The organism is Phaeobacter sp. JH20_37 (genome assembly GCF_048056015.1).
Taxonomy (GTDB): Bacteria; Pseudomonadota; Alphaproteobacteria; order Rhodobacterales; family Rhodobacteraceae; genus Phaeobacter; species Phaeobacter bryozoorum.
Genome location: NZ_JAYMWW010000020.1, coordinates 168,974 through 282,959, shown reverse-complemented (window position 1 = coordinate 282,959; position 113,986 = coordinate 168,974). Strand labels below are relative to the sequence as shown.

108 protein-coding genes and 1 riboswitch (2 of these 109 cut by a window edge) are annotated in these 113,986 nt (G+C 60.1%); of the genes, 55 read left to right on the top strand and 53 right to left on the bottom strand.

The genetic code is table 11. From position 1 onward, the window contains the following. The 5 genes from VWZ87_RS18000 to VWZ87_RS17980 all read left to right on the top strand — a co-directional run. Positions 1 to 373, top strand: the 3' end of a protein-coding gene (locus VWZ87_RS18000) for an alpha-hydroxy acid oxidase (protein ID WP_340544455.1). Its footprint begins 791 nt before the window's first position; 373 of the gene's 1,164 nt are visible here — the last part of the coding sequence; its start codon lies off the left edge, out of view; the stop codon is at positions 371 to 373. 128 nt (positions 374 to 501) lie between these two features. Next, positions 502 to 1,131, top strand: a complete 630-nt coding sequence (locus VWZ87_RS17995; RefSeq protein WP_340544454.1) for a 50S ribosomal protein L25/general stress protein Ctc — start codon at positions 502 to 504, stop codon at positions 1,129 to 1,131. Positions 1,132 to 1,331: 200 nt separating this feature from the next. Continuing rightward, positions 1,332 to 2,084, top strand: coding sequence for an aminoacyl-tRNA hydrolase (gene pth / locus VWZ87_RS17990; protein WP_416536532.1), 753 nt, complete (start codon positions 1,332 to 1,334; stop codon positions 2,082 to 2,084). A gap of 77 nt (positions 2,085 to 2,161) precedes the next feature. Next, positions 2,162 to 3,325 (top strand): serine hydrolase domain-containing protein, encoded by a 1,164-nt coding sequence (locus VWZ87_RS17985; protein WP_416536531.1) that lies wholly within the window; start codon positions 2,162 to 2,164, stop codon positions 3,323 to 3,325. 9 nt (positions 3,326 to 3,334) lie between these two features. Then, positions 3,335 to 3,718: a DUF2237 family protein gene (locus tag VWZ87_RS17980; RefSeq protein ID WP_416536530.1), complete on the top strand. Its 384-nt coding sequence runs from the start codon at positions 3,335 to 3,337 to the stop codon at positions 3,716 to 3,718. Between the two features lie 93 nt (positions 3,719 to 3,811). Here the strand turns inward: VWZ87_RS17980 and trpB are convergent, their stop codons facing one another. The 17 genes from trpB to miaB form a co-directional block, all read right to left on the bottom strand. Further along, on the bottom strand, positions 3,812 to 5,065 hold the full coding sequence (trpB, locus tag VWZ87_RS17975) for a tryptophan synthase subunit beta (protein ID WP_416536529.1): 1,254 nt from the start codon (positions 5,063 to 5,065) through the stop codon (positions 3,812 to 3,814). A 135-nt stretch (positions 5,066 to 5,200) separates the two neighbouring features. Beyond that, a complete protein-coding gene (locus tag VWZ87_RS17970; RefSeq protein WP_416536528.1) occupies positions 5,201 to 5,851 on the bottom strand; it encodes a phosphoribosylanthranilate isomerase in 651 nt (216 codons plus the stop codon). Positions 5,852 to 5,857: 6 nt separating this feature from the next. Continuing rightward, positions 5,858 to 6,208, bottom strand: a complete 351-nt coding sequence (locus tag VWZ87_RS17965; protein ID WP_340544448.1) for a LapA family protein — start codon at positions 6,206 to 6,208, stop codon at positions 5,858 to 5,860. Continuing rightward, a complete protein-coding gene (ihfB, locus tag VWZ87_RS17960) occupies positions 6,208 to 6,492 on the bottom strand; it encodes an integration host factor subunit beta (protein WP_008560927.1) in 285 nt (94 codons plus the stop codon). The genes VWZ87_RS17965 and ihfB overlap by 1 nt, the downstream gene beginning before the upstream one ends. 341 nt (positions 6,493 to 6,833) lie before the next feature. Beyond that, entirely contained in the window at positions 6,834 to 8,513 is a 1,680-nt protein-coding gene (rpsA, locus tag VWZ87_RS17955) for a 30S ribosomal protein S1 (RefSeq protein WP_340544437.1), read from the bottom strand. A 392-nt stretch (positions 8,514 to 8,905) separates the two neighbouring features. Further along, a complete protein-coding gene (cmk, locus tag VWZ87_RS17950; RefSeq protein ID WP_416536527.1) occupies positions 8,906 to 9,511 on the bottom strand; it encodes a (d)CMP kinase in 606 nt (201 codons plus the stop codon). Beyond that, complete coding sequence (gene aroA / locus VWZ87_RS17945) at positions 9,508 to 10,857, bottom strand: 3-phosphoshikimate 1-carboxyvinyltransferase (protein WP_340544435.1); 1,350 nt, start codon at positions 10,855 to 10,857, stop codon at positions 9,508 to 9,510. Before aroA ends, cmk begins: the two co-directional genes overlap by 4 nt. 128 nt (positions 10,858 to 10,985) lie before the next feature. Then, positions 10,986 to 11,750: a tRNA (guanine(46)-N(7))-methyltransferase TrmB gene (trmB, locus tag VWZ87_RS17940; protein WP_416536526.1), complete on the bottom strand. Its 765-nt coding sequence runs from the start codon at positions 11,748 to 11,750 to the stop codon at positions 10,986 to 10,988. A 105-nt stretch (positions 11,751 to 11,855) separates the two neighbouring features. Next, a complete protein-coding gene (locus tag VWZ87_RS17935; RefSeq protein ID WP_416536525.1) occupies positions 11,856 to 12,503 on the bottom strand; it encodes an ATP-dependent Clp protease proteolytic subunit in 648 nt (215 codons plus the stop codon). A 245-nt stretch (positions 12,504 to 12,748) separates the two neighbouring features. Continuing rightward, on the bottom strand, positions 12,749 to 13,930 hold the full coding sequence (gene metK, locus VWZ87_RS17930; protein WP_340544431.1) for a methionine adenosyltransferase: 1,182 nt from the start codon (positions 13,928 to 13,930) through the stop codon (positions 12,749 to 12,751). Between the two features lie 6 nt (positions 13,931 to 13,936). Further along, positions 13,937 to 13,985, bottom strand: a riboswitch (SAM-SAH riboswitch). Between the two features lie 61 nt (positions 13,986 to 14,046). Further along, positions 14,047 to 15,558 (bottom strand): apolipoprotein N-acyltransferase, encoded by a 1,512-nt coding sequence (lnt, locus tag VWZ87_RS17925; protein ID WP_416536524.1) that lies wholly within the window; start codon positions 15,556 to 15,558, stop codon positions 14,047 to 14,049. Further along, complete coding sequence (locus VWZ87_RS17920) at positions 15,555 to 16,454, bottom strand: hemolysin family protein (protein WP_416536523.1); 900 nt, start codon at positions 16,452 to 16,454, stop codon at positions 15,555 to 15,557. The genes lnt and VWZ87_RS17920 overlap by 4 nt, the downstream gene beginning before the upstream one ends. Positions 16,455 to 16,459: 5 nt before the next feature. Further along, a complete protein-coding gene (ybeY, locus tag VWZ87_RS17915) occupies positions 16,460 to 16,990 on the bottom strand; it encodes an rRNA maturation RNase YbeY (RefSeq protein ID WP_416536522.1) in 531 nt (176 codons plus the stop codon). A 127-nt stretch (positions 16,991 to 17,117) separates the two neighbouring features. After that, on the bottom strand, positions 17,118 to 18,125 hold the full coding sequence (locus VWZ87_RS17910; protein ID WP_416536521.1) for a PhoH family protein: 1,008 nt from the start codon (positions 18,123 to 18,125) through the stop codon (positions 17,118 to 17,120). Positions 18,126 to 18,278: 153 nt separating this feature from the next. Beyond that, positions 18,279 to 18,575, bottom strand: coding sequence for a hypothetical protein (locus tag VWZ87_RS17905; protein ID WP_416536520.1), 297 nt, complete (start codon positions 18,573 to 18,575; stop codon positions 18,279 to 18,281). Positions 18,576 to 18,586: 11 nt separating this feature from the next. Continuing rightward, positions 18,587 to 19,138 carry an OmpA family protein gene (locus VWZ87_RS17900; RefSeq protein ID WP_416536519.1) on the bottom strand — a complete coding sequence of 184 codons (552 nt, stop codon included), beginning with the start codon at positions 19,136 to 19,138 and terminating at the stop codon, positions 18,587 to 18,589. 205 nt (positions 19,139 to 19,343) lie between these two features. Then, entirely contained in the window at positions 19,344 to 20,666 is a 1,323-nt protein-coding gene (gene miaB / locus VWZ87_RS17895; protein WP_416536518.1) for a tRNA (N6-isopentenyl adenosine(37)-C2)-methylthiotransferase MiaB, read from the bottom strand. A gap of 142 nt (positions 20,667 to 20,808) precedes the next feature. On the opposite strand from miaB, the gene VWZ87_RS17890 reads away from it, so the two are divergent. Continuing rightward, positions 20,809 to 21,678 carry a glycosyltransferase family 2 protein gene (locus tag VWZ87_RS17890; RefSeq protein WP_416536517.1) on the top strand — a complete coding sequence of 290 codons (870 nt, stop codon included), beginning with the start codon at positions 20,809 to 20,811 and terminating at the stop codon, positions 21,676 to 21,678. Positions 21,679 to 21,714: 36 nt separating this feature from the next. Here the strand turns inward: VWZ87_RS17890 and VWZ87_RS17885 are convergent, their stop codons facing one another. Continuing rightward, on the bottom strand, positions 21,715 to 22,512 hold the full coding sequence (locus VWZ87_RS17885) for a phytanoyl-CoA dioxygenase family protein (RefSeq protein WP_416536516.1): 798 nt from the start codon (positions 22,510 to 22,512) through the stop codon (positions 21,715 to 21,717). A 125-nt stretch (positions 22,513 to 22,637) separates the two neighbouring features. Between VWZ87_RS17885 and VWZ87_RS17880 the strand changes: the two genes are divergently transcribed. After that, the gene (locus tag VWZ87_RS17880) at positions 22,638 to 23,537 is read left to right on the top strand and encodes a LysR family transcriptional regulator (RefSeq protein ID WP_416536515.1); all 900 of its coding nucleotides are present in this window, start codon (positions 22,638 to 22,640) and stop codon (positions 23,535 to 23,537) included. 35 nt (positions 23,538 to 23,572) lie between these two features. On the opposite strand, the gene irrA is transcribed toward VWZ87_RS17880, so the two are convergent. Beyond that, positions 23,573 to 23,989, bottom strand: coding sequence for an iron response transcriptional regulator IrrA (gene irrA, locus VWZ87_RS17875; RefSeq protein WP_260099685.1), 417 nt, complete (start codon positions 23,987 to 23,989; stop codon positions 23,573 to 23,575). A gap of 234 nt (positions 23,990 to 24,223) precedes the next feature. Between irrA and fabA the strand changes: the two genes are divergently transcribed. From fabA to VWZ87_RS17860, 3 genes are read left to right on the top strand one after another with little or no spacing between them, the layout of a single operon-like run. Continuing rightward, on the top strand, positions 24,224 to 24,733 hold the full coding sequence (gene fabA, locus VWZ87_RS17870; protein WP_340544418.1) for a bifunctional 3-hydroxydecanoyl-ACP dehydratase/trans-2-decenoyl-ACP isomerase: 510 nt from the start codon (positions 24,224 to 24,226) through the stop codon (positions 24,731 to 24,733). A gap of 46 nt (positions 24,734 to 24,779) precedes the next feature. Continuing rightward, positions 24,780 to 26,009: a beta-ketoacyl-ACP synthase I gene (gene fabB, locus VWZ87_RS17865; protein ID WP_416536514.1), complete on the top strand. Its 1,230-nt coding sequence runs from the start codon at positions 24,780 to 24,782 to the stop codon at positions 26,007 to 26,009. A 6-nt stretch (positions 26,010 to 26,015) separates the two neighbouring features. Then, complete coding sequence (locus VWZ87_RS17860) at positions 26,016 to 26,807, top strand: enoyl-ACP reductase FabI (protein ID WP_340544415.1); 792 nt, start codon at positions 26,016 to 26,018, stop codon at positions 26,805 to 26,807. A gap of 75 nt (positions 26,808 to 26,882) precedes the next feature. Here the strand turns inward: VWZ87_RS17860 and VWZ87_RS17855 are convergent, their stop codons facing one another. After that, on the bottom strand, positions 26,883 to 27,956 hold the full coding sequence (locus VWZ87_RS17855) for an NAD(P)H-dependent flavin oxidoreductase (RefSeq protein WP_416536513.1): 1,074 nt from the start codon (positions 27,954 to 27,956) through the stop codon (positions 26,883 to 26,885). 83 nt (positions 27,957 to 28,039) lie between these two features. After that, the gene (locus VWZ87_RS17850) at positions 28,040 to 28,468 is read right to left on the bottom strand and encodes an FKBP-type peptidyl-prolyl cis-trans isomerase (RefSeq protein WP_340544413.1); all 429 of its coding nucleotides are present in this window, start codon (positions 28,466 to 28,468) and stop codon (positions 28,040 to 28,042) included. 198 nt (positions 28,469 to 28,666) lie between these two features. Between VWZ87_RS17850 and VWZ87_RS17845 the strand changes: the two genes are divergently transcribed. The 9 genes from VWZ87_RS17845 (at position 28,667) to VWZ87_RS17805 (ending at position 37,902) form a co-directional block, all read left to right on the top strand. Next, positions 28,667 to 29,353, top strand: coding sequence for a haloacid dehalogenase type II (locus tag VWZ87_RS17845; protein WP_416536512.1), 687 nt, complete (start codon positions 28,667 to 28,669; stop codon positions 29,351 to 29,353). Between the two features lie 7 nt (positions 29,354 to 29,360). Continuing rightward, on the top strand, positions 29,361 to 30,233 hold the full coding sequence (locus VWZ87_RS17840) for an alpha/beta fold hydrolase (RefSeq protein WP_416536549.1): 873 nt from the start codon (positions 29,361 to 29,363) through the stop codon (positions 30,231 to 30,233). Then, on the top strand, positions 30,230 to 31,204 hold the full coding sequence (locus tag VWZ87_RS17835) for a threonine ammonia-lyase (protein ID WP_416536511.1): 975 nt from the start codon (positions 30,230 to 30,232) through the stop codon (positions 31,202 to 31,204). Before VWZ87_RS17840 ends, VWZ87_RS17835 begins: the two co-directional genes overlap by 4 nt. A gap of 52 nt (positions 31,205 to 31,256) precedes the next feature. Further along, positions 31,257 to 32,459 (top strand): endonuclease/exonuclease/phosphatase family protein, encoded by a 1,203-nt coding sequence (locus tag VWZ87_RS17830; protein WP_416536510.1) that lies wholly within the window; start codon positions 31,257 to 31,259, stop codon positions 32,457 to 32,459. 96 nt (positions 32,460 to 32,555) lie between these two features. Continuing rightward, positions 32,556 to 33,347 (top strand): 3-oxoadipate enol-lactonase, encoded by a 792-nt coding sequence (gene pcaD / locus VWZ87_RS17825; RefSeq protein ID WP_416536509.1) that lies wholly within the window; start codon positions 32,556 to 32,558, stop codon positions 33,345 to 33,347. Beyond that, positions 33,340 to 34,062: an alpha/beta fold hydrolase gene (locus tag VWZ87_RS17820; RefSeq protein WP_416536508.1), complete on the top strand. Its 723-nt coding sequence runs from the start codon at positions 33,340 to 33,342 to the stop codon at positions 34,060 to 34,062. Before pcaD ends, VWZ87_RS17820 begins: the two co-directional genes overlap by 8 nt. Beyond that, complete coding sequence (locus VWZ87_RS17815) at positions 34,062 to 35,411, top strand: class-II fumarase/aspartase family protein (RefSeq protein WP_416536507.1); 1,350 nt, start codon at positions 34,062 to 34,064, stop codon at positions 35,409 to 35,411. The genes VWZ87_RS17820 and VWZ87_RS17815 overlap by 1 nt, the downstream gene beginning before the upstream one ends. A 139-nt stretch (positions 35,412 to 35,550) precedes the next feature. After that, on the top strand, positions 35,551 to 36,642 hold the full coding sequence (locus VWZ87_RS17810) for a zinc-binding dehydrogenase (RefSeq protein ID WP_416536506.1): 1,092 nt from the start codon (positions 35,551 to 35,553) through the stop codon (positions 36,640 to 36,642). Positions 36,643 to 36,669: 27 nt separating this feature from the next. Beyond that, positions 36,670 to 37,902 (top strand): mandelate racemase/muconate lactonizing enzyme family protein, encoded by a 1,233-nt coding sequence (locus VWZ87_RS17805; protein WP_416536505.1) that lies wholly within the window; start codon positions 36,670 to 36,672, stop codon positions 37,900 to 37,902. 100 nt (positions 37,903 to 38,002) lie between these two features. On the opposite strand, the gene VWZ87_RS17800 is transcribed toward VWZ87_RS17805, so the two are convergent. Then, the gene (locus VWZ87_RS17800; protein ID WP_416536548.1) at positions 38,003 to 40,960 is read right to left on the bottom strand and encodes an ABC transporter transmembrane domain-containing protein; all 2,958 of its coding nucleotides are present in this window, start codon (positions 40,958 to 40,960) and stop codon (positions 38,003 to 38,005) included. 292 nt (positions 40,961 to 41,252) lie between these two features. Here VWZ87_RS17800 and VWZ87_RS17795 point away from each other — a divergent pair, with 292 nt between their 5' ends. Next, positions 41,253 to 41,645 carry a DUF3307 domain-containing protein gene (locus VWZ87_RS17795; RefSeq protein WP_340544401.1) on the top strand — a complete coding sequence of 131 codons (393 nt, stop codon included), beginning with the start codon at positions 41,253 to 41,255 and terminating at the stop codon, positions 41,643 to 41,645. A gap of 45 nt (positions 41,646 to 41,690) precedes the next feature. Here the strand turns inward: VWZ87_RS17795 and VWZ87_RS17790 are convergent, their stop codons facing one another. Then, complete coding sequence (locus tag VWZ87_RS17790) at positions 41,691 to 42,161, bottom strand: Lrp/AsnC family transcriptional regulator (protein WP_340544400.1); 471 nt, start codon at positions 42,159 to 42,161, stop codon at positions 41,691 to 41,693. Positions 42,162 to 42,301: 140 nt separating this feature from the next. Here VWZ87_RS17790 and VWZ87_RS17785 point away from each other — a divergent pair, with 140 nt between their 5' ends. Continuing rightward, entirely contained in the window at positions 42,302 to 45,724 is a 3,423-nt protein-coding gene (locus tag VWZ87_RS17785; protein WP_416536504.1) for an indolepyruvate ferredoxin oxidoreductase family protein, read from the top strand. A 9-nt stretch (positions 45,725 to 45,733) separates the two neighbouring features. Here the strand turns inward: VWZ87_RS17785 and VWZ87_RS17780 are convergent, their stop codons facing one another. From VWZ87_RS17780 to VWZ87_RS17770, 3 genes are all read right to left on the bottom strand, one after another. After that, complete coding sequence (locus VWZ87_RS17780; RefSeq protein WP_340544397.1) at positions 45,734 to 46,399, bottom strand: TetR/AcrR family transcriptional regulator; 666 nt, start codon at positions 46,397 to 46,399, stop codon at positions 45,734 to 45,736. 120 nt (positions 46,400 to 46,519) lie between these two features. Next, positions 46,520 to 47,149: a glutathione S-transferase family protein gene (locus VWZ87_RS17775; RefSeq protein ID WP_416536503.1), complete on the bottom strand. Its 630-nt coding sequence runs from the start codon at positions 47,147 to 47,149 to the stop codon at positions 46,520 to 46,522. A gap of 107 nt (positions 47,150 to 47,256) precedes the next feature. After that, on the bottom strand, positions 47,257 to 47,766 hold the full coding sequence (locus VWZ87_RS17770) for a class I SAM-dependent methyltransferase (RefSeq protein ID WP_340544395.1): 510 nt from the start codon (positions 47,764 to 47,766) through the stop codon (positions 47,257 to 47,259). Positions 47,767 to 48,042: 276 nt separating this feature from the next. Between VWZ87_RS17770 and VWZ87_RS17765 the strand changes: the two genes are divergently transcribed. The 5 genes from VWZ87_RS17765 to VWZ87_RS17745 are packed head-to-tail and all read left to right on the top strand — an operon-like array spanning position 48,043 to position 55,366. Then, entirely contained in the window at positions 48,043 to 49,821 is a 1,779-nt protein-coding gene (locus VWZ87_RS17765) for an ABC transporter ATP-binding protein (RefSeq protein WP_340544393.1), read from the top strand. Next, positions 49,814 to 51,757 (top strand): ABC transporter substrate-binding protein, encoded by a 1,944-nt coding sequence (locus tag VWZ87_RS17760; RefSeq protein WP_416536502.1) that lies wholly within the window; start codon positions 49,814 to 49,816, stop codon positions 51,755 to 51,757. Before VWZ87_RS17765 ends, VWZ87_RS17760 begins: the two co-directional genes overlap by 8 nt. Positions 51,758 to 51,771: 14 nt before the next feature. Then, on the top strand, positions 51,772 to 52,800 hold the full coding sequence (locus VWZ87_RS17755; protein ID WP_416536501.1) for an ABC transporter permease: 1,029 nt from the start codon (positions 51,772 to 51,774) through the stop codon (positions 52,798 to 52,800). Then, the gene (locus VWZ87_RS17750; RefSeq protein ID WP_416536500.1) at positions 52,797 to 53,951 is read left to right on the top strand and encodes an ABC transporter permease; all 1,155 of its coding nucleotides are present in this window, start codon (positions 52,797 to 52,799) and stop codon (positions 53,949 to 53,951) included. The genes VWZ87_RS17755 and VWZ87_RS17750 overlap by 4 nt, the downstream gene beginning before the upstream one ends. Positions 53,952 to 53,989: 38 nt before the next feature. Beyond that, positions 53,990 to 55,366 carry a CoA transferase gene (locus tag VWZ87_RS17745; protein ID WP_416536499.1) on the top strand — a complete coding sequence of 459 codons (1,377 nt, stop codon included), beginning with the start codon at positions 53,990 to 53,992 and terminating at the stop codon, positions 55,364 to 55,366. 4 nt (positions 55,367 to 55,370) lie between these two features. Here VWZ87_RS17745 and VWZ87_RS17740 read toward each other — a convergent pair whose 3' ends face one another. After that, positions 55,371 to 57,716, bottom strand: a complete 2,346-nt coding sequence (locus VWZ87_RS17740; RefSeq protein ID WP_416536498.1) for a mechanosensitive ion channel domain-containing protein — start codon at positions 57,714 to 57,716, stop codon at positions 55,371 to 55,373. A gap of 441 nt (positions 57,717 to 58,157) precedes the next feature. Here VWZ87_RS17740 and VWZ87_RS17735 point away from each other — a divergent pair, with 441 nt between their 5' ends. Genes VWZ87_RS17735 through VWZ87_RS17705 form a run of 7 tightly spaced genes read left to right on the top strand, consistent with a single transcriptional unit; the run spans position 58,158 to position 64,692 of the window. Next, positions 58,158 to 59,369, top strand: a complete 1,212-nt coding sequence (locus tag VWZ87_RS17735) for a glycosyltransferase family protein (RefSeq protein WP_416536497.1) — start codon at positions 58,158 to 58,160, stop codon at positions 59,367 to 59,369. After that, positions 59,366 to 60,625: a glycosyltransferase family 4 protein gene (locus tag VWZ87_RS17730; protein WP_416536496.1), complete on the top strand. Its 1,260-nt coding sequence runs from the start codon at positions 59,366 to 59,368 to the stop codon at positions 60,623 to 60,625. Before VWZ87_RS17735 ends, VWZ87_RS17730 begins: the two co-directional genes overlap by 4 nt. After that, positions 60,622 to 61,734 (top strand): glycosyltransferase family 4 protein, encoded by a 1,113-nt coding sequence (locus VWZ87_RS17725; protein ID WP_416536495.1) that lies wholly within the window; start codon positions 60,622 to 60,624, stop codon positions 61,732 to 61,734. Before VWZ87_RS17730 ends, VWZ87_RS17725 begins: the two co-directional genes overlap by 4 nt. Further along, entirely contained in the window at positions 61,731 to 62,318 is a 588-nt protein-coding gene (locus tag VWZ87_RS17720) for a histidine phosphatase family protein (protein WP_416536494.1), read from the top strand. Before VWZ87_RS17725 ends, VWZ87_RS17720 begins: the two co-directional genes overlap by 4 nt. After that, positions 62,318 to 63,460, top strand: coding sequence for a glycosyltransferase family protein (locus tag VWZ87_RS17715; protein ID WP_416536493.1), 1,143 nt, complete (start codon positions 62,318 to 62,320; stop codon positions 63,458 to 63,460). The genes VWZ87_RS17720 and VWZ87_RS17715 overlap by 1 nt, the downstream gene beginning before the upstream one ends. Further along, positions 63,457 to 64,215, top strand: coding sequence for a polysaccharide deacetylase family protein (locus VWZ87_RS17710; protein ID WP_416536492.1), 759 nt, complete (start codon positions 63,457 to 63,459; stop codon positions 64,213 to 64,215). Before VWZ87_RS17715 ends, VWZ87_RS17710 begins: the two co-directional genes overlap by 4 nt. Continuing rightward, entirely contained in the window at positions 64,216 to 64,692 is a 477-nt protein-coding gene (locus VWZ87_RS17705) for a class I SAM-dependent methyltransferase (RefSeq protein ID WP_416536491.1), read from the top strand. 25 nt (positions 64,693 to 64,717) lie between these two features. Here VWZ87_RS17705 and VWZ87_RS17700 read toward each other — a convergent pair whose 3' ends face one another. Continuing rightward, positions 64,718 to 65,860 carry an alpha-D-ribose 1-methylphosphonate 5-triphosphate diphosphatase gene (locus VWZ87_RS17700; protein WP_416536490.1) on the bottom strand — a complete coding sequence of 381 codons (1,143 nt, stop codon included), beginning with the start codon at positions 65,858 to 65,860 and terminating at the stop codon, positions 64,718 to 64,720. A 52-nt stretch (positions 65,861 to 65,912) separates the two neighbouring features. On the opposite strand from VWZ87_RS17700, the gene VWZ87_RS17695 reads away from it, so the two are divergent. Continuing rightward, positions 65,913 to 66,596, top strand: coding sequence for a DUF1045 domain-containing protein (locus VWZ87_RS17695; RefSeq protein ID WP_416536489.1), 684 nt, complete (start codon positions 65,913 to 65,915; stop codon positions 66,594 to 66,596). On the opposite strand, the gene phnN is transcribed toward VWZ87_RS17695, so the two are convergent. The 7 genes from phnN to phnG form a co-directional block, all read right to left on the bottom strand. Then, the gene (gene phnN / locus VWZ87_RS17690) at positions 66,578 to 67,150 is read right to left on the bottom strand and encodes a phosphonate metabolism protein/1,5-bisphosphokinase (PRPP-forming) PhnN (RefSeq protein ID WP_416536488.1); all 573 of its coding nucleotides are present in this window, start codon (positions 67,148 to 67,150) and stop codon (positions 66,578 to 66,580) included. The genes VWZ87_RS17695 and phnN overlap by 19 nt on opposite strands. Further along, positions 67,147 to 67,830, bottom strand: coding sequence for a phosphonate C-P lyase system protein PhnL (phnL, locus tag VWZ87_RS17685; RefSeq protein ID WP_340544373.1), 684 nt, complete (start codon positions 67,828 to 67,830; stop codon positions 67,147 to 67,149). Before phnL ends, phnN begins: the two co-directional genes overlap by 4 nt. A gap of 9 nt (positions 67,831 to 67,839) precedes the next feature. Continuing rightward, positions 67,840 to 68,610 carry a phosphonate C-P lyase system protein PhnK gene (phnK, locus tag VWZ87_RS17680; RefSeq protein ID WP_416536487.1) on the bottom strand — a complete coding sequence of 257 codons (771 nt, stop codon included), beginning with the start codon at positions 68,608 to 68,610 and terminating at the stop codon, positions 67,840 to 67,842. Further along, positions 68,610 to 69,467, bottom strand: a complete 858-nt coding sequence (locus VWZ87_RS17675; protein ID WP_211002836.1) for an alpha-D-ribose 1-methylphosphonate 5-phosphate C-P-lyase PhnJ — start codon at positions 69,465 to 69,467, stop codon at positions 68,610 to 68,612. Before VWZ87_RS17675 ends, phnK begins: the two co-directional genes overlap by 1 nt. Before the next feature lie 260 nt (positions 69,468 to 69,727). Beyond that, complete coding sequence (locus VWZ87_RS17670; RefSeq protein ID WP_416536486.1) at positions 69,728 to 70,837, bottom strand: carbon-phosphorus lyase complex subunit PhnI; 1,110 nt, start codon at positions 70,835 to 70,837, stop codon at positions 69,728 to 69,730. A 3-nt stretch (positions 70,838 to 70,840) separates the two neighbouring features. Then, complete coding sequence (gene phnH, locus VWZ87_RS17665; RefSeq protein ID WP_416536914.1) at positions 70,841 to 71,437, bottom strand: phosphonate C-P lyase system protein PhnH; 597 nt, start codon at positions 71,435 to 71,437, stop codon at positions 70,841 to 70,843. Beyond that, positions 71,437 to 71,913: a phosphonate C-P lyase system protein PhnG gene (gene phnG, locus VWZ87_RS17660; protein ID WP_416536484.1), complete on the bottom strand. Its 477-nt coding sequence runs from the start codon at positions 71,911 to 71,913 to the stop codon at positions 71,437 to 71,439. The genes phnH and phnG overlap by 1 nt, the downstream gene beginning before the upstream one ends. Before the next feature lie 108 nt (positions 71,914 to 72,021). On the opposite strand from phnG, the gene phnF reads away from it, so the two are divergent. Continuing rightward, entirely contained in the window at positions 72,022 to 72,756 is a 735-nt protein-coding gene (gene phnF / locus VWZ87_RS17655; protein WP_416536483.1) for a phosphonate metabolism transcriptional regulator PhnF, read from the top strand. 46 nt (positions 72,757 to 72,802) lie between these two features. On the opposite strand, the gene VWZ87_RS17650 is transcribed toward phnF, so the two are convergent. The 5 genes from VWZ87_RS17650 to phnC form a co-directional block, all read right to left on the bottom strand. Further along, entirely contained in the window at positions 72,803 to 73,417 is a 615-nt protein-coding gene (locus VWZ87_RS17650; protein ID WP_340544366.1) for a chloramphenicol acetyltransferase, read from the bottom strand. Between the two features lie 51 nt (positions 73,418 to 73,468). Continuing rightward, positions 73,469 to 74,839 carry a phosphonate ABC transporter, permease protein PhnE gene (phnE, locus tag VWZ87_RS17645; protein WP_416536482.1) on the bottom strand — a complete coding sequence of 457 codons (1,371 nt, stop codon included), beginning with the start codon at positions 74,837 to 74,839 and terminating at the stop codon, positions 73,469 to 73,471. After that, a complete protein-coding gene (phnE, locus tag VWZ87_RS17640; RefSeq protein ID WP_416536481.1) occupies positions 74,836 to 75,705 on the bottom strand; it encodes a phosphonate ABC transporter, permease protein PhnE in 870 nt (289 codons plus the stop codon). The genes phnE (VWZ87_RS17645) and phnE (VWZ87_RS17640) overlap by 4 nt, the downstream gene beginning before the upstream one ends. A gap of 159 nt (positions 75,706 to 75,864) precedes the next feature. Next, positions 75,865 to 76,773: a phosphonate ABC transporter substrate-binding protein gene (phnD, locus tag VWZ87_RS17635; protein WP_416536480.1), complete on the bottom strand. Its 909-nt coding sequence runs from the start codon at positions 76,771 to 76,773 to the stop codon at positions 75,865 to 75,867. 59 nt (positions 76,774 to 76,832) lie between these two features. After that, entirely contained in the window at positions 76,833 to 77,651 is an 819-nt protein-coding gene (gene phnC / locus VWZ87_RS17630) for a phosphonate ABC transporter ATP-binding protein (protein ID WP_416536479.1), read from the bottom strand. A 177-nt stretch (positions 77,652 to 77,828) separates the two neighbouring features. On the opposite strand from phnC, the gene rpe reads away from it, so the two are divergent. After that, the gene (gene rpe / locus VWZ87_RS17625) at positions 77,829 to 78,518 is read left to right on the top strand and encodes a ribulose-phosphate 3-epimerase (RefSeq protein ID WP_340544360.1); all 690 of its coding nucleotides are present in this window, start codon (positions 77,829 to 77,831) and stop codon (positions 78,516 to 78,518) included. Positions 78,519 to 78,646: 128 nt separating this feature from the next. Here rpe and VWZ87_RS17620 read toward each other — a convergent pair whose 3' ends face one another. The 7 genes from VWZ87_RS17620 to VWZ87_RS17590 form a co-directional block, all read right to left on the bottom strand. Next, positions 78,647 to 80,164, bottom strand: coding sequence for a class I adenylate-forming enzyme family protein (locus VWZ87_RS17620; RefSeq protein ID WP_416536478.1), 1,518 nt, complete (start codon positions 80,162 to 80,164; stop codon positions 78,647 to 78,649). 71 nt (positions 80,165 to 80,235) lie between these two features. Further along, positions 80,236 to 80,595, bottom strand: coding sequence for a PaaI family thioesterase (locus VWZ87_RS17615; protein ID WP_416536477.1), 360 nt, complete (start codon positions 80,593 to 80,595; stop codon positions 80,236 to 80,238). Positions 80,596 to 80,680: 85 nt separating this feature from the next. Next, the gene (locus VWZ87_RS17610) at positions 80,681 to 81,826 is read right to left on the bottom strand and encodes an acyl-CoA dehydrogenase family protein (RefSeq protein WP_416536476.1); all 1,146 of its coding nucleotides are present in this window, start codon (positions 81,824 to 81,826) and stop codon (positions 80,681 to 80,683) included. After that, positions 81,823 to 83,022, bottom strand: coding sequence for an acyl-CoA dehydrogenase family protein (locus VWZ87_RS17605; protein ID WP_416536475.1), 1,200 nt, complete (start codon positions 83,020 to 83,022; stop codon positions 81,823 to 81,825). Before VWZ87_RS17605 ends, VWZ87_RS17610 begins: the two co-directional genes overlap by 4 nt. A gap of 95 nt (positions 83,023 to 83,117) precedes the next feature. After that, positions 83,118 to 84,293, bottom strand: a complete 1,176-nt coding sequence (locus tag VWZ87_RS17600) for an acetyl-CoA C-acyltransferase (RefSeq protein WP_416536474.1) — start codon at positions 84,291 to 84,293, stop codon at positions 83,118 to 83,120. 1 nt (position 84,294) lies between these two features. Then, positions 84,295 to 86,388: a 3-hydroxyacyl-CoA dehydrogenase NAD-binding domain-containing protein gene (locus tag VWZ87_RS17595; protein WP_416536473.1), complete on the bottom strand. Its 2,094-nt coding sequence runs from the start codon at positions 86,386 to 86,388 to the stop codon at positions 84,295 to 84,297. Between the two features lie 278 nt (positions 86,389 to 86,666). Further along, positions 86,667 to 88,313, bottom strand: coding sequence for a sulfatase-like hydrolase/transferase (locus tag VWZ87_RS17590; protein ID WP_416536472.1), 1,647 nt, complete (start codon positions 88,311 to 88,313; stop codon positions 86,667 to 86,669). Positions 88,314 to 88,629: 316 nt separating this feature from the next. Here VWZ87_RS17590 and pcaF point away from each other — a divergent pair, with 316 nt between their 5' ends. The 18 genes from pcaF to VWZ87_RS17500 all read left to right on the top strand — a co-directional run bounded on the left by pcaF (position 88,630) and on the right by VWZ87_RS17500 (position 104,717). Continuing rightward, the gene (gene pcaF / locus VWZ87_RS17585) at positions 88,630 to 89,832 is read left to right on the top strand and encodes a 3-oxoadipyl-CoA thiolase (RefSeq protein WP_416536471.1); all 1,203 of its coding nucleotides are present in this window, start codon (positions 88,630 to 88,632) and stop codon (positions 89,830 to 89,832) included. Between the two features lie 23 nt (positions 89,833 to 89,855). After that, entirely contained in the window at positions 89,856 to 90,833 is a 978-nt protein-coding gene (paaA, locus tag VWZ87_RS17580) for a 1,2-phenylacetyl-CoA epoxidase subunit PaaA (protein WP_260017688.1), read from the top strand. 63 nt (positions 90,834 to 90,896) lie between these two features. Beyond that, complete coding sequence (gene paaB, locus VWZ87_RS17575) at positions 90,897 to 91,181, top strand: 1,2-phenylacetyl-CoA epoxidase subunit PaaB (protein WP_008562338.1); 285 nt, start codon at positions 90,897 to 90,899, stop codon at positions 91,179 to 91,181. Next, on the top strand, positions 91,181 to 91,942 hold the full coding sequence (paaC, locus tag VWZ87_RS17570; protein WP_416596859.1) for a 1,2-phenylacetyl-CoA epoxidase subunit PaaC: 762 nt from the start codon (positions 91,181 to 91,183) through the stop codon (positions 91,940 to 91,942). Before paaB ends, paaC begins: the two co-directional genes overlap by 1 nt. Positions 91,943 to 92,041: 99 nt before the next feature. Then, complete coding sequence (gene paaD, locus VWZ87_RS17565; protein ID WP_416536469.1) at positions 92,042 to 92,515, top strand: 1,2-phenylacetyl-CoA epoxidase subunit PaaD; 474 nt, start codon at positions 92,042 to 92,044, stop codon at positions 92,513 to 92,515. Between the two features lie 10 nt (positions 92,516 to 92,525). Then, positions 92,526 to 93,599 (top strand): 1,2-phenylacetyl-CoA epoxidase subunit PaaE, encoded by a 1,074-nt coding sequence (gene paaE, locus VWZ87_RS17560; protein ID WP_416536468.1) that lies wholly within the window; start codon positions 92,526 to 92,528, stop codon positions 93,597 to 93,599. A 66-nt stretch (positions 93,600 to 93,665) separates the two neighbouring features. Beyond that, positions 93,666 to 94,433: a Phenylacetic acid catabolic protein gene (locus VWZ87_RS17555; protein ID WP_416536467.1), complete on the top strand. Its 768-nt coding sequence runs from the start codon at positions 93,666 to 93,668 to the stop codon at positions 94,431 to 94,433. 129 nt (positions 94,434 to 94,562) lie between these two features. After that, a complete protein-coding gene (locus VWZ87_RS17550) occupies positions 94,563 to 95,429 on the top strand; it encodes a branched-chain amino acid aminotransferase (RefSeq protein ID WP_416536466.1) in 867 nt (288 codons plus the stop codon). An 85-nt stretch (positions 95,430 to 95,514) separates the two neighbouring features. Beyond that, positions 95,515 to 95,970, top strand: coding sequence for a universal stress protein (locus tag VWZ87_RS17545; protein ID WP_340544338.1), 456 nt, complete (start codon positions 95,515 to 95,517; stop codon positions 95,968 to 95,970). A 168-nt stretch (positions 95,971 to 96,138) separates the two neighbouring features. Then, positions 96,139 to 96,702: a NifU family protein gene (locus VWZ87_RS17540; RefSeq protein WP_340544337.1), complete on the top strand. Its 564-nt coding sequence runs from the start codon at positions 96,139 to 96,141 to the stop codon at positions 96,700 to 96,702. After that, positions 96,692 to 97,288: a tRNA (adenosine(37)-N6)-threonylcarbamoyltransferase complex dimerization subunit type 1 TsaB gene (tsaB, locus tag VWZ87_RS17535; protein WP_416536465.1), complete on the top strand. Its 597-nt coding sequence runs from the start codon at positions 96,692 to 96,694 to the stop codon at positions 97,286 to 97,288. Before VWZ87_RS17540 ends, tsaB begins: the two co-directional genes overlap by 11 nt. 54 nt (positions 97,289 to 97,342) lie before the next feature. Then, the gene (locus VWZ87_RS17530) at positions 97,343 to 97,759 is read left to right on the top strand and encodes a GNAT family N-acetyltransferase (protein WP_416536464.1); all 417 of its coding nucleotides are present in this window, start codon (positions 97,343 to 97,345) and stop codon (positions 97,757 to 97,759) included. Between the two features lie 129 nt (positions 97,760 to 97,888). Next, positions 97,889 to 98,884 (top strand): BMP family lipoprotein, encoded by a 996-nt coding sequence (locus VWZ87_RS17525; RefSeq protein WP_340544334.1) that lies wholly within the window; start codon positions 97,889 to 97,891, stop codon positions 98,882 to 98,884. A 199-nt stretch (positions 98,885 to 99,083) separates the two neighbouring features. Further along, positions 99,084 to 100,613: an ABC transporter ATP-binding protein gene (locus tag VWZ87_RS17520; RefSeq protein ID WP_340544333.1), complete on the top strand. Its 1,530-nt coding sequence runs from the start codon at positions 99,084 to 99,086 to the stop codon at positions 100,611 to 100,613. Continuing rightward, the gene (locus VWZ87_RS17515) at positions 100,614 to 101,708 is read left to right on the top strand and encodes an ABC transporter permease (RefSeq protein WP_340544332.1); all 1,095 of its coding nucleotides are present in this window, start codon (positions 100,614 to 100,616) and stop codon (positions 101,706 to 101,708) included. It abuts the gene before it with no gap. After that, a complete protein-coding gene (locus VWZ87_RS17510) occupies positions 101,708 to 102,673 on the top strand; it encodes an ABC transporter permease (protein WP_340544331.1) in 966 nt (321 codons plus the stop codon). The genes VWZ87_RS17515 and VWZ87_RS17510 overlap by 1 nt, the downstream gene beginning before the upstream one ends. Positions 102,674 to 102,913: 240 nt before the next feature. Next, the gene (locus VWZ87_RS17505; protein WP_340544330.1) at positions 102,914 to 103,837 is read left to right on the top strand and encodes a sulfite exporter TauE/SafE family protein; all 924 of its coding nucleotides are present in this window, start codon (positions 102,914 to 102,916) and stop codon (positions 103,835 to 103,837) included. A gap of 112 nt (positions 103,838 to 103,949) precedes the next feature. Further along, on the top strand, positions 103,950 to 104,717 hold the full coding sequence (locus tag VWZ87_RS17500) for a TIGR02186 family protein (RefSeq protein WP_340546273.1): 768 nt from the start codon (positions 103,950 to 103,952) through the stop codon (positions 104,715 to 104,717). Between the two features lie 117 nt (positions 104,718 to 104,834). Here VWZ87_RS17500 and VWZ87_RS17495 read toward each other — a convergent pair whose 3' ends face one another. The 6 genes from VWZ87_RS17495 to VWZ87_RS17470 form a co-directional block, all read right to left on the bottom strand. Further along, a complete protein-coding gene (locus tag VWZ87_RS17495) occupies positions 104,835 to 105,593 on the bottom strand; it encodes an SDR family oxidoreductase (RefSeq protein ID WP_416536463.1) in 759 nt (252 codons plus the stop codon). Then, complete coding sequence (locus VWZ87_RS17490; protein WP_416536462.1) at positions 105,590 to 107,128, bottom strand: ATP-dependent DNA helicase; 1,539 nt, start codon at positions 107,126 to 107,128, stop codon at positions 105,590 to 105,592. Before VWZ87_RS17490 ends, VWZ87_RS17495 begins: the two co-directional genes overlap by 4 nt. A 109-nt stretch (positions 107,129 to 107,237) precedes the next feature. Beyond that, positions 107,238 to 107,879 (bottom strand): acyl-homoserine-lactone synthase, encoded by a 642-nt coding sequence (locus tag VWZ87_RS17485; RefSeq protein ID WP_340544326.1) that lies wholly within the window; start codon positions 107,877 to 107,879, stop codon positions 107,238 to 107,240. Positions 107,880 to 107,973: 94 nt separating this feature from the next. Next, on the bottom strand, positions 107,974 to 108,693 hold the full coding sequence (locus tag VWZ87_RS17480) for a helix-turn-helix transcriptional regulator (RefSeq protein WP_340544325.1): 720 nt from the start codon (positions 108,691 to 108,693) through the stop codon (positions 107,974 to 107,976). Between the two features lie 315 nt (positions 108,694 to 109,008). Then, positions 109,009 to 110,289, bottom strand: coding sequence for a crotonyl-CoA carboxylase/reductase (gene ccrA / locus VWZ87_RS17475; protein ID WP_340544323.1), 1,281 nt, complete (start codon positions 110,287 to 110,289; stop codon positions 109,009 to 109,011). Between the two features lie 110 nt (positions 110,290 to 110,399). Next, entirely contained in the window at positions 110,400 to 111,854 is a 1,455-nt protein-coding gene (locus tag VWZ87_RS17470; protein ID WP_416536461.1) for a 1-acyl-sn-glycerol-3-phosphate acyltransferase, read from the bottom strand. A 180-nt stretch (positions 111,855 to 112,034) separates the two neighbouring features. On the opposite strand from VWZ87_RS17470, the gene VWZ87_RS17465 reads away from it, so the two are divergent. Further along, a protein-coding gene (locus VWZ87_RS17465) for a protein meaA (RefSeq protein WP_416536460.1) crosses the window boundary here: on the top strand, positions 112,035 to 113,986 show its 5' portion. The gene runs 16 nt beyond the window's last position; only the first 1,952 of its 1,968 coding nucleotides appear in the window; the start codon lies at positions 112,035 to 112,037; its stop codon lies beyond the right edge, outside the window.

Here is a 113,986-nt window from a genome sequence, read left to right as displayed (position 1 = left end):
AAAAGTTGGTGCCGACGCGATCGTGGTCTCCAATCATGGTGGCCGCCAGCTGGATGGCGCACTGAGCTCCATTCAGATGCTTCCGGCAATCATGGAGGCTGTCGGCGATCAGATCGAGGTTCATTTGGACAGCGGCATCCGCTCCGGCCAGGATATCCTGAAGGCACTTGCCCTTGGCGCGACGGGAACCATGATCGGGCGCGCCTTTGTTTACGGGCTCGGCGCTATGGGACAGGCCGGCGTCACCCGGGCACTGGAGGTGCTGCACAAGGAGCTGGATACAACAATGGCGCTATGCGGTGAGAAATCTGTCGCCAATCTGGGTCGTCACAACCTGCTGATCCCCGAAGATTTCGGCGGACGCTGGCAGTAACATACGGCGCGGCGACAGCCGTATTTCCGGTTTGCGACTTGCAATATCAGCCAATCCGGTCTATGCGCACGGCTTCACGCGGGGTGACAGCCTTGGAGGCACCCCCATTATCAAATTGGAGAATTATCATGGCTGGTCAGATTCCTGATCTTGTTTGCCAAGAACGTACGGGGTCGGGCAAGGGCGCCGCTCGTGCAGCACGTCGTGCTGGCATGGTTCCTGGTGTTGTTTTCGGTGGCGATGCCGAACCGATGTCGATCCAGATCCCCTTCAACGAACTGCTGAAAAAACTGAAAGCCGGCCGCTTCAAGTCCACCCTGTGGAACCTGAAAGTGGAAGGCCAGGAAGACGTGCGCGTGATCTGCCGCGACGTTCAGCGTGACGTTGTCAAGGACCTGCCGACACACTTCGACCTGATGCGTCTGCGTCGCACCTCGAAGGTGAATCTCTTCGTTCCCGTAGAGTTCATCAACGAAGACAAAGCCCCCGGCATCAAGCGTGGCGGCGTTCTGACCGCCGTCCGTCCCGAGGTTGAGCTGGTTGTGACCGCTGGCGACATCCCCGAGAAGCTGGTTGTTGATCTTGACGGTCTGAATGTTGGCGACACCGTCACCATCTCCTCAATCAAACTGCCGGAAGGCGCAAAGCCGACCATCGACCGCGATTTCGTTGTAGCCAATATCTCCGCTCCGTCGGGCCTGAAGTCCGCTGACAACGAAGCGTCTGAAGACGAAGCCGAAGTGGCCGCAGAAGAATAAGCTCCGACCGAAAGGTCCGGAACGACGAAGCGAGGCCATCTTTGGCCTCGCTTTTTTTTGTAGATATGGGCGGCAGTCTTGGCAGGTCGCCACCTTTCAAACGGATGTCGAATCGCGTCAGGGGCTGGATTTTTGTTCGCAAACGCGCCATGTAGCCTGATGAGATAGAGCCCCACACCAAACACACCGTAGAATTGTCCATGAAACTTTTTGTTGGCCTCGGAAACCCCGGCGCGAAATATGCAGGCAACCGGCACAATATCGGCTTTATGGCGCTGGATCAGATTGCAAGCGACCACGGGTTTTCGCCCTGGAAATCAAAGTTCCAGGCCCAGATCAGTGAAGGTGTGCTTGGCGGAACCAAGGTCCTGCTGCTGAAACCGCAGACCTTTATGAACCTGTCCGGTCAGTCCGTCGGCGAAGCTATGCGGTTCTATAAACTCGCCCCCGTCGATGTGATTGTCCTGCACGATGAGCTGGACCTTGCACCGGGGAAGGCGCGGGTGAAACAGGGCGGCGGCCATGCAGGCCATAATGGGCTGCGCTCGATCCATTCTCATATCGGTGCAGATTACGGTCGCGTGCGGCTCGGTATCGGTCACCCGGGTCACAAGGACGCCGTTGCAGGATATGTGCTACGCGATTTCGCGAAGGCAGATGAGGTCTGGCTCGATGATCTAATGCGCGGTATCTCCGACGGCGCCGCCCATTTGGCGGCGGGAGATGGCGGAAAATTCATGAATGCCGTTTCCCTGCGCGTGGCTCCACCGCGCAGCTCGAGCGCCGGGTCGGCGCCAAAGGGGCAGAAAGCTGCAGTACCTTCGGAAAAAGCGGCAAAATCCGGAGACACGGCCAAGTCGCAGCCCTCCCAGCCTTCACAAGCCGATAGAACTGACACCGGCAATCAACCCCAGCCATCCGCCATGGAGCGGCTGCTGAACAAGTTCAAGTAATCAAAGTTTCCGTTGCGTCCTGTTTGCGCGGGCAGGCTCCGGCTGGCTAGGCTCAGCCGCGCCCGAGGAGGATTTTTATGCGTCGATATTTAAAGCTATTTTCCTATTTTCTCATAACCTTACTGATCTGCGCGGCCGCCCTTGCCTATTGGCAGCGAGAGTCGCTGAGCCGTCTGATGGCCGTGAACAGGCTGTTTGATGCAGATCGTATTGTTTCTAATTTCTCAAATATGGAGGCGGCATTCCTGACGGTCCCCCTTGATCGTGGCGACACTGCGGTCAGCCCCCTGCCGCGCGGCGTTGAAATGACGCTGCCAGCCGGCGCCCAAGACTGGATCAATGAGCGGACGGTTACGTCTCTCTTGGTACTGAAGGGCGGTCAGCTTCGTCACGAAAGCTATTATCAGGGGACCAAGCCGGGTGATCTGCGGATTTCCTGGTCGATGGCCAAGAGCTACCTCTCGGCGCTGCTGGGCATTCTGTTGCAGGAGGATAAGATCCGCTCGCTCGATGATCTTGTCATCGAGTATGCGCCCGAGCTGAAGGGCAGTGCCTATGAGCGGGCCAGCATCCGCAATGTGTTGAATATGGCCAGCGGAGTTAAGTTCAACGAGGATTATCTGGACTATAACTCCGACATCAACCGTATGGGGCGCACGCTGGCGCTTGGCGGCACGCTGGATGAGTTCGCCGCTGGCCTGACCGAAACAATCGGAGCCCCGGGCGAGGCCTGGCAGTATGTCTCCATCGACACCCATGTGCTGGGAATGGTCATCCGCGGGGCAACGGGCCGCACCGTCCCGGACCTCCTGTCAGAGAAAATACTGAGGCATCTCGGCCTGGAACAGGCGGGCTATTATCTGACGGATGGCGAGGGCGTTGCCTTTGTGCTGGGAGGGATCAACCAGACCACGCGCGACTATGCACGCTTTGGTCAGATGATTGCCCAGAACGGCCGCTACAACGGCATGCAGGTGGTTCCGCAGGCCTGGATCACCGCCTCCACCCGGCCATCGGCGCCGACAAAGGCCGGTCGTATCGGGTATGGGTTTCAATGGTGGATCCCCAAGAATGCCGTACCGGGCGAATTTCTGGCCAGAGGGGTCTACGGGCAGTATATCTATATCAATCAGGCTCGCGAGGTGGTGATTGTGGTAACCAGCGCTGATCGGCGGTTCCGTGATCCCGGTGTCGCTGATGAAAACGTCAGAATACTGCGGGCCCTTGCCAAATCTCTGTAGGATCCGACCATGGACCAAGACGACAGCATAAACGTATTCGGGAGAGCCCTGGCCTCCTGTTCCACCGCTCCGATGACCGGGTTCTTTCGTGACGGCCATTGCAACACCTGCGCGCAGGATCAGGGCAGCCATACGGTCTGCGCGGTGATGACGGATGAGTTTCTGGCCTATTCCAAATACGTCGGCAATGACCTCTCCACACCGCGCCCCGAATTCAGCTTTGCCGGGCTGAAGGCCGGGGACAGCTGGTGCCTTTGTGCCGCGCGTTTCCTTCAGGCGGCTGACGAAGGTTGCGCACCACAGGTCAACCTTGCGGCGACACATAAGCGTGCTTTGGAGATCGTTCCGCTCAGCGTGCTGAAAAACCATGCTGCATCAGGGGAAACCTATTAGGCGCAGCGGACCGCCTGCGAGCCTAGAGCCACGAATAAAGGCGCCCGCGATGCGAGGCGCCTTTTTCTTGATTATTCGCGCATTGTGGCAGGTTCAGTCGCTGTCGCGGCCTTCGGTGTCAGACATGTCAAAGCCGAGGTGACGGGCGACGGTAAAGATATCCTTGTCGCCACGACCACACATGTTCATCACGATGATATGGTCTTTTGGCAGATCCGGTGCGATCTTCATCACATGCGCCAGTGCATGGCTTGGCTCAAGCGCCGGGATGATCCCCTCCAGCGCACAGGAGAGCTGAAACGCTTCCAGCGCCTCCTTATCGGTGATGGAGACGTAGTTGGCGCGGCCGATATCGTTCAACCAGGCATGCTCCGGACCGATACCGGGATAATCGAGCCCGGCAGAGATGGAAAAGCCTTCCAGAATCTGGCCATCATCATCCTGCAATAGGTAGGTGCGGTTGCCATGCAGCACGCCAGGGCGACCACCTGTGAGCGAGGCACAATGCTGCATCTTCTCATCGACACCTTTGCCACCCGCCTCAACACCAATGATGTTCACCGACTTGTCGTCCAGGAATGGGTGGAACAGGCCCATGGCGTTTGACCCGCCACCAATCGCTGCGATTACGGTGTCCGGCAGACGCCCCTCGCCCTCCTGCTCTGCCAGCTGCCAGCGTACTTCTTTACCGATCACCGACTGGAAATCTCGCACCATTGCCGGATAAGGATGCGGTCCCGCCACTGTGCCGATGCAGTAGAAGGTGTCGTGGACATTGGTCACCCAATCCCGCAGGGCATCGTTCATGGCATCCTTCAACGTGCCGCGGCCAGAGGTCACCGGAATGACTTCGGCACCCAGAAGGCGCATACGGAAGACATTGGGCGCCTGACGCTGCACATCATGCGCGCCCATATAGACCACGCATTTCAGCCCAAATTTGGCGCAGACCGTGGCAGTAGCGACGCCATGCTGGCCCGCGCCGGTTTCTGCAATGATCCGATCCTTACCCATGCGACGGGCCAGCAGGATCTGTCCCAGCACATTGTTAATCTTATGCGCGCCGGTATGGTTCAGCTCATCCCGTTTTAAATAGATCTTCGCGCCGCCCAGATGTTCAGTCAGCCGCTCGGCGAAATAGAGCGGACTGGGGCGACCAACATAGTTTTTCCAGAGATCGTCCATCTCCGCCCAGAAACTCGGGTCATCCTTGGCACGATCATACTCCTCTTCCAGGCTGAGGATCAGCGGCATCAAAGTCTCGCTGACGAACCGCCCACCAAAAATACCAAACCGCCCCTGTTCATCGGGACCGTTCATGAAGCTGTTGAATAGATCTTCGGCCATGGTTCTTTCCTTCTTCGCGGCGCTCGATATGAGTATAGCGCGGCCTGCTCCGGGTAAAGAGAGGTGCAGCGGATTATCGAGGCTGATGCGCAATGTCGCGGCGCTGGCGTTAGATTGCCGGAGCCAAGGTGCCGCTCAGCGGCGTGGCGCACCGGCGGCTTCACAGAATGCACGAATGCGGGCCGGATCCTTCACGCCAACCGTGCTCTCTGCACCGGAGGCCACATCGACCTGACGCGCGCCGGTGACCCGGATCGCCTCGGCGACATTCTCAGGCGTCAAGCCGCCTGCCAGCATCCAGGGCCGCCGCCAGTATTTCTTGCGCGCCAGCAGACCCCAGTCAAAGATGACCCCATTGCCGCCGGGAAGAACGGCCCCCTTCGGCGCCTTGGCATCGACGAGAATCTGGTCCGCAACGGATTCGTAGGCTTCGATCCCCTGGATATCCTCAGCATTCGAGACTCCTAGAACCTTCATCACCGGCAGGCCGTAGCGTGCTTTGACCTGCGCAACCCGCTCTGGCGTTTCCTGCCCGTGCAACTGAATCATGTCCAATGGTACAACACTGGTGATTTCATCCAGCAGGGCGTCATCCGGATTGACCACCAACGCGACCTTGCACAAGCCCATCGGCGCCTCAACAGCAAGTACCGCAGCCTCCTGCGGGGTAACAGACCGAGGGGATTTCGGAAAGAAGTTGAAACCAATATAGGCGGCGCCCGCCTCAGCCGCAGCCGCGATGTCGCCCGGCGTTTTCAGCCCACAGATCTTGACCCGAATGTCCATGGGGCGTCAGCTCGCTTCGTCGAGAATAGCGAGGACCTCGTCCTTGCCCTCGTGTTTCTGCTTCTTCAGGCGATTGACCTCGCGCGAGAGCTTCTTCGCCTCGCGAGCCTTCAGATCTGCTTCGCGGCGATGTTTGTGTTCACGCAGCCATTCGATGATGAACCCGATGATCAAACCAACCGCAATGCCACCCAGAACCACCACAAACAGCGGCAACGTGATCTGAAAATTATATCCCAGAAGTTCGGCAAAAGCCGTGGGCATCAGTTTGAGTTCAACCAGCCCCCGGTTCGCCAAAGAAACAGAGATAAGGGCGATAGCAATCACCCCAAGATAGGCATAGCGAATATAGCGCATCAGGCTTTTCCGTTCAGGCGATCCCTCAAGAGTTTACCTGTCTTGAAGAACGGCACGTGTTTTTCCTCAACATGGACCGTTTCGCCGGTACGGGGATTGCGACCAACCCGCGCATCCCGCTGTTTCACCGAAAAGGCGCCAAAGCCCCGCAGCTCCACACGATCACCGCGCGCCATTGCGTCGGTCACCTCTTCGAACACGGTATTCACGATCCGCTCCACATCACGCTGATACAGGTGCGGGTTTTCGTCTGCAATCTTCTGGATCAATTCCGAGCGGATCATCTCTCGGCCCTCCCAAGCCAAGCTAGGCACAGTTTCTATCCACCGACTATAGGTACAAAACCTCAAACCGGGAACAGTGGATACGGGCCTGCCCCGCAAATAAGTCAGCGTTTGCCTATCATTAGGCTCGTTCAGGCGGCTTTCACCCACAAAGCAGAGATGGGGCACGCCGGATTCATCTGCAAGGGTCGGGACAGATTTTGTGATTCGCAGTCAGGCCCGGCGGTGTTTTCCCCCCGCCTGCCGCCACGGCAGAGAGGATTGGCCCGCGACAAAAAGAAACGGCCCCACCCAACAGGGCAGGACCGTTCATACTCGTCAGCCTAGGCTGGCTGCTGAAATCAGTCGCCTGTTTTCAGCGCTGCGCCGAGGATATCGCCCAGCGATGCGCCGGAATCCGAGGAGCCGTACTGTTCGACAGCTTCTTTTTCTTCCGCGATTTCGCGTGCTTTGATCGACAGGCCCAGACGGCGGGTCTTGCTGTCCACGTTGGTCACGCGCACATCAACCTTGTCACCAACCGAGAAGCGCTCGGGGCGCTGTTCGGCACGGTCACGCGACAGATCGGAGCGGCGGATGAAGGACTTCATGCCTTCGTATTCCACTTCGATGCCACCTTCTTCGATGGCGGTGACGTTCACGGTCACGATGGAGCCGCGCTTCACGCCGCCCACGGCTTCTGCGAACTTGTCGCCGCCCAGTGCTTTGATCGACAGCGAGATACGCTCTTTCTCGACATCCACTTCGGAAACAACGGCCGAAACCATGTCGCCTTTGCGGTAGTTCTGAATCGCGTCTTCGCCGCGCTCGTCCCAGCTGAGGTCGGAGAGGTGAACCATGCCGTCGATGTCGCCGTCGAGGCCAATGAACAGACCGAATTCGGTGATGTTCTTGACTTCGCCTTCGACCTGGGTGCCCTCGGGGTGAGTCTCAGCAAAGACTTCCCACGGGTTGCGCATGGTCTGCTTGAGGCCCAGGGAAACGCGGCGCTTGGCACCGTCGATTTCCAGAACCATGACGTCGACTTCCTGAGAAGTGGAGACGATCTTGCCCGGGTGGACGTTCTTCTTGGTCCAGGACATCTCGGAGACGTGAACCAGACCTTCGACGCCCGGCTCCAGCTCAACAAATGCACCGTAATCGGTGATGTTGGTGACGCGACCCTTGTGCACGGAGGACAGCGGGTATTTGGCGCCAACCAGATCCCACGGATCTTCCTGCAGCTGCTTCATGCCGAGGCTGATGCGGTGGGTGTCTTTGTTGATCTTGATGACCTGAACCTTGACGGTTTCGCCGATCGACAAGATCTCGGAGGGGTGGTTCACACGGCGCCATGCCATGTCGGTGACATGCAGCAGGCCGTCAACGCCGCCCAAGTCAACAAACGCACCGTATTCGGTGATGTTCTTGACGACACCGTCCACTGCCTGGCCTTCGGACAGGTTGCCGATAACTTCGGCGCGCTGCTCGGCGCGGGACTCTTCGAGGATCGCACGACGGGACACAACGATGTTGCCACGACGACGGTCCATCTTCAGGATCTGGAACGGCTGCTTCAGACCCATCAGCGGGCCAGCGTCGCGCACGGGGCGCACGTCAACCTGCGAACCGGGCAGGAATGCAACTGCGCCGCCCAGATCGACGGTGAAGCCGCCTTTGACACGACCGAAGATCGCACCTTCGACGCGCTGGTCGTCTGCGTATGCTTTTTCCAGGCGATCCCATGCTTCTTCGCGGCGGGCCATCTCGCGGGAGATAACAGCTTCGCCACGGGCGTTCTCAGCAGCGCGCAGGAAGACTTCGACTTCGTCGCCAACAGAGATTTCGGGAGCTTCGCCAGGGTTTGCGAATTCTTTAAGCTCAACGCGGCCTTCCATTTTGTAGCCGACGTCGATGATGGCCTGGCCCGCTTCGATTGCGATGACCTTGCCTTTTACGACAGACCCTTCTTCGGGTGTGTCCATTTCGAAGCTTTCGTTCAGGAGGGCTTCGAATTCCTCCATCGATGTGTCTTGAGCCATGTGGTCTCAGGTTTCCTTTACAAATCGGTTTTATCTGGCCGGGCGGTTGTCTCCGCCGGTCTTGAAGATTGGTCCGTATGAGGCGCAGCACATGCCGGTCTGATCAGACAAACACAAAGGGCCGAGGTATGCCCCGACCCTGCTCAGAATGCCGCCCGTGCGTTAACCGCCTCTATAGTGACAGCGCGCTTAGTATGCGGATTCCCCCTTCGGCGCAAGGGAAACCGTCATAAATCTCCGCAAAGGACGGGCCGGCACACCGACACTAACCGCTGGAACGAGCAAAAACACGCGAGGTTTCGCTCTGCCATGGGACGCAACAGCGGCTTATCGCCGTGACATGGCTATCTGATCTGCCCTGCAAACTGCGGATTAGGGATTGCCAACGGCCGCTAGCGGCGTGCCTCAATGGCTGCAATGGCCATCGCCACAGCTTCCTCGATGCTCAACGCGCTGGTGTCCAGGATCATCGCATCGCTGGCAGGTTTCAGAGGCGACTCGGAACGGTTTGTGTCGCGTGCATCGCGGGCCTTCACATCTTCCAGCACCTCGGCAAAGCTGGTGGGGTTTCCAGCAGCCATCAGCTCCTGCAAACGTCGCTGCGCGCGCACTTCGGCGCTTGCCGTCACGAAAAGCTTTGCCTGCGCACGCGGGCAGATCACGGTGCCGATGTCCCGCCCGTCCAGCACCGCGCCCCCAGCCCGACGGGCAAAGGCGCGTTGAAAATCGACCAAGGCCGCGCGCACTTCAGGGATCACAGCAACCTTTGAGGCGGCCTGGGCCACCTGTGCCGTACGCAGTTCAGGGCGCTCAAGATCCTCAGGCAGCAGCGCAAGCGCGGCCTCAATCGGCTTATCACCTGCGAGCATCCGTGCGCCAACGGCACGATAGAGCAGCCCGGTGTCCAGGTGACCAAAGCCGAAATGAGCCGCAACCGCCCGCGATATCGTGCCCTTACCTGCAGCAGCGGGGCCATCAACTGCGACCGTGAAGCTCATGACGGTGTCTCTAGCCGTGCCCCCAAACCGGTCATCAGGGACGTGAAAATCGGAAAGGAGGTGGCAATTGGCGTGCCATCGTCAACCGTCACCGGTTTCTGCGCGCCCATGCCCATGACCATGAAGGACATTGCAATGCGGTGATCGAGAAAACTCTCACAGGTGCCGCCACCGGGCACACCTTCCGGACCGAGACCAGAGACCGCCCACCAGTCGTCGCCCTCCTCGACCATCACGCCGTTGGCCCGCAGGCCACGGGCCATCGCGTCAATCCTGTCGCTTTCCTTGACGCGCAGCTCCTTCACACCGGTCATCATCGTTTTGCCGGTGGCAAAAGACGCCACCACAGACAGAACCGGATATTCGTCGATCATCGAGGCGGCGCGTTCTGGCGGAACATCAATCCCCTTCATTTCAGGCGAATAGCGTGCGCGCAGGTCGGCCACCGGCTCCCCACCCTCTTCGCGCATGTTTTCAAAGGTGAGATCCGCGCCCATATCCTGAAGCGTGTAGAACAGCCCTGCCCGCGTCGGGTTCAGGCCGATACCGGGGACCAGCACATCAGATCCGGGAGTGATCAACGCAGCACATACCGGGAAGGCCGCGCTGGAAGGATCACGCGGCACCGCAATGACCTGCGGCTTCAATTCGGGCTGTCCTGTCAGCGTGATAACGCGCCCCTCATCGGTATCCTCGACAGTGATTTCGGCGCCGAAGCCTGCCAGCATGCGCTCAGAGTGGTCGCGGGTCGCCTCTTTCTCGATCACCACCGTCTTTCCGGGTGCGTTCAGACCAGCCAGCAAGACTGCGGATTTCACCTGCGCCGAGGGCACTGGAACGGTGTAGCGCACGGGGGTTGGATCCGCGGCACCGACAATCGTCATCGGCAGACGTCCGCCCGAGCGGCCAACAGACTGCGCACCAAACAGGGCCAGCGGATCGGTCACCCGCGCCATAGGCCGCTTGTTGAGGCTGGCATCGCCGGTAAATGTTACTGTGATGGGAGAGGTCGCCATAACCCCCATGATCAGGCGTACGCCCGTACCGGAGTTGCCGCAGTCGATCACCTGATCCGGCTCAGCCAGACCACCGACGCCGACGCCATGCACCGACCAGTTTCCGCCACCATGGTTGATGACCTCCGCCCCCATCGCCTGCATCGCCTTGGCTGTATCCAGGACATCCTCACCTTCCAGCAAGCCCGAAATCTTGGTCTCGCCAACGGCCAGCGCCCCAAGGATCAGCGAGCGATGCGAAATCGACTTGTCGCCTGGAACCTCAGCGATGCCGGTCAGCGGATCGGCGCGGTGCGAGGTCATCGGGATGGGCGTACCGTGTCCGGACATGAGGAACCTTTCGAAATGCTAGCGTTCACACTTGGACCTACCCAATCGCTCGGTTTCGGTCCAGCGTGTTTTCCCGCTGCCGCCATTCCCGGCAGAATATCGTGTTCGTCGAGCGGGCGCGAATGAGATCAGAGGCGACGGAAGGTCATATAGTGGGGCGTACGGCCTTCGCGCAGGGCCTTTTGCTCATAGCGGGTCGAGATCCAGTCATCCCAGGCCACGCGCCAGTCATCCGGCCCCTCTGCCAGCCACTCGAATCCGGCCTGCGGCACCTCTTCCATGGTTTGGCGGACATAATCGGGGATATCGGTTGCCACCCGGAAGATCGCGCCCGGTTTCAGGCATTTTGCCAGCGGCTCGAGATGCTCTTGGGTCACGAAACGGCGACGGTGATGGCGGGCCTTAGGCCAGGGGTCGGGGTAGAGCAAAAAGGCACGGGAGATCGACTGTTCCGGCAGAACATCCATCACGTCGCGTGCATCGCCGTGATGGACCTTTATATTGTCCACCCCCGCGCGGCGGATCTTGCCCAAGAGCATAGCGACACCGTTGATATAGGGTTCTGCGCCGATGATCCCGACATCCGGGTTCGACTTCGCCTGATGCACCAGATGTTCGCCGCCGCCGAAACCAACTTCCAGCCAGACATCGCGCCCTCCGAACATCGCCGCCAGATCAAGATCGGAGCGATCGGGGTTCACGTCCCAGCCAACAGCGCCCGGGCTGAGTGAGGCGAGATCTTCGTCGATGTAGCGCTGCTGGCTGTCTTTCAGCTGCTTGCCTTTGAGCCGCCCGTAAAAGTTCCGCCAGGGCGCACCGCTCTGATGTTTGTCAACCGCATTGGGCCGGCTGTCGCCAGTAGGCGCCTGGGTGGGTTTGCTGTCATCAGACATCGGGAGACTTTCCTATCGCGCGTTCAAAACCTGGCCGCCCCTCTGCCCCATGCTTGCGTCTGGGTCAAGTCAGCCGGCAATAGATGCGGTTCGGGGCAGGCCCTATCAAGGCTTCTCGCGCAGCACCCCGGCCGCCATCAGCCGCAACCGGGTCGGGTACCAGACGTCCTCGGGCTCGGTCTTCAACGTTTCGATCGCAAAGGCCGGATCAACACCGCGCTGCATCATATACTTCAGATGCCGAAAGACCTCCGACTGCGTGTCGCGATAGATCCAGGTGCCGAACTCAAAGGGCGTCGCCCAGTTCTCATCCTTGCGCCACAGGCGATAATAGCTCTGCACCGCTTTGGGCGCCCAATCACGCTGATGAAAGCCGATCTTTGATCCCAGCGTCATCTGGCGACGATCACCGGCCAGAAAGATATCGACGCAGGCGCTGATACATTCGCCGACCACCCAGGTATCAAGCGCGTGGCCCTGAACGATGTCGGCAATCGTCTCACCTGCGTAGACGCTGCCGCCGCCGCTATTGAGCTGCAGCCGTGTTATGGCCGGGTTCGCATCAAGGATTTCACGGAAGGGTTCGATATCATCATCCGTAATCTCACCGGCTGTCTCCTGAGATGTGCCATCTCCGTTGTCAGCAAACTGGGCGTCGGTGTTATAGATCAGCGTATTGCCGTCTATCTTGAACTTGGCGGGCAGCGTCTCGCGGGCCATGGCGGGGCCAAGCCCGGTGAGGCCAACAGACATCAGAGCAACAAGTCCAAGCAAGCCGCATTGCGCAGCCCTGGCAGGGGCGCGTTGAGAAAATAACAGAACATGACGAAGATAGGGCAAACGCAATTCCATGTAGATCCGGGTTCGCAGCTATATTGCCAGCAAAGCGCCCGATCTTCCACGTCTTTTGCCAAGGCCGTTATGAGCGGCTACGGCTGGATGAAAAAAAGGCGGGGACTTCCCCGCCTTTGTCGTTCTTGTCTTATCGCCTAATGGCGTCAGATCGCTTTTGTCAGCGCGTCGACCAGATCGGTGCGCTCCCAGCTGAACCCGCCATCTGTGTCAGGCTCACGGCCAAAATGCCCATAAGCCGCTGTTCGCTCGTAGATCGGTTTGTTCAAGCCGAGGTGATGACGAATGCCACGAGGCGTGAGGTCCATGATCTGATCAATGGCCGCCTCGATCCGGGCCGCATCAACATCGCCGGTGCCGTGGGTATCCGCATAGATCGACAGCGGCTTGGCCACGCCGATCGCATAGGACAACTGGATTGTACATTTATCGGCGAGGCCCGCAGCGACGACGTTCTTGGCCAGATAGCGCGCGGCATAGGCGGCCGAACGGTCGACCTTGGTCGGATCCTTGCCGGAAAACGCGCCGCCGCCATGAGGCGCCGCACCACCGTAGGTGTCCACGATAATCTTGCGACCGGTCAGCCCCGCATCCCCATCCGGTCCGCCGATGACGAATTTTCCCGTCGGGTTGACGTGCCATACCGTCTCATCCGTCAGCCAGCCATCCGGCAGGGTTTCGCGGATATAAGGCTCGACGATGGCACGGATATCGTTGGAGGTCAGCGTTTCATCGAGATGCTGTGTCGACAGAACCAATGAGCTGACGCGTGTGGGTTTGCCGTTTTCATAGACCACCGACAGCTGCGATTTTGCGTCCGGGCCAAGCGTCGGCTCGGAGCCATTCTTGCGCACTTCCGCAAGCCGGCGCAGGATCGCATGGCTGTACTGGATCGGGGCCGGCATCAGCGCTGGGGTCTCATTCGTGGCAAAGCCAAACATGATGCCTTGATCGCCGGCACCCTCTTCCTTGTCGGCGGCCGCATCAACACCCTGTGCGATATGGGCAGACTGCTCGTGCAGCAGATTGGTGATTTCGACGGTTTCGTGGTGAAACTTGTCCTGCTCGTAGCCGATGTCTTTGATACAGGCGCGGGCGATTTCGTCGATCCGGCCCATGTAGTCGTGCAGTTTGTCCTGATCCGACAAACCCACTTCCCCCCCGATCACCACGCGATTGGTGGTAGCAAAGGTTTCGGCCGCAACGCGGGCCTCAGGCTCTTCGCTCAGAAAGGCGTCAAGAACAGCGTCCGAGATACGGTCACAGACCTTATCCGGATGGCCCTCGGAAACCGATTCCGAGGTGAAGGTATAGTTCGTGCGGGTCATGAAAGGTGCTCCGTTGGGTTTAGCCTGCCACGCCAGGAAGCCGTTGTGGCAGTAATCGATCCGCAGTACGCGGGGAGACGTGTGTCGTCAATCTATAAAGCCGAGAGGTTAAGCAGCTATGACCCGCGCGCAACTGTGGTTCTGCGTCGCAGCGCCAACCCGCCGAGGAGGATGCAGCCGAGAAACACTGGCAGGTCACCGGTCCGCGAATAGAGCGTAGGCGGCAGCGGCGCAGGCAGGGCTGCGTCCAGATAGCCGGCCTCCCCCAAAGGCAGCGCATCCAGGACGCGGCCATGTGGATCAATCATTGCCGAGATGCCGGTATTGGCAACCCGCACCATGGGCAGCCCCTGCTCAATAGCACGCATCCGCGCCTGGACCAGATGCTGATACGGACCGGAATAGGTGCCAAACCAGGCATCATTGGTGATCTGAATCAGCAGATCAGCCCGGTCCGGTGCCCCGTTCACATCCTGTGGGAAAACCGCTTCGTAGCAGATCAGTGGCAGCGCTTTGCCGACCGGCAGATCCAACAGCCGCGGTCCCGGCCCCGATGCGTAACCTGCCCCGGCCTGAGAGGCGAACCCATGGACGCCAATACGCGCCATCAGATTGCCAGCTGGAATATACTCACCAAAGGGAACCAGATGCGCCTTGTCGTAGATCTGGCCAACGTTACCAGCGCCATCCAGTACGATTGCTGAATTGTAATAGCGGCCCTCTTCCCGGCGCTGAATGCCCAGCAGAACTGGGGTAGTTCCAGCCGCATCCGCAATCTCGCTCAACACGTCATCCGCATAATTCAGCATCAACGGAACGGCTGTTTCAGGCCAGACAATCAGATCGACGGGCTGTCCGCTGCGAGCTGGCGCGCGCGAATAGTCCAGCTGGCGATCAACAAACGACCAGCGCAGATCCGGGTGCCATTTCTCGTCCTGGGGCGCATTGGGCTGCACGAGCCGAACAATCTTACCAGTCAGCATGGCAGAGGGCTGCTGCGGCATCAGCAGGATAGCCCCACCGACAAGCAGCATGGGCAGCAGCGCAACGACCGGACGACGCGATATCAGCCCTAGCGGTAAGGTCGCAACGAGGGTGAAGAAGGCTAGACCATGTGGCCCGATCCAGGGCAGCAGCCCTGCGGCAGGCGTATCAATCCAGAATTGCCCGAACGCTGCCCAGGGCAGCCCGGTGAGGACATAGGCCCGTGCAAACTCGGCAAGCGACAGCGCGGCAATCAGCAGGACGATCCGGTTGCCACCGCGCCAGAGCCGAACAGCCAAACCGAACGCCAGGGCCCAAAACAGCGCCAATCCGGCGGCAAGACCGACGACGGCAAAGGGCGCCATCCAGGCGTAGCGTTCTGCATCAATCTGAAACGGCTCGTAGATCCAGATCATGCCGACGGAAAAATAGGCCGTCCCCAGAAGCCAGCCGAAAAATGCGCCCTGCCGGGAGGTCGAAAGCTGAAGCAGTTGATATCCCACTGCGCCCAGGCAGAACGGAGCCAGCCAGAGCATATGGAACGGTGCAAGCGCGAAGGCCAGAAGACCACCCGCAGCAACCGCCGTGACCAATGGCAGAATGACCGGCCGCAGCCCGGCACGCCGCCGGACCGCAGCAATCATCCCGAACAATCGGGCAACCGCACCCGCAGGCGTTTGATCCGGCGCGGGTCGGCGTCCATAACCTCGAACTCAGGCCCGTCGGGATGCTGAATGACCTCACCCCGTGCAGGGACGCGTCCTGACAGCATGAAGACCAGACCGCCAAGGGAATCGATCTCCTCGCCGTCGACGTCATCGTGACTGGTCAGCGACCGACCGATTTCATTCTCGAACTCATCCAGCGGGGTACGTGCCTGCGCGACATAACAGCCCTGTTTCTCACGGAACCAGGTCTGATCTTCGCCCGCGTCATGTTCGTCCTCAATTTCGCCGACAACCTGCTCGATCAGGTCTTCGATGGTCAGCAAACCATCAACGCCGCCATATTCATCAATCACCAACGCCATGTGGCGGCGCTCTGCCTGCATTTTTGTCAGCAGAACGCCAATCGTCATGGACGGCGGGACAAACAGCAAAGGACGCACCATAGCGTCCAGCGCGAAATCGGCATCGGTGCCGTTAAAACCGTGCATCAGGGCAAAGTCCTTGAGGTGGACAAAGCCGATGGGTGTATCCAGCGTGCCCTCGTAGACGGGGATACGGGTAAAACCGCTTTCGCGGAAGACCTGAACAAGTTCATCTTTCGGAGTCGAGGCCGGGATTGCCACGATTTCCGCTGCGGGAATGGCAACGTCCTCGACCCGCAAACGCCGCAGATTGATCATCCCGTGCGGCTGGTTCGCCAGGCGTGTTTCCGGTCCGGAATCCACGTCTTCCTCGCTTTCGGTCGGAGTAAAGGAGCTGAAAATACGCCCCAGAAACCCCGTCGATTGTGCAGCCGCTGCGGTGTCGCCAGCGCTGTCCTTGTTCTCCAGCGCGCCCTGCGCTGCGTTAGAACTTCCGTCTATATCGTCCATCGTTCCTATCCGATACGCCCGTGATTGGGGCTGTCATCCAATGTATATGGGTCATCGATACCCATTTTGCCAAGTATCTCCACCTCAAGACCTTCCATCAAAGTGGCGTCCGGGTCACGAATGTGATCGTAACCCAAAAGATGCAACACTCCGTGAACGATCAGATGACGCAAATGGTCGGCCAATGGCTTGCCAGCGGCCTCGGCCTCGCCTGCGCAGGTCTCATAGGCAATCGCAATGTCGCCGAGCGGTATTTCGCCGGTAAAATCCGCCTCGGGTCGCAGCGGGTCACCCCCCGGTTCCTCGGCGGCAAGTTCCTCGGCTGGCCAGCTGAGCACATTTGTCGGCTTGGCCTTCTGACGGAACTCAGTGTTCAATTCCATGATCCGCGCATCATTGCAGGCCAGCAGGGATAGTTCGCAGTCGTCCGGATCGAGATTGAAATGCGACAGCGCCGCATCAACGGCCTGCTCGGCATGCGCTGACAAGCCGATGCCCTGCCAGCGAGCGTCTTCAATGGAGATGTCGAGAGTCATAGTCCAGTCTCAATGCCAAGGCAGCCCGTTCCGACAGGTCCGGGAGGGCGTTTCTTGGGTGGTTTTCCATGAAGGCCCCAACCCAATATGAATTTGCATCCCCCTCGTTCAGCAACCGAAGGCTGGTTCAGACGGATTTCTCATCCGCCTCATAGGCCTCGATGATGGCCGCCACAAGCGGATGTCGCACCACGTCACGAGATGTGAAGTAGTTAAAGCTCACCTTGGGGATTTTGCTCAGCAGACGTTCCGCATCCGCCAGCCCCGACGCCACGCCGCGCGGCAGGTCAACTTGGCTGCGGTCGCCGGTGATGACCATGCGCGATCCCTCACCCAAACGTGTCAGGAACATCTTCATCTGCATGGTGGTGGCATTCTGCGCCTCATCCAGAACAACAAAAGCATTGGATAGCGTACGCCCCCGCATAAAGGCCAGCGGCGCGATCTCGATCTGTTTTTCTTCCAGCAGCTTCGCCAACTGTTTGCCGGGTAGGAAATCATTCAGCGCGTCATAGAGCGGCTGCATATAAGGATCGACCTTATCTTTCATGTCGCCGGGCAGATAGCCGAGCTTCTCGCCCGCCTCGACCGCAGGGCGGCTGAGGATGATCTTGTCGACATGCCCGGTAATGAACATGCTCACGCCAACAGCAACAGCAAGATAGGTTTTGCCGGTGCCAGCCGGACCGATCCCAAAGGCAAGCTCATGTTCGAACAGCGACTGGACATAGGCTTTCTGAGCGTCGGTACGTGGCTCGACGAGTTTCTTACGCGTCTTGATCTCGACCTTGCCGCCCCGAAACATCTCCAGCTGGCTGCCGGGATTTTCCACCTGCTCCTGTCCCATCCGCAATTCACGATCAATATCGCCGGCCTCAACACTGCGGCCGGTTTCCAACCGGTCATATAGCGCTGCCAGAACCGCCGCGGCCTGATCGCGGGCGGCTTCTTCTCCCAGTACTGAGAGTTGATTGCCGCGCCGGACAATCTGAACACCAAGCGTCTGCTCGAGCGTCGCGAGATTGCGGTCGTATTCACCGCACAGATCAATCAGCAGTCGGTTATCAGGGAATTCGAGCAGCGCCTCATGTGAGGAATCCTGCTCATGCGATGGGGTCAAAGTGCCAATGGCCAATCCGGTCTCCTGTCTTTGACGTTGCTCTTTCAGTGTGCCTCTCCGGTCGCCCCTGCGCAAGCTACGCGTCGGCAATTTCACGCGATTGAAACAAAATGGCCGCCCGAAAAGGACGGCCAATAGGCAGTTGTTTGCAGCGGTAACGAAATTCCGTCAAATCGGGTCCTCGATGCTGGACCCGGATTTGAACGGACCAATCGCCGTATTCGGAGGGGCGACGCCGGAACAGACCGGGCGGCCATCCGGCGCCAGCCGTTGCGACAGGTAACCTTCTACCCCGTCGTCAATGATCCAATGATCGCAGCCGGTCGGATCAACCCAAATCCCCGCCTTCAGCTGAGACAGATCCTTGCTGTCAAAACCACGATCCACAGTTTTGTCGACCTTGTCGCCACAGGCAGACAGACCGATCGCCAAGGACGCAAGAAGCGCTGTTCTGGTGAATGACATAACGATGCTCCTCAGCGCAGGCAGATGATTTCAACGCGGCGGTTCTGCGCCATGTTGGCTGCAGAATCATTGGGGACACGCGGATCGCGTTCGCCGTAACCCCGCGCCTCAAGGATGCGGGCGCCAACCGATTGGCCGACTTTTGCGACCGCATCGGCACGGCGCTGAGACAGGCGCATGTTGTACTCATCCGATGCGCGGCTATCGGTATGGCCCGTAATGATGAAGGAGCGCGCATTGGCAGATTGGAAAAACTCGCGCAGGCGCTGTTGCCCGGCGGCGCTGATGTGATGCCTGTTGGTGGCAAAAAACTGATCGCTGGGCATCACGCCGCAGATATCGCCCCGACGGCAAACCGGTTTCCCGTCTCGCGTGACATGGGGTGTCATAAAGCCTTCGGCGCCATCGTCCATCACCCAATGCTCGCAACCGTCGGGATCAACCCAGATGGTTGGAATATAGCTCTGACCGATCACACCGGCGTCCTGCGCCAGCAAAGCGCCCACATTCAAGCCGACAGTCGCGACAACGGTGGCCACGAGTCCGCAGAGTTGTTTCCTCATTGGTTTCAACACACCCAATATCCCCCTTACACCAGTCATTCGCAGGCGTCATTCTTGCGGCCACGCAGGCTTTATGCGGGCCGTTACCGTGATATTCGCAGGTATAGAACGCAAATTGCAATCATTTGCTTAAGGAAATCAGAAGTTTCACGACGCCATGTCGCGCTGGGGGCGCAATCGGCTGCGCGACCGCCCCCGCCCATGATCAATCGATCAGAGCGCCCGCCAGCGAGTTGGCCCCAGAGGACAGGATCCGCACGCGGGCAAGATCACCGATGGCGCGATCACAATCCGCAACATGCACAGCATGCAGGTAATCGGATTTGCCAACCATCTGGCCCGCGAAGCGGCCCGCCTTTTCAAACAGAACACCAACCTCGCGGCCAACCATGCTGTCCTGAACCTCGCGCTGTTGCTTGGTCAGCAGGGCCTGCAGGCGCTGAAGCCGATCGTCAGCCGCAGCCGGGTCAACCTGAGGACGCTCTGCCGCCGGGGTGCCAGGCCGAGTGGAGTATTTGAAGGAATAGGCGGTGCCGTACTTCACCTCTTCCACCAGGTCCATGGTGGCCTGGAAATCCTCTTCGGTTTCTTCCGGGAAGCCAACAATGAAGTCGCCTGAGATCAGGATGTCTGGGCGCGCGGCGCGGATCCGCTCGATCAGGCGGATATAGCTCTCGGCGGTATGTGCGCGGTTCATCCGCTTGAGGATCTTGTCGGAACCCGCCTGTACCGGCAGGTGCAGATAGGGCATCAGCTTGGCACAGGTGCCATGCGCCTCGATCAGGTCGTCCTGCATGTCATTGGGGTGCGAGGTGGTGAAGCGAATGCGCTCCAGCCCGTCGATCTTGTCCAGCTCCCAGATAAGCTGGGCCAGGGTCAGGTCGCCGTTGGCGCCAGCACCGTGATAAGCGTTCACGTTCTGGCCGAGGAGCGTGATTTCGCGCACGCCACGCTCCACCAATTCCTGAGCCTCGCGCAGGATGCGGTCCGCCGGGCGCGACACTTCGGCGCCGCGGGTGTAGGGCACCACGCAGAAGGCGCAGAACTTGTCGCAGCCCTCCTGCACGGTCAGAAACGCCGTCGGGCCGCGCTTGGCCTTGGGGCGGTTCTTCAGCTTCTCGAATTTGTCTTCCTCGGGGAAATCGGTGTCCAGCACCTTCTCCCCCTTGCGGGCCTTCGCTTCCATCTCCGGCAGCCGGTGATAACTCTGCGGGCCGACCACCAGATCGACCAGCGGCTGACGGCGCATGATCTCCTCGCCCTCGGCCTGGGCGACGCAGCCCGCGACGCCAATCTTCAGGTCCGGCTTCTGCGCTTTCAGCCCCTTGAAGCGCCCCAGTTCGGAATAGACCTTCTCCGCCGCCTTTTCCCGGATGTGGCAGGTGTTCAGCAGGATCATGTCGGCGTCATCCGGCGATTTGGTTTCAACGTAACCTTCGCCGCCCAGCGCCTCGGCCATGCGTTCACTGTCATAGACATTCATCTGACAGCCATAGGTCTTGATAAACAGCTTCTTCGGGGCGCTCATGGGGACAACCTTTTCACCGGAGGGTCGCAACAGCGGCGTGGCATAGCCGGAAACGGCTCTGCTTGCAATGGCGCGCGGATTACCCGACTTTAGCAGCAATCGCCAGACAGGGAAGTCGGCAGAGAACAGCAGGCAATCAGATATGATGCACTCATCACTCGAAGGGTTTCTTGGCGCCGGGGACAAGATCCTGACAGCAGGGCCCGTCGCTCTGATCTTTGTCGAGGATAAGGTGGAGATTGCGACCACCCTGCGCCACCATCTTGATCTCGGCTTTACAACCGTTGTGGCCTTTATACCGGACGCTTTTGACATCCCCTACGATCTGGAGACGCGCATCCACCGTGTGCCCTTTGACTGTAGCGCGCGTGAAGCGGTGATTGAGGCCATCAACAAGGTGATCGCGAGAGCCGCACCGGGTTGCTGGCTCTATTACTGCTACAATGCAGAGTACTTGTTCTACCCCTTCTGTGAGAGCCGTAATGTTGTCGAACTCTTGGGGTTTCATGGCGAAGAGCGGCGCTCGGCCATGCTGACCTATGTCATTGATCTTTATGCCGCCGATCTGGACGCAGCACCAAACGGCGTATCGCTGGAAACCGCGCATCTGGATAAATCCGGCTACTATGCACAGGCCCGCATTGATCCACAGACCGGCCATCCGCTTGATCGCCAGCTGGATTTCTACGGCGGCATACGCTGGCGCTATGAAGAACATATCCCCGCAGCAAGCCGAAAGATCGACCGGATTTCGCTGTTCCGTGCAAAACCGGAACTACGGCTGTTTGAGGATCACCGGTTCAACGAACCGGAGTACAACACCTACGCCTGCCCCTGGCACCACAATCTGACCGCCGCGATTTGCTCTTTTCGCACCGCAAAGGCGTTGAAACGCAACCCGGGATCCTCCTTTGAGATCGACAGTTTTCGATGGCACAACTCGGCCCCCTTTGACTGGCATTCTCGTCAGCTGCTTGATCTGGGCCTGATGGAGCCGGGACAGTGGTTCTAGGCTCCGAGCGCCAATGCAGCGCGACCCTGTCATAGCTTAGCGCTGCAATAGAACGGGAAACCAATCCTCGCGGAGGGTCTGACCCGACACCATGTCATGACCCGGATAGGGCGGCGAGGTTGGGCCGGGGCGTTCAATATAGCGCGCGTCCTCCCCGACCAGACGCAACGAAAAGGCGCGGCGACGGGTTTCGCTGGTATTGGCGCGGGCGCCGTGCAGCGTCCGGTAATTAAAGGCGACGGCGTCACCTGGCTGCATCTCCCACTCCAGGATTGTCATGCCTTCGGCATCGGGATCCGGCACCGGCATGTACTGCCCCTCATCAGCAAAGAAACCCTCCTCGGAGACCCAGCGCGTTGGCAACACCTCCTTCTCCCAGCGGTGCGAGCCTGCAACGCATCGCAGCGAGGCGTTCGTGACAGGATCGAGCGGCGACCAGAAGCTGATGGTCTGCTGTCCTTCGACGAAATAATAAGGCCCATCCTGATGCCAGGGCGTCGCCATGGAGGTGCCCGGCTCTTTCACCAGCACGTGGTCGTGGAACATCTGCACCCGTTTGGACTGCATCAGATCTGCGGCCACCTCCGCCACGGGCGATTGTTCGATTGCCTGCTGAAACTGAGGGATCCGGGTCCAATTGCAATAGTCATCAAAGAACCGCCCGGTCTGCCCGGGTTTTTCATTGTTGGAAGCATAGGGGCCGGGCTGCGCCATATTCGCCTCGACGCCGTCGCGCAGAATATCGACCTGATCGACGAAGAGACCGCGGATCAACACAACGCCATCGCGTTGGAAATCGTCAATATGGTCTCGGGCTATGAGGGGATGGGGCATCGATCAATCCTTGGTATCGGGAGTACGGGTGACAGCATCTGGTTGCAGTCACCCGTTTTGGGCCGATGTTGCACCCGGCGGGGCGGCGTGCTCAAATAATATCTTAGTATGCAGAAAATAAACTGATGTTATACCTAACTCTACGCCACTACGAATATGTCTGCGCGATCGCTCAGCACGGCAGCCTGTCGGCGGCGGCTGCCGCCGTGCATGTCAGCCAGCCCGCGTTGTCCACAGCGCTTGCCCGGATTGAAGCGCAGCTGGGAGAGCCCCTGTTCCTGAGGCGTCGCGGGGCCGGCATGATCCTGACCCCACAAGGTCGCAGGTTCGCAGACCGTGCGCAAGCGCTCCTGGATCAGGCCGCGCGGCTGGAACGTCGGGGCATAGATCAAACCGACGGCCAGCAGCTGACCTTGGGATGTTTTACCGATCTGGCTCCCTTTCTGTTGGCCCCAGCGCTGCAGCGCCTTCGGATCGGCTTGCCCGGTGTGGCCATCCGCTACAGGACGGATCACTTTGAACCGCTGCTGGCCTCGATGACCGCCGGGAATATCGACTTGGCGATCAGCTATGACCTGGGCGTGGATGCAAGCTTCGTCCGGCAGGAGGTGTTGCGGCGCGGCCCCGTAGCGCTGATGCCCAATGGTCACCCACTTGCAGATCGTGACCGCCTGTCCTTGGCCGATCTGGCCGAACAGCCCCTGATTCTGTCCGAAGAAGGATTGTCCGTGCGCCACATGCTTGGCCTGTTCAAATCCATTGGCGCGCTGCCCCGAATTGCCCACCGGGCGGCATCGGTCGAGCTGCTGCGCAGCCTGGCCGCCCATGGCGAAGGGATCGGCATCACCTACAGCAGGCCCCCCGATTTACGCTCCTACGATGGCAAGCCACTGGTCGCGATACCCATCAGCGACACATCGGCAGAGGAGCCCTTGGTCCTGATCAGCCACAGCCCGCCGTCAAAAGGCAGCGTGATAGAGACCGCGCAGCAGATTCTGGCGAAAACGGTTACGGATATACTCTAGCACTCAAATGAGTGCAGCGCCCGGCGTTCCTACGATCAGACCTTGCGCAGTCGGATCACAACGTCGACGGACGCGATTTCAACGCCCTGCGGCGCCGCGGGCAGGCTCTTGATCACCAGCTGATCGGATGGCGCATCCGACAGACGCCCCTCGTCTTCCCAGTAAAAATGGGGGTGGTCGTGCGTATTGGTGTCAAAATAGCTTTTGGACCCATCGACTGTGATTTCCTGCAAGACGCCAGCATCGCAAAAGGCGCGCAACGTGTTGTAGACCGTCGCAAGTGAAACAGCTGCACCCTTGTCCTTTGCCGCGTCAAACAGGCTCTCGGCGGTCACATGGCGATGCTTGCCGTCGCCCACCAACAACTCTGCCAGCGCCACCCGCTGACGGGTCGGGCGCAATCCGGCTGTTTCCAGCCAGTTGGTAGCGATATCTGCTGGTGTTGGCGTCATGTAGCGGTCCTGCATAGCGTTGCTGGCCGCATTTATAGGCCGAAAGGGTCCTTGCATTCAATTCAATTTGCGTAGCTCCGATCTGTATCTGTAGACTGTCACAGTTGAAAAACCTGAAGGCCACAGGCTGAATGCTGGTGTGCCCTCGGCACCCGGAACCCTTGCAGGAGAGTCGAAACGGGTGCTACAGGGAGCCAGATACACGATCATAACATAGGCAGGAGAAGCGCCAGCATGGCCGATTACCCCAGCAGCTTTGACAAAGACGATTTGCTAAAATGCGCCAGAGGCGAGCTGTTCGGCCCTGGCAACGCACAGCTGCCCGCCCCTCCCATGTTGATGATGGATCGCATCACCGATGTGTCGGCCGATGGCGGCGCCCACGGCAAGGGTCACATTACGGCCGAGTTCGATATCACGCCTGACCTGTGGTTCTTTGACTGTCATTTCCCCGGCAACCCGATCATGCCCGGATGTCTGGGTCTTGACGGCCTCTGGCAGCTCACTGGCTTCAACCTGGGCTGGCGTGGCTGGCAGGGTCGCGGCTATGCGCTGGGTGTAGGCGAGGTGAAACTGACTGGGATGGTGCGACCCGACCGCAAGATGCTGACCTATAAGATCGATTTCACCAAAGCGATCCAGACCCGTCGCCTGACCATGGGGGTTGCCGACGGCATCGTGGAAGCCGATGGTGAAGTTATCTACCAGGTCAAGGACATGAAGGTGGCCCTTTCCGAGAGCTGATCCGCAGCTCTCCCCGCCCCTTGAACAAGAAATAGGAGTACGCATCATGCGTCGCGTCGTCGTCACCGGTCTGGGCATCGTCTCGTCCATCGGGAACAATGCCGAAGAGGTTCTTGCCTCTCTCAAAGCAGGAAAATCTGGCATCGAGGCCAGCCCCGAAATGGTCGAGCATGGCTTTCGCAGCCAAATTGCGGGAACGCTCAAGCTGAATGTTGCTGACCATGTCGACAAGCGTACCCTGCGTTTTATGGGGGCTGGCGCGGCCTATGCCCATATCGCGATGAGCCAGGCAATTGCCGATGCCGGCCTCTCCGAAGAGCAAGTGGTGAATGAGCGGACCGGTCTGGTGGCCGGTTCGGGCGGGCCGTCCACATCGGCCATGCTGGCAGCCCATCAGACCGTGCTGAAAACCGGGGCCACGAAGCGGATCGGGCCGTTTGCCGTTCCCAAGTGCATGTCTTCCACGATCTCGGCAAATCTGGCCACAGCCTTCAAAATCAAAGGTATCAACTACTCGATCACCTCGGCCTGCTCGACCTCGCTGCACTGTATCGGCAATGCGGCTGAGCAGATCATGATGGGTAAGCAGGATGTGATGTTCGCCGGTGGTGGCGAGGAACTAGACTGGACCCTGTCGTGCCTGTTCGATGCGATGGGCGCGATGTCGTCCAAATACAACGACACGCCGGAGAAAGCCTCCCGCGCGTTTGATCAGGACCGTGACGGTTTCGTGATCTCTGGTGGCGGCGGTATCGTCGTGCTGGAGGATCTGGATCACGCCCTGGCGCGCGGTGCCAAGATCTACGCCGAAGTGACCGGCTTTGCCGCCACCTCCGATGGCCACGATATGGTCGCCCCCTCCGGCGAAGGCGGCGAGCGCGCCATGCGTCTGGCCCTGCAATCCCTGCCGGACGGCCGCAAGGTGGACTATATCAACGCCCACGGCACCTCGACCCCGGTCGGCGACGTCGGCGAGATCGAAGCGGCCCGCCGGGTTTTCGGCGCGGGCAACGTGCCGCCGATTTCTTCGACCAAATCAATGACCGGTCATGCGCAGGGCGCGGCGGGCGCACTGGAGGCGATCTTCTGCCTTCTGATGCTGGACAATGACTTCATCACGCCGTCGATCAACGTCGACACGCTGGCCGAGGGCATCGAGCCGGGAGAGGTCGCAACCCAGCTGGTGGAAAACGCGGGCCTTGACAGCGTAATGACCAACAGCTTCGGCTTTGGCGGCACCAATGGCTCAATGGTATTGAGCAAATACAAAGGATAACGGCGGATGTCAGGAGTATTGACGGGCAAACGTGGCCTGATCATGGGGGTCGCAAACGACCGTTCGATCGCTTGGGGCATCGCCAAGGCCATGGCCGATGCGGGGGCCGAACTGGCATTCACCTATCAGGGTGAAGCCTTTGGTAAACGGTTGGAACCGCTGGCCCAGAGCGTTGGCAGCGACTTTATGGTCGATGTGGACGTCACCGATGATGCGTCGCTCGACACCGCGTTCGAGCAATTGGCGGCACGCTGGGACAGTGTCGACTTCGTGGTGCACGCCATCGCCTATTCGGACAAGACCGAGCTGACCGGACGCTTCCTCGACACCAGCCGCGAGAACTTCAAGAATTCGATGGATATCTCCGCCTATTCCTTTGTCGAGGTGGCGCGCCGCGCCTACCCGCTGATGAAGGCCAATGGCGGCACGTTGCTGACCCTGACCTACCAGGGATCGAACCGAGTGGTGCCCAACTACAACGTGATGGGTGTCGCAAAGGCGGCATTGGAAAGCGCCACGCGTTACCTGGCCAATGATCTCGGCCCCGAAGGCATCCGTGTGAACGCCATCTCCCCTGGCCCGATGAAAACCCTGGCAGGGGCCGCCATCGGTGGTGCCCGCAAGACGTTTAAACATACGGCGCAGAACGCCCCATTGCGCGATAACGCCACGTTGGAAGCGGTTGGTGGTACAGCCGTCTATCTCGCCTCCGACGCAGGGGCCTGCACGACGGGCGAGATCATCCGCGTCGACGGTGGTTTTCATGTCCTTGGCATGCCGCAGCAGGACAATCTCTGACCTGCTGCCAATCCCTGTCACAAGAACCAAGGGCACCCAGCGGGTGCCCTTTCTTGTTGCTGTCTCCGCTTGACATCACTGTTCCGCAGCCAGTTCTGAAAGAAGCTGCTGCATGAGATCAGCCGCAGGCATAGCACGAACTCCGGCAGCGCCCTGTCCGGCCCATTGCGCGCCATATCCGGGCTCGCCAGCCTGCTTCGCCGCAGTGTTCAGGGCTTTCCCGGCATCATAGGCAATGGGGTAATCCGGAATGATCGTCGGATCGAGCTTCTGCGCAAGGTCGGTGAAACGGTTTCTCAGACAGCGGGCCGGGCGACCTGAAATTACCGTCGTCATCTCTGTTTTCGGATCCGCGGCCAGCAAGGCGGCCCGATAGCCCGCATCGGCACTGCTCTCGGGACAGGCGATGAACGCGGTGCCCAACTGCGCAGCAGCGGCACCTGCTACCAGCGCCTTTGCAATATCGGCACCGGTCATCAACCCGCCTGCGGCGATCACCGGCAGGTTCAGGTTGGTAACCAGTTCACGGACCAGTTCAAGAGTTCCAAGCCTGGGATCCGCGCCGCGCGGATCAAAGATACCCCTATGGCCTCCGGCCTCCCACCCCTGTGCAACAATGGCGTCGATCCCGGCGCTCGCCAACACAGCAGCCTCGGCAAGTGAGGTTGCTGTGGCCAGCAAGATGATGCCGGCTGACTTCAGAGCCGAGATCACCCCCTGCGGCGGCAAACCGAAGTGGAAGCTGACAACTGCCGGGCGCTGCGCAATCAGCATCTCCTGCATATCGGTATCAACGCAGAAGCTGGTGTAGATTTCGCGCAGCGCCTCCGGCGGCGCCGTATTGTAGCTGTGAAACACCGGTGCCAAGGCGCTGAGCCAGGCCGCCTCGCGGGAGGAATCCTCAAGCGCTGGCCGGTGGCAGAACACATTGACGTTAAAGGGTCGGCCAGTCAGTGCCACCGTTTGACGCAGCATCTCCTCAGCCTGGTCGATGCTTGCCGCTCCGATACCCAGGGCGCCCAGCCCACCGGCATTGCTGACAGCCGCCGCCATCTGGGGCGTGCTGACGCCGGCCATGGGAGACTGGAGAATCGGCACGGATATACCCAGAAGTTCCATCAATGCGGCTGACGTAGAAATATCAGTCATTCCGTCCTCTTTCACCACGGCATATCCCGCTGCAAAAGAGCCGGTTTGACGAGGCGGCGCAAGAGGCACCGCCTCAGATGCGATCAGTTGATCGAGACCAGCTCGATATCAAAGATCAGGTCTTTGCCTGCCAGGGGATGATTGGCGTCAAGGGTCACAGTCGCCTCGCTCACCTCAACCACGGTCACCGGCAGCACTTCGCCCGTCGGAGCCTGCATCTGCAATTGTGTTCCAACCTCAAGCGGGATGTCATCAGGGATCCCTTCACGCGGAATGCTCTGCCGCGCCTCGTCATGGCTGGGGCCATAGGCCTGATCCGCGGGAATGTTGAGCGTTTTCGTCTCGCCTGCGGCCATGCCGAGCAGACCGGCGTCCATACCCTCGATAACCTGACCAGAGCCGACGGTGAACTCAAGCGGCTCGCGCCCTTCAGAGCTGTCAAAGACACTGCCGTCTGTCAGCTTGCCTGTGTAGTGGATGCGTACGGTATCGCCGCTTTTTACCTCGGTCATGGGACCTCCAGTTGCTTTCACGTTACAAAGGCGCGCACAGTATAGGACACCACCGTGATGTAAACCCGATGATCCGAAGCAGCCCCGGTCGCACCGTTCCCGGGCGTCCGCAGAGCGGCGGGAAATGATTGTGGCTGGAATTTGCGCCCCGTTTGCGCCTAGGCTGGGACAACCGCAGGACATCGAACCGGAGGCCCCATGGCAATCAGCACCTGTATCTTTGATGCCTATGGCACATTGTTCGATGTGACAGCGGCCGCACGGCAAGCTGCAGGTGAGCCGGAGTTTCCGCATCTGATCGACCATTGGGCAGAGCTGGCCAACCACTGGCGGCTGAAGCAGCTACAATACACTTGGCTGCGTGTAATCACAAACTCACATGCCGATTTCTGGCAGGTCACCCAGGACGGGTTGGATTGGGCCATGGAGGCCACCGGCCTGAGCGGTGACCCGCAGCTGCGAAAGCGCCTGCTGGATCTCTACTGGCAGCTTCAGGCCTATGATGAGGTTCCGCAGATGCTGCGCGCCCTCAAGACTGCGGGCCTGCAGACCGCAATCCTCTCCAACGGATCACCCGAGATGCTGGACGGAGCCGTCCAATCCGCAGGGGTCGGCGACCTGCTGGACGATGTGCTCTCTGTCGAAAGCGTTGGTGTCTTTAAACCGGACCCGCAGGTCTATGACCTTGTCGGCAAACGCTTTGGCTGCCAGCGCGATGAAGTGCTTTTCGTGTCCTCCAACGGCTGGGACGCTGCCGGTGCGGCGGGATACGGGTTTACCACGGCTTGGGTGAACCGAAGTGGTGAACCTATGGATCGCCTGCCGTGGAGGCCGCATCACGTGCTGAGGAATCTGGCCAGTATCCCTGACCTGGCGGGGGGATAAACCCGTGCTGAACACGCCACGCGCACTCTCATATTTTACCAGCTCTGACGGGCTGGAGCTGGCCTATGACGATCCAGACTTCGGCCCCCAGACAACAGCCATTTCCCGCCCACCCCTATTGTGCCTGGCAGGGCTCACACGCGACGGGCAGGACTTTCGCTACCTGCGGCCGCATATTCATGGCCATCGCCTGATCACCCTGGACGCCCGGGGTCGAGGCCGGTCTCAATATGCAGACGATATCCACAGCTATTCGGTCCCGCGCGAGGCGCAGGATGTGATCGAGCTGCTGGACCATCTGGGCATTGATCGCGTGACGCTGCTCGGCACCTCGCGCGGCGGGTTGGTGGCGATGGCACTGGCCGCTCTACACAAGGAGCGATTGGCCGGTGTCATCCTGAACGAAGTCGGGCCAGAAATTCCGGCAGATGGGATCACCCGGATTATGGCCTATGTCGGATATCGTCCGGCAGCCAAAACCCACGAAGAAGCCGCCTCGGCGCTTGCGACCCATATGGCGCCAGCGTTTCCCGATGTGCCGATGACACGTTGGCGCGAAGAAGCCGAGGTTTTTTACACGCAGACCCGGACGGGTTTGGCGCTGCGCTATGACGCCCGGTTGCGTGAAGCTCTCTTGGCGCAGGCTGCAGCGGGGCCAGCGCCGGATCTCTGGCCATTGTTTCAATCACTTGAAGGTCTGCCCTGCGGCGTGATCCGCGGCGCGAACTCCGACATTCTGACGGCTGAGACCTACGAGAACATGCAGCGCCGTCTGCCGGACCTGATCGCCATGGAAGTGCCGGATCGCGGCCATGTCCCGTTTCTGGACGAACCCAAGGCGCTTGCCCTTATCCACCGAATTCTCGAGGTCGCCCAATGACATCCTTTGCCGCAATCAGTGCCGCTGCGGAGCGCCTGCGGGGCCACGCCCGCGAAACGCCGTTCCTCTCCTCCCCCTTTCTGGACGACATCGCGGGTCGCCGGGTACTGGTCAAGGCCGAGTGCCTGCAACATACCGGATCGTTCAAGTTCCGGGGGGGCTGGGCCGCGCTGTCTGCGCTCAGCCAGGATCAGCGCAAGAAAGGCGTGCTTGCTTATTCAAGTGGCAATCATGCGCAGGGTGTGGCCGCAGCGGCGGCCGCCCATGGCACACCCGCCGTGATCCTGATGCCGCAGGACGCCCCAAGAATTAAGATCGCCAACACCCGTGCGCTCGGCGCAGAGGTGGTGCTGTTCAATCGCGCCACCGATAATCGTGACGCCATTGGGGCAGAGCTGGCAGAGGCTCGCGGCCTCACCCTGATCAAGCCCTACGACGACGACGAGGTCATCGCCGGTCAGGGCACAGTTGGTCTGGAAATCGCCCGACAGGCTGCTGAACAAGACGTGACCGAGGCGGATGTTCTGGTCTGCTGCGGCGGTGGTGGTTTGACTTCGGGGGTTGCCTTGGCGCTGGAACACGCTGCGCCAAAAATGCGGGTTCGCCCCTGTGAACCGCAGGGGTTCGATGACGTTGCCAGGTCACTGGCCGCCGGGCGGATCTGTCGCAATGACACCACGGCCGGCTCACTCTGTGACGCTATTCTCACGCCTGCACCCGGCGAAATCACCTTCCCGATCCTGTCACGGCTCTGCGGTTCCGGAATTGCTGTCAGCGAAGACGAGGCCATGCACGCCATGGCGCTGGCCTATTCGAGGCTCAAAATCGTGCTGGAGCCTGGCGGTGCTGTCTCGCTGGCGGCAGCTTTGTTTCACACAGACCACCTCAACGGATCGAGCGCGATTGCCATTGCGACCGGTGGTAATGTCGACCCCGCCATTTTTGCCGAAGCGCTACAAAAGTTCGGATAGGCTTCACACTCGCACCGGTCGATCCGGTGCCCTTCGCCCCTGGAGTGCCCCTATGACCGAGTTCACTATCGCCTCCTTCAATGTGAAGAACCTGATCGGTCCCGATCAAGAATACTACAGGTTTCAAAGCTACACGCCCGAGGAATATGCTTGGAAATCCGATTGGTTGGCCGATCAGCTGCTGACGCTCGATGCCGATATCGTGGGGTTTCAGGAAATCTTTGATGAGGCGACGCTGCGCGAGGTGATCGCCGAAACCGATCGGCGTGGCAAACAGGTAAACGCCGCGACCCTGCCCGATCGCTCCAAACGCTATCACCGCAAGGCCATATTCCGCAAACTGGTCTATACGCCCTATACCGATGCCAAGCTGGCCTATGCTGCCAATACGAATGACCACGACACTCCGGGCAAGCGTCGCCCCGGTCTCGCGATTCTGTCACGTACAGGTTTTGTGGAACCGGTCGAGATTATTCAGGACCTGCCGCTGCCGCTGGATATCCCGATGGCCTGCCTGGGCGGCGAGGATGACGCGGGCTACTACACGCTGCGACGGCTGTCTCGACCGATCATGAAGGCCCGCATTCCCGTCGCGAACCAGATCATCAGCGTATTCAACTGCCACCTGAAATCGAAACTGGGCGAGTTCATAACACCACTTGGGGCGCCTTATGCGCCCGAAACCGTGCTCACGGCTTATGATGCCAGTGGGCGGGCCATGGGCGCGTTGCGGGCAGCTCTGCGGCGTATGGCCGAGGCCTGGGTTCTGCGCCGCGCCATCCTGGACGAGCTGGAACAGGACCGGCCGGTCATGGTCCTGGGAGACTTCAATGATGGCGAGGATGCCGTCAGCTCTGAAATCATCAGCGGCGAGACACCGTTTCGCAACTACTCCTGGATGCTGCGGCATGACGCTCGCCACTCGGGAGATCGCTACAACCCGGACGAAGACCGTCAGATCCGGGAGATGATCGACCGGGTCCGCCTGCGTTCGGCGGAAAAGCTGTTTCTCAAGAAATCTCTCCGTGACGTGGTATACACCACCACATTCGGAGGCGTGCACCAGAGCATCGATCAGATCTATATGTCCCGCCATTTTGATCCCGAATGGACAGGGGCCATCGGCGAAATGCAATATTTCAGCGTCTTCAACGACCACCTTACTGATGGCAGCCACCCCGAAGCGCCTTATAACAAGCTGGCCTCCGACCATGGGCAAATCATGGCCCATATGCGGCTCGAGACTGCCGAATAGAGCCGCGATCCAGCCGCATGGCGGTGCTAGGATCGGGTTTACGTCCTGAAACACGCAGGCTAGGGAAGCGCATCGAATAAGCTCAGGAGGAGTTCCATGCCGCTTGCAGATCTGGGTGACATCCGGGTGAACTATCAATTGGATGGAACGCCTGACGGCCCGGCGCTGGTGTTCGCCAATTCACTCGGCACCGATCTGCATGTCTGGGACGACGTGGTGACGCGCTTGCCGCCGTCGCTGCGCATCATTCGCTATGACCTGCGCGGCCATGGCGGCACGTCGGCCACGCCCGCTCCCTATTCGATGGGGGCTCTGGTACGCGATGCCGAGCGCCTGCTGGATCATCTGGAGGTGCGGGACTGTATTTTTGTTGGTTTGTCGATCGGCGGGATGATCGCGCAGGGGCTGGCCGTCAAGCGGCTGGATCTGATACGCGGACTGGTGCTCTCGAATACGGCGGCCAAGATTGGCACCGCCGCCAAATGGCAACAGCGCATTGATGCGATCAAGCAGGATGGGCTTGATGCGGTCGCCGACACGATCATGCAGAACTGGTTTGCTCCAGCCTTCTACAGGTCCCCGGAGCTGGCCCATTGGCGCGCCCAGCTGCTTGGGCAATCGGTCGAAGGCTATATCGGCTGCTGCGCGGCCATCGCCGGAACTGATTTTTACACCCCAACCAGCGGCCTGCGCCTGCCAACCTTGGGCATCGCGGGATCGGATGATGGTGCAACGCCGGCAGATCTGGTTCGCGAAACGGTGGATTTAATCCCCGGATCAAGGTTCGAGCTGATCCGCCGCGCCGGACATCTTCCCTGTGTCGAAAAGCCCGATATCTTTGCCGACCGTTTGGTGACCTTCCTGAGGGAGCTCGGGCATATTGACTGATCTGCTGCTGGTCCACGGCTCCTGCCACGGTTCGTGGTGCTGGCGCGACGTCCTGCCTCAACTGGAAGCACGCGGGATCAACGCGCGAACCATCGACCTTCCCGGCCCTCGTATAGGCGGCAACGCGCGGGGGTGCGATCCAGTCGCTGTCACTTTGGAGGAAACCGTAGCCGCTGTCCGCGACGCCGCGCGATCAGAGACTATCGTTGTGGGCCATTCCTGGGCCGGCTACCCGATGTCAGCCGCAGCCGATATCGGCCCACCGCTGCGAGGATTGATTTACCTTTGCGCCTATGTCCCCCAGAATGGCCTGTCGATGATCGACATGCGCAAACGCGGCCCAAGCCAACCGCTCATCGGCAAGGTTTTGAAAACCGCGGACGGGCAAAGCTACTGTTTCGACCCCGAAGCCGCACCGGATCTGCTATACCACGATTGCCCGAGGTCAGTGGTGGACTATGCGCTGTCGCGACTGGCACCGCAGCCGATCAGGCCGCAAGACACGCCCGTGAAACTGGGTCCACAATGGGCCGCGACACCAAAAGCCTATATTCGATGCACCCAAGATCGCGTCATCCCGCCAGAATATCAGGCAGAAATGGTGGCGGATTGGCCCACTGATCGGATAAAAAATCTCGACACGTCACATTCGCCGTTCTTTGCCGCGCCCGATCAACTGGCAACGGTGATGGCAACCATAGTGAAAGATCTCTGATGGCCGCTTCTCTTTTTGACAGTCAGCTCTATGCCGCGCTTTTTCCTGCCGGAGATGTCTCCCGGCTATTTTCAGACAGTGCTGAAATCCGTGCCATGCTGCTGGTCGAAGGTGCGCTAGCGAAGGCGCAGGGCAAAGTCGGCATTATCCCCGAAGACAGCGCCGCCGCGATCGGACGCGCCGTGATGGAGGTCGCTCTTGATCCTGGGGCACTGGCTGCCGCGGCTGGGCAGAACGGCGTGCCGGTTCCAGGTCTGGTCGCAGCGCTGCGGAGCGAGATGAGCGCGCCGGAACATGCACAGTATGTTCATTGGGGCGCAACCTCGCAGGACATCATGGACAGCGCGCTGATGCTACGCCTGCGACAGGCGCTTGCGGCGGTGGAAGGGGATCTGATGGCGCTGCTGGCCCAGCTCTCCGATTTGGCTGAAGCCCATGCCAGCCTGCCGATGGCCGCACGCACCTACGGCCAGCTGGCCACGCCAACAAGTTTTGGCGCTGTCGTGGCCGCCTGGGGACAGCCCCTGCTTAGGCTGTTGGACGAATTGCCAAGGTTGCGCGACAGCTGTCTGCTGGTGTCACTTTCAGGCGCCGCGGGCACCTCTGGCGCGCTTGGCCCACGGGTTGCGGAGCTGCGCGCAGAACTGGCTGCCGGTCTGTCGCTCGCCGATCCGGGTCGCAGCTGGCATACCGACCGCACGCCGGTCTTGCGTATTGCCGATTGGTTTACCCGGGTCTGCGTTGCATTGGGCAAACTGGGTACTGACTGTCTCGCCCTCCGTCAGAGCGGTATTGATGAGATTGCGATCAGCAGTCGCGGCGCCTCATCCACAATGCCACAGAAGCAAAACCCGGTAGGCGCCTCCGCATTGGTTGCGCTGACGTCGCAGGCAAACGCCCAGCTCTCGGCCCTGCATCATTCTGCTGGCCATCAGCACCAACGGGACGGCACAAGCTGGCTCGGCGAATGGTTAAGCCTGCCGCAGACCGTTTTCTGCGCCGCCAGTGCCGTGCGGATTGCCAATTCCATGACCCGGGGGCTGACACCGGATGTCGACCGCATGCGGCACAATCTGAACGCTGCCAACGGTACCATTCATGCCGAAGCGTTGAGCTTTGCTCTGGCTGAGCATATGCGGCGCGGTGAGGCGCAGGCGATGGTCAAGGAGCTCTGTGCCAAGGCTGCCCAAGACGGAAAGTCGTTGCAGGAGATCACGGTCGCGCATTATCCAGAGCTTGATCACACCGCGATCTTTGACGCAGCACGGCAACTTGGCTCTGCCCCGGAAGAGGCACAGCAATTTGCGAAAAGCGTCACCGCCCTGCAAGCCAGACGAAATCCCTCCTGACCCGGCGGTGATCGGCGCAACCGTTTCCCTGCCCCCTGCGCCAATTCGTCTTCAAGATACGACGCGTCACAGACGGTTTCGGGCTTGCGGGCTCGCTTCCCCCGGTCCACCGTGACCACTAAAAGGGGAGAGACGCGACATGCCTATCGTTAAAGCAGCCGTATGCCATCAGTTCGGCAGCCCGCTTGTGATCGAGGATGTCCAGCTTGCCGCGCCGCGTAGCGGTGAAGTGGAGGTCAAACTGGATGCCGTCGCGATCTGCCACAGTGATATCTCCTATGCGGAGGGTGCCTGGGGTGGTTTCCTGCCCGCTGTCTATGGTCACGAGGCTGCCGGCGTGATCAGCGCAGTTGGCGAGCATGTTCATGGCTTCGCCGAAGGCGATAGCGTGGTCGTGACCCTGATCCGCTCCTGCGGCAGCTGTCCCAGCTGTGCAGGGGGCGCTCCAACGCTGTGCGAGACCCCCTATGATGCTATCAATGGCCCGCTGAAAACCCTTGCAGGTTCCCCCCTGATGCAGGCCATGGCCTGCGGTGCATTTGCAGAACGGGTGGTGGTTGACCAACGCCAGATTGTGAAAATTCCGGCAGATCTGGGTAAAGACGTTGCCGCACTTCTGTCCTGCGGCGTGATCACCGGTGTCGGCGCTGCGGTGAACGCCGCCCAGCTGCGCGCAGGCCAGGATGTTGTGGTGATTGGTGCAGGCGGTGTCGGCCTCAATGCGATTCAGGGCGCCCGCATCGCCGGCGCCCGCCGCATCGTCGCTGTCGACCTCAGCGAGGATAAGCTGGCCATTGCCGAAGAGTTCGGGGCCACCCATACGGTTCTCGGCAGTCTGGATGCCCCTTGGAAGGCCGCCTACAAAGCGCTTGGCGGTCGCGGTGCAGATGTCGTCCTGGTCACCGTTGGTGCGATCCCCGCCTACGATCAGGCCACAAGGTATCTCGGTGTCGGTGGGCGCATGGTAATGATCGGCATGCCCCATTCCGGCGCGAAAGCCAGCTACGAACCCGTGATCATGGCGGCTATCGGTCAGGGCATGATCGGGTCGAAAATGGGCGACGTCGTTATCCAGCGCGATATTCCATGGATGGTAGACCTCTACAAACAAGGACGTTTGAAGCTGGACGAGCTGATCTCCGGCCGGTGGCGGCTTGAAGAGATCAATGCAGCGATCGCAGACACCAAGACGGGCTCGGCGCGCCGCAACATCATCGTTTTCGACCAATAAACCGTTCAGTAGCCACGGGGAAATGACATGAAACTGCAAGACCTCGACATCATCGTCACAGCCCCACCCGCGCCCGGCTGGGGAGGGCGCTATTGGATCCTCGTCAAACTGACCACCGATACCGGCATCATCGGCTGGGGCGAATGCTACGCGGCCTCGATCGGCCCAGACGCGATGAGCCACGTGATCCGTGATGTATTTGACCGCCACATGCTGGGACAATCGCCAGAAAACATCGAATGGATGTTCCGACGGGCGTACTCGTCAGGTTTCACCCAGCGGCCCGACCTCAGCGTCATGGGCGCATTCTCAGGACTGGAAATCGCCTGTTGGGACATTCTCGGAAAGGATCGCAATCGTCCGGTTCACGCACTTATCGGCGGGCGAATGAACGAGCGGCTGCGCGCCTATACTTATCTCTATCCGCAACCCCATCACGACATGGATGCGTTCTGGAACAGCCCCGAGCTGGCAGCTGAATCCGCCATTGTAGCTGTGGAGAACGGATATACAGCGATCAAATTCGACCCCGCCGGTCCCTATACGATGCGCGGCGGGCATATGCCGGCGCAATCTGACATCACGAAATCCGTCGCCTTCTGCCGAGCGATCCGTGAGGCTGTGGGAGATCGTGCCGACCTACTGTTCGGAACCCATGGCCAGTTCACGCCCGCCGGCGCCATTCGGTTGGGGCAGGCTCTTGAACCCTATAGCCCCTTATGGTTCGAGGAGCCGACACCCCCCGATTTGGTCGCGGATATGGCCCGTGTCGCTGAACGGGTGCGCATTCCCGTTGCCACCGGAGAACGACTGACCACCAAGGCGGAGTTTGCCGCTGTGCTGCGCGCTGGCGCGGCCGAAATCCTGCAACCCGCATTGGGGCGGGCAGGTGGCATCTGGGAGGTCAAGAAGATTGCGGCCATCGCCGAGGTTTTTGGTGCCCAAATGGCCCCGCATCTCTACGCCGGTCCGGTGGAGTGGGCTGCCAATATCCAGTTGGCGGCGTCGATCCCCAACCTTCTGATGATCGAGACCATTGAAACGCCGTTCCACATGTCGTTGATCAAGCAGAGCATCACGATCGAAGCTGGGTTCGTCATCCCCTCGGACGCCCCCGGCCTTGGTATCGAGGTAGACGAAGATCTCGCCCGCGCCCATCCATTCGAGGGAGACGATTTGCACCTCAATATGCAGGATGCCCCCTGCAACTACGCCGATGGTAACAGTTTTGTCGGCGGCGCGCCGCCCAAAACCAAATAACAGAACTACCCGTCGCAGTAGGATTTCGACCCTGTCGCGCATGCGCGCCGCCTGTCTGACCATCCGGGCTGCGCTTGCCCTGCCACAAGTCTCGGCCGCGCTAGCTCGACACGTAGCCAGCAACCACCTGCAACAGTTTGAAAGCCGTGGCGGCATCGTTTTCGACAACTGCAAGGAACTCCTCCTCACCGATCCGCAAACACGTCAGCTCGCTTTCGGCAATCATGCTCAGCGCCCTGGGTTCCTTCCGGATCAATCCCAGTTCGCCAACCAGACGACCGGCACCGACCTTGGCTACGAGACGGCTGTCATCACCTTCCTGCGGCAGATATAGGCCCGCTTCGCCCTCCAGAATCATATAAGCGCCGTCACTCGCTTCATCGTCCTTGAGAAACACCGTGTCACCAGCCTTGGCGGTATACCAGCGCGCCCCAAAGGCAAGAAGCCGGAGCTGGCGACGGTTGAGCTCCGAGAACAGCTCCGTTTGCTCAAGCGCCCGTAGTTTCCGTGCAAGATCAGCACTGCCCGCACCATCACTGACCGCATCCGCAGCGGGGGTGTCACTCACCAACCGGCCCTGGCGAAGCTCATAATAACTGTCGAAGACATCCGGGCTTTCAAAACTGCTGCCCAGATAGATCAGCGTCGTCTCTGGCAAAAGATGGCGCAGGTTCTTGTGAATGGCGATGCGTGTATCCAGATCGTAGCTCGCCATTGCAGCGTCTAGGATCAGGATATCCGGGCGCTTGATCGAAGCGCGCGAGAAGGCAAGCGGCTCGGCAAAGCTGGCTGCAAGCCCCTGCCCGCCTATCGCAATCGGCAGATCAAAAATCAGCTCAACAACCCGATCACGCACGCCGTTCTCGACAAGAACCTCTGAGACCAGCTTCTGCACCTCCTCGGCTCGCCCGCCGGCGCTATCGGAGATCTTGCCGAACAGGGCATTCTCGAGCACCGTCAGACCCGGAGCAAAGGCCGCCTCATCAAGCGGCTCGAAAATATCACCCAGCGTCGCCATCAATTGCTTGGAGTGGCTTTGGCGGAACGCAAGAATGCGCTCTTCTATCTCATCGCTGAACGCAGCACCGATTTGTTCGGCAGAGATGCTGAAAGGCACGATAAGTAACCGCGCAAGTTCTTCATGGCTCAGCGTAGAGACGCCATCGTTCCGGGTCTTGTCGACCAGCGCCAGCGCCCCCTCATAGGCCGAAGCCTCCAGCCCAAGCTTGCGGAAGAGCGGATGATCGGTACCGTCAATGCCAAAGATTTGCCGCAGCATTTCCACCACGTCACGGCTGAGCGCGACGAGATCGACGTCAAGATCGAGTGCCCTGAGTTGATCCAGAAAATCATTCTGTTGCCTCAGGACGTCTTCGGTGATCCGCGCTTGCGTGGTTGCATAGAGAAGGTTCTCCGCCACCGGCAGGGCCGGATTGTACCGATCTGCCGCCAGAAAGTGCACGTATTGTTCCAGGCCCGCCTTGGTAACCGCCTGCTGCACCTTTGGCCGCAGTTCGACCAGCTGATGCGCCAATTCTGAATGACTCTTGGCATCAAAACGCTGTTCGACGCCACGACGGAACAGGGCGGTATCGGACCCGATCCCCGACACCAACCGCAGCCACCAGTCGCGCAGCTCCGCCTCGCTGGAGAACCCGGCCAGGCTCGGGTCCAGCCAGGAGGCGTCCAGTGGATCTGGGCTGTTACCCGCACGCTGCGCCACATCATAGCGCCGCAGGTCCTGCGCGGTACCAAGCGGCCGCTGCCTGATCGGCATCATCACATTGTCGCCAAAAGAGCCTTGAAACAGCACCGGGCGGGACGTGGCATGACCGATGCGGGCAGCGATCACCGCCTGATGAATGTCACGCATGTTCTGGTCATCGATACAGACCTTGCCCGCCGAAGGCAGCAATTCGCGGGTCAACAATCCCGCCAACGCACGGCGATCCTCCTCCGAGGGCGCGGCAACCCCGATCACCTTGCCTGCCGGGAAGCGGGCATTGAGATCTTCCAGAACAAGATTGCCATCCGCATCGCGGACGTTGACCCCCTCCACGACGATATCGCCACGAAGCCGTTTCAAATCCTCGGGAGCGCCCGTCATCAAGGCCTCATCGACCATGCCGGGCGGGTCAAATCGCTCCAGGATCACATCCCAGCGCAACGCCATATCCTGCGTCTGGTTGTAATAGGCCAGAAGTTCCTTCCAGGGCGATGCCAAGTCCTTGTAGGCGGCAAGGGCTGCAACCAGTGCACCGAGCGAGACCTTGCCTTCAAGCACCAGATAGCCGCCAACTGCATAGAACAGGAACGGTGTCAGCTGGGTAATGAAGTTGTTGAGAAACTTCATGAAGAATTTTTTCTGATAGATCGCAAACCGGATGTCATAGAGCCATCCGAGCCGATCCGTGATGACAGCCATCCGGTAACGCCAACCGCCGTTCAGACGTAGGGTAGATGCGCCAGCAGCGCTTTCGCCGATCTCGGAGGCCAAAGCGCGGATCTGATGAATACGCTTCTTGTTCAACAGGTTGATTTGCCGCTGCAACATCGGGATCAACCAGCCCTGCAAGGGAATTAGCGCAACCGCCGCCAGACCGAACCAGACACTCTGCATGAACAGAAAATAGAGGATCGTCAGCATCTGACCGGCCTGTAGCACCGGCTGGCTGACCGCATCCCCCATCAATCCCCCCATCGGCTCACTTTCCGAGGTGATCATAGACACCAGTTCGCCCTGGCTTACCCGTTCGAAATACGGCTGTGGGAATCGCACAACACGCGAGATCAACCGATAGCGAAACCGCCGCAGCATCCGCTCGGCCAGAACCCCCTTCATCGTATTGATGCGCATTTTCAGCAGACCATGCGCGAGAACCGCCAGAAGAAATCCACCGCAGAGAAGCCAGAGATAATGCAGCTGGTTCAGCTCGTACCCAAGCAGGTCAATCGTGGAGCTCTGCGCCCCGATAGCATCGTTGATGATGCGTTTTGGCAGTTCCAGAGTGAGATAGAGAAGTGGAAACAGGCAGGCCGTGACCACCAACAGAACCAGTTGGTCGCGCTTTGAGTAGTTCCAGATAAACCGAAAAAGAGTGCGTTCTATGGGACGGCTCCGAAATGGAAAATGTTACGGAAACTGATCCCGATATGCCTAGCCCGGATTGCCAGTTGCAGGCAATGGCAAGACGGACGTCGCACGCCGTGTCGTCCGGTTCAATCCAGCTGACCTTGCCCAAAGCCTATCCAGATGACGGAGCGTCGTGGCGATTAGTGCCACAGGCCATTTGCCTGTTTCGAAAAAATACGTAAGCTTTCAGCGCGCGACACAAAACGGGGCCATTGCTTTGACAGACCACCTCGCATCCCTTTTGGGATTGCTTTGCCTGCTTCAGATCAAACACATGTTTGCGGATTTCTACCTGCAAACACCCAAGATGCTCTCGGGTCGTGGTGAATATCTGCATGCCGGACGGGCACAACATGCGGGGGTGCATGTGATGGGATCCATTATTGCCTTTGTTATCATGGGGGCTCCGGTTGGCTTCATCTTGATCATCTGCGCGCTGGAATGGGTGGCACATTTCAACATCGACTATTGCAAGGCCTGCTATTCCAAACGCAAGGAACTGGCACCGAATATGGCTGTCTACTGGCGCGCGATGGGCACCGACCAGGCCTTACACCAACTCACCTATCTTGCGATGGCAGCTGCCTGGGCGCATGTCAGTTTCGGCTGAAAGACGAAGCAGCGCGACCTAAGCTGTCGGCGCCCGGGACAAAGCTCAGCGCGTGACAGGTTCGTCGCGCTTGATGGTCCGCAGCACCACGTTTGTTTGCGCACTGGCAACCGCAGGCAGGCGGAACAGAAACTCCTCAAGAAACCGATTGTAGGCGTCAAGATCAGGCGCCAATACCCGCAGGTGGTAATCCGACTGCCCCGTGGTCGCATAGCATTCCTGAACCAGACGGCTGGTCTCAACCGCCTTGATGAAGTCCGCCAGCTTTTCGCGGTCGTGACGGGTCAGCTGCACATGGACAATCGCGTGAAATCCCAGCCCCATAGCCGCCGCGTTCACCACCGCGCCATAGCGCTCAATGACACCCGCCTCCTCCAGTGCGCGCACCCGCCGCCACAACGCCGAAGCTGACATCCCCACCGCCTCTGCCAGATCCGCATTCGACATCCGCGCATCCTGTTGCAGCAGCGTCAGGATCCGACGGTCCCGATCATCAAGGGTGAGATCATCATCCATGGTAAAATCATCCAAATTCTTACATCACATGGAAATATCATTCATGAATGGAGTAATACAGAGGTAATCTGGCAAGAATATCCAGACAATGTGGATTATCATTTCGCGCATATGATCGTATCATTGCAAGGGATACTCCAATGACCCAGCTCAGCCACGATTTTCGCAGTTACCAGCTGGATGACCGTTATGAGATGACGACGGGCCGCGTCTTTCTGACCGGCACCCAGGCACTGGCGCGCGTGATGCTGGATCAGGCACGGCGCGACAGATCGGCCGGATTGAATACCGCAGGCTTTGTATCCGGCTATCGCGGCTCTCCGCTAGGCGGCGTTGATCTGGAATTCTGGCGCAGCCGCACACGCATGGACGCCAATAACATCACCTTCATGCCCGCCGTGAACGAAGATCTGGGCGCAACCGCCGTCTTGGGCGCGCAGCAGGCCATTCTTGACCCTCACTGCGAGGTCGAGGGCGTGTTCTCCATGTGGTATGGCAAGGGACCGGGGGTCGACAGGTCCGGCGATGCGCTGAAGCACGGCAACGCCTATGGCTCATCCGAGAAGGGCGGCGTTCTGGTCGTTGCAGGCGATGACCATGGTTGCGTCAGCTCCTCAATGCCACATCAGTCCGACGTGGCCTTCATGTCCTGGTTCATGCCGGTCCTGAACCCGGCCGATGTCGGGGAATTCCTGCAGTTTGGCGAATACGGCTTTGCGCTGTCGCGCTATTCGGGCACCTGGGTGGGGTTCAAAGCCGTCTCGGAAACCGTGGAAAGCGCACGCTCCGTGGACCTGCGCCCGGACCGCGCTTTCTCCTACCCCGAACTGCCCGATTATCCAGGCGGGCTGCACATCCGCAGATCAGACCTGCCCTCGCCGGAGATCGAGACCCGGATCCACGCCAAGCTGCGTGCGGTGCGTGCCTTCGCCGAGGCAAATCCGATTGATACGCGGATCTACGATCTGCCGGAAGCAAAATTCGGCTTTGTCACCACTGGCAAGGGACATCTGGACCTGATGGAGGCGCTGCGCCTGCTCGGACTTGATGCCGCCGCCTGCAAACGTCTCGGTATTGATATCTACAAGGTTGGGATGGTTTGGCCCCTAGCCCGCACCGAGGCGCTGCGTTTTGTAAAAGGCAAACAGGAAGTTCTGGTAGTCGAGGAAAAACGCGGCATCATCGAGAGCCAGTTCAAGGAATATTTCTACGACTGGCCAGGCGACAAACCGGAACGGATGGTCGGCAAACATGACAGTCAGGGCAACCCGCTGATCCCCTGGACAGGTGAGCTGTCGCCTTTGCAGCTGGTGCCGATCGTGGCGGAACGCCTGAACCGGTTCTTCCCAGAGGAAAACCTGTTGGAGCGGGCAGATATTCTGACCGCCAAGCCCCCTCAGCTGCTGAATATCCCCGGTGCCACCCGCACCCCCTATTTCTGCTCGGGCTGCCCTCATAACACCTCCACTAAACTGCCTGAAGGCAGCAATGCCAACTCGGGAATTGGCTGCCATGTCATGGCCAGCTGGATGGACCGCGACACCGCCGGTTATGCCCAGATGGGAGGCGAAGGGGTGCCCTGGACAGTTGCCTCGAAATTCAACGGCGGCAAGCATGTGTTCCAGAACCTTGGCGAGGGCACCTGGTATCACTCTGGCTCTCTGGCAATCCGTCAGGCGGTCGCTGCGGGCACAAATATCACTTATAAAATCCTCTATAATGATGCGGTCGCGATGACCGGCGGCCAGCCGGTGGATGGACCGGTCAGTGTCTCAGGCATCGCCCAGACCTGCCGCGCAGAAGGCGTCGACCGGATTGCGCTGGTGTCCGATGAGATCGGCAAGTTCTCCTCCTCCGATTTCCCTGCGGGCACCAGTTTTCACGACCGTGCCGAAATGGACACCGTCCAACGCGAGCTGCGGGAGATCCCCGGCGTTACCGTCTTGATTTACGAACAGACCTGCGCCACCGAAAAACGCCGCCGCCGCAAGCGTGGCACAATGGAGGATCCAAAGCGGTTTGCCTTTATCAATGATCTGGTTTGTGAGGGCTGCGGCGATTGTTCGGTGGAATCCAACTGCCTGAGTGTCGAGCCGAAAGAGACCCCCTTTGGCCGAAAACGCAAGATCAACCTTTCAAGCTGCAACAAGGATTTCTCCTGCCTGAATGGTTTCTGCCCAAGCTTCGTAACCGTGGAACGTGCAACGCGGCGCAAGAAAGAAATTGCCGCTTTGGACATTGGTACGCTGACCGCTGGCCTACCTATGCCTGCTTTGCCATCGCTGGAGGATCCGTTCGATCTTCTGGTGACCGGTGTCGGCGGTACGGGCGTCGTCACGGTAGGTGCTCTGATCACTATGGCCGCGCATCTGGAAGGGAAAGGCGCCAGCGTCCTGGACTTTACCGGCTTCGCACAGAAGTTCGGCACCGTACTCGGCTACATCCGCCTTTCAAGTGCACCGGACGCGCTGCATCAGGTGCGTATCGACCAAAGTGCGGCAGATGCGGTAATCGGTTGCGACGTGGTGGTCAGTTCCGCTCCGAAAGCGTCAGCCCACTATCGCGAGGGCACGAAAATGGTGCTGAACCGCGCCGAAATGCCCACAGGCGATCTGGTCCTGCGCCGTGATGCCGACTTGATGGCCGCTCTGCGCGAAAAATCCATCGCCGGCGTCATCGGTGCCGACAACCTGTCGGGCTTCAACGCGAATGAAGCGGCAGAAACTCTGCTTGGCGATGCCGTTCTGGCCAATGTCATGATGCTGGGCTTTGCCTGGCAAAAGGGACTGGTTCCGGTCAGCCTCGTCGCCCTTGATCAGGCTATTGTCTTGAACGGTGTTGCGATCGAGAAGAACCGCCTGGCCCTGGCCATCGGGCGGGCCTTCGCCCATGATCCGGCGCGCCTGTCAGATCTCTACTCCGAAGAGGAGGCGCGCACAGAAACCCTGGCCGAGCTGATTGACCGCCGCGCCACGTTTCTGACCGGCTATCAGGATGTTGCCTATGCACAATCTTATACTGCCCAGCTGGAAACCCTGCGCGATGCCCTTCCTGCGGATCGGTCTGAAGAGCTGGTCAAGGCGGCCGCAAGATCGCTGTTCAAACTGATGGCCTACAAGGACGAATTCGAAGTGGCCCGCCTTCTGAGCGACGATCGTTTTACGCATCAGCTCGAAACCGAATTTGAGGGCGACTTTCAGGTGAACTATCACCTTGCCCCGCCTCTCCTCAGCCGCAAAATCGATGCGCGGGGCCGGCCCCGCAAAATCCAGTTCGGCGGCTGGATGCGTCCGGCACTCCGCCTTCTGGCGAAGGGACGCCGCCTGAGAGGCCATCGCTGGAACCCCTTCGGTCATCACGAAGAGGCACGTCTGCACCGCGATCTGCTCAGCTGGTATCAGGGCATCCTCCAGCAGGCCGCCGTACGCTATACAGCAGAGGATCACGACAAATGGCTGTCCGTGCTGACTGCACCGATGGATATCCGTGGATACGGACCGGTGCGCATGGCCGCCGCCGAAAAGACCAGGGCCGACGTCGACAAGCTGCTCACTGCGATGTGAGACCGCGTCTTAGGGGCGCCAGTACTGTTTGGCGTATTCCGCAAATTCGGCCAGCTCTGCGGGGCTGGCCGACTGGCCGGTAAAGACCTCCAGATAAGCCCCCGTCATGCTGAGCCGCTGCTCGTACGGTTCATTAAGGCCCGCCATGTCGTAGCCCAGCTGCATGTAATAGAGCACTTTGGCCCGCGTTTCTGCATCGCGTTCAGGGTAATCATAGCGCCGAAACATCGAGGTCAACGCATCGATCCTGCGGGCATCCGACATGTCCAGAATATTGCGCACATGGCCGGATCTGCGCGCCCAGTCCCGTATCGCGAAATCAAGAGCCGTGTTGAACAACTGCGGGTTCGCCGTACAGCGAAACACATTCAGGACAGCGGCGGTAATGGTCTCTGCCGCAGCTTCAGCCTGCCCCATCAGGCCAACCGTATTGGTCTGTTCCCAATTGGTCAGCAGCGCGTCCAACAGATCTTGTCGTGACTTGAAATACCAATAGAACGAAGACCGAGAGACCCCCATGCGTTCCGCCAGCGCAAGCACCTTGACCTGCTCGACCCCGTCGGTAATCAGCACATCCATCGCCACATTCAGCCAATCTGCACGCGTGACCTTGACGTTGCCAACCAATGGGATGGCTTCGGGATCATCGCGGTGCAGGATCGGTTTTTCAGCCATGGCTGACCTCTGAATACTTGGATTGAAACCTCGGCGGGCGGGCCGTAGACGACACGAATGATCTGCCCGCACAACTTGCCGCTGTTTGTACAGGCTGTCCATCCGATCCTACAAGTGTTCTCACAATCGGGCGCTTGGGCGCTCGGCGATCCTATCGTACCACGCGCGGGTCGCAGTATTGCCTGCAGGGATACGCATCTTGATGACCCGGGCGAAGTCGACAAAAACAAAGGCGGCAATGTCGGCCAGGGTCAGATCGTCCAAAGCGACACAGACGCTTTGCTGCAAGCGCGCCTCCAGCAGATCGAAAAACCTCGCAGTTCGGGCAAGACCTCGTTCTGCCAACTCTGGAATCTGAGCATGATTTTCGGGGCCGGGAATGGCCCGGTGGGCAAAGGCCGGGTGGCTGTTTCGCAGCGCTTCGGCGATCGGCAGTCCGCCCTGCGCCTCTACTATCGCATGCCACATCAGGACTTGCCCTTTTTCCGCCGGAGTGCGCCCCATCAATGGCGGTTCCGGGTGGAGCGCCTCCAGATAGGCCGCAATCCCCAAGTTCTCAGTCAAGGTCAGCCCGTCATCCGTCACCAGAACCGGCAGCGTCGCCTGCGGATTGACCGCCCGAAACGCCTCAGACAATTGTTCGCCCTTTGCAATCGAAATGTCGCGCGTCTCGATCTCCAGCCCCTTTTCTGCGATGAACATCCGCGCTCGTCTGGGGTTGGGGGCGGTGCTGCAATCGTAAAATATCATAGTGCGGCCTCTCATCTGCGTTTCGGAACGTCTCAAGCAGCCTAGGTCGCCGGAAGGCCGCGGCGCCAGTCAAACCCGACGTCGCAATCGCAGCTGACACGCGCGGATCAGCTCACACGGCAATAGATGAAACACCGCCCCGGAACCGCCCCCGCTGGCAAAGGCTGTTCCACCAGCGCGTCGAAATACATCCGGTCTGAGGACACCATAAGGCCGCCCACCGCCAGAAGCGGCTCGACCAGAGGCGAGATCATCCTCGCGAAGGCGTCGTTCTTTTCGCGGTCATGCCCGCCCAAGTCGGCGTGGATCAGGCTGGCGCCTCCCGAAAACCGGTCTGCGGCTGCGGGCAGTGTTTCACGAACGTCACCAAGGATGGTCAGATGTTCCGCTGGCGTGCTGTCGGGATGCGAGGCGACGGCGCGCTCGAACACATAGACGTCACGATCACGAATGCGTTCGCGCATGTGGTGAAAGGTACGGCCATTGCCTAACCCCAGTTCAAACACCGGCTCTGTCCGGCCCGCGGTCTGCGCAATAGCCGCATCCAGACATGCCCGCTGCGACACCATCCGGTCGATAAACAGATCAAGCCGTGTGGTGGTATTCTGCGCGTTCATGACATTCTCCCTTAGATGACCGTGGCAGCACTAAGGCCGCAAGTTGCGACAGCTGTGACAGAGATTGTCGCGAATGTGTAGCATCCGAAAGCTATGCGTCTCTGCGCTTTTGCACGAACCTGGGCTGCTCGCGCGCACTCAATTTTTTGGCATCAATCTTTAGGGTATGGAAATGGGATTTGACTATTGCCCCAGTGGCGCGCGACAGTGGGCGAAAAAAACAGGGAATATGGAACCGCTATGCAAGCGCCGCAACGGCTTGGCGGCTTAGGCTAAATGACGCCTCTGCTGTCTGTCGAGAACCTCAGTATCGGATTTGGCCAGGGTGACCCGGTTGTGAGAGACGTGAATTTTTCCGTCTCCGCAGGCGAAACCGTTGCGCTTGTCGGAGAAAGCGGCTCGGGCAAAACCGTGACCTGTCGTGCTGTCCTGCGGATCCTGCCGAAGGCCGCGCAGATCAGGCAGGGCCGGATCTTGTGGCGTGGCGCCAACGGCGGTGGCGAACGGGATCTGCGCACGCTGGGCGAGCGGCAGATGCGAGACGTTCGCGGCAATGAAATCGCAATGATCTTTCAGGAGCCGATGCGCTCTCTTTCGCCACTGCACAGGATCGGCAATCAGGTTGCCGAAGTACTCTGGCTGCATGGTGGCAAGAGCGAAAGCGCCGCCAAGCGCGAGGTCTTGACCTGTTTTGAACGGGTGGGCTTCCCGGATCCGGAGCGCACCTATAAATCCTATCCTTTTGAGCTGTCCGGCGGGATGCGTCAGCGCGCGATGATTGCGATGGCGATGGTCGCCAAGCCTGATCTTTTGATCGCGGACGAACCGACGACGGCGCTGGACGTAACCACCCAGGCACAGGTACTGGGCCTAATGAAAGACCTCCAGCGCGATACCGGCATGGCGATGATCCTGGTGACCCACGATCTGGGTGTTGTCGCCAATATGGCAGAGCAGGTCGTCGTCATGCACAAAGGCCGCGTCATGGAATCCGGCAGTGCCGAAGCTGTCCTTGGCGCGCCCGCGCATCCCTACACTCAGGCTTTGTTCAGGGCGGCCCCGCAGATCCCCGAGACACCAGAACCCGTCTCCCCTGTGCCGCAGGACGATCTGATCCTTGAACTGCGCAACATTTCCAAGACATACGCGTTGCGGGCTGGCAAAGGCTGGTCTGCGCCCACCCTTATTCATGCCTGCAAAGAGCTGAATCTAGCGCTCCCGCGCGGCAAGACGCTGGCAATCGTCGGCGAAAGTGGTTCGGGAAAGACAACAGCCGCACGTATTGCGCTTGGCGCCGAAGCCCCCGACCCCGGCGGGGAAGTCTTGTTCAGACCCGCAGCAGATGCCGCACCGATTTCTGTTCATGACATGGACCGCAGCAGCCGGACGGCGTTTCAACGAGCCGCCCAGATGGTGTTTCAGGACCCCTATTCATCGCTGTCGCCGCGGATGCGTGTTCAGGATGCCATGACGGAACCTCTGGAGATCCACGGTTTGGGCAATCGCAGCAGCCGCCGGGATCGCGCCGAAGAGATGTTGCGGCTGGTGGGCCTGCAACCTGAAATGCTGCTTCGCTATCCACATGCGTTCTCGGGCGGTCAGCGCCAACGCCTGTCGATCGCCCGCGCGCTGATGCTCGATCCATCGCTGATCGTCTGCGATGAGCCGACATCGGCCCTGGACGTCTCGGTCCAGGAACAGATCCTGCGACTGCTGGAGGACATCCGCGATCAGCAGCAACTGTCCTATCTCTTTATCAGCCACGACCTGGCTGTGGTGGCACGCATCGCCGATGAGGTCGCTGTAATGCGCCGTGGTATGGTGGTAGAACAGGCGCCGCCTGAAACGCTGTTTTACAATCCTCAGCATCCATACACCAAGGCACTGATTGCTGCGCAGCCGGAACCGAGCATCAAGCGCCCGATCAATCTCAAATTGGTAGCACAGGGCGCCGGATCGCCCGACAGCTGGCCAGACCGTTTCAAATTCTCCGGCATCACGGCACCGCCTTTGGTACAAGTGGAGCCCGGACATAAGGTACGTTGTCATGTTTAATCTGCGCTCATCCCTGAAGACCCTCGCCACTGGCGCGGTTCTGGCCCATGCCCTCAGTCTGGCAATGGCCTCGACGGCCCTCGCCACGCCCGCACAACTGATCGAAAGCGGATTTTGGGAACAGGAGGTGCAATCCGGCGACCTGCCGCCCGTCGCCGAACGAGTGCCCGAGGTCCCGTTGATCGTCGATCTGGAAGCCAAGGGCCGTCAGTTCGGGGTCCAGGGCGGCACGCTCAACACCATGGTGACGCGGTCCAAGGACATCCGGCAGATGGTGGTGTATGGCTACGCCCGACTGGCGGGCTATGACGAAACCTATCAGCTACAGCCAGACATCCTGCTGGATTTCGAGGTTGAGGATAATCGCCGCTTCACCTTGAAACTGCGTCCGGGCCACCGCTGGTCAAATGGTGATCCCTTCACCTCTGCCGATTTTGAATACTGGTGGAAAGACGTCGCCAATAACCTGCTGCTCAACCCTACTGGCGCCCCGGATTATCTGCGGGTGGATGGGGCGCTGCCAACCGTCAGTTTTCCTGATGAAACAACCATCATCTACGAATGGGCTGCCCCCAATCCCAGTTTCCTGCACAGTCTTGCGCAGGCCAGCCCACCCTTCATCTATCGCCCATCGGCCTATCTGAAACAGTTTCATGCCGATTACGCCGACCCCGAAAAGCTCGCTGAGGAAGTGGACTATGCCCGGGTCAAGAGCTGGGCCGCCCTGCACAACAAGCTCGACAATATGTATAAGTTCGACAACCACGAATTGCCGACTTTGCAGCCTTGGATCAATGCAACCTCGGGCAAGAAGATCCGGCATCTCTTCGTGCGCAATCCTTATTACCATCGTGTCGACAGCAAGGGCGTGCAGCTGCCCTATATCGACACGGTCGAGATGGAAATCGTGGCAGGCGGCCTGGTCGCCGCCAAGACCAATGCTGGCGAAGCGGACCTGCAAGCCCGTGGACTTGGCTTTCGCGATATTCCGATCCTGCGCAAGGGAGAGAGCGATGGCGCCGCCTACAAGACCTATCTCTGGGGCAATGGAACTGCTTCTCAGATCGCCATCTATCCAAATCTCAACGTAAACGACGACCAATGGCGCCAGGTGCTGCGCGACACGCGTGTACGCCGGGCCCTCTCTGTCGCGATCAACCGGGCCGGCATCAACAAGGCGCTCTATTTCAAACTGGCAAAGCCGGGGGCGATGACGGTGCTTGAGGCCAGCCCCTTCTTTGATCCCGCCCTGCGCGAGGCCTGGGCTCAATATGACCCCGAGCTGGCAAACCAGCTTCTGGACCAAGCCGGGCTGAGCGAGCGTGACAGCTATGGCATCCGTAAACTGCCCGATGGCCGCCCCATGGAACTTGTCGTGGAGACCGCCGGCGAACGTCAGGAGGTAGAAAACGCGCTACAGATCATCTCCGATGACTGGCGCGATGTTGGCGTCAAACTGGTGATGCGGCCCCTTGATCGAGACATCCTGCGCAACCGGGTGTTTTCCGGCACCACAATGGCCTCGGTCTGGTATGGCTGGGACAACGGGCTGCCGCAAACCTATACCTCGCCTGCTTATCTGGCACCGACCGATCAGGTGTTTCTGTCCTGGCCGAAATGGGGCCAATACCATCAGACCGGAGGTGACGTTGGGGAGGCACCGGACCTCGAACCCGCCCAGCGACTGATGGAACTCTGGCACGCCTGGGAAGCCGCAACAACGGACGAAACCCGCACCAAGGTCTGGCAGGAAATGCTGAAGATCCACGCTGATGAAGTCTATGCAATCGGTCTGGTCGCTGCGGCCCCGCAACCTGTTGTTGTCAGCAATCGTCTGCGCAATGTGCCGACAAAAGGCACCTGGGCCTGGGATCCGGGCGCCCATTTTGGCATCTACCGCCCGGATGAGTTCTTCTTCGAAGACGGCAAAGGCTGAGGGACCACGACCAGATGGAGATCCTGCGCTACGCCATCTATCGCTTTGGAACCATGTTGCTGACGCTGCTTGTAGTATCAGTGCTGATCTTCGTCATCATCAACCTGCCCCCCGGTGACTACCTGTCCAACCAGATCGCGGAGCTGCGAGCCTCCGGCCAGTCGTCCGGCGTGGACAAGGCGGAATTCCTTCGCAAGGAATATGCGCTGGATCGCCCGCTGTGGCAGCAATACATGATCTGGATGGGGTTCATGCCGGGCCCGCATGGGTTCTCCGGGATGATACAGGGCAATTTTGGCTGGTCTTTCGAATTTGACCGCCCGGTTGCCGAGATCGTCGGTGAGAGCCTCTGGCTCACCGTTCTGGTCAATGTTGCAGCAGTGCTGTTTGTCTACCTCGTTGCACTTCCGCTGGGGGTCCTGGCGGCAGCGCGCTCTCGCACCTGGGTCGACTATACCTCTGCCTTCGTTGGATACCTCGGGCTCGCAACGCCGAACTTTCTGCTGGCGCTTATCCTGTTCTATTATGGGCATAAATATTTCGATCTGCCAATCGGTGGCCTGATGGATCCCGCCTATGAGGGAGAGCCGATGACATGGGAGAAGGTGAAATCCATTCTGATCCACCTGATTGTGCCAACCTTCGTGATCGGAACCTCCGGCGCCTCGGCCATGATGCAGCGGCTGCGGGCCAATATGCTGGATGAACTCGGCAAACCCTATGTGGAAACCGCCATAGCAAAGGGGATGGCACCGGCCCGGATGTTGGCAAAATATCCGCTGCGTGTGGCCTTCAACCCCTTTGTTGCGGACATTGGCAACCTGCTGCCAGCCATGATCTCCGGCTCGGTTCTGGTCTCCGTTGTTCTGGGCCTGCAGACCATTGGGCCTACCCTACTCACCGCACTCAAAACACAAGATATGTTCCTGAGCGGGTTCGTCTTGATGTTCGTCGCACTGCTCACCCTGATCGGGACCATGATTTCCGATGTCTTGCTGGTGATGCTCGATCCCCGCATCCGCTATGAGGAGCGCAAGCGATGAGCACCCAACCCGACAATCGCTACGTCGATACCACGCCCTATGATCCCAATACGGCCCTGCAAGAGCTGGAGCGCAAGGATCTCGACGCCCCCAATTGGGTGTTGATCTGGCGCAAGTTCAAAACGCACAAACTGGGCCTCACCTCGGGTATCTTCCTGCTGGTCTGCTACCTGCTTCTTCCTGTCATCGGCTTCATAGCACCCTACGGCCCGAATGAGCGCGACAGCGAGCATATCTACTCGCCGCCTCAATCCATAAACCTGTTCCATGAAGGCAAGCTGCGCGCGCCGTTTATCTATCCGATGACCTCGGAGGCGGATCTCGAAACCTTTCAATGGGTCTTCAAGCCAGATCTGGAAAACCCGCAACCGCTGCGATACTTCTGCGAGGGTGCAACCTACAAGATTGCCGGACTGTTCCCCTCCGACACCCATCTGTTCTGCCCCCCCGAAGGCGCAACTCTGTTTATCTGGGGATCCGACCGGCTGGGCAGGGATGTCTTCAGCCGTATTCTTTATGGCGCCCAGCTGTCACTCACCGTGGGTCTGATTGGCATCACCGTCTCCTTTGTGCTGGGGATATTCTTTGGCTCCCTCGCGGGATACTTCGGCGGCAAGCTGGACTGGATGATCAACCGGATGATCGAAATCCTGCGCTCGCTGCCTGAACTGCCGCTGTGGCTGGCGCTCTCCGCCGCTGTGCCATCCAACTGGTCGCCAGTCGCGGTGTTCTTTGTCATCTCAATCATTCTGGGCATTCTTGACTGGCCCGGACTGGCGCGCTCCGTCAGAGCGAAGTTCCTGTCCCTGCGCGAAGAAGAATACGTCCGCGCTGCAGAAATGATGGGAGCGTCCTCGGGGCGGGTGATACGCAAACACCTGCTGCCGAATTTCATGTCACATCTTATCGCCTCTGCTGCCCTGTCGATCCCGGCGATGATCCTTGGTGAAACGGCGCTCTCGTTCCTTGGCCTCGGTTTGCGCGCCCCGGCCGTTAGTTGGGGCGTCATGCTGAACGACGCGCAAAATCTTGCTTCGATCGAGATTTACCCATGGACCGCCATTCCCATGCTTCCGATCATCATTGTTGTGCTTGCATTCAATTTCCTCGGGGACGGATTGCGCGACAGCCTGGATCCCTACCAGCAATAGCCCCCCGGTGATCAACTGACCCGCGAAAGGAGAGCCCAATGCAGGCGCTGCCAGACCCTGAAACCTACTCCGTGATCGCAGGTGCTCGCTGGCCCAGCTGCTATGCTGTTTCGGAACTGGCCAACCGCTCGCTGGCTGCGGTCGGGGTCGCCCTAGCCGAACTGATGACCGCGATGAACCTCGACACCGAAGATCTGGCCGTTACCGTCGATCAGCGCCGGGCTGCGCTCTGGTTTCGCTACAGCTTCCGTCCCATGGGCTGGGAGATGCCCAATCTCTGGGACCCCTTGGCCGGCGATTATCGCACAGCCGACGGATGGATCCGGCTTCATACCAACCTTCCCCATCATCGCGACGCGGCGCTGACGACCCTCGGCTGCCAACCTACCCCGGAGGCGGTACGCGACGCTGTTGCTAGCAGATCCGCGGATACGTTGGAGCAGGCCATCGTTGGTGCGGGCGGTGTCGCGGCAGCGATGCGCAGCCATGCCGACTGGCAGGCCCATCAACAGGGGCAGGCAGTCGGTTCCGAGCCCTTGATCGCCTGGGGGCGGCCCCGTCACATCAACCTTCGGAAGCAACCATTGGCAACAGGGGCTCGGCCTTTGGCGGGACTGCGGGTGCTGGACCTCACGCGGGTGCTGGCAGGCCCCGTAGCGACCCGGACCTTGGCCGCCTTCGGCGCTACTGTCCTCAGGATTGATCCGCCGGGCTGGGACGAACCCGGCGTGCTTCAGGATATCTCGCTGGGCAAACATATGGCGTCATTGGATCTGCGCTCCGCCAGCGGGCGTGATCGCTTTGAAACTTTGTTAGCCGACGCCGATGTTCTGGTGCATGGCTTTCGTCCCGGCGCGCTGGACGGGCTGGGATATGATACCGCAAAGCTGCAGGAACTCGCGCCGAACCTCATTGATGTGCGCCTGAATGCCTATGGCTGGACCGGCCCGTGGGCGCAGCGCAGGGGATTTGACAGCCTTGTGCAGATGAGCAGCGGGATCGCCGAACGTGGGCGCCAATGGGTCGCCGGATTTCCATCGACATCTGACCCAGCGGCAAAACCGGTTCCGCTCCCTGTACAGGCACTGGACCACGCAACCGGTTATCTGATGGCCGCAGCAGTTCTACAGGCATTGAGCAAGGCAAGCAGAGGCGAGCCTGTTGCCGATGCGCGCCTGTCGCTGGCCCGCACCGCGCATGAGCTCACATCCCTAACCGACTGTCATGGCGATGACAGCGCACCCGGCCAGGAACTGGCGGGCGCAGTCGATCACGACTTCTCACCGGAAGTGGAGCAGACAAGCTGGGGACCCGGACAGCGGCTGCTGGCGCCGCTGGCGGTTGGTAAGACGCAGATGCAGTGGGTCCTGCCCGCGACGGCATCAGGAACAGCAGCGCCGGACTGGCCTCGCTGATCTCCTAGCGATCGTCACCGTCGCCATCGTTCACATCCATCAGATCCTCATCGATGGCCGCCTGAACAGCCCCGACAGCCAGATCGCGCTTCTCTTTGGGGGTTTGCTCGACCTGATCCCCAGCCAAACGCACGGTAACCTCGCGATGGGCAAATTTGATACCTTCGCGCGCAAAGAGATCGCGGATTTCCTGAAACACCTTCTTGCGCACCAGCCATTGGTCGCCGGGCTTGGTCATGAATTTGACCCGAATGATCATTGCAGAATCCTGCATCTCGATCACACCCTGCGACTTCAGCGGCTGTATGAAGGTGTCTCCGATCACCGGATCATCCAGCAGCTCTTGCCCCAGTTTCTTGATGAGTTTGCGCACCTTTTCCACATCGGTGTCATAGGTCACCCGTAGCGGCAGCTTCATCATGACCCAGTCGCGGGAATAGTTGGTCAGCACGCGGATCTCACCAAAGGGAATGGTGTGCAACGCTCCCAGGTGATGGCGCAACTGAAAGGATCGCACCGAAATACGTTCGACCGTGCCTTTGACATCGCCGATATCTATGTATTCGCCTTTGCGGAAGGCGTCGTCCACGAGGAAGAAGGCACCCGAAAAGATATCCCGGACCAGGGTCTGCGACCCAAAACCCACCGCCAGACCGACTACACCGGCACCGGCGAACAACGGGCTGACGTTGATCCCCAGTTCCAGCAGAACGATCAGGATGATGGAGACCACGACAACCGCCAAGATCGCGCCTCGGAACAGCGGCAACAGGGTTGCCAACCGGCTGGCACCGCCCGCGCCGCCCTCGTCCCCTAATTCGCCAACCGGCATGTCGCCAACCTCTTCGTCGATCTTGCTGTCGATCCAGATCCGGGCGATGTGGTAGACAATATAACCGATGAACAGGATCACGATTATATCGCTCATCCGGTCCAGACGGGAGTTTTCCATCCAGGCTGCTTCGGGGTTCCAGATCGTGACCATGGCGAGAAAGCCGACGGTAAAGGCCAGTATACCGGCGATGCGGCGCGCGAGATCTTCGAAAGTGGCTATCGGGTGCCGCTGCTGTTGCGGAAGCATCTCGGCATCGTCGTTGGTCTCTGCGTCACTGTCTTCGTCGCTTCCATCGGCAGCGTTGACCAGCACCCGACGCTGCGACCGATTGAAGAAGCGTTCGATCACATAGTTGATGAGGCCGTAGACAACCAGAATAGAGGTCAGCACCGAATAGCTGCCCGCCATGAGCGGCAGCGACATATCGCGCTCCAACACCAGATCGAAGGCGAGCTCCAGCCATCCAAATATGATGTAGACCACCAGAACAGGTGCCCAGGCAACAGACAGAAGCCGGACGAGCCAGGAGCAGGTTTCCGGGGCGCGGCCTGCACGTATGGCGTTGGAAATGGGTCGCGCATTGATCACAACCATCAAAAGATTGCCGAACGTGCCAACCAATGCCAACACGCCATAGACAAGCGCATATACATTGTAATTGAGCCCGAAATCGCCAACCCAAGTCGCAAAAAGCACCGAACAGATATCGTAGGTCGCCAGCCCGGAGGCCCAGAAATACAGACGCCGAGCGTCCCGGTCTGAGAACACGGGAATGCGGTATTGGCTGAGGTAAGGCGACAGCACCATGCGCCACAGGTCCGAAACTGTCCGCGACAAGAAAAACGCCGTGTAGATCGCGGTGACGGTGAATTTCACCGATGAATTGCCGGAAGTTCCGAAGATGAGATAGGACGTCAGCAACGCAAACGCCATGGCTACAATTGTACCGCCGACCCCCATAATGAAACGGAAGACCAGGAACGGCATTTTATCCTGATAGCCTTCGGGCTGTTCCTTGATCCGCGACACCACATGTTTCTTGGCTATACGCTTGCCGTAAATCTCGACTGAGACCCAGCGACCGATGAACAGCAGAAACAAGCTCCAGCCGAGCACCTTCACGTAGGTGATAATGCGGCCATCCGGGCTCGTCTGTCGCAGGATGTACTGCACCTCAAAGATCGAATAGGGCATCGCCTCCAGACGACTTTTCAGGGCATCCCCGAATTGCTCCACCTCCGATTGCGCTTTCATCAGCGCCGAGGCCCCTTCCATCTGATCCGTGGCGGGAACAGGTATCGTTCCACCCTGCGCATCCGAGGGCGAAACCAGCTGGCCGCGACCATCAACGATGATGACGCCGACGCCGCTCTCAGCTGCCTGCTCAATCGCCTTGGCTAGATCATCCCCACCCTGAGGTGACGTCGATTGCGCCCATGTTGCTGCCGGACCAAAGGCCGCCACAACCAGCGCCAGCGTCAAACAGACAAGATACTGCGATACCATTCGCCACATGAGAACAACCCGATTTTTTGGAACCATCCCTTCACCAAGGCCGCAAAACGGTGAAAATATCAAGTCTTTGCACCTTGGCACGGCGTTTCAGTGGTGAAAGTGCGGTTCGCAAGCGCTTGATTGCAACTTATACCTCTGCACGTTATAGAAAATTCAGCGTACCACACAGAGCGCAGGAGGGAAGACCACGCCGACGGGCGCAGGATTCTCCCTTCGACGTTCTGGATCTGACGCAACGATGATCTGTGCCTTGGCCCGTAGCGTGTCAGGCTGAGCAACCTGAGGCGATACTATGCTGAGGCGGACCCTGGCCGAGCTGTTACGCACAGCCGCTGATGCGGAGGATGGGCACCCGTGTCCAGAACATCTCTGCACGTCCTCCCGACTTGGGTTGCCCGGTGTTTCATCTCTCCTATCCTTGTACCAGACGCAGGCCCAGCGATGACAGTCAACGCACCCTCCAGCACCCCTCGCGGCCCCCGTGTCATGCTCTACAGCCACGATACCTTCGGGCTGGGTCATCTGCGACGGTCGAGGGCCCTGGCCGGTGCGATTACCGATGCGGACCCGTCGGCCTCGGCCCTGATCCTGACCGGCTCTCCCGTGGCCGGGCGTTTCGCCTTTCCCTCACGCGTCGACCATGTGCGGCTACCCGGTGTAATCAAGCGGTCGGACGGCTCCTATGCGTCACGGACAATGGGAATGTCGATTGAAGAGACCACCACGCTGCGGGCAGGTCTTATCCGATCTACTGCGATGGAATACGCCCCAGATGTGCTGATCGTCGACAAGGAACCAACCGGGTTTCGCGGCGAATTGCTGCCCACCCTGGAAGAGCTGCAGCGCAAGGGCAAAACACGCCTGATCCTCGGGTTGCGCGATGTTCTGGATGAGCCGGAGGTGCTGGCCACCGAGTGGGCCCGCAAGGATGCCGTTGCCGCCACTGAACAATTCTATGACGAGATCTGGGTCTATGGCATCCGCTCCGTCTATGATCCCACCGCCGGGCTTCCCCTCAGCGCGGACGCACAGGCGCGGATGCATTGGACCGGGTATCTGCGCCGCGATCTTGGCGAGCTGGGAACCCCTCCAGAACAGCCATATGTCCTGATCACCCCCGGCGGCGGCGGCGATGGCGCGATGATGGTCGACCTTGTCCTGACCGCCTATGAACGCGACCCGAACCTGGCACCCCGGGCCATGCTGGTCTACGGCCCCTTCCTGTCGGGCGAAACCCGAACCGAGTTCGAGACCCGTGTTGCCGCTCTGAACGGCCGCGTCACAGCAGTGGGGTTCGAATCCGAGATCGAAACCCTCTTCGCCGGGGCGCAGGGCGTTGTCTGCATGGGCGGCTACAACACGTTCTGCGAGGTTTTGTCCTTTGACAAACCCGCCGTCATTGTACCGCGCACCACCCCGAGGCTTGAGCAGTGGATCCGCGCCAGCCGCGCCGAAGAACTTGGGCTGACGGCCATGCTGGATGAGAGTCGAGACGGCTGGACACCAGAGGCGATGATCCGTGCGATCCGTGCGCTCGCCGACCAACCACCGCCCTCGGCGGCGATCCCCGACGGGTTGTTGGACGGTCTCGACTATGTAACCGACCGGGTCGATGCACTTCTGCATAAGACCAGCGGGAAGGCCGCCGAATGAACTCTCGCAAGACCACGCCGTCGCGCCCGCCTCTTGCCGTGATCGTCAAAGGTTGGCCGCGCCTGTCCGAAACGTTCATCGCGCAGGAACTGGTCGCGCTGGAGGCCGCAGGCCATAGTTTTGAAATCTGGTCCCTTCGTCATCCCACGGATATCAAACGTCACCCCTTACATGAGAAGCTGAGCGCCGCGGTCCACTACCTGCCGGAGTATCTTTATCAGGAACCTGATCGTGTCTGGAGCGCGCGGCAACAGGCACAGGCCATGCCCGGCTATCAGACCGCCTATCGGATCTGGCGGCAGGACCTGCGCCGCGATCCCTCCCGCAACCGGATCCGCCGATTTGGCCAGGCTTGCGTCCTGGCTGCGGAAATGCCGGAGCAGGTCCTCGGGCTTTATGCTCATTTCCTGCACACGCCGTCTTCAGTGGCGCGCTATGCCGCCATCATGCGCGGTCTGCCCTGGAGTTTTTCCGCCCATGCCAAGGACATCTGGACATCCCCCGAGTGGGAACTGAAAGAAAAGCTTGCCGCCGCGACACATGGCGCTGCCTTTGGTGCCACTTGCACCGGGTTTGGGGCGAAACACCTGCAAGCGCTTTCGGACAGAACTGACCGGGTTGACCTGATCTATCACGGTCTGGATCTCTCGCGTTTCCCCTCTCCGCCCCAGCGCAGATGGCGTGCTCCGGGCGACCCGCTGCATCTGATGTCGGTCGGCCGATTGGTCGAGAAGAAGGGCTTTGACCGGTTGATCGCCGCGCTCGCCCTCCTGCCCAGTTCGCTTGACTGGCACTGGACCCACATCGGCGGCGGCGACCTGAAAGACCTGCTACGAGGCATGGCAGAGGATCTAGGCGTGGTCGATCGGATCACCTGGCGCGGCGCCTGCGATCAGCCCGAGGTTATCTCGGCCATGCGCGCATGTGACATATTCGTCCTGCCCAGCCGCATCGCCAGCGATGGTGATCGGGACGGGCTACCTAACGTGCTGATGGAAGCCGCGTCGCAGCGCCTGCCGATCCTGTCCACCGCGGTCTCTGCGATCCCGGAGTTCATCGAAAATGGCACCCACGGCGTGCTCAGCCAAGATACCCCCGAAGCCTTGGCAGAGGCCATCCTGACCCTGAGCCGGAATCCCGAGCAAGCCGCCCGAATGGCAGAAGCGGCACTCGTTCGACTGCGTCATGATTTTGGCATGGACCCCGGCATCGCCCGGCTGTCGGAGCGGCTGAAGACGATGATACGCGAGACATGAGCCGGGGCCACAAGATTGCCTTTTATGCGCCGATGAAGTCACCGCGCCACCCGGTGCCTTCAGGTGATCGAGAGATGGCCCGCAATCTGATGGGATTACTCGCCGGGACTGGGGCAACCGTCACGCTGGCCAGCGAGCTTCGGGTGTATGACAGATCCGGTGACACCGAACACCAAGCCACACTGCGCGGCAAGGCAGCACATGAGATCGACCGCATCTGTACCGAGATTCGCGCCACTCCCGAGGCCGACCAGCCTGCGCTCTGGCTTACCTACCACAACTATTACAAGGCCCCCGATCTGATCGGCCCTGCCGTCGCGGAGCGTCTCGGCATCCCCTATGTTCAGGTAGAATCGACACGCGCCAACAAAAGGCTCAAAGGTCCATGGTCGGATTTCGCCAGGGCAGCCCATGAGGCGGCCGATGCGGCTGCGGTCATCTTCTATCTGACCGAACAGGACCACGAGACCTTGCTGCGCGACAGATACGCGGACCAGAGGCTGGTCCACCTGCCCCCGTTCTTGACAGCGAAGACGCTGCCAACCGCCAGCGATCACTCCGGCCCGCTGTTGAGCGTCGGTATGATGCGACCGGGCGACAAGCTCGCCTCCTATCGTCTGCTCGCGGATGCGCTGGCCAGGATATCCCAGCCCTGGCGCTTGAACATCGTTGGCGACGGCCCGGCACGCCCCGAGGTCGAAACCCTGATGCGCCCCTTCGGCGAGCATGTCCGATTTTTTGGTGAGTTGAACCGGGAGGCATTGGAGGCGCTCTATCAACAGGCCTCCCTTTTTCTCTGGCCCGGTGTCAACGAAGCGTTTGGAATGGTCTATCTTGAAGCCCAGGCCCATGGGGTGCCTGTCGTGGCGCAGGATCGCCCTGGCCTGTGCGATGTCGTCACCCAATGGGAGGAACCAGACCTTAATCCAACGACAGACAGCGGCGCTGCGGGCTACGCCCGGGCGCTCGAACGGGCGCTGGATGATGGAGCCTTGCGGAACCGGCAAGCCAAACGCGCCCGCGACCGGATTGCCACGCGACACCTCGCACCGGTGGCGGCACAAAAATTGTGGGCCACGCTCTCACCCTTGCTGGAGATTTCATCATGATCAGGCTTGCCCTCCTGCGCCACGGCCACACCGACTGGAACCGTGCCGGCCGAATTCAAGGTCGCAGCGATATCCCGTTGGACGACACGGCACGTGCCGAACTCGCCGTGCAGGCCCTGCCTGCCCCTTGGGATCAAGCTTCGCTTTGGTCGAGCCCGTTGAAACGCGCGGCCGAGACCGCCAAGCTGGTTGCAGACCGTACCCCCCAGACCAGCCCGGCGCTCATCGAAATGAACTGGGGAGACTGGGAAGGCCGGCACGGCAAGGATCTAAGAGCCGACCCGACCAGCGGATTTCGCGACATCGAGGAGTGGGGCTGGGACTACCGCCCGCCCGGCGGCGAAACCCCACAGGAGGTCTGGGAGAGGATCGTGCCATGGCTCGCCCAGTTGACAGAGGACACCGTGGCCGTGTGCCATATCGGGATCATGCGGATGATCCTGGCGCGGGCATATGGCTGGAACTTTGACTCGCCAGCCCCGTTTCAGATCAAGCGCAACCGGTTGTTCGTGGTGGAGCGACACGCTGACGTCAGGCTCACACCCGTCGCTGAACCAGTGCGTCTCAGCAAACGTGACATGTGATGAAAGTCCTCATCGCCGTCACGCATCTGTTGGGCACTGGGCATCTGTCACGCGCCCTGACACTGGGCCGGGCGTTCAGCGCTGCCAGACACCAGCCCTATGTCGTCTCCGGCGGCGGGTCGGCGCGTCAGCTTGATCATAGCGGTGTTGATCTCGTGCAGCTGCCTCCTTTGCGATCAGACGGCGTCAGTTTCTCGCGCCTGCTGACACCAACCGGTGAAGTGACCGACGATGCCTATTTCGACAGCCGGATCGAAATGCTGTGCGACACGGTTCAACGGATCCAGCCGGATATTGTCATCACTGAGTTGTTCCCCTTTGGACGGCGCAGCTTGCGGCAGGAATTTCTGGCACTGCTCGATGCGGCTCACGACCTGCCGAAACGACCTGTCGTGTTGGCATCCGTGCGCGATATCCTGGCACCACCCTCGAAACCCAAGAAGGCCGATGACGCCGCGGCCATTCTGACAACACGCTATGATGGTGTGCTGGTTCATTCAGATCCCCAGGCCACGCAGTTAGAGGCCTCATGGCCTGTCACACCGGCGATCTCGTCAATGCTGCACTATACCGGATATGTCGCACCGCCCCCGCCAGCACCGCACCCAGAAGGAACCGGCAAAGGCGAGATCCTTGTCAGCGCCGGTGGCGGCGCCGTCGGTGAAACGCTTTACCGGATCGCGCTCAAAGCCGCCGCGCTGCGTCCCGCTCTACGCTGGCGGATTCTGGTGGGCGGCCCGTCCGCAGCGGAGCAAATCGCCCAGCTGGTGGCGGAGCACGGCGAAACACTCGCACATCTGGAGCCCGCACGGCCAGATTTCAGGCAGATGCTAAAAGGCGCAGCCGCTTCGGTCAGCATGTGTGGCTACAATACTGCGCTCGATCTGTTGCAAACAGGGGTGCCCGCAGTGATCGTTCCCTTCGATGCGGGCAATGAGGTCGAACAGACCCTGCGCGCCAGCAGTCTCACGCAGCTGGATGGCATCGCGGCGATACCCTCGGCCGATCTGACGCCGGAGGCGCTTTGCAGGGCCGTTGACGCGGTTATGGCGGCACCCGCACGGCCAACAGATGGCTTCCGGTTTGACGGCGCCTCCCGAACGGTAGAGATTGCCCGCGAAATGGCAAAGGAGCGTTCATGACACCCGATTGGACCAATTTGGACCGGGAGCTTGCCAGGTGGCAGGAGGATGGGCTGATCCTGCCGCTGTGGTGGCGCGATGACGACGCGATTGCGGCGACACCACAGCTCGACCGGCTAATCGAACAATCGCAGCAACTGGCGCTACCTGCCCATCTCGCGGTTGTGGGACGTGACGCAACCTCCTCCCTTGCCAATCGGCTGGCTCAGGTCGACACGCTGGTGCCGGTGGTTCATGGCTGGGCGCATCAGAACCATGCCCCGCATGGTGAAAAGAAGGCCGAGTTCGGCACCCATCGACCGATAGATGACGTGCTGGAGGATGCAGAGAACGCCCTGACCCGTCTGCGTGAGCTTTTTGGCGATCGGCTAAGACCGATGTTCGTCCCTCCCTGGAACCGGATCGACGCCGAAGTTGAACCCTGGCTGGCCGGTCTCGGCTATAGCGCGCTATCGACCTTTGCTCCTCGGCGACGGGCCAAGGCAGCCCCGGGTCTATGGCAGATCAATACGCATCTGGACCCGATCGACTGGAAGGGCACGCGCTCACTCGTACCGCCAGCGTTGCTTCTTTCACAGCTGGTCACGCAGCTCGCAGCGCGCCGCAAGGGGCAGGCAGATGTCGCCGAACCCTATGGCATCCTGACCCATCATCTGGTGCAGGACGATGTGACATGGACGTTCTGCAACGATGTGATACGCCGCCTGCTGGACGGCCCGGGGCGTGCTTGGGTTTTTGATGAAAGGATTAACTGAATGAGCCGCTTGGATTCCATGCTGCGTCGGCTGACCGCGCAGCGAGATGGGCTCAACTGGGCCGCAGACCAAATTCGTGGCCTGAGCGGTGATGTTCTTGATATCGGGCTGGGCAACGGCCGCACCTATGACCACCTGCGCGAAACATTGCCTGACCGCAGGGTGCGGGTCATCGACCGGGTGCTGCAGTGCCATCCCTCCTGCGTGCCGCCAGAAGCAGACTTCCTCCAAGGGGAGGCGCGCCCGATGCTGGACCAGCTGGCCGGCGAGAACAGCCCAATAGCGCTGGCCCATTATGATCTGGGTTTCGGCGTCCCGGAGCGGGACATCGCCGAGGCTGCGGCTCTGTCACCGGCCATTGCGGCAGTGATGACGCCGGGCGGGGTCATCGTTTCAGGTCAGCCGCTGGTCGGATTTGAAGAGTTGCAAGGCCCGGCGGATATTCCACCGGGGCGCTACCTGTTCTATCGCGCCTGACTGGCGCAGCCCTGCCGCGCAGGCACTAGGCGACGCGGTTTCCTTGTGACCAGACGGAAGACAACGCTGGCACCCCTGCCCGCATTCGGAAGCGGATCAGATCTGCGCGCTTTCCGATGTCGATACGTCCACGATCCGTCAGGTTCACCGCGTCCGCCGGTGCCGAAGTGACGGTCGCGAGGCCTCGCGACATGTCACCCCAGATATCGCCAAGCTGCGCAGCTGCCAGCAACAGGGCCGCAGGCACATAATCGGAGGACAGCACGTCAAGAAGCTCTAGTTCCGCAAGCTCCTTTGCCGCAACGTTGCCGGAATGCGAACCCCCGCGGATCAGGTTCGGCGCGCCCATCATCACCTTGATGCCGTGCGCATGGCAGGCCTGTGCCGCCTCGACGGTGGTGGGGAATTCAGCAAGATGGATGCCGTGACCGGCTGATACCGCCACCTGGTCAGCAGTTGTATCATCATGGCTCGCCAGAACCGCTCCAAAGCGGCGCGCAGCATTCACCGCCTCGACCTCGTGCAGGTCGCCATAGGTCTCGCGCATTTGCTTCAGTCCCGCTACATGCGCTTGGAAGCCTTCGTCATCAAAGCCATGCTTGCCCTTCACATAGGCTTCCAGCTTTGACATGTCGCGGAACTGGCGCTGTCCCGGCGTGTGATCCATCAGGGACACCAGACCGACCCGGTCCTCCTCCCCAAAATCGTTCAGCTCCTGTACCAGGGTTTCAGAACACACCTCGGCGCGCAGATGTAGAAAATGGCTGATCTTGAGCGCCGCCTGATCGCGAAGCTCAAGCAATTCAGATGCAAGACTACGGGCATAGGCGCCGTAGCGGGACTCAGCCGCCTTGATCGAGCCAACGCGCATTGCATCAAAAACTGTGGTAATCCCGGTTCCCGCCAGCTCGGCATCATGAGCGATAATGGCCGCGGCATGGGGCCAGTCGACCTTCGGTCGCGGTTGAATATGTCGCTCCAAGTTGTCGGTGTGCAGCTCAATCAGACCGGGGCACAGAAAGTCTCCCTCAAGGTCAATAGCCCCATTCGGTACGGATGCGCCATCGGCGATATCCACGATCTGCCCATCTTTCAGGGTGACGGAACCGGTGCGGGTTTCTCCGGGAAGAACGAGCGTGGCATTGGCAAGGATCATAGGTTCTGTCATCTGAGTTTCACACGGTTTGAGCTATAGAACGGGCCACACCTAGGAGGCCATTGTGACATTCACGCGATACGCGATCTATTATGTGCCGCCCAAGCAGGCGGAATGGAGCCGATTTGCATCCAGCTGGCTGGGCTGGGACCTCTGCGAAGGGCGTCCGCTGGATCATCCCACGAACACCGGTCTGGACGTTGCTGCAATCACTGACGTGCCGCGCAAATACGGGCTTCACGCGACCATAAAGCCGCCGTTTCGGCTCGCTGAGGGCAAGACAGCGGACGCTCTGGCTGAGCGGTTTGCGCAGTTCGCAACTGAGATGGCACCAGTTAGGCTGGACGGGCTGACGCTCACACGGCTTGGCCGTTTCCTCGCCCTTTGTCCAACCGGAGATCAGCTGTCGCTGAACCGCCTTGCGTTTAACTGCGTGCGGGATCTGGAAGATTTCCGCTCTCCACCTTCGGCAGCTGAACTGGATCGGCGCCGCACTGGAGGTCTGACGCCCGCTCAGGAACAGGCGCTTCTCACCTGGGGCTACCCCTATGTCGGCGACAGCTTCCGGTTCCACATCACGCTGACCGGCAAACGGCCTAAGGCGGAACTGCCTGCCATCGAAAGCATGTTGCAGGACCGGCTTGGGCCGCTGCTGCCAGCGCCCTTTGTTCTTGGAGATCTGGCTCTGGTCGGCGAGGGCAGCGACGGTCGTTTTCAGCTGATCCATCGTCATGCCCTGACTGGCTGAAGCCAGGGGGCCAGGGCTGCTTCTGCGGCCTTGATCGCCCCGTCCAGTTCACCGCTGTTGTCGATGTCGATTACATGCTCGAGCCCGGTCGGTAACGGCGTTGCCGCGCGGGCAAGCCTGCGGCTGACTTCAGCGCCATCCTCGCGCCCGCGCTCGGCCAACCGCGCCGCCAACGCCTCTGGGGTGGCTGTGACAGACAGAACAATCAGGACCCCAAAAACATCCTGCGCTTCGAGGAGCACCTTTCTCGAAAGGTTCACCAAGACGCCCGATGCGACCCCACGCGCCTCGTCTATCTCTCGTGGAATCGCATAGTGCAGACCGTGCGCCTGCCAATGGAGCGCAAACCGCTCCTCGGCACGGAGCGCTGCAAAACGGGCCTCGCTTACAGCCTCATAGTCTTCACCACCCAGTTCCGGCGCCCGCGTGATGACGCGCCGCTGCTTCTGCACGCCCGGCAGACGGGCCATCAGCGCATCCATCAGGCTATCCTTGCCAACCCCTGAGGGGCCAACCACAGCGATAACAGGGGCTATCGAAGGCTCCAGGATCATGCAGCAGCCTTTGGGGTAAAGGCTGAAACATCGACAAAACGATCGCAGACCTGCTCGCGTGCGGCCTCATCGTGGAAGATACCGATAATGGCGGCGCCGCGCGCCTTGGCGTCTTCGATCAGAGACAGAACGGTCGCCCGGTTTTGCGCATCGAGACTCGCCGTTGGTTCGTCCAAGAGCATCGCCGGGTAGGTATGGGCGAAACCGCGAGCAATGTTCACCCGCTGCTGTTCCCCACCCGAGAAGGTGGTCGGGCTGAGCTGCCACAGGCGTTCCGGTATGTTCAATCCGGCAAGCAGGGTCGCGGCCCGGTCGCGCGCCGCAGCTGTATCAACGCCCACCGACAGAAGCGGCTCAGCCACGACATCAAGCGTTGGTACTCGCGGCACGACCCTCAGGAACTGGCTCACATAGCCCAGCGTTTCACGGCGCAGCGCCAAGATCTCGCGCGGAGCCGCCTTCGCCACATCCACGCCGCCCACCATAACCCTGCCAGATGCCGCCAGATAATTCCCGTAGATTACCCGCATCAGAGTGGATTTTCCCGCCCCGGATGCGCCTATCAGGCCAATGCACTCTCCGGGGGCCACCTTTAGATTTGCACCTTCCATGACCGGGATGACCGCACTGCCCTGATTGTGCAGGGTGAAGCTCTTGCTGACGTTTTGAAGTTCAATCATCTCGGATCCTCAGACCTGAAGAACGCTGGAAACCAGCAATTGGGTATAGGCGTGCTGCGGGTCATCCAGCACCTGATCGGTCAGACCAGCCTCGACGACATGACCGTCTTTCATGACCATCAGCCGATCCGCCAGGAGACGCACCACCGCGAGATCATGGGTCACGATAATGGCGCTCAGGCCCATTTCCCGCACCAGCCCGCGCAACAGATCCAACAGCCGCGCCTGCACCGAAACATCAAGCCCGCCAGTGGGTTCGTCCATGAAGACAAGGCGCGGCCCGGTGACCAGATTGCGGGCAATCTGAAGTCGCTGCTGCATCCCGCCGGAAAAAGCTGTGGGCCGGTCATCGATGCGGCTTTCGGCGATCTCGACCCGCCCCAACCAATCCGCAGCATGGGAGCGGATGTTCCCGTAGTGACGATCCCCCACAGCCATCAGCCGCTCGCCGATGTTGCCGCCCGCCGAAACGGACATCCGCAAACCCTCACGCGCATGCTGATGGACAAAAGCCCAATCCGTGCGCCCCAGCATGCGACGCGCAGGTTCCGACATTGTGACAGTATCCATTGGCCCGTCTGTACGGGTGTCGAAAACCACCTCACCCCGATCCGGCGTCAGATGCCCAGCCATACTGTTAAGCAGGGTCGATTTTCCCGACCCGCTTTCCCCGACGATGCCCATGACTTCGCCCGGATAAAGATCAAAGCTTACATCCGTGCAGCCAACCCGCGCGCCATACATCTTGGCCAGGTTTTTTACTTGCAACAGCGGCGTCATCACGCGGCCTCCTCGCTCAGGCGGCCGAGATGGCCCGCGTCACGCCGGGATCGGCAATAATCCGTGTCGGAGCAGACAAACATCCGGTTGCCAGCATCATCCAGGATCACCTCATCCAGATAGCTGTCCTCTGCCGCGCAGAGATCGCAGGGATGATCTGCCTTGCTGGCCTCGAACGGGTAATCCTCGAAGTCGAGTGAGACGACTTTGGTATAAGGCGGGACGGCATAGATGCGCTGTTCACGCCCCGCGCCAAACAGCTGGATCGCCGCCATATTCATCTTTGGATTGTCGAACTTTGGAATGGGAGACGGATCCATCACATAGCGATCCGCGACCTTCACCGGATACGCATAGGAAGTCGCGATGGCGCCGTGCTGGCTGATATCCTCATAAAGTTTCACGTGCATCAGCCCATATTCCTGCAAGCTGTGCATCTTGCGAGTTTCGGTTTCGCGCGGCTCAAGGAAGCGCAGCGGCTCCGGGATCGGCACCTGATAGACCAGGATCTGGTCTTCGGTCAGCTCTGCCTCCGGGATCCGATGGCGGGTCTGGATGACGCTGGCCTTTTCCGTTTCCTCGGTGGTTTCAACATCGGCGGTCTTTTCAAAGAACTTTCGGATCGAAACTGCATTCGTGGTGTCATCGGCACCCTGATCGATCACTTTCAACGTGTCATCCGGGGTCAGCGTGGCGGCAGAGACCTGCACGCCGCCGGTGCCCCAGCCATAGGGCATCGGCATTTCGCGGCTGGCAAAGGGCACCTGATAGCCCGGCACCGCCAGCCCTTTCAGGATCGCCCGGCGGATCATCCGCTTGGTCTGTTCGTCCAGATATGCAAAGTTGTAGTCAGACATGTTGCCTCAATTCGTTGCAGGAACCGTTTTATGCAAACGCCCCTGATTTCCTGGATTTTGATTTTGGCCTTCGGGGTGTTCGCTCTTTGGGACTACCGTCGAAAGAAACGTCGAAGGGATAGCCTCCGCAAAGAACCTGATGGCACTTGGACTTGGATTGGCCTTGACGGCTCTGAATACAAATCGCCCAATCATCCTGATCGGCCAGGAGGTGACTGGTACGCCGAAACGAGCAATACTGATGGATGGGGAGACTAGCCTCATTCTGCCGCCTCCCGTGCCGCCAGCGTTTCCGCCAGCTCCGCTGCCTCGCGGCGCAATTTGCGGACCAGTTCCAGTTCGGATTGGAAATCCACGTAGTGCGGTAGTTTGATGTGCTCGAGGAAACCGGTGGCCTGAATATTGTCGGCGTGGCTTAGGACAAATTCCTCGTCCTGCGCCGGGGCGCCAAGGTTGTCTTCGCCGAGTTCTTCCCAGCGCAGGGCGCGATCGACCAGCGCCATGGCGATAGATTTGCGTTCTGACTGACCAAACACCAGCCCATAGCCACGGGTGAACTGCGGTGGCACGGTTTTCGACCCCTTGAACTGGTTCACGGTCTCGCATTCGGTCAGCTCAACCTCTCCGATCTCAATCGCGAAACCCAGCTCTGGGATCTCCATTTCGACTGGTACGGTGCCGATGCGCAGCTCCCCCACAAAGGCGTGGTTGCGCGCATAGCCACGCTGGGTCGAATAGGCCATGCCAAGGATGAAGCCTTCGTCCCCGCGCGTGAGCGACTGTAGACGCACCGCCCGCCCCGCCGGAAATGACATCGGCTCGCGCGTCAGGTCGCCCGGTTCCGTATCGTCCTGAGGCTCCTGTTCAATAATGTTCTCGCCATCGAGGAAAGTCAGGATATGTGGCGTGTCTTCGCTCCGCGGCTCAGCTGTCTGAGCCTCCGGCAAATCTTCGGCATAACTCTCCGCCGCCAGTTTGAAATCCAGCAAGCGATGGGTGTAATCGAAGGTCGGCCCAAGCACCTGACCACCAGGCGCATCCTTAAAGGTCGCAGAGATCCGTCGGTCACAGGCCATACGGCTCGTTTCAACCGGCTCAGATGCACCGAATCGCGGCAGCGTTGTGCGATAGGCGCGGATCAGAAAAATCGCCTCAATCAGATCCCCACGCGCCTGTTTGATCGCCAGCGCCGCCAGGTCAGGATCGTAAAGCGAACCCTCAGCCATCACCCGGTTCACCGCCAGGCTCAGCTGTTCGCGAATCTGGGCCAGGCTCAGCTCGGCCACCGATGTATCGCCCCGGCGTTCTTCGGCCAGCCACGCATGGGCGTTGTCAATCGCCCGTTCGCCCCCTTTTACGGCAACATACATGTCTTAGCCCTCCTTCTTGGACAGCGGAGCAATCCGGCTGGAACGTGGCAGCGCGCAAAGCTGGCTGCCGACGGTGAAATAAGTGTCGAACCCCAGCGGGAAGAGCGCAGAGTTATCCTGAAATGCGCCCAGATCAGGCAGGTGGATCTGGGCGGTGTCTTTAATGCCAGGGCCGCTCAATTCAGCGTTGGGTCGTGCAAGTTCGTCCATTTCAACGATCAGAGTGGCCGAGCGATCCGGGTATTCAGCCGTGCCGATACGATAGACATCAACTGGTGCCAGCGCAGCCCAGCCGCCCAGCGCAAAATCTGCAACATCAGCCGCCACCAGCGGCGCGCCTGTATGAAAGGTGACCCATTCCCGCACCGCCAGCGTGTCAACATCCGGCGCTAGGTAGAGACCCGTGTCGGGATCACACAGCGTCAGCAACAGGCAGCCAGCGGCGACAGACAGGTCATCGGGTGGCGCTGCGCCAGTGATGTCCATGATCTGGCCAGGACGTGCCATGGCGGTCATCGCAGCGCGAAACGCATGCGCCGACTGCACCGCAGGAGAAGCAAAACCACCAGAGAAATGAGAAGCATGGGCTTGCGTCGACATCAGTCTTCCCCTCGCACCATTGTAAAGAAATCAACTTTCGTAGCGGCGGCTTTTGCAGCCCGAGCCGCCTTTTTCGCCTGCTTTGCCTCGCGCAGCGGTGCCAGGATCTGACGCTGCACGTCAGCCGCCGCCCCGGTCTGCATCAGCGCATCAATCTTGGCGGCGATCTCAGCCTGTGCCTTGTTACGGCCCTGAACATAGCCGTGGCCGACAACGCCATCGGCCAATGTCAGCGCGCAGCGGGTAACCGTCATTTCACCGAGGTTGAAGGCCGCTCCGCTGGCCCCCATGCGCCCCCGCACCATCACGCCGCCAACTTCGGGCGGGCGCAGCCATGCGTGATCGGGGTTCTGCCCATAGCTCTGCCAGAGCTCCTGCAATGCCGCGGCATTTGCAGAGGCAAGAAGGCTCATCCATGCTTGGCGGTCCACCCCGCTGCCGGTACCACCCGCTGTCATGCTGTTTTCTCTGTTCATCTTGTCGAAGCCTCTTGGCCTGTTTGTCTAGCTTGTCTATACAACTAGACAAATGGTACCTGAGTCGCCCCACGCGGCGCAACGACAACCTTGTGAAAGTTTCGTGACATGCCCCGCACCCCGGTCTGGAAATCCATCGCCATCAGCCTCACCGATGACATCGCACAGGGGCGCTATCAAACCGGCGACAAGCTTCCGCCAGAGGTGCAGCTCGCAGGCCGATTTGGGGTCAACCGCCACACTGTCCGTCGCGCCTTGTCGGAGATGGCAGACCAGGGGCTGGTTCACGCCCGCCGGGGCGCCGGTGTCTTTGTTGCGGCTCAGCCAACAGATTACCCGATTGGCAAAAGAGTCCGCTTTCACCAGAACGTCGCTCGGCTGGGACGTATTCCAGCAAAGAAAATCCTCAGCCTGGAGACCCGGGCTGCCGACCGCCGAGAAGCCGAAGCGCTGGGGCTGGAATCAGGAACAGCCGTACATGTCTATGATGGGTTGTCACTGGCGGATGGCCAGCCGATTGCCCTCTTCCAAAGCGTGTTCCCCGCCGAAGACCTGCCTAATCTGCTCCCCGCGTTGCAAGAGACCCAATCGGTAACAGCGGCGCTGAAGATCTGCGGGGTCACCGACTATACGAGGGTGGAGACCCGTATCACGGCCAAACTCGCAACTGCCACGCAGGCACTGCACCTCAGGATCTCCGAGGGCAGCCCGATCCTGCGGACAACCGGCATCAACGCAGCGCCAGACGGGACCCCTGTCGAATTTGGCCGAACTTGGTTTGCCGGGGACCGGGTGACCCTGACCGTCAGCGATCAGGATGACGCGGGTTTGGCCGACGGGTGACCTGTCTGCATGACGCCCTCGCTGATGGCTGATCCGCAGGCAGGTGCTATGCGTATTTCTCTAAGAAGGCTTCGGCGCTTAGCGCTCGAAAATCGGGGACCGCCGCCTTCAACCGGGCATTGTCCCAGTCCCACCAGGCCAAGGCGATCATCGCCTCAGCGACTGCTTCGGTATACCGACGCCGGATGAGCCGCGCCGTGTTTCCTCCGACGATCGTATAGGGGGCAACGTCCTTGGTGACGACAGTCCCGGCCGCCACCACGGCACCGTGGCCAATGGTCACCTCGGGCTTGATCAGCACACCATGCCCGATCCAGGTGTCGTGGCCGATATGTGCCAGCCGACTGGCACGATGCTGAAACCAGTCCGCGTCATCTTCGATGTCGTCCCAATAGGCCGACGAGCGGTAGAGGAAATGATGCAGCGAGGCCTTTTGCAGCGGATGATCGGTGGCGCCAATACGCGTGGCGCTGGCGATATTCGAGAACTTCCCGATCTCAGCATTGGCGATATCACAGTAGCGATCACAGTAGCTGTAATCGCCGAACCGGCTGTTCAGTACCCGGCTTTCCGCCCCGATTTCGACGAAGGCGCCAAACTGGCTGTTTGCGATCGAACAGTTGGAATGAAGATACGGCTGATCGGCAGAGAGACGGGGCATTGGGTGGCTTTCGAAGATATTGAAGAGACAGGTTCTTAGCACCGCCAACGGTCACGGCAGCAGCATCGCGCCACCCTGACGGCGGGCCTTGCGGCCCGGCTCGCCCTTGATCAGGCGGCGGCGCAGCCAACCGGACACCCAATCCATGACCATCACCATGAGAATGATCAGCACGATGTAATAGGCAACCTCTTCCCAGTCCTTCTGGGTGATAATGGCCTGAGTCAGCAGCAAGCCGATACCGCCACCGGTGATGGCGCCAATGATCGTTGCGCTGCGCGTGTTTGATTCCAGGAAATAGAGCAGCTGGCTCAGCAAGACAGGCGTGATCTGCGGAATGACACCGAAGCGATAGCGCTGCGCCGGCTTCGCGCCTGTGGAGGCAACGCCTTCGATCTGTTTCTCGTCCACATTCTCCAGCGCCTCCGAGAAAATCTTGCCAAAGGTGCCAGTGTCGGTCACCAGGATCGCCAAAGCGCCAGTCAGCGGACCGGGTCCAAAGGCCCGGGCAAGGACCACGGTCCAGATCAGAGAGTCGACGCCGCGCACGAAGTCAAAAAGGCGACGGGTTGCAAAGCGGACCGCGCGCAGCGGCATGAAGTTCCGGGTAGCAGCAAATGCGAGCGGCAGCGCAATCAGCCCCGCGCCCATCGTGCCAAGGAACGCCATCAGCAGCGTTTCGAAAATGGCCCAGGCCACATCCTGATGCCGCCACATCTTGTTGGTCCAGAAATCGTGGAAGATCGCGCCCGCTTCACCAGTTGCGGCCCGGGTCACCAGCTCACCCGGCCCCAGACCGTGGTAACGGCTGTCGAGGGTGAAGAAGAACAGCTCCCAACCAGCAAAATACCGAAACACCTCCGCACGGTTACGGGTCACCGTCAGACGCCCGGCGTCGGTCGTCACCGCCAACCGGTTCTTTGAGACATTGATCCAATCCGGCAGATCGCCTGCCGGAAATTCGGCCTGCACGCCAGCGCTGCGACTTGGGGTTGCGCGGATCCTACCATAGCCGGGGATATCAAAAACAATGCTCTCGGGGCCGAAGCGAACCTGATGACCATCTTCGAGGTCAATCACGGTAACGTCGGACGGTGTCGTCGCGAGGGAAACCCACTCCGGCGCTTGCCCATCGGGATAGGCCCCTTTGCGCTCTCCCTCGATGGCGACGCTAACGTCACCTGTCCGATTGTCGCGCGTGACGTGGGTTTTGTAGCTGTAACTATCTGCCACCAGCGTGCGGGCATTCTGCGGATTCATCCGCGCGGCCAGCCCCGCAACGTCGAAGGCGACGAAGACATAGGCGAGATAGACCAGTACCAAGAGCGGCAGAGAAAGGTTCAGGACGCGCTTGCGGATGAACAGGCGCTCCATGTCCAGTTTGCGCAAGGTCGGCGGAACAGTGGTGTCAAAGGTCGTCATTGTTTGGCTCCGTGGGTCAGCCGGTCGCGCAGCAGGCCCGACAGTTGATCCACCAGGACGATGGTAAAAAACAGCAAAAGAAAGATCGCCGCAGCTTCATCATACCGCCCCTGCCCCCAGGACATGGCGTTGCGCAGCTCGTAGCCGATACCGCCCGCCCCGACGAAGCCGAGAATGGCGGAGGCGCGGATATTGATTTCGAACCGCAGAAGTGCGTAGCTCACATAGTTCGGGCCGACCTGGGGAAAAACGCCCAGCACCATGCGCTGCGCCCAACCGGCCCCGACAGAGGCCAGTCCTTCGACAGGCTTCAGCGATGCGTTCTCATTCACCTCGGAAAACAGCTTGCCCAGAGCGCCCGCAGTATGGATCGCAATCGCGATCATCGCAGGCACCGGTCCACCACCCAAAAGAAAGATCAGCACCAGTGCGATGACGATTTCCGGGATCGCACGAAAGATATCCAGCATCCGGCGGAACAGCGGGATAAGGCGCGGCCAGCGCGCCAGCCCCCGTGTTGCCAACAAAGACAGGATGGTTCCGAAGATTGCCCCAATCAGCGTGGCAGCGGCAGCGATGTTCAAGGTCTCGACCAGGGCCGGTGAAAACTGTAACACATGCCCGGGCAATAGGGCCACCTTCTCGACCGCTTCCGAAAGCACCTCAGAGGGGTAGTCAAAAACATGGGTAATCCCATTCCAGAAAGACCCTGCGTTGCGATCGTCGGCGATCCTGAAACCGGCGGCCATCATCGCCACAAATACGGCCAGAAGGATCCCGCCATAAAGGCGCTTGCGCTGTATCAGCGCCTGGTAATCGGCCTGAATGTCGGACACCGAAGAGGCCGAGGCTGTTGCATCTGTCATGAGGGGATCCTGTGTCGTCGAAAACAGCCGAACGGCTGGGCTTTCGATGTTTCACGTGGTGGAGACTGCGCGCAGTCAGTTCCGAACCAGGGCAGTTGGCAGATAAAATGGCGGGGTTCGGTACGAATTCTCCGAACCCCGCGCGTTTAGGTACTGAAATTAGTTGGACTTCAATTTCCGCGCTTCGATGATAACCTCGTAGGCCTCGTGGGTGATCGGCATGAAGCCTTTCGCCTCACCGGCGGCCACACCATAGAAACATTCAGCATCCATCGACTTCAGAGAGGCCATCAGGCCAGTCATCTTCAGCTTCACGTCCTCGGGCAGTTCGGTGCGCAGAACAACCGGGCCCTCGGGAATAGGTTTGGACTGCCAGATCTGCACCAGATCGTTCATATCGACGAGACCTGCATCAACCGCGCGACGCAGCGCGCCGGAGTTGAAACCATCTTCCCACTCACCCAGGCCGTCAGCCCAGCTGACGCCGGCGTCCACATCGCCATTCGCAACAGCGACGATTGTCTGCTCATGCCCGCCGGTGAATTTAACCTCGCCAAAGTAATCGCCGGAGGTCATGGTCGCGCCGGTTGCCTGTGGAATCTCGATCGAAGGGATCAGGAAACCGGAGGTGGAGTTCGGATCACCAAAACCAAATGTCTTGCCCTGCATGTCATCGAGCGATGTGATCCCGCTATCCTTACGCGTGAAACCGATGGAATAGTAGCCATAGCCACCGTCGTTGTTCACCTTTACCAGGATCGGCTCTACCGCCGCCGGATCACTGAGATAAGTTTTGGCATAGCCGGATGCACCCAGCCACGCCATGTCGATGGTGCCGCCCAACAGCCCCTGGATCACCCCGTTGTAGTCGGCCGGGGCAAAGAGTTTGGTTTCGACCCCCAGAAGATCCTCGGTCTTTTGACGCAGGCACTCGTTGTTGTTCAGGCGATCCTGAGCGTTTTCACCACCAAGAATACCGATACGGAATTCCTGAATTTCCGAGGTCTCAGCAAGAACCGGTGCGGTCAGCGCGGTGGTCGCCAGAATGGTAGCAATAAGGTTTTTCATTAGTCAATCTCTCTGGTTGGTCATGTCGGCGAACGAACCGCCGGGTTTGGAAAAAACTGTCAGTCCGCCGGAACAGGCTGTCGGCGCGGCTGAGTACGGTTCAATGTCTCAATCTCTGTAGAGGTTGCGGCCTCGGAGAAGTCCGCGCCTGCTCCGTAGATTTCGCGGGCGACACCGGTCGTCAGCTGCTCCGGCAGACCATCGAACACGATGCGCCCATCCCGCATGCCGACAACACGGTCGCAGTAGCGACGTGCGGTATCCAGTGTGTGCAGATTGGCGATGACAGTGCGGCCGTCCTCCTCGTGGATACGGCGCAGTGCCTCCATGACTGTCTGGGCATTCATCGGATCAAGCGAGGCAATCGGTTCATCCGCCAAAATGATCCTCGGATCCTGCATCAGAGCCCGTGCAATCGCGACCCTCTGTTGTTGACCACCCGAGAGCGCCTCGGCCCGTTTGGCGGCGTGTTCGGCGATACCAAGCCGGTCAAGGATATCAATCGCGCGATGGATGTCGTCCATCGGGTAGAGATTGAACAACGTCGCAAGGCTCGAGCGACGGTTGAGCGTGCCGTGCAGCACGTTGGACACGACATCCATCCGCGGAACCAGATTGAACTGCTGAAAGATCATCGCACAATCGGATTGCCAGGCGCGTTTCTCCTTGCCGCGCAGCTGGGTCACATCGCGCCCTTCGAAAAGGATGCGCCCCTCACTGGCGTCCCCAAGCCGGTTGATCATCCGCAGCAACGTGGATTTCCCCGCGCCCGAGCGGCCGATAATGCCGATCATGCAGGGCTTGTCGATATCCAGCGTCGCGGCATCCACCGCGATCTTGTCGCCGAATCTCTTGGTCAGTTTGTCAATTCGCAGCACCTGAGGCTCCCGTCTCTTTGCGGGACTGACTAAGCTGCCAGATCAAAACTTGTGTGTCATCGCGGTGAAGCTTTTGTAACGGCCGGCATGACAACAGCCAGCACGCCCCTAGGCGCGCCGGCAACAAGCCGCTATACGGCGACGAAACGCTGCCCACGAAACCAAGGAACTGCTGCCATGTCTTTCGACCGCTCCATCAAAATCGCACCTTCGATCCTGTCTGCCGACTTTGCCAATTTCGGCCAGGAGATTCAGGCCATCGAATCCCAAGGCGCCGATTGGGTTCATATCGATGTGATGGACGGGCATTTTGTACCCAACCTTACTTTTGGTCCGATGGCGGTGAAGGCGTTTCGCCCACATGTCAAAACCGTGATGGATGTGCATCTGATGATTGCACCGGTTGACCCCTATATCGACGCCTATGCAGATGCCGGGGCCGACGTTCTGACCGCACATGTCGAGGCCGGGCCGCATATTCATCGCACCCTGCAAGCGATCCGTGGGGCAGGTATGAAAGCCGGTGTGGCCCTGAACCCCGGCACCCCTGCCGAGGCGGTTGCCCATCTGCTGGATCTGACCGATCTGATCTGCGTCATGACGGTGAACCCCGGATTCGGCGGTCAGAAGTTCATCGATATGACCGCCAAGATTCGCAGCCTGCGGTCCATGATCGGTGATCGTCCGGTGCATATCGAGATTGATGGCGGCGTTGACCCCAAGACCGCACCGCTGGTGGCAGAAGCCGGGGCGGACGTGCTGGTCGCCGGATCAGCAGTGTTCAAGGGCGGCTCCGTCGATACGCCGGAGGTTTACGGAGAAAATATCCGCAACATCCGAGCCGCTGCTGCTGGCGTCTGGGCCTGAGCGAGCGACATCACAGCAGCGCGCATTCAGTAGGGCGGACACAAGGAACTCCCGCCCGCTGCGACGCCTTTCAAGAAAGGCGCTGAAGCCGTTGGGCCAAGCGCCGCGCGTTGCGCGGCGCGGGCGCTTCACGCCAGCCGGTCCGCGAAATGGGACAGCAGAAGATGCTTCAGGATCTTGCCTGTCGGTGCCGCTGGCAGCTGTTCTGTGAGCACAATAAGGCCGGGCCGTTTATAGCCTGCCAGACGCTCTGCCACGAAGAGACGTAAGTCCTCAACCCGAGGCGCATCGGCAGTGGCCACCTGCACAAAGGCGACCACCTGTTCGTCCCCGTCCATCTGGCGGCCGACAACAGCGGATTGAACCACCTGCGGATGGGCATTCAGAGCTGCTTCGACCTCCGGCGGGAAGACATTGAAACCGCCATGGATAATCAGCTCCTTGGCGCGTCCGTCGATGTGCAGATTGCCGCTTTGGTCCCAACGCCCCATATCGCCGCTGCGCAGCCAACCTTCGGGATCGAGAGCCGCCCGCGTGGCGTTCGGGTTGCGGAAATAGCCGAGCATAACGTTGTCTCCGCGCAGGCAGATCTCTCCCAGCCCGCCGCCGCCGCCCGGAACATTTTCATCCAGACGCACCTCAACCCCCGATAGCGGTGGGCCAACCGATGTATCAGGGTCACCCAGGCAGTTGCGGGTCGCGCAGATCCCTGCCGTGGCCTCGGTCATCCCATAGCCGTTCTGCAGGGCAACGCCGTAAAAATCTTCCGCCCGCCGTTTCCAATCCGGGTCGAGCGGAGCCGCGCCAGAGGAGACATAGCGCAGATCGGGACTATCAAGATGCGCCAACCCCTGTTCCTTAGCGTATTGCATCACCAGCGCGTGCATCTGCGGTACGGCGGAAACCAGGGTGACGCCGCTCCGCAACGCCTGATAAAACCGCGCCGCGCTAAAGCGCGCCTCAAGACGAACCTCGGCCCCGATCATCACGGAGGCAGTCAGAACGGACGCGAGGCCAAACACATGGCTAAGTGGCAAAACGCCATAGATCACATCTCGTACGGTCATATCGCGCAAGCGAGCCGAGGCACCGCCGCCGAAACTCAGGTTTCCATGGCTGAGCATCACCCCCTTTGGATCACCGGTCGTACCGGTTGTGTAGAGCAGCACGGCCAGATCGGACGGTATCGTTTCATCGCCTCGATCGCCCGCCGCAACACCCTCTCCGGGGGCTGACATCACGATCTGCAAGCTGCCCAGATCGCCCGGCATCGGGTGTGCGCCCAATCGGGCCGCGTGGGCCGCAGCATCCGGCGAAGCGGCCACCGTCAGCAGGATCACTGTCGGCTCGGCATGGGCACGGATACGCTCGACCTCGGGCGCTCGCATCCGGGCATTCACGGGAACTGCAACACCGCCCAATTGTGAAGTAGCAAACAGGGCTGCAACGGCGACGCAGCAGTTCTCGCAGAGTAACATGACCCGGTCACCCGGCCCCACTCCAGCGGCCACCAGATGAGATCGCAGTTCATCGCAGACGCGGGCAAGCTCACCATAGGTCCACTTCGTCCCGCCGCTGTCGCTGAAGGCCGGAGACTCCGGACGATGGCGCGCATGCTGCTCAAGATACTCGTGCCAAAGCGTCATGTTCGATTCCCCGTGGTCGTGTTGATATCTGTCACCTCCCCCTCCGCAGACAAAGCTGCGCCGCGGGGGCCTCAGCCCCGTATCCTTTTGAAGACCCCGGTCGCGGTGGCCAAGATCTGCCCGCGACCATCCACCAGCTCTCCCGCCACATAGGCCAGGGAGGCGCCACCGCCTGTTGCCGTTGCCGATGCCACAACCTGCCCGGACCGTGCAGCCGCGATATAGGACAAGGTCAGTGAGACGGTCACCACCGGCGGGTGCAAGGCTGCGTCAAAATGCTGAGATGCCGTATTGCCACAGACCACATCCATCAGGGTCGCAACGATGCCACCATGCAGGAGGCCATTGCGGTTAAGGTGCTGTGGAGCAAGCTCCAGCATCACAAGGCACGCCCCGGTTTGCGTATCGATCTCGGTGCGATACCCGACCATCTGCTGACAACCTGGATCGTCAATGATGCGCTTGGTGCCCCTGGACCCATATGCCGCCGCAGCCTCGGTGGCCTGCGATATCGGATCAGGCCGCCGTGAGGTCAATGAACCGCTCCAACTGGGTATCAGCATCACCAAAGCGGTGTTCCGCCAAGACGATGCGTTTGGCAATATGGGCCAGCTCATATTCGGCAGTCATCGCGATGCCTCCGTGAAGCTGGATCGCCTCTTCCGCGATATGGCGCCCCGTCCGCCCGATGAGATTGCGCGCGGCGGCGATATGACGATCCCGCACCAGTGGCAGATCCTCCAGGTGGCCTGCTGCATTGATCACGGCAGAACGCGCCTGTTCGAGCTCGATCAACATCTCTGCAACGCGATGCTGCAAGGCCTGAAACGTGCCGATTGGACGTCCAAATTGCTGCCGTGTAGTCAGGTAATCCATCGTCAGCCGTACGGCTGTTTCCATCGCGCCAAGCGTCTCTGCGGCGAGCGCAACCTCCGCCGCGGCAATGGCGCCTTCGATACGGTCCGCAGCATTGCCAGCTGCGCCGATCCGCGCTGATTTCGACAGCCGAACACCATCCAGTTCCATCTCGGCGGCTCTGCCGCCTGCCAGCAATGCGCTACCCCGCATTCGCAGACCGGGTGCATCGGGGCGAACACAAAATAGGGACAGGCCGTCACGATCTCCGGGTGACCCTGCTTCGCGCGCGGCAACAATCAGCAAGTCGGCCGCCTCTGCATTCACCACCACGGATTTCCGCCCGGTGAGCAGAATGTCATCCCCCTCGTCGACAGCCTTGGTTTCGATCCAGGTACGCTCATACCGGCTGGCAGGCTCGCCGTGGGCAAAGGCCAGCTGCAGATCTCCAGCGATCAGCCGATCAATCATTTTCTGATCACGCGGCGAAATCGGATCTGTGCCAGAGCCACACAGCAGCACGCCACAAAGAACGGCGCTGTCAAGCACCGGTTCAACAACGCCGGCCCGACCCAATTCCTCAAACACCGTCGCAATGTCGAATCCAGCCCCGCCATATCCACCAGCGGCCTCGGGCAACAGCGCGCCAATCACCCCGAGGTCAGCAAGCTGTCCCCAAATTGCCGGAGAGTACCCCGAAGGATCGGCAAGCGCCTGGTTTCGGGCGGCGACAGAATACCGATCGCGAAGAAACCGGCGCAAACTGTCCTGAAGCATCTGGCGCTCTTCTGTCAGCTGAAAGTTCATGTCCTGCCTCCCAGTGAAACCTTGGCAATGATATTCTTCTGGATCTCGTTCGATCCACCGAAGATCGACAGTTTTCGATTGTTGAAATACTGGGCCGCGACAGCTTCGCTCCCCTCTGGTGGAGAAAGCGCGTTGTTGTCACCGGCTACCGCCTCCGACGCAAACGGCAGGGCATAAACGCCCGCTGCGCGCCGTGCGAGATCGTTGATCTCCTGACGTATTTCGGTGCCTTTCACCTTGAGCATGGAGCTTTCGACGCCCGGCGCCTGCCCTTGGGCCGCAGCTGAGATGATGCGCAGATTGGTGGTGGACATGGCCATCAGATCGATTTCCGCGCGGGCGAGTCGCGCGGCGAATTGTGGATTTTCGATCAGCGGGCGACCGCGATGAAGCTGGTGACGCGCGAGACGTTTCACCGCCTCCAGCCCTGCCTGGCTGAACCCGACACCTGCAATATTGGTGCGTTCATGGGTCAGCAGATATTTGGCATAGGTCCAGCCTTTGTTTTCCTCACCAACCAGATTTTCAGCAGGCACGCGCACATCATTGAACCAGACTTCGTTGACCTCATGGGTGCCATCAAGAAGGATGATCGGCCGCACTTCGATGCCTGGTGTCGCCATGTCAATCAGCAGAAAGGAAATCCCCTCCTGCTGCTTGGCCTGAGGATCAGTGCGGACGAGACAGAAAATCCAGTTGGCGAATTGGCCAAGCGTGGTCCAAGTTTTTTGTCCGTTGACGATATAATGGTCACCATCGCGAACTGCGCGCGTGCTCAGGCTGGCCAGATCGGACCCTGCGCCCGGCTCGGAATATCCCTGACACCACCAGTGTTCACCGGACAGAATTTTGGGCAGGAAATACGCGCGCTGCGCATCGGATCCGAATTTTTGCAGAACCGGCGCAAGCATGGTCAAACCAAACGGAACGATGCGCGGCGCGTGGGCGCGACAACATTCTTCTTCGAAGATGTGGCGCTGGACCGCATTCCAGCCGCAGCCGCCATACTCCTGCGGCCAGGTCGGTGCCAGCCACCCCTGATCGTTCAGGATCTGGTGCCAGCGATCATGCCCCTCTTTGCCGATACCCCGCCCCAGGCGCACAGCGTCCGACAGATCCTGAGGCAGCTTCGCCTCCAGAAAGGCGCGCACTTCCGCGCGAAAGGCCAACTCTTCGGTCGAGTAATTCAGATCCATCTCCGCGTACCTCCCCGCGCTATTTCGATAGTGCCCGCTGCTCTCATCCGGGATCTACTTGGACCGCACCTACCGGCGAAGCCGTACCCAGATAGTCAGTAGATCTCGAACAGGCCCGCAGCACCCATGCCGCCGCCGATGCACATGGTTGCAACACCCAGCTTGGCCCCACGTCGACGGCCCTCACGCAGCAGATGCCCGACCATTCGTGCGCCTGTCATGCCAAAGGGATGGCCGATGGCAATTGATCCGCCGTTCACGTTGCAGATTTCATCCGGGATACGGAGCTGGTCACGGCAATAGAGCGCCTGGCTGGCAAAAGCCTCATTCAGCTCCCACAGATCGATATCCGCGACTGTCAGCCCGTGCCGCTCCAGCAGGCGCGGCACCGCATGTACCGGGCCGATGCCCATTTCGTCAGGCGCACAGCCGGCAACGCAGAACCCGCGAAACGCCCCCATCGGGTTCAGCCCTCGACGGCTTGCCTCGGTGGCCTCCATCATCACGACCGCCGCCGAACCATCGGAAAGCTGGCTGGCGTTTCCTGCGGTGATGAACTTGCCCTCGCCACGCACCGGGTCCAATCCGGCAAGCCCGTCCAAAGTGGTTTGCGGGCGATTACATTCGTCGCGATCCACAGTCACCTCGCGGGTGCCAACCTCACCGGTTTCCTTATCTTTTAAAGCCATAACGGTCTGCATGGGCACGATTTCGTCGTCAAACAGCCCTGCACCCTGCGCCGCTGCTATCCGCTGCTGGCTGCGCAGCCCGTAGGCATCCTGCGCTTCCCGGCTGATCCCGTAACGCTCGGCAACGATATCTGCGGTATCGATCATGGCCATATAAACGTCTGGCTTGTGCGCCTGCAGCCAGGGGTCCTGCACCTGCTTCACATTGGGCTGCACCATGGAGATGCTCTCGACCCCACCTGCAACCATCGGGCCAGCCCCTTCGGCTGTAATCTGCTGGGCCGCAAGCGCGATGGTCTGAAGACCCGAGGCGCAGAACCGGTTCACAGTCATGCCTGCTGCGGTCTGCGGCAATCCCGCGCGCAGTGCAATCTGACGTCCGATATTGTGACCCGTAGCCTGTTCGGGGAACCCGCAGCCGATAATGCAATCCTCGATCTCGCCACCATCTAGGCCAGCCCGCTCGACGGCTGCAGCTACGGCATGGCCGCCCAAAGTCGCGCCATGGGTCTGGTTGAACGATCCGCGAAAAGACTTGGCCAACCCAGTGCGGGCAGCGGAAACGATGACAGCCTGTTTCATCTCACCGGGCCTCCTTGTTGAGATCGTCAAAGCTGCGGCCCTCGGCGACAAGCTCTTCCAGCAAGGGCGCCGGCTGCCAGAAAAACGCATCTTCCTTGGCATAGCGTTTGATGTCCTTGAGGATGCTATCCAAACCTTGCAGGTCAGCCCATTTCAGCGGGCCGCCCCAAAACCGCGGAAAGCCATAGCCGAACAGCAATACCATATCCACATCCAGCGGACGCCGGGCGATGCCCTCGCCGACAACCTTCGCCGCCTCATTGACCATCGCGCACATGTAGCGCCGCAGGACCTCGTCATTGGCCAAGACCTGCGGCGTCACGCCCTGATCCCGCTGATCGCGTTCGATATACTCGGATACCTGTGGATTTGGGGTCCCGCCGCGCTTGCCCTCTTCGTAGACATAAAAACCCCGGCCGGTCTTCTGCCCGAAATCTCCAGCTTCGCAGAGCATATCGGAAAAATGCACAATCCGCTCACGGGGATCGCGTGTCGGCGCTCGCCGTTTGCGGGCTGCCCAGCCGATATCAAGCCCTGCCAGATCCGCCACCGCAAATGGCCCCATCGCAAATCCGAACCCGGTCATCACCTTGTCAATCTGGTAGGGTGAGGCTCCGTCCAGCACCATGTAATCGGCAGCCTTGCGGTAGCTGTTCATGATCCGGTTGCCGATGAAGCCATCGCAGACACCTGAACGCACAGAGATCTTCTTCAGCCGCTTGCCAAGGGCAATTCCGGTGGCGATCACATCAGGCGCGGTCTGATCTGCAACCACGACCTCAAGCAGTTTCATCACATGCGCCGGGGAGAAGAAGTGCAATCCGATCACATTCGCCGGTCGGCGCGTCGCAGCAGCGATTTCATTGATATCGAGATATGACGTGTTGCTGGCGAGAATTGCGCCGGGTTTGCAATGCGTATCCAGCGCCGAGAAAACGTCGCGTTTGACGTCCATGTCTTCAAACACTGCTTCGACCACCAGATCGACCTGCGACAGCGCTGCATAATCCGTCGCCAGCTGCAGCGCCTCGTTCATCATGGTATCAAACTGCGACTGAACGATCTTGCCGCGTTTAAGCGCCCCTTTCAGATTGCCTTCGATCCGTTCATGAGCTGCGACCGTCGCCGCATCATCACGTTCGATCAGTACTACGGGCAGCCCCGACAACAGGGCGGCGGTTGCAATGCCTGCGCCCATCGTGCCGCCACCAATCACCCCCATCGAGGCGACGTCGCGCGGGGTCACATCGGCCAGCTCTGGCAGCTTGCTGACCGCGCGCTCCGAAAAGAATGCGTGGATCAGACCCTGTCGCTGATCGCTCTCCATCAGCTTCTTAAACAGCTCTCGCTCCTGGCGCACCCCGTCAAGAAAGCTCTTGGCTTCACATGCAGCCTGAACGGCACGCACCGCGACGGCCGGGGACAGCTGACCGCGTCCCCGGGCGAGCACCCGCTCATAGGCTTCATCGAAATCGATGGGTTCCGGTGGCGGCATATCACAGACCGGTCGACGCGGCGCATCCTGGTCCAGCAATTCACGGGTGTAAGCCAGACCGACTTCGCGGGGACTGCCCTCGGCAATACGGTCAACGACCCCCTTGTCGAAGGCTTCTGCCGTCGGCACATGGCGGCCGGTGGTGATGATCTCCAGTGCCGCCTCGGTTCCGGTGACGCGCGGCAGCCGCTGCGTCCCCCCAGCGCCCGGGATGATGCCGAGATGCACCTCAGGCAAGCCCATCTTGGCGCTCGGCACTGCAATCCGGTAGTGCGACGACAGCGCAACTTCCAACCCGCCGCCCAGCGCGGTGCCGTGGAGGGCAGAAACCACGATGAGCTTGGCGGCTTCGATGCGGTTGCACAGGTCAGGCAATCCGGGCTCTTGCATCGGCTTGCCGAACTCGCGGATATCGGCGCCAGCGAAATAGGTTCGCCCCTCGCCGTAGATCAGTACGGCACGTGCGCCTTCTTCCTCGGCGCGCTCAATCCCGGCAAGAAGCCCACGGCGCACGTCAACGCCAAGAGCGTTCACTGGCGGGTTCTGCGCGCCCAGCACTGCAATATCGCCAATACGCTCATAAACAACGGCTTCAGTCATGGATCTTTCCTCTTATTGCGAGCGATGCCGAGCAAAACTTCGACAGGCTCCAACCGCGGGAACGCAGCTGCCTTGCGGCAGGCACGGATCAGGACGCAGACGTCACCCCCGCACATTTCGCCATGCGGAACATCATTCCGCAAACTTGATGCCGACCCTAAATCCGGCTTCGTGACCTGACAAGAGATATCATGCCGCGCGTCTGCGCCGCTTGCCAAGCATCACGATTTGCCTGCGGGTCGTGACGGTGCGTCTCGCGGTATTTGGGCGCTAGACGGTCAGCTCTCAGCTTTCGGAACCGGTCGACGATAGGCCTGGGTCAAGGTTGCATCCACCTCCGACGGCTCATAGACGCCCAACAGGATCCCTTTGCGCGCCGATTTCCCTCGGCGCTTGGCAATCTGCTCGTCAGAAAGGGTAATGCGTTGCGACATCCGCAGCCCCCACTCGAGCAGTCGATCGTACATGAGGTCGATCACCTCCTGATGCGCCTTCGTTTTGGCAAGATCCACGAGCTCATCTGGATCCTCCTGCAAATCGAACAGCATGGGCCGAAGCCCGCCCTCAGCGTGCATGAACTTCCAGCGCGCATCCACGATCATGAACAGCCTCGCATCTTTCGGAGCCAGGCCAAGTGTTTCGGACAGGGGGAGCGTCGCATAATCAAACTCGGCCACCGCGTAGTCGCGCCACTCTGAAGTCTCGCCGCGCAACAAGGGCATCAATGAGCGCCCTTCCAGGATATGAGGCGCCGCCGCGCCGCCCGCTGCCTCCAGAAAGGTCGGAAGCAGATCAATCGACTCGACCAGTGCATCGCAGGTGGTGCCGCGGGTGGCGTCGGCCTCGGGCCGCGGATCGTAGATGATCAGCGGCACCTTGATCGACGGTTCATGGAAAAGGTTCTTCTCGCCCAGCCAGTGATCGCCGAGGTAGTCGCCATGGTCCGAGGTCACCACGATCATCGTATCCTTCATTCGCCCGGTTTCCTCAAGCCAGGAGAACAGCCGACCCATCTGATCGTCAGCCTGTTTGATCAGCCCCATATAGGCGGGGATCACCTTCTGACGCACTTCCTCACGGGAGAAGGCCTGACCAATCTGATTGTTCATCATACCGGCAAATACCGGATGCGCATTCTCGCGCTCGGCGCTCGAACGAACTGCGGGCAGAACATGCTCAGGACCATACATATCGTGGTAAGGCGCAGGCACAATATATGGCCAATGCGGCTTGATGTAACTCAGATGCGCACACCACGGCTGATCGCCCTCCCTCTCCGCAGTTTCGATAAACCGCATGGCTTCACGGGTGAGCCAAGGCGTCTCACTGTCCTCCTCCGCGATATTGGCGGGCTTGTCTGCGTTGACCATGAACCAGCCAGAGGCGATATCGTCACCATCCACGCCGGCGTTTGCAAAATCGCTCCAGGGGTTGTCGCCGGGGTAGCCCTGCGATTTGAGATACTCATTATAGGGGCTTCGCTTACTGTCATAAAAACCGTCCGGCCCCTCAGCCCACAGCCCGTCATCACGGACAAATGGGTCAAAACCGCATTCCGTCTGGCGCACACCGATGATGCTGTCAGGGGCAAGACCCAGACGCTCCAGCCCCTCGGCATCGGCAACCATATGCGTCTTGCCAATCAGGTGGCAGCTCATCCCGGTCTTGCGCAAGTGGTCACCCATTGTCCATTCGCCCACCCGCAGCGGGTAACCGTTGAACTGCACTCCGTGGCTTGAGGGATAGCGCCCGGTGTAGCTCGACATACGCGAGGAACCGCAGGTAGGCGACTGCACATAGGCTCTGGTGAACCGGACCCCACGCCGTGCCAGCCCATCCAAATGAGGCGTCTGTAGATGTGGATGCCCAGCACAGCTGAGGTAGTCAAACCGCAGCTGGTCAAACATGATATAGAGAATATTCATTCACCCCTCCCCTTTCCGGTCACCGCAAAGATCGCAGCGAACAGATACCTCGCGCTTCTCCAATCAGAGCGGACACTCGCAATTAGTCAACATGTAAACTATTTTCGACAGCCACTGCGACGCTGAATGGATCATACGCGCAAAGGCGCAGAGCGACCGAAATATGAAGGATCAGCAACAGAACCATTAATACGTTACAGAATTTCACCACTTTATCCAATCTAGTTACATCTCTCTTGCCCAGAATCACTTCTGCGCGTATCACCGACTAAATGGTCGGCTTATCTACTGCTGCGATTTGGAGACGCGAACACCCATGGATGCTTTCATCTGCGATGCCACCCGCACCCCGATCGGCCGCTACGGCGGCGCACTGAGCCAGGTGCGGACCGACGATTTGGCCTCTTTGCCGATTGCTGCGCTGGTTGAAAGGAACCCGGATGCGGACTGGGGATCGCTGGACGACGTCATCCTGGGCGACGCCAACCAGGCCGGGGAAAGCAACCGCAACGTGGCCCGCATGGCGGCCCTGCTGGCAGGCCTGCCCACCTCTGTACCCGGCACCACTATCAACCGGCTCTGCGCCTCGGGCATGGATGCGGTGGGCATGGCCTCGCGCGGCATCAAGGCGGGCGACTATGACATGGCCATTGCCGGCGGTGTCGAGAGCATGTCCCGCGCGCCCTTCGTGATGCCCAAGGCTACCTCTGCCTTCACCCGTGCCAATGCGGTCTATGACACCACCATCGGCTGGCGCTTCGTGAACAAGAAGATGCAGGAAATGTACGGCACCGACTCGATGCCGCAGACTGCCGACAACGTGGCAGAGGATTACGGCGTCTCCCGCGCCGATCAGGACGCCTTTGCCGCCCGCAGCCAGGCCCGCTGGGCCGCCGCGCATGAGGCTGGCATCTTCAAGGACGAAATCACCCCGGTCACCATCCCGCAGCGCAAGGGCGATGATCTGGTGGTGGACACCGATGAACACCCCCGCCCCGGCACCTCGGCAGAGAAGCTGGCGGGCCTCAAGGGCGTCAACGGCCCGGACAAGACCGTGACCGCAGGCAATGCCTCCGGCGTCAATGACGGTGCCGCGGCAATCCTGATGGCGAATGAAGCGGCAGCGGCGAAGAACGGCCTGAAACCGATGGCCCGCATCGTCGGCATGGCCGCCGCAGGCGTCGAGCCGCGCATCATGGGCATCGGCCCGGTGCCCGCCACCCGCAAGGTTCTGGCCCGCACCGGCCTGACCATCGAACAGATGGACGTGATCGAACTGAACGAAGCATTCGCATCGCAGGGCCTTGCCACCCTGCGCGAGCTTGGCCTTCCGGACGCGGCACCCCATGTTAATCCCAACGGCGGTGCGATTGCACTGGGCCACCCGCTCGGCATGTCAGGCGCGCGGCTGGTGCTGACCGCCGCCTACCAACTGCAGCGCACCGGCGGGCGGTATGCGCTCTGCACCATGTGCGTCGGCGTTGGACAGGGCACCGCCCTGATCCTCGAACGCGTGTAACGAACTCTAGGGAGGTCCCAGACATGTATGCTCAGATGATCAAATCCGAAGCAACCCAGGACGATCCGGAAAAGCTGGCGGCCTTCCAGGCGCGCATCGACGCGGGCGAGAAGATCGAGCCCAAGGACTGGATGCCAGAAGGCTACCGCAAAACGCTGATCCGCCAGATCGGGCAGCACGCGCATTCGGAAATCGTCGGCCAGCTGCCAGAGGGCAACTGGATCACCCGCGCGCCGACGCTGGAGCGCAAGGCGATCCTCCTCGCCAAGGTGCAGGATGAGGCCGGACACGGCCTCTACCTCTACTGCGCGGCGGAGACGCTGGGTGTCTCCCGCGACGAAATCACTGAGATGCTGCTGGATGGCCGCATGAAGTACTCGTCGATCTTCAACTACCCGACGCTGAACTGGGCCGACATCGGCGCGGTGGGCTGGCTGGTCGATGGCGCCGCGATCATGAACCAGGTGCCGCTGCAGCGGACCTCCTTCGGCCCCTACTCCCGCGCGATGATCCGCATCTGCAAGGAGGAAAGCTTCCACCAGCGCCAGGGCTATGACGCCATCCGCAAGATGGCGGAAGGCACCCCGGAGCAGAAGAAAATGGCCCAGGATGCGCTGAACCGCCTCTGGTACCCGTCGCTGATGATGTTCGGGCCCTCCGACAAGGACTCGGTCCATTCCGCCCAGTCGATGGCCTGGAAGATCAAGATGAACACCAACGACGAACTGCGCCAGAAGTTCGTCGACCAGACCGTGCCGCAAGCCGAATACCTGGGCCTGACGATCCCCGATCCCGACCTGAAATGGAACGAGGAACGCGGCCACTACGACTACACCGATCCGGACTGGAGTGAGTTCTTTGAAGTGATCAAGGGCAACGGCCCCTGCAACGTGGACCGCCTCGCCGCCCGCAACAAGGCCTGGGACGACGGCGCCTGGGTCCGCGACGGCCTCCTTGCCCACGCCAAGAAGAAAGCCGCGCGCCGGCACGCCGCCGAATAACCCCAAGCATTCCGGCGCCCCGCCCTGACGCGCAGCGCCCCCTCAGCCAGGAGGATTTGAGACATGAAAAACGAATGGCCCCTCTGGGAAATCTTCATCCGCGGCCAGCACGGCATGAGCCACCGCCACGTCGGCTCCCTGCATGCGCCGGACGCGGAAATGGCGATCAAGAACGCCCGCGACGTCTACACCCGCCGCAACGAAGGCGTGTCGATCTGGGTTGTGGAAGCGAACCACATTTCCGCTTCTTCGCCCAGCGACAAGGGCCCGCTTTATGAGCCGTCGGAGAGCAAGGTCTACCGCCACCCGACCTTCTTTGACATCCCCGAAGAAGTGGGGGCGATGTAATGGCCCGCGAAGACGCATTTTTCCAGTTCCTGCTGCGGATGGGGGACAACACCCTGATCCTCGGCCACCGGGTCAGCGAATGGTGCGGCCACGCGCCGGTGCTGGAAGAGGACATCGCGCTGGCCAACACTGCGCTGGACATGATCGGCCAGACCCAGATGTGGCTCGGCCTTGCCGCCGAAGTTGAAGGCGACGGCAAATCCGCCGACGATCTCGCCTTCCTGCGCGACGCCTGGGATTTCCGCAACGTGCTCTTGTGCGAGGTGCCGAACGGCGATTTCGGCCGCACCCTGATGCGCCAGTTCTTGTTTGACGCCTGGCATTCGATCCAGCTGGGCCGGCTGATGAAGTCGTCGGACGAACGCGTTGCAGCAATCGCCGAAAAAGCTTCGAAAGAGGTGGCCTATCACTTGGAACGCTCTGCCGACACGGTGGTGGGCCTGGGCGACGGCACCGGGGAAAGCCACCGCCGGATGCAGGAGGCGCTGGATTACCTCTGGCCCTATGTGGGCGAGATGTTCCAGTCCGACGATGTGGACGCCGAAATGGTGAAGGCTGGCATCGCCCCCGATCCGGCGGCCCTGCGCGAAGAATACGACGCGCTGGTGTCCCGCATCCTGGGTGACGCGACGCTGACCATTCCCGAAAGCCGCTTTGCCCACAAAGGCGGGTGCACCGGTGCGATGCACACAGAGCATCTGGGCCACCTGCTGACCCAGATGCAATGGCTGCAGCGCGCCTATCCCGGCGCCAAGTGGTAAGGCCTCGGCCAAGGAACTGAGGGCATCCCCGGCGTCAAACGGGGGTGAGGCCCGCTTCCGCTGGGAAGTCCGGGCGGAACAGCCAATGAGGGTAACCGCATGAGCCAAGTGACAACTCAGCCAAGCATCACCCAAGTCTGGGACTGGCTCGACGCCGTGCCGGACCCGGAGATCCCGGTGATCTCGCTGGTAGACCTGGGCATCATCCGCGATGTGGCCTGGGAGGGTGAGACTTTGGTAGTCACCGTAACCCCAACCTACTCCGGCTGCCCGGCCACAGCGGTGATCGCCATCGATATTGAGACCGCCCTGCGCGGCCGCGGCATCACTGATCTGCGGCTCAAAACGCAGATTTCGCCGGCCTGGACCACCGATTGGCTGTCGGAAAAAGGCCGCGCCAAGCTGGAGGCTTACGGCATCGCCCCGCCCCAGCCCGCTGGCGGCCCCGAGAAATGCCCGCACTGCGGGAGCAAACATGTCACCAAGGTCAGCCAGTTCGGCTCGACCCCCTGCAAGGCCCACTGGCGCTGCCAGGACTGCCTCGAACCCTTTGATTATTTCAAGTGCATCTGAGGAGACCCTGATGGCGCGCTTTCACGACCTTGAAGTCACCGACGTCCGCAAGACCATCCGCGATGCGGTGGTTGTCACCCTGAAGCCCGCGGGTGGCGCGGCTGAGGAATTCGATTTCACCCAAGGCCAGTACCTGACCTTCCGCCGCGACTTCGACGGCGAGGAACTGCGCCGCAGCTACTCGATCTGCGCCGGCAAGGACGAAGGCATCCTGCAGGTCGGCATCAAGCGCGTCGACGGCGGCGCCTTTTCGACCTGGGCTAACACCGAGCTGAAGGCGGGTGATACCCTGCAGGCGATGGCGCCGATGGGGACCTTCTTCACCCCGCTCGACGGGACGGCGCAAAAGCACTACCTCGGCTTTGCCGGCGGTTCAGGCATCACGCCCGTGCTGTCGATCCTCAAGACGACGCTTGAGGCCGAACCCAAATCCTCCTTCACGCTGGTCTACGCCAACAAGGGCGTGAACACGATCATGTTCCGCGAGGAACTGGAGGATCTGAAAAACCTCTACATGGGCCGCTTCAATGTGATCCATGTACTGGAATCCGACGCTCAGGAAATCGACTTGTTCACCGGTCTGGTGACTGAGGAGAAATGCGCCCAGCTGTTCGAGCACTGGATCGACATCCAGTCGGTCGACACCGCCTTTATCTGCGGCCCGGAGCCGATGATGCTGGGTATTGCCAGTGCCCTGCGCACCGCCGGTCTAGGCGATAGCCAGATCAAGTTCGAACTGTTCGCATCTGCTCAGCCGGGCCGCGCCAAGCGCAAGGCCACCGCAACGGATGCGGCCAGCAGCGCCAACCAGACCAAGGCCGCGATTACGCTGGACGGCGCCACCCAGACCATCGAAATGGGCAAGGACATGACCCTGCTGGACGCGGCGCTGGAGAACGCCATGGACGCGCCCTATGCCTGCAAGGCAGGTGTATGCTCCACCTGCCGCTGCAAGGTGCTGGAGGGCGAGGTCGAAATGGTCGCCAACCACGCGCTGGAGGATTACGAGGTCGAAAAAGGCTATGTGCTGTCCTGTCAGGCCTATCCGCTGAGTGATCAGGTGGTGGTGGACTACGATCAATAGCCCACTAGGTTAGAGCCCGAGCGATCAGGACGAAACACACAGCAACAGACTCAAGAGGACAATCGCATGAGTGACGAGATGAGCATTGAGAGCTATCTGGCGGCCGGTGGCGTCCTCAGCAATCCTTCCAACGTACCGCCACGCTATCGCGCTGAGCTGATGACCATCATGGCCAGTTTCGTGGATAGCGCGCTGGCGGGAGCGGCGGGGTTTGTCGATATCATAAACGAAGGCCCGGGGATCAAATCGCGCATGGCTGCCGCCCGGATCGTATTGGAAAAAACCGCCAATGCAGACCGGGTCTTGCAGGTCATGGGCGATTTCGGGGCCGACACGGAGCGCTATGTCGACCACCACCCCTGGACAGCCCGACTGGACCGCGAGGCTGGACTGGATCAGGCCAGATCCAAACATGACCGGCGCCTTGCTGTGTTCAATTACCCGCTCGAAGGCTGGGCCGATGCAGTGGTGATGAACCTTTTGATGGGACGCGCCGTTGCCGTGCAATTGGCAGAACTGTCCATGATCTCCTACCAGCCCTTGGCCGAGGCCTTCCGCGCCATTCAACCGATTGAGGCGCATCACGCGCGGCTTGCCCATGAAGGCCTGTCGCGTCTCGTCCAGGAAGGCGACATCGGTATGTTGCAGGAGTCCATCGGTTACTGGTGGCCACGTGTCGCCATCAGCTTTGGGGTCGATGACTCCGACAAATTCGAAGCCCTTCGCACACTGGGGTTGCGCCATCGCAGCAACGCAGAGCTGCGCGCACGGTGGCAAAGCGAGATGCGTGGCGTGTTGCGAGAGCTGGGGCTGGAGGCCCCCGAACCGGCCTGAAGCGGCGACATCAAGGCACCGCCCGACACCCACCCATATGGCGGAAGAACCCAGCGGAAAAGGTCTGGACGACTGACCCATCGCATCCTAGGGTCAGCCTGTTCCAGCACACCAAAAACGAGGCCCGACATGGCGATCAGCAAGACCATTCGCACCTATTTCAACGGCAGCTGGCATGAGGGCGATGTGGCAATCATGAAGGCCGCTGACCATGCGGCCTGGCTTGGATCGTCGGTTTTCGACGGTGCGCGGCTGTTCGATGGTGTCACGCCCGACCTTGATCTGCACTGCGCCAGAGCCAACGCATCGGCCCACGCGCTGATGATGGCTCCAACCGTCAGCGTCGACGATATGGTCGCCATCGCCAAAGAGGGTCTCGCTCTCTTTGCACCAGATGCCGCGGTCTACATCCGCCCTATGTACTGGGCGACCGAGGGCGATTCCACGATGATCGCGCCGGAACCCGCAAGCACCCAGTTTGCTCTTTGTCTGGAAGAAATCCCTATGGCTGCCCCGACAGCTGTAGCGACTCTGACACGCACCTCCTTCCGCCGGCCCGTGCTGGAGAGTTCTGTGGTCAATGCAAAGGCCGGTTGCCTCTATCCGAACAACGCCCGCATGCTGCGTGAAGCGCGCGCAAAAGGATTCAGCAACGCGCTCGCCCTCGATGCCATGGGGAATGTCGCTGAGACCGCCACGGCCAATATTTTCATGGTGCGTGACGGAGAGGTCTTTACTCCGATTGCAAATGGCACCTTCCTTGCAGGGATCACCCGTGCCCGTCACATCGCAAACCTGCGCTCAGATGGTGTCACCGTTCATGAAACGGTGCTTGGCTATAAAGACTTTGAAGACGCCGACGAAGTTTTCATGTCCGGCAATATGAGCAAGGTCACGCCAGTTGCCGCCTTTGACGATCGGCAATACCAGATCGGACCAATCGCCAAGCGCACACGGGATCTCTATTGGGATTGGGCAACAAGCAGCCGTGGATAGCTGCGTGCGACTAGCCTTTGTGCTCATCTATTGCGCCGGGGGATGGCTTGCGCCATGATCCAGACGGAACAACCAGAGGATCAATATGCGCAAATTTCTTGTGGTATTGGATGACAGCCGCGAATGCCTGAACGCCATGCGGTTCGCCGCCATGCGTGCCGCCAAGACTGGCGGCGGAGTAGAAATCCTTTCGGTGATTCCACCCGACGAATTCAATCATTGGATTGGCGTCGGCGAAGTGATGCGCGAAGAGGCCCGCGAACGCATACACGCCCATTTTGAAGTATTCGCGAAGTGGATGCGCGACCGGCAAGGTATCGAACCCAAACTCGTGATCCGCGAAGGCGAAGCGGTGCCAGAGATTATCGCCCAGATCGAATCTGATCCCGAAATCGGCGTATTGGTACTGGGCGCTGGTGACGACCGCAAAGGCCCTGGTCCTCTCGTCACCCAGTTAAGTCGCTCATCCGGCAGCCTGCCGGTGCCGATCACAATCGTACCCGGCGATCTGTCTAAAGAAAAACTGGAAGCGATCACCTGATCGCTACCAAGCTGACCGATCTGCGGGTTGCACGAACTCGCCGCGAGTGGATCCGAAGCGAAAGGCCCCAGCGCGCGCCACAAGGTTCCGCATCTTTAGAACCGTTCCAAATCTTGACTTAAGCCGACCGGAGGCGCATATCTCTGCCACGCTTTAAGGAGGCCCGACATGTTCATTCAGACAGAATCCACGCCCAACCCGGCGACGCTGAAATTCCTGCCGGGCCAGACCGTACTGGAAATGGGCACAGCTGATTTTCCCAGCGCAGAGGCCGCAGGCTCATCGCCTTTGGCGCAGCGCATTTTTGCTGTTGCAGGCGTGACTGGCGTGTTCTTCGGCAACGATTTCGTAACCGTGACCAAGGCAGAGACGGTTGAATGGGACCACATCAAACCGGCGATCCTCGGCGCGGTGATGGAACATTTCCAGTCCGGTCAGCCGGTGATTTCCGAAGGTGGCGAACAGACCTCTGGCCACGCGGAACACACCGGTGAGGATGGCGAAATCGTCAACCAGATCAAAGAGCTTCTGGACAGCCGCGTGCGCCCTGCTGTGGCTCAGGATGGCGGCGATATCACCTTCCACGGCTTTGACCGTGGTGTGGTCTACCTGCATATGCAGGGCGCCTGCGCAGGCTGCCCTTCGTCGACACTGACGCTGAAGATGGGCATCGAAAACCTGCTGCGCCACTACATCCCCGAAGTGACCGAGGTTCGCCCCGTTGCCGTCTGACGCTCTCGTCCTTGGCTTTGATACATCGGCCGCGCATTGCGCGGCCGCTTTGTTGCGTGGGGACACGGTGCTGGCCTCCCGATTGGAGGAGATGACTCGCGGCCAGGCCGAACGATTGATGCCGTTGCTGGACGAGGTGCTCGCCGAAGGTGGCGCAGCTTGGGCGGATCTTGATGCCATTGGTGTCGGTATCGGACCCGGAAACTTCACAGGCATTCGCATCGCCGTGTCCGCTGCACGCGGTTTGGCGCTGGGGCTGGATATTCCGGCAGTCGGTGTAAACGGATTTGACGCACGCCATCACCCCGGCACTCTCGCTGCGGTGCCCGCACCTCGCGATCATGTCTATGCACTGCCTCCCGGAGGCGAGCCCCGGCTGATGCCACTTGTTGAAGCGCAGGCGGTTGCCGCCGCGCATGATCTAGAGTTGCTGGCCGAGGCAACTCCGCCGAATATCGCCGAAGCCATCGCCCGCAACGCCGCCGACCGTTACCAAACAGAAGCAGTTGCCCCTGCCCCGCTGTACCTGCGGGCTGCTGATGCCGCGCCGGCAAGAGACGCCCCACCAACGCTGATTGATGGCTGATACCTTCGGTCGACCATGCTACGAAACTGTCCCTCAAATCTGACACCACAGGACATGGCCCACACCCATCGGGCTGCCTTTGTGCAGGGGCGCCCGTGGTCTGCGGATGAATTTTCTGCCCTCCTCGACAGCCCGTTCAGCTATGCTGTCGGCGATACACGATGCTTTGCCTTGGGACGCGTTGTCGCTGGAGAGGCCGAACTGCTGACCATAGCGACCCACCCTGACTACCGGCGTCAAGGGTTTGCGCGTATGGTCTTGGGCAGCTGGCAGGAAGCCGCGCTGGCCAGAGATGCAACCGATGGCTTTCTGGAAGTTGCCGCAGACAACCGATCGGCGCTTGCCCTGTATCACTCCTATGGATTCGCCGAAACCGGGCGGCGGGTCGGCTACTACCCGCGCGAAGGCGCGTCTTCGGTGGACGCAGTGCTCATGTGCGTCAGTTTACGCAAGGCCGAAACCGCAGAATAACACCAAAAGGTCAAAAAACGGTTGACCCTTTCCGCAGGCTACGGCCTAAATTGTCGCACCTTTTTAAAAACACATGGGTTGGGGCGGTCAAACTGGCCGCAACAAGAACAACAAATTGGGAGTACCCCTATGACCCTGATGAAATCCCTGATGAGCGCCGCGGCGGCCGTGGCGCTGACAGCGGGTGCCGCATTGGCAGAGCCTGCACTGATCTTTGATCTGGGCGGCAAGTTCGACAAATCGTTCAACGAAGCCGCCTTCACCGGCGCGCAGCGTTGGGCTGAGGAAACCGGCGAAAGCTTCCGCGAAATCGAACTGCAATCCGAAGCTCAGCGTGAGCAGGCCCTGCGTCGCTTTGCCGAAGCGGGCGCGAACCCGATCGTCATGGCCGGTTTTGCTTTTGCCGACGCTCTGGGCCAGGTTGCAGCCGACTACCCCGACACCAAATTCGTGATCATCGACATGGTTGTTGATGCGCCGAATGTACGTTCTGTTGTCTTCAACGAACATGAAGGCTCCTACCTTGTCGGTATGCTGGCGGCCAAAGCGTCCAAATCGGGAACAGTGGGCTTCATCGGCGGTATGGATATCCCGCTGATCCGCAAATTTGCCTGCGGCTACGCCGAGGGCGTGAAGGCCGCAAACCCGGACGCAACTGTGATCGCCAATATGACCGGCACCACCCCTGCGGCCTGGAATGACCCGGTCAAGGGCTCCGAACTGACGAAGGCGCAGATCAGCCAGGGCGCTGATGTTGTCTATGCAGCTGCGGGCGGCACTGGTGTTGGCGTACTGCAGACCGCCGCCGACGAAGGCATCCTGTCGATCGGTGTGGACAGCAACCAGAACCACCTGCACCCGGGCAAAGTTCTGACGTCCATGATGAAGCGCGTCGACAACGCTGTGTTTGAAGCCTTCTCCGACGGTCCTGACCTGGAAACCGGCTTCTCCGTCATGGGTCTGTCGAACGGCGGCGTCGGCTTTGCGGTTGACGATAACAACGCATCGCTGATCACCGAAGAGATGCAGGCCGCCGCTGATGAAGCCGCAGCCAAGATCGCAACCGGCGAAATCACCGTGCATGACTACATGTCGGATGACAGCTGCCCGGCTCTGTCCTTCTAAGTACTGAACTGCCCCCCGGCCCACCGTGATCCTCTTGATGATTATGGTGGTGACCGGGGGTTTCATATTGCCCGGAGGCTGCGCCTTTGCCGCCTCCGGGTTTGGTTTTTCCTAGGTTGGCCAAATTGCACATGTTAACCGCCGCTCGCTTCGGCGTGAATCTGTGCCAACCGATCCAGGATGAATAAGGGGAGCCCGAATGACGGCACCAGCAATTGAACTAAAAGGCATCTCCAAGGCCTTTGGCCCCGTTCAGGCCAATAAGGATATCTCAATCCGTGTTTCCCCCGGCACGATCCATGGGATCATCGGCGAGAATGGCGCAGGCAAATCAACGCTGATGAGTATCCTGTACGGTTTTTACAAAGCCGATAAGGGGGAGGTTTGGATTCACGGGAAACGTACCGAGATTCCCGACAGCCAGGCGGCGATCTCGGCAGGGATCGGCATGGTGTTCCAGCACTTCAAGCTGGTTGAGAATTTCACGGTACTGGAGAACATCATCCTCGGCGCCGAGGATGGCAAACTGTTGAAGCCCTCTCTCAGCAAGGCCCGAAATTCGCTGAAAGACCTGGCAGCAGAATATGAGCTGAACGTTGATCCCGATGCCCGTATCGACGAAATCGGTGTCGGCATGCAGCAGCGTGTCGAGATCCTGAAGGCGCTATACCGCCAGGCCGACATTCTGATTCTGGACGAGCCGACAGGGGTTCTGACCCCCGCAGAGGCCGACCAGCTGTTCCGCATTCTGGACAGGCTGCGTGCCGAGGGCAAAACGATCATCCTGATCACTCACAAACTGCGCGAAATCATGGAGTATACCGATACGGTGTCGGTGATGCGCCGCGGCCAGATGACCGCGACCGTGAAAACCGCTGAAACCAGCCCCGAACATCTGGCCGAACTGATGGTGGGACGCAAGGTGCTGCTGCGGGTGGACAAGGTTCCCGCCACTCCCGGCAAGCCGATCCTTGAGATCGAGAACCTCAGTGTCGTCGATGAGGCGGGCGTTGCGCGGGTGAAGAATATCGACCTGACCGTGCGTGCGGGAGAGATCCTTGGCATCGCCGGGGTGGCCGGCAACGGTCAGTCCGAACTGATGGAGGTGCTCGGTGGCATGCGCGAAGGTCAGGGCACCATTCGTCTCAATGGATCGCCGCTGCCCCTGTCAGGTGCCGGATCCGATGCCCGCGCCCGCCGCGCAGCACATGTGGCCCACGTTCCCGAAGACCGTCAGCGCGAAGGTCTGATCATGGACTTCCACGCTTGGGAAAACGTGGCGTTCGGCTATCATCACGCGCCCGAATACCAACGCGGCCTGTTAATGAACAATGCTGCGCTGCGCGCCGATACCGAGGCCAAGATGGCCAAGTTTGACGTACGCCCCCCGGACCCCTGGCTTGCGGCCAAGAATTTCTCCGGCGGCAATCAGCAGAAAATCGTTGTTGCCCGCGAAATCGAGCGCAACCCTGACCTGTTGCTGATTGGGCAGCCGACACGGGGCGTCGATATCGGCGCCATTGAGTTTATTCACAAGCAAATCGTCGAATTGCGCGATCAGGGCAAGGCGATCCTGCTGGTCTCGGTTGAATTGGAGGAAATCCTGTCACTCGCCGACCGTGTTGCAGTGATGTTTGACGGAATGATCATGGGCGAGCGCCCGGCCGATCAGACCGATGAGAAAGAGCTGGGCCTGTTGATGGCCGGTGTCGCGGGGGAGGCCGCGTAAATGGATAAAATGCCTAAATGGGCCGATGTCGTACTGATCCCGCTGATCAGCCTCGTATTGGCCGCTATTCTGTCTGCCTTGGTGATTCTTGGCATTGGCGAAGACCCGATTGCCGCCGTGAAGCTGATGGTTTCGGGCGCGCTTGGATCCACCTATGGCTGGGGCTATACGCTCTATTATGCCACCAACTTCCTGTTCACGGGTCTGGCCGTTTCCGTGGCCTTCCACGCCCGGCTTTTCAACATCGGTGGTGAAGGTCAGGCGATGCTCGGTGGTTTGGGTGTGGCCCTCGTATGCCTTTATATTCCCTGGCCGCATTGGTCGCTGGCACTGATCTTTGCCAGCCTGGGTGCTGCCCTTTTTGGTGCGGCCTGGGCCGCGATCCCCGCCTATCTTCAGGCGAAGCGCGGCAGCCATATCGTGATCACCACAATCATGTTCAACTTTATTGCGGCGGCCGTTCTGAACTACGTGCTGGTCAATCTCCTGCGTCCAGAAGGCTCGATGGACCCGGCGACAGCCCGTTTTGCCGAAGCTGTCCACCTGCCGTCCTTGCATGAGCTCCTCGCACCTATCGGGATCGAGTTTTCCAAGGCGGCACCTGCCAATGTGAGCTTCCTCGTCGCGCTTGCTGCTTGCGTTGCGGTCTGGTTGCTGATCTGGCGTACCAAACTGGGCTACGAGATCCGGGCCTATGGCAACTCCGAATATGGCGCACTTTACGCCGGAATCTCGCCGGTCAAGATCACCATGATTGCGATGCTGATCTCTGGCGGTCTGGCGGGCATGATGGCCACCAACAATGTGATGGGCGAGGCCGAGCGCCTGGTATTGAACTCAACCGAGGGCGCGGGTTTCATCGGCATCGCCGTGGCACTCATGGGGCGCAGCCATCCCTTTGGCGTGTTTCTGGCCGCGATCCTGTTCGGGTTCCTCTATCAGGGCGGCGCGGAGCTGGCGCTATGGACCAGCATCCCGCGGGAACTGATCGTCGTCATTCAGGCACTGGTGATCCTGTTCACTGGCGCGCTGGACAATATGGTACGAGGACCGCTTGAACGGATCTTCCTTGCTCTGCGCCGGGGGAAAGCGTGATGGATTTTCTGACTCTGATCCAGGTGCTCGACAGCACCGTTCGCCTCGCAACACCGCTGCTGCTGGCCTGTCTGGCTGGACTGTTTTCCGAACGGGCGGGGATCTTCGATATCGGCCTTGAAGGCAAAATGCTGATGGCCGCTTTCTTCTCGGCGGCGGTGGCTGCGACCACTGGCAATGTCTGGCTGGGCCTCCTGGCCGGTATCGCATCATCGCTGGTTCTCAGCGGCCTGCACGGGCTTGCCTCGATCACCTTCCGTGGCAACCAGCTGATCTCCGGTGTGGCGATCAACTTCCTGGCCGCAGGTATGACCGTACTGATCGCGCAGGACTGGTTCCAGCAGGGTGGACGCACACCCTCGCTGTTCTCGGGCGGCCGGTTTGAGCCTCTCAGCCTGCCGTTTGCAGATGCGCTGGCGGATGTCCCTGTGTTGGGCCCGATCTATAGCGAGCTGCTTTCCGGTCACTCCGTGCTGGTCTACCTGGCGTTCCTCGCGGTGCCTGCTACCGCCTGGATCCTCTTTGGTACGCGCTTTGGCCTACGCCTGCGCGCGGTCGGGGAAAACCCCGCAGCTGTCGATACCGCCGGTGTGTCCGTGGTCGGTCTGCGCTATGCGGCGGTAATGATCTGTGGCCTGCTCTGCGGCATTGCCGGCGCCTATCTTGCAACAGCGCTACAGGCCGGGTTCGTAAAGGACATGACAGCCGGTCGCGGCTTTATCGCCCTGGCAGCGCTCATTTTCGCGAAATGGCGCCCCTGGCACGCGCTTGGTGCCTGCCTTCTGTTCGGCCTGCTTCAAGCGGTGGCCCTGCGTTTTCAGAACATCGAAATCGGCAACTTTGTGATTCCGGTGCAGATGATGGACGCCCTGCCCTACATCCTGACCGTGGTGATCCTGGCAGGCTTCGTCGGCAAGGCGGTTCCGCCCAAAGCAGGTGGAGAGCCCTACGTCAAGGAGCGCTGATAGAGCCATCAATTTGGTACAGCCCGCAGGGGCTGTACCAAAGGCATCTGCAAACGCCCGGCTCCGGCCGGGCGTTTGCCGTTTTGACACAGCCAGAGTCAGACTTTTCGGAAACCAGTTCTCCCCATCCGAGTTCCGGCCAACTTTCATAGGTCCAGTTTTTGCCCTAGCGTCAGTCCTGTTTTCTGCGGAGCGGCATCGGCAGTTGATTTTAGCCAATTGCTGCGCTCTAACACTGATATGCAGATTTATCTTCCCATCGCCGAAGTCTCGGTCAACGCATTCCTGCTGCTGGGGCTTGGCGGTATGGTCGGTATCCTGTCCGGCATGTTTGGTGTCGGTGGCGGCTTCCTGATGACACCGCTCCTGTTCTTCATCGGCATCCCGCCGGCAGTGGCCGTTGCCACCGAAGCCAATCAGATCGTGGCCTCCTCATTCTCCGGTGTGCTTGCTCATTTCAGGCGCCGAACCGTCGACATCAAGATGGGCCTGGTTCTTCAAGCGGGCGGTCTTTTCGGTGCGGCGCTTGGGGTTGTGGTCTTCAACTATCTCAAAGCATTGGGCCAAGTCGATCTGCTGGTAAAACTCTGTTACGTCGTCTTTCTTGGCGTTGTCGGCGGGCTGATGTTCATCGAAAGCCTGAATGCGATCCGCAAATCCAAAGCCTCCGCAGGTGGCGCCCCCGCGCCGCGTCGGCAGCGTGGCTGGGTCCATGCCCTGCCCTTCAAGATGCGGTTCCGCACATCCGGCCTCTATATCTCCGTGATTCCTCCCTTGCTGGTCGGTGTCGTCGTCGGCATCCTCGCGGCAATCATGGGTGTTGGTGGTGGCTTCATCATGGTGCCAGCCATGATCTACATCCTCGGGATGCCAACCAAGGTTGTGGTTGGTACATCGCTGTTTCAGATCATTCTGGTCACCGCCTTTACCACGATGCTGCACGCGACCACGAACTATACCGTGGATATTGTTCTGGCGGTTCTATTGCTGATCGGCGGGGTGATCGGTGCCCAGATCGGTACCCGGATCGGCGTCTATCTCAAGGCTGAACAGCTCCGCATCCTGTTGGCGCTGATGGTAATTATTGTCTGCGTCAAACTCGGGCTGGACCTGTTGCTGATGCCATCTGAGCTTTACTCGCTCGGCAGCGATGGAGGGCACTGAGATGCTCCATCGCGTCATCAGGCAACGCCTCCGCCGCGCGCCGCAATCCCAGCCGGCCCGCGGCTCCGCGCGGCTCTGGATTGCATTCCTCCTGGTCCTGCCACTCGGGTCGATGGCCACCGCTCAGACCTCCACCGATCCGGCAGATAGCGACCCTCCCGCTGGCCCGCGCGAGGAAGTCGTGCTCGGTCTGAGCCAAGACCGTGTTGCCATCACCGCCGACTTCGATGGATCGGAAATCCTCGTCTTTGGGGCCGTGAAGCGGGAAGCCCCTATCCCGCAGGACGACCCTCTTCAGGTGATCGTCGCCGTATCCGGTCCGGCCTCGCCCGTGATGGTGCGCCGCAAGGAGAAAAAGCTTGGGATCTGGGTCAACACCGACAGCGTGCTGGTAGACTCGGCACCGAGCTTCTACGCAGTTGCGACAAGCGCGCCGCTCTCTCAGGTGCTGAGCGATACTGAGGACCTGCGGTATCGAGTCTCCGTGGGGCGGGCCATCCGCTCGGTCGGTGCCGGAATGCACATCCGCGGGGCACAGAAATTTGCCGAAGCCGTGATCCGCATCCGGTCCGAGAACAATCTCTATTCTCTGCGGGAGAACACTGTCGCCGTCGATCAGCAAACGCTGTTTCGCACTGCGATCGAGATGCCCGCCGACCTGACCGAAGGGGCCTATCGGACCCGCATCCTGCTCACACGAGGCGGGTCGGTTGTCGCGCAGTACGAAACCAGCATCGACGTGCGCAAAGTCGGGCTGGAACGGTTTCTTTACACACTTTCACGCGAACAGCCGTTTCTCTACGGCCTTATGTCACTGGCCATTGCAATTGCCGCAGGTTGGGGTGCCTCTGCCGCCTTCCGCCTGCTGCGCAACAGCTGACGACCACGAACCAGATCCAGACCCAGACCCAGACCGCCGCGCAAAGCGCGGCGCTACGCCCAACGGGCGTGGTGCCAGCTTGCTGGTGTCACAACGGGCGGGAGACCTCTGCAGTGACTATCCACGCCCGATGTAAGGCATCTTGGTTGCCATCACGGTCATGAATTGCACATTTGCCTCAGGCGGAAGATTTGCCATATGCAGCACCGACCGTGCAGCATCCTCAACGGCGAAGGTCTCCATCGCGCCCGCTGCCGGATCCGTCTCGGCCTGTCGGGCGCTCAAATCCGCAACCATCGGCGTGCGTGCGTTGCCGATGTCAATTTGTCCGCAGGCAATATCAAACGGGCGCCCATCCAGCGACAGGCTGCGGGTCAGCCCGGTGATCGCGGCTTTGGTCGCCGCATAGGGGACCGAATGTGGGCGCGGAACATGGGCCGCAATTGATCCGTTATTGATGATCCGCCCGCCCTGCGGGGCCTGCTGGCGCATCTGGCGAAAGGCCGCTCGGGCCGAAAGGAACATGCCGTTCAAGTTCACATTGACGGCTGCAAACCAATCCTCCAGCGCAATCTCATCAATCGTGCCGGAAGGGGTAAAGATGCCTGCATTGTTGAACAACACATCTAACCGCCCGGCCCGCTTTGCAAAGGTCTCCACGGCACGATCGACAGCCTCAGCATCGGTGACATCCGCCGGCAAGACATGAGCCGTGTCGCGCCCCTGCGCCACGGCCTCCAGCGCCTCTGCGCGGCGGGCAAGCAGGCCCACCTGCCAACCTTCGTCCAGAAACAGCTCCGCCACGGCACGGCCGATACCGGAGCTGGCTCCGGTGATCAGGATCGTGCGTCTAGAATCTGGAGCTTGGATCGTCATAGTGAGCTGTCCTCTTGCAGTTCCAGGGTCAGGGCGCCTACGGGCGCGGCCCGCAGGTCGTCCACCTGCAGAGGGCCTGTCGGCTTTGCCAGACGATTGCGCACCACCCAGATCAGGCGCTCCTGCGCCCGCGTAATGGCCACATAAGCAAGCCGCTTCCAGAGCGGTTGCCCGGCCTCCACCCGGCCCATGCGCGCCGCGGCATAGATATCAGGCGCAAAAACCTGCGCCGTGGGCCATTGTGAGCCCTGCGCCTTGTGAATAGTGACGGCCGCCCCGTGCAGAAACGCCGCCCCCATACGCGCAGCAAATGGAATGAAGGGCTCTTCTTCATCCGGTTTTTCGATCTTCACGATAGAGGCCGCAGAGACCTGCGGGTCCTCTGCCCCCATGACGTGAAGGCGCGAAAATCCAGGCTTGCGACCCGGTCCGAGGTAGATGACCTGGGCCCCCTTGATCAGGCCGCGGGCTTCCAGATCCAGCCTTTTCTTGCGATGTTTCATCGGCAATTCGATTCCGTCGCAGATCAGCGGCTCGCCAGCCAGCAAACTGTCCTCCGGCGCACCGTGCACGTTACGAAACGCATTGATCAGCCGAATCCGGGTGTTGTTGCGCCAGACCAGAACCGGAGAACGTGCCATCAGATCCACCTCGACCCGTTGCCCCCAGACGACGCGATCATCCTGGCGAGAGAGGTCCTCAACCATGCGCTCAAAATCCTCAAACCCGATGTTCGGATCAGCCAGAGCATGAGCGAGGTCCAGAATGGGATTGCCTGCCTCTTGGCGGTGAATGCGGTTGAGGATCAGTTTGCGCTCTTCTGGCAGCGTTTCAAAAACCATGGCACCGGATTGGTTCACCGGGGCGAGCTGTGCGGGATCGCCAAACAGCAATAATGTCGGGAAAATTTCCTGAAGGTCCTGGAACTGGCGGTCATCCAGCATCGAAGCTTCATCGATAAAGCCGATATCCAGCGGCTCCTCCCGCCGTTTCCAACCGGTGATGAAGTCAGATCCGCGCAGACCGGCAGCAGCCAACGCACCAGGGATCGACTTGTTGCGTTCATAAAATGCCTTCGCCCGCGCCAGGGCTTCTTCGGTTAACCCCTCGATTTCGGGTTCATCGCCACTACCCGCCAGCCATTCCGCTATCCGCTCATATTCCGGATCATAGACAGGCGTATAGAGGATCCGGTGGATCGTGGTTGCGGGAACACCACGAAGGCGCAGCACGCTGGCGGCCTTGTTTGTGGGCGCGAGGATTGCGAGTGTGCGCCGGTCCTCATTCTTCTTGCGGCTCTCATAGTCGCCGGAAACAACCTCGACACCGGCCTTTTCCAACGCCTTATAGAGTTCCGCCAACAACAGCGTCTTACCAGATCCGGCTTTGCCAATAACCGCCATTGCGCCACCGTCACCGCGGGGCGGGTGTAGCAGATCGTCTTCGAGATCGACCCCTGCGTCACGAAGAAGACTGCTGACACGATCAAAAGCGACGGCCTGATCGTCGGAGAATTTAATGGGTGCTGCGCTCATTCGGCGACACTACAGCCGCCGGGCCGGCTGCACCAGAGCAGACGGCCCCACATCATATCGTTTCAGCGCAGCTCGCCCTCCTTCAGCGCTATGCCCATCGACACCCTGCTCACCCCGTCAGCGCAACGGGTCCTGGCGCGCCTGCACCGCCAAAGGACCGGTCGAACCAGAGTGTCGACAATTCCGGCTGAATGCCTGCCTTCTGCGCGACCCGGTGATACGCCTCGGTAGAATAGTCCCACAGGCCAAGGCAGATCCGGTCCCGCCCCGCGCCCATGGTGCCGACAATTTCCGGGCTAAACCCAAGAGAGCGGTAGATCCGCACCATCCGCCGATCAAACACCCCGGCAAAATGCGCGATATTGAAGTTCCGCATGATCTCAAGCCCGGCCAGGGTCAGCGCCCCGGCCACATTGCCGCTGACATGTCGGGACAGGCAGAACCGGGTGCATTCCCAGATCAGAGGGCTGCGGATCGCCTCCCCGCCGGTCAGCTCGGGAAAGACATCATTCACCATAATTGGACCCGTGGAGGGCAGGAAACGCATTGACCCACCGTGGCTGCCATCGGGCTGCTGCCAGATCACATATAGCGGATCAAGCGCATCGTATTCATCGCGTTCTTCCCCGCAGGCATCTACCGAGACCTCCCAACCCAGCCGAGTCTTGAACTGATCCGCGCGATCCACGAACATCGAATGGGCAAGCTCACGGTGCTTATACAGGTCGTGTGCATATACGTAACGAAGCATAACTTAGTCCCCTTTAGATAGAAAAGTGGGACCAGATTACGATCAGAAGATATTTTCAACTATAGGGTTAATGAACATCAACAGCTTCAACGTCTTAGATGATGATCAACCCGAGACTCAGTGCCCGTGCGATGGCATGCGTGGTGTTGATCGCCCCCAGTTTGAATCGCGCGCTCTCAATATAGACCCGCAATGTATGCTCCGAAATGGTCAGCGTCTTGGCCACCTGGGCTCTGCTGTAGCCCATCGCAAGCAAGGTTAACGCGTCAATCTCACGTGGGGACAGGGGTTGGACATGCTCCGGGCTGCGATCCGGTTCAAATTCCAGCGCCTTGCGGTTGAAGTAATGCCCGATCAGGATCAGGTCACGGCTGTGTCTGTCCGTGAATTTCGTCCAGGTCTCATCGTTGCAGTTGTGGCTGACCGTGAACAAAGCGAATTGCCCGTTTGGCCCACGGATCGGGATTGAGTACCCCTGATTGCCTACGTCATGGGCAAGGGCGTCCTGCAGAAACTCGCGCGCAGGCTTGGACGACCAATCAAGGCGGCGCCAGTCAACCGGGTGAAACCGCTGATAGCAGCCGATAATGACCGGATCGACACGCACATAGGCTTTTTCCTGATAGCGCTCGACCCATTCCCGCGAATAGGTGCCAAAGTGATAGTGATCGCCAGCGCTGTCGACCCAGTGATACATGGCGTGATCAACCTCAAAGGTCTCACAGACCCGCTCAATGATCTCTTGCAGACCATCGACCGTTGTCGTGGCGTCCAAAACCTCAAGGATAAGATCAAGATTAACTTTGGTTGCCATGAAATGCCTGAATTCTCACTTGGTCTCAGCGCAGAACCTCTGCACCTATTTGGCTGTCGGCAGATCCAAATTGCCGCAGCTCTGGCCTTTGTGCCGCGATCATCGATGCAGCGTCAACGGTAAGCCCGCATAATGATCAGGTTTTTATTTCATAAGCGATTATCTAGGGCGCGGCCACAAAATGTCTTCACCATCAGCGCATGACCGCTGGTCATTCCGCACAAATGTTCGACAACCACGTTCGCACCAGAAAAACAATAACCCGCCAGTCACAGGAGCGACTGACGGGTGAAATAATGTGTCTCTCGAGGGTGTTTACCCTGCCAGAACATCCTCCAGTGTGCGCAGACCGGTCCGGGGCGCCTGAACCAGAACAGACATATTACCCGGCTTGTGCTCGTTGCGGAGCATCTTCATATGCGCCTCCGGCAGATCGTTCCAGGAGAACACCTCCGACATGCAGGGGTCTAGGCGGCGCTCGACCATCAGCTTGTTGGCAGCGGCGGCCTGCTTCAGATGCGCAAAGTGCGAGCCCTGCAAACGCTTCTGGTGCATCCACATGTAGCGCACATCGAACGTCAGGTTATAGCCAGTGGTGCCTGCGCAGATCACAACCATGCCGCCTTTTTTACAGACAAAGGTCGAAACCGGGAACGTGCTTTCGCCCGGATGTTCAAACACCATGTCGACATTCACGCCTTTGCCGGTGATGTCCCAGATTGCCTTTCCGAACTTACGGGCTTCCTTGAACCAATTGGCGTATTCGGGCGTGTTCACTGTCGGCAACTGCCCCCAGCAGTCAAAGTCTTTGCGGTTGATCACACCCTTGGCGCCCAGCCCCATGACAAAATCACGTTTGCTTTCGTCCGAGATCACGCCGATGGCATTTGCACCAGCCGTATTGATCAACTGGATCGCGTAGGAGCCGAGGCCGCCCGAAGCGCCCCAGACCAGCACGTTCTGGCCCGGCTTCAAATCGTGCGGCTCGTGGCCGAACAGCATCCGGTAGGCGGTCGCAAGGGTCAGCGTATAGCAGGCGCTTTCTTCCCAGGTCAGGTGCTTGGGGCGGGGCATAAGCTGCTGCGACTGAACATTGGTGAACTGCGCAAAGGAGCCGTCGGGCGTCTCATACCCCCAGATGCGCTGGCTGGGAGAGTACATCGGATCGCCACCGTTGCATTCCTCGTCGTCGCCATCATCCTGATTGCAGTGAATGACCACCTCGTCGCCGACTTTCCAGCGCTTAACCTTATCGCCCACGGCCCAAACGATGCCCGAGGCGTCGGAACCGGCAATATGGAACGGCGCACCGTGACCATCAAAGGGGCTGATAGGTGTGCCGAGAGCCGCCCACACACCGTTATAGTTCACACCCGCCGCCATCACGAGCACAAGCACGTCGTGGCTGTCCAGTTCGGGCACATCGACCACTTCTTGCACCATCGCAGTATCAGGGGTGCCATGGCGCTCTTTGCGGATGGTCCAAGCATACATCTTCTGTGGCACATAGCCCATCGGCGGCAGTTCACCGATCTCATAAAGCTCTTTTTCAGGGGCCTCGTAGGAGAGGGCGCCGTTCTGCGTGTCCAAAGCCATGCTGGCCTCCTTTTTTCCGCTGTTTGCCGCAATGCAGAATCGCAGCTGCTACCTAGGGAATAAGATCCGCCAAGCAACAATGCAACATCATTTATTTGATTTGGGTAATTTTATGACCCAGCGGATGCAGAATAACCCTTTGCACCTGCAGCAATACCAGCCTCTTTTGGCCCGTCAGTGTCAGGCTCCGGGATCAGATGACGGATTGAATTTGCGTAGTAGACAAGCAGATCGTGTTGGTCGGCCACCACCTCGTAGCCGCCCGCTGTCTGTCGCAGGATGCCTCTCATCGTCAGTTGACGTAGCCCCAACTCGGCGGCGGAACCGCGGTCGTTGCGCGATGTATGGATATAAGCATAGGGCAATCGCGACAGCAGCGCGTCCATCCCAGCTTCAATATCCGTACGGCTGAGCGGCTGTTTACCCTTCGGGAGGTACTCCACAGTGGCGGCGACCAAGGCCACCGGCAATACCGGAACACATTCGCCGATACGACCCATCAGCTCCTGCGCAAGACTCGTCGGCGTGTCCTCTCCCCCGCTGCAAAGAACAAAGTCGCGCAGGCTGAGAGGGCGCCCAAAACTGACTGCCGCATACCCGGATCGCTGGTAGCGCCTCGTCGCCCATAGCCACAGCTGACGCAGCATACGAACCGCCACCACATGGATGCGTGCGCGGAATCGTCGATCACCGGATTTCGCAGCCGATGTCAGGATCTTGTCTTCCAGCACGCGGTCGTAGTTCAGCGCAACAGGCACAAACACCACATCACGCCCGCCCTCGCCCTGTGCCGCCTGACCGTCAACGATGTATTTCAGCAGCCCCACCTTCGGCTGTGCCAAAGCGCCATCTAGGCTCAACCCGCCTTCGGGAAAAATCGCCTGGGTCACCCCGCCCTGCGTCGCCAGCCTCACATAGGTCGCCAGAACGCGACGATAGAGGTCATTGCGTGACTTACGGCGGATAAAATAGGCACCCATGGCCCGGATCAATCGCGACAACGGCCATACCCGCGCCCATTCACCCACCGCATAGGACAAGGCCGACCGGTCCGCCACCAGATAGGTGATCAGGACATAATCCATGTTCGAGCGATGATTCATGACAAAAACCACCGTCGCCTCAGGGTCTATTGCCTTCACTGCAGCTTCATCCAGATGACCGAGGCGAACACGATAGATCGCATTGGACAAAAACCGTGCGAGACGGATCGCGATGCTGAAATAGGCAACTGCGGAAAACGACGGGACGATCTCGCGGGCATAACGCCGGGCCTCCTCGAAGGCGACGTTTTCGGGAATGCCCTGCGCACGTGCATGGTCTGCAATCGCCTGGGCCACCTGCGGGTCATAGATCAGCCGCTGTATCATGTCGTAACGGCGTGCCAGTTTGAACGGTTGAATTGGTCGTTCCAGGCGGCGGTTCAACCGCGCCACAGCCCGCTCCAAACGACGACGGAAGAACCACCGCACCGACGGAAACAGGAAATGCGAGGCAAAGGTGATCGCGGCAAACAGCACGATAAGCACAAAAAGCCAAAGCGGGAGTTCCACGGTCTGCGTCATCCTGAGACCCTTCCCCATGCTTGCTGTTATTACAAGCACTTTGCCGGATCGGCAGAGGCACCCATATTTAGCAGTTGGCATGAAATGCCGCAACGCAGCGAATTGACATGGGTTTAAAATTGCAGTCTACATCATCTCGGCGAAATAAAATTACCATCACACTGACTCGCGAGGCCCGTCATGCCGCAGATGCAAAAAGACCGCCCCTGGCTGATCCGCACCTATGCCGGCCATTCCACGGCATCGGCATCCAACGCGCTGTACCGCGCCAACCTGGCCAAGGGGCAGACCGGCCTCTCGGTCGCCTTCGACCTGCCGACCCAGACTGGCTATGACAGCGACCACGTGCTGGCCCGCGGCGAAGTGGGCAAAGTCGGAGTACCCATTTGCCATCTGGGTGACATGCGGACCCTGTTCAATGAGATCCCGCTGGAGCAGATGAACACCTCGATGACCATCAACGCCACGGCTCCCTGGCTGCTGGCGCTCTATATAGCGGTGGCAGAGGAACAGGGCGCGGATGTGTCCAAGCTGCAGGGCACGGTGCAAAACGACTTGATCAAGGAATACCTCAGCCGCGGCACCTATGTCTGCCCGCCCAAGCCCAGCCTCAAGATGATCGCGGATGTGGCGGAGTACTGCTACACCAACGTGCCCAAGTGGAACCCCATGAACGTGTGTTCTTATCACTTGCAGGAGGCCGGCGCGACACCGGAGCAGGAGCTGGCCTTTGCCCTGGCGACCGCGCAGGCGGTGCTGGACGAGCTGAAACCGCGCATCGCGCCGGAGGATTTCCCGGCCATGGTCGGACGCATCTCCTTCTTTGTGAACGCGGGCATCCGGTTCGTGACCGAGATGTGCAAGATGCGCGCCTTTGTCGATCTGTGGGACGAGATCTGCCGCGACCGCTATGGCGTCGAGGACCCCAAGTTCCGCCGCTTCCGCTATGGCGTGCAGGTGAACTCGCTCGGCCTGACCGAACAGCAGCCGGAAAACAACGTCTACCGCATCCTGATCGAGATGCTGGCAGTGACGCTCTCCAAGAAAGCCCGCGCCCGCGCGGTGCAGCTGCCCGCCTGGAACGAAGCGCTTGGCCTGCCCCGCCCCTGGGATCAGCAATGGTCGATGCGGATGCAGCAGATCCTGGCCTATGAGACCGACCTGCTGGAATACGGCGACCTGTTCGACGGCAACCCGGCGGTCGATGCCAAGGTCGAGGAACTGAAGGACGGCGCTCGCGCCGAGCTGGCCAACCTCGAATCCATGGGCGGCGCTGTCGCCTCGATCGAGTACATGAAGGGCCGACTTGTCGAATCCAATGCCGACCGGCTGAACCGGATCGAGAAGAATGAAACCATCGTGGTGGGCGTCAACAAATGGACCGAGGGCGAGCCATCGCCGCTGCAGACCGAGGACGGCGGCATTATGGTGGTCGACCCCGCGGTGGAGCAGGAGCAGATCAGCCGCCTGAACGACTGGCGCGGTGAGCGTGACAATGACGCTGTGCAATCAGCCCTGGCCGCGCTGCGCGCAGCAGCGCAAAGCGGCGCCAATGTCATGGAGCCGTCGATTGCCGCGGCCAAGGTCGGCGTCACCACCGGCGAATGGGCCGAGGAAATGCGCAAGGTCTACGGCACATATCGCGGCCCGACCGGCGTGTCCGGGTCCGCCTCCAACAAGACAGAGGGGCTGGATGAGCTGCGCGAAAAGGTCAATGCCGTAAGCGACCAACTGGGACGCCGCCTGAAATTCCTCGTCGGCAAGCCCGGCCTAGACGGCCACTCCAACGGCGCCGAACAAATCGCCTTTCGCGCACGCGACTGCGGTATGGATATCACCTACGATGGGATCCGCATGACACCCGAAGAACTGGTAGCATCGGCACTGGCGGACGATGCACATGTGGTCGGCATGTCCATCCTCTCCGGCAGCCATCTGCCCCTGATTGAGGAGCTGATGGGTCGGATGAATGACGCGGGCCTGTCGCATATTCCAGTTGTCGTTGGTGGAATCATTCCCGACGACGACGCTGCCCGCCTTAAAAAGATGGGTGTGGCCCGTGTTTATACCCCCAAGGATTTCGAACTCAACGCAATCATGGGTGATATTGTTGAACTTGCAAAACAACCGCA

Excerpts from the sequence above, each read along its gene's own strand:
- phnN (WP_416536488.1), bottom strand. The coding sequence starts at position 67,150 with ATGATCCTGGAGCCTTCGATAGCCCCTGTTATCGCTGTGGTTGGCCCC.
- paaD (WP_416536469.1), top strand. The coding sequence starts at position 92,042 with ATGAGCCAAGTGACAACTCAGCCAAGCATCACCCAAGTCTGGGACTGG.
- phnD (WP_416536480.1), bottom strand. The coding sequence starts at position 76,773 with ATGAAAAACCTTATTGCTACCATTCTGGCGACCACCGCGCTGACCGCA.
- VWZ87_RS17995 (WP_340544454.1), top strand. The coding sequence starts at position 502 with ATGGCTGGTCAGATTCCTGATCTTGTTTGCCAAGAACGTACGGGGTCG.
- VWZ87_RS17790 (WP_340544400.1), bottom strand. The coding sequence starts at position 42,161 with ATGGATGATGATCTCACCCTTGATGATCGGGACCGTCGGATCCTGACG.
- phnH (WP_416536914.1), bottom strand. The coding sequence starts at position 71,437 with ATGTCGACGCAAGCCCATGCTTCTCATTTCTCTGGTGGTTTTGCTTCT.
- VWZ87_RS17530 (WP_416536464.1), top strand. The coding sequence starts at position 97,343 with ATGGCCCACACCCATCGGGCTGCCTTTGTGCAGGGGCGCCCGTGGTCT.
- phnE (WP_416536481.1), bottom strand. The coding sequence starts at position 75,705 with ATGACAGATGCAACAGCCTCGGCCTCTTCGGTGTCCGACATTCAGGCC.
- VWZ87_RS17850 (WP_340544413.1), bottom strand. The coding sequence starts at position 28,468 with ATGACCGAGGTAAAAAGCGGCGATACCGTACGCATCCACTACACAGGC.
- VWZ87_RS17495 (WP_416536463.1), bottom strand. The coding sequence starts at position 105,593 with ATGACGATCCAAGCTCCAGATTCTAGACGCACGATCCTGATCACCGGA.
- VWZ87_RS17900 (WP_416536519.1), bottom strand. The coding sequence starts at position 19,138 with ATGAGGAAACAACTCTGCGGACTCGTGGCCACCGTTGTCGCGACTGTC.
- VWZ87_RS17905 (WP_416536520.1), bottom strand. The coding sequence starts at position 18,575 with ATGTCATTCACCAGAACAGCGCTTCTTGCGTCCTTGGCGATCGGTCTG.
- VWZ87_RS17705 (WP_416536491.1), top strand. The coding sequence starts at position 64,216 with ATGAGCCGCTTGGATTCCATGCTGCGTCGGCTGACCGCGCAGCGAGAT.
- VWZ87_RS17985 (WP_416536531.1), top strand. The coding sequence starts at position 2,162 with ATGCGTCGATATTTAAAGCTATTTTCCTATTTTCTCATAACCTTACTG.
- VWZ87_RS17550 (WP_416536466.1), top strand. The coding sequence starts at position 94,563 with ATGGCGATCAGCAAGACCATTCGCACCTATTTCAACGGCAGCTGGCAT.
- VWZ87_RS17610 (WP_416536476.1), bottom strand. The coding sequence starts at position 81,826 with ATGAACTTTCAGCTGACAGAAGAGCGCCAGATGCTTCAGGACAGTTTG.
- VWZ87_RS17775 (WP_416536503.1), bottom strand. The coding sequence starts at position 47,149 with ATGATATTTTACGATTGCAGCACCGCCCCCAACCCCAGACGAGCGCGG.
- VWZ87_RS17505 (WP_340544330.1), top strand. The coding sequence starts at position 102,914 with ATGCAGATTTATCTTCCCATCGCCGAAGTCTCGGTCAACGCATTCCTG.
- VWZ87_RS17725 (WP_416536495.1), top strand. The coding sequence starts at position 60,622 with ATGAGCCGGGGCCACAAGATTGCCTTTTATGCGCCGATGAAGTCACCG.
- irrA (WP_260099685.1), bottom strand. The coding sequence starts at position 23,989 with ATGACGCCAACACCAGCAGATATCGCTACCAACTGGCTGGAAACAGCC.
- VWZ87_RS17470 (WP_416536461.1), bottom strand. The coding sequence starts at position 111,854 with ATGACGCAGACCGTGGAACTCCCGCTTTGGCTTTTTGTGCTTATCGTG.
- rpe (WP_340544360.1), top strand. The coding sequence starts at position 77,829 with ATGTCTTTCGACCGCTCCATCAAAATCGCACCTTCGATCCTGTCTGCC.
- VWZ87_RS17980 (WP_416536530.1), top strand. The coding sequence starts at position 3,335 with ATGGACCAAGACGACAGCATAAACGTATTCGGGAGAGCCCTGGCCTCC.
- VWZ87_RS17770 (WP_340544395.1), bottom strand. The coding sequence starts at position 47,766 with ATGAACGCGCAGAATACCACCACACGGCTTGATCTGTTTATCGACCGG.
- VWZ87_RS17880 (WP_416536515.1), top strand. The coding sequence starts at position 22,638 with ATGTTATACCTAACTCTACGCCACTACGAATATGTCTGCGCGATCGCT.
- VWZ87_RS17755 (WP_416536501.1), top strand. The coding sequence starts at position 51,772 with ATGGAGATCCTGCGCTACGCCATCTATCGCTTTGGAACCATGTTGCTG.
- pth (WP_416536532.1), top strand. The coding sequence starts at position 1,332 with ATGAAACTTTTTGTTGGCCTCGGAAACCCCGGCGCGAAATATGCAGGC.
- VWZ87_RS17590 (WP_416536472.1), bottom strand. The coding sequence starts at position 88,313 with ATGAATATTCTCTATATCATGTTTGACCAGCTGCGGTTTGACTACCTC.
- phnL (WP_340544373.1), bottom strand. The coding sequence starts at position 67,830 with ATGATTGAACTTCAAAACGTCAGCAAGAGCTTCACCCTGCACAATCAG.
- VWZ87_RS17555 (WP_416536467.1), top strand. The coding sequence starts at position 93,666 with ATGAGTGACGAGATGAGCATTGAGAGCTATCTGGCGGCCGGTGGCGTC.
- VWZ87_RS17780 (WP_340544397.1), bottom strand. The coding sequence starts at position 46,399 with ATGGCTGAAAAACCGATCCTGCACCGCGATGATCCCGAAGCCATCCCA.
- VWZ87_RS17735 (WP_416536497.1), top strand. The coding sequence starts at position 58,158 with ATGACAGTCAACGCACCCTCCAGCACCCCTCGCGGCCCCCGTGTCATG.
- VWZ87_RS17765 (WP_340544393.1), top strand. The coding sequence starts at position 48,043 with ATGACGCCTCTGCTGTCTGTCGAGAACCTCAGTATCGGATTTGGCCAG.
- VWZ87_RS17595 (WP_416536473.1), bottom strand. The coding sequence starts at position 86,388 with ATGACTGAAGCCGTTGTTTATGAGCGTATTGGCGATATTGCAGTGCTG.
- VWZ87_RS17730 (WP_416536496.1), top strand. The coding sequence starts at position 59,366 with ATGAACTCTCGCAAGACCACGCCGTCGCGCCCGCCTCTTGCCGTGATC.
- VWZ87_RS17965 (WP_340544448.1), bottom strand. The coding sequence starts at position 6,208 with ATGCGCTATATTCGCTATGCCTATCTTGGGGTGATTGCTATCGCCCTT.
- VWZ87_RS17860 (WP_340544415.1), top strand. The coding sequence starts at position 26,016 with ATGTCAGGAGTATTGACGGGCAAACGTGGCCTGATCATGGGGGTCGCA.
- VWZ87_RS17525 (WP_340544334.1), top strand. The coding sequence starts at position 97,889 with ATGACCCTGATGAAATCCCTGATGAGCGCCGCGGCGGCCGTGGCGCTG.
- VWZ87_RS17700 (WP_416536490.1), bottom strand. The coding sequence starts at position 65,860 with ATGACAGAACCTATGATCCTTGCCAATGCCACGCTCGTTCTTCCCGGA.
- VWZ87_RS17715 (WP_416536493.1), top strand. The coding sequence starts at position 62,318 with ATGAAAGTCCTCATCGCCGTCACGCATCTGTTGGGCACTGGGCATCTG.
- VWZ87_RS17890 (WP_416536517.1), top strand. The coding sequence starts at position 20,809 with ATGATGCACTCATCACTCGAAGGGTTTCTTGGCGCCGGGGACAAGATC.
- VWZ87_RS17760 (WP_416536502.1), top strand. The coding sequence starts at position 49,814 with ATGTTTAATCTGCGCTCATCCCTGAAGACCCTCGCCACTGGCGCGGTT.
- VWZ87_RS17480 (WP_340544325.1), bottom strand. The coding sequence starts at position 108,693 with ATGGCAACCAAAGTTAATCTTGATCTTATCCTTGAGGTTTTGGACGCC.
- fabB (WP_416536514.1), top strand. The coding sequence starts at position 24,780 with ATGCGTCGCGTCGTCGTCACCGGTCTGGGCATCGTCTCGTCCATCGGG.
- VWZ87_RS17515 (WP_340544332.1), top strand. The coding sequence starts at position 100,614 with ATGGATAAAATGCCTAAATGGGCCGATGTCGTACTGATCCCGCTGATC.
- VWZ87_RS17490 (WP_416536462.1), bottom strand. The coding sequence starts at position 107,128 with ATGAGCGCAGCACCCATTAAATTCTCCGACGATCAGGCCGTCGCTTTT.
- ihfB (WP_008560927.1), bottom strand. The coding sequence starts at position 6,492 with ATGATCCGCTCGGAATTGATCCAGAAGATTGCAGACGAAAACCCGCAC.
- VWZ87_RS17710 (WP_416536492.1), top strand. The coding sequence starts at position 63,457 with ATGACACCCGATTGGACCAATTTGGACCGGGAGCTTGCCAGGTGGCAG.
- phnF (WP_416536483.1), top strand. The coding sequence starts at position 72,022 with ATGCCCCGCACCCCGGTCTGGAAATCCATCGCCATCAGCCTCACCGAT.
- VWZ87_RS17810 (WP_416536506.1), top strand. The coding sequence starts at position 35,551 with ATGCCTATCGTTAAAGCAGCCGTATGCCATCAGTTCGGCAGCCCGCTT.
- fabA (WP_340544418.1), top strand. The coding sequence starts at position 24,224 with ATGGCCGATTACCCCAGCAGCTTTGACAAAGACGATTTGCTAAAATGC.
- VWZ87_RS17920 (WP_416536523.1), bottom strand. The coding sequence starts at position 16,454 with ATGGACGATATAGACGGAAGTTCTAACGCAGCGCAGGGCGCGCTGGAG.
- VWZ87_RS17740 (WP_416536498.1), bottom strand. The coding sequence starts at position 57,716 with ATGTGGCGAATGGTATCGCAGTATCTTGTCTGTTTGACGCTGGCGCTG.
- paaA (WP_260017688.1), top strand. The coding sequence starts at position 89,856 with ATGTATGCTCAGATGATCAAATCCGAAGCAACCCAGGACGATCCGGAA.
- phnG (WP_416536484.1), bottom strand. The coding sequence starts at position 71,913 with ATGAACAGAGAAAACAGCATGACAGCGGGTGGTACCGGCAGCGGGGTG.
- pcaF (WP_416536471.1), top strand. The coding sequence starts at position 88,630 with ATGGATGCTTTCATCTGCGATGCCACCCGCACCCCGATCGGCCGCTAC.
- VWZ87_RS17845 (WP_416536512.1), top strand. The coding sequence starts at position 28,667 with ATGGCAATCAGCACCTGTATCTTTGATGCCTATGGCACATTGTTCGAT.
- cmk (WP_416536527.1), bottom strand. The coding sequence starts at position 9,511 with ATGAGCTTCACGGTCGCAGTTGATGGCCCCGCTGCTGCAGGTAAGGGC.
- VWZ87_RS17805 (WP_416536505.1), top strand. The coding sequence starts at position 36,670 with ATGAAACTGCAAGACCTCGACATCATCGTCACAGCCCCACCCGCGCCC.
- VWZ87_RS17540 (WP_340544337.1), top strand. The coding sequence starts at position 96,139 with ATGTTCATTCAGACAGAATCCACGCCCAACCCGGCGACGCTGAAATTC.
- paaC (WP_416596859.1), top strand. The coding sequence starts at position 91,181 with ATGGCCCGCGAAGACGCATTTTTCCAGTTCCTGCTGCGGATGGGGGAC.
- trpB (WP_416536529.1), bottom strand. The coding sequence starts at position 5,065 with ATGGCCGAAGATCTATTCAACAGCTTCATGAACGGTCCCGATGAACAG.
- VWZ87_RS17785 (WP_416536504.1), top strand. The coding sequence starts at position 42,302 with ATGACCCAGCTCAGCCACGATTTTCGCAGTTACCAGCTGGATGACCGT.
- VWZ87_RS17600 (WP_416536474.1), bottom strand. The coding sequence starts at position 84,293 with ATGAAACAGGCTGTCATCGTTTCCGCTGCCCGCACTGGGTTGGCCAAG.
- aroA (WP_340544435.1), bottom strand. The coding sequence starts at position 10,857 with ATGTCCGGACACGGTACGCCCATCCCGATGACCTCGCACCGCGCCGAT.
- VWZ87_RS17615 (WP_416536477.1), bottom strand. The coding sequence starts at position 80,595 with ATGGTCGGGTATCGCACCGAGATCGATACGCAAACCGGGGCGTGCCTT.
- ybeY (WP_416536522.1), bottom strand. The coding sequence starts at position 16,990 with ATGACTCTCGACATCTCCATTGAAGACGCTCGCTGGCAGGGCATCGGC.
- rpsA (WP_340544437.1), bottom strand. The coding sequence starts at position 8,513 with ATGGCTCAAGACACATCGATGGAGGAATTCGAAGCCCTCCTGAACGAA.
- VWZ87_RS17510 (WP_340544331.1), top strand. The coding sequence starts at position 101,708 with ATGGATTTTCTGACTCTGATCCAGGTGCTCGACAGCACCGTTCGCCTC.
- phnK (WP_416536487.1), bottom strand. The coding sequence starts at position 68,610 with ATGACGCCGCTGTTGCAAGTAAAAAACCTGGCCAAGATGTATGGCGCG.
- VWZ87_RS17815 (WP_416536507.1), top strand. The coding sequence starts at position 34,062 with ATGGCCGCTTCTCTTTTTGACAGTCAGCTCTATGCCGCGCTTTTTCCT.
- phnE (WP_416536482.1), bottom strand. The coding sequence starts at position 74,839 with ATGACGACCTTTGACACCACTGTTCCGCCGACCTTGCGCAAACTGGAC.
- VWZ87_RS17935 (WP_416536525.1), bottom strand. The coding sequence starts at position 12,503 with ATGTCTGTTGGCCTCACCGGGCTTGGCCCCGCCATGGCCCGCGAGACG.
- pcaD (WP_416536509.1), top strand. The coding sequence starts at position 32,556 with ATGCCGCTTGCAGATCTGGGTGACATCCGGGTGAACTATCAATTGGAT.
- VWZ87_RS17650 (WP_340544366.1), bottom strand. The coding sequence starts at position 73,417 with ATGCCCCGTCTCTCTGCCGATCAGCCGTATCTTCATTCCAACTGTTCG.
- VWZ87_RS17670 (WP_416536486.1), bottom strand. The coding sequence starts at position 70,837 with ATGTATGTTGCCGTAAAAGGGGGCGAACGGGCGATTGACAACGCCCAT.
- lnt (WP_416536524.1), bottom strand. The coding sequence starts at position 15,558 with ATGATTGCTGCGGTCCGGCGGCGTGCCGGGCTGCGGCCGGTCATTCTG.
- metK (WP_340544431.1), bottom strand. The coding sequence starts at position 13,930 with ATGACCCGCACGAACTATACCTTCACCTCGGAATCGGTTTCCGAGGGC.
- VWZ87_RS17620 (WP_416536478.1), bottom strand. The coding sequence starts at position 80,164 with ATGACGCTTTGGCACGAGTATCTTGAGCAGCATGCGCGCCATCGTCCG.
- trmB (WP_416536526.1), bottom strand. The coding sequence starts at position 11,750 with ATGTCTGATGACAGCAAACCCACCCAGGCGCCTACTGGCGACAGCCGG.
- VWZ87_RS17885 (WP_416536516.1), bottom strand. The coding sequence starts at position 22,512 with ATGCCCCATCCCCTCATAGCCCGAGACCATATTGACGATTTCCAACGC.
- VWZ87_RS17750 (WP_416536500.1), top strand. The coding sequence starts at position 52,797 with ATGAGCACCCAACCCGACAATCGCTACGTCGATACCACGCCCTATGAT.
- VWZ87_RS17970 (WP_416536528.1), bottom strand. The coding sequence starts at position 5,851 with ATGGACATTCGGGTCAAGATCTGTGGGCTGAAAACGCCGGGCGACATC.
- VWZ87_RS17745 (WP_416536499.1), top strand. The coding sequence starts at position 53,990 with ATGCAGGCGCTGCCAGACCCTGAAACCTACTCCGTGATCGCAGGTGCT.
- VWZ87_RS17835 (WP_416536511.1), top strand. The coding sequence starts at position 30,230 with ATGACATCCTTTGCCGCAATCAGTGCCGCTGCGGAGCGCCTGCGGGGC.
- VWZ87_RS17605 (WP_416536475.1), bottom strand. The coding sequence starts at position 83,022 with ATGGATCTGAATTACTCGACCGAAGAGTTGGCCTTTCGCGCGGAAGTG.
- VWZ87_RS17485 (WP_340544326.1), bottom strand. The coding sequence starts at position 107,879 with ATGCTTCGTTACGTATATGCACACGACCTGTATAAGCACCGTGAGCTT.
- VWZ87_RS17720 (WP_416536494.1), top strand. The coding sequence starts at position 61,731 with ATGATCAGGCTTGCCCTCCTGCGCCACGGCCACACCGACTGGAACCGT.
- VWZ87_RS17545 (WP_340544338.1), top strand. The coding sequence starts at position 95,515 with ATGCGCAAATTTCTTGTGGTATTGGATGACAGCCGCGAATGCCTGAAC.
- miaB (WP_416536518.1), bottom strand. The coding sequence starts at position 20,666 with ATGAGCGCCCCGAAGAAGCTGTTTATCAAGACCTATGGCTGTCAGATG.
- ccrA (WP_340544323.1), bottom strand. The coding sequence starts at position 110,289 with ATGGCTTTGGACACGCAGAACGGCGCCCTCTCCTACGAGGCCCCTGAA.
- VWZ87_RS17520 (WP_340544333.1), top strand. The coding sequence starts at position 99,084 with ATGACGGCACCAGCAATTGAACTAAAAGGCATCTCCAAGGCCTTTGGC.
- VWZ87_RS17830 (WP_416536510.1), top strand. The coding sequence starts at position 31,257 with ATGACCGAGTTCACTATCGCCTCCTTCAATGTGAAGAACCTGATCGGT.
- VWZ87_RS17855 (WP_416536513.1), bottom strand. The coding sequence starts at position 27,956 with ATGACTGATATTTCTACGTCAGCCGCATTGATGGAACTTCTGGGTATA.
- VWZ87_RS17675 (WP_211002836.1), bottom strand. The coding sequence starts at position 69,467 with ATGTCTGACTACAACTTTGCATATCTGGACGAACAGACCAAGCGGATG.
- paaB (WP_008562338.1), top strand. The coding sequence starts at position 90,897 with ATGAAAAACGAATGGCCCCTCTGGGAAATCTTCATCCGCGGCCAGCAC.
- VWZ87_RS17500 (WP_340546273.1), top strand. The coding sequence starts at position 103,950 with ATGGCCACCGCTCAGACCTCCACCGATCCGGCAGATAGCGACCCTCCC.
- paaE (WP_416536468.1), top strand. The coding sequence starts at position 92,526 with ATGGCGCGCTTTCACGACCTTGAAGTCACCGACGTCCGCAAGACCATC.